Annotated in this window: 104 protein-coding genes, 3 pseudogenes and 2 riboswitches (2 of these 109 running past the window's edge); of the genes and pseudogenes, 52 read left to right on the forward strand and 55 right to left on the reverse strand. The window is 70.5% G+C overall.

Translation table 11 applies throughout. The features are described from left to right. A protein-coding gene (locus KCH48_RS20715; RefSeq protein ID WP_210576144.1) for an NAD(P)/FAD-dependent oxidoreductase crosses the window boundary here: on the forward strand, positions 1–337 show its end. Its footprint begins 1,175 nt before the window's first position; the window shows 337 of its 1,512 coding nt (coding positions 1,176–1,512); the start codon falls outside the window, past its left edge; its stop codon occupies positions 335–337. A gap of 41 nt (positions 338–378) precedes the next feature. Here the strand turns inward: KCH48_RS20715 and KCH48_RS20720 are convergent, their stop codons facing one another. From KCH48_RS20720 to KCH48_RS20745, 6 genes are all read right to left on the reverse strand, one after another. Further along, the gene (locus KCH48_RS20720) at positions 379–1,362 is read right to left on the reverse strand and encodes a hypothetical protein (protein WP_210576145.1); all 984 of its coding nucleotides are present in this window, start codon (positions 1,360–1,362) and stop codon (positions 379–381) included. Between the two features lie 56 nt (positions 1,363–1,418). Next, positions 1,419–2,342: a methylenetetrahydrofolate reductase [NAD(P)H] gene (gene metF / locus KCH48_RS20725; RefSeq protein ID WP_210576146.1), complete on the reverse strand. Its 924-nt coding sequence runs from the start codon at positions 2,340–2,342 to the stop codon at positions 1,419–1,421. Positions 2,343–2,446: 104 nt separating this feature from the next. Further along, positions 2,447–3,103 carry a thiamine phosphate synthase gene (gene thiE / locus KCH48_RS20730; RefSeq protein WP_210576147.1) on the reverse strand — a complete coding sequence of 219 codons (657 nt, stop codon included), beginning with the start codon at positions 3,101–3,103 and terminating at the stop codon, positions 2,447–2,449. 181 nt (positions 3,104–3,284) lie between these two features. Continuing rightward, positions 3,285–3,656: an Rv2175c family DNA-binding protein gene (locus tag KCH48_RS20735; protein WP_058925820.1), complete on the reverse strand. Its 372-nt coding sequence runs from the start codon at positions 3,654–3,656 to the stop codon at positions 3,285–3,287. A gap of 102 nt (positions 3,657–3,758) precedes the next feature. Beyond that, a complete protein-coding gene (locus tag KCH48_RS20740; RefSeq protein ID WP_210576148.1) occupies positions 3,759–4,988 on the reverse strand; it encodes an NAD(P)/FAD-dependent oxidoreductase in 1,230 nt (409 codons plus the stop codon). A gap of 32 nt (positions 4,989–5,020) precedes the next feature. Further along, entirely contained in the window at positions 5,021–5,371 is a 351-nt protein-coding gene (locus KCH48_RS20745; RefSeq protein ID WP_210576149.1) for a hypothetical protein, read from the reverse strand. 52 nt (positions 5,372–5,423) lie between these two features. Continuing rightward, positions 5,424–5,535, forward strand: a riboswitch (TPP riboswitch). On the opposite strand from KCH48_RS20745, the gene thiO reads away from it, so the two are divergent. From thiO to KCH48_RS20770, 5 genes are all read left to right on the forward strand, one after another. Continuing rightward, a complete protein-coding gene (thiO, locus tag KCH48_RS20750; RefSeq protein ID WP_210576150.1) occupies positions 5,533–6,726 on the forward strand; it encodes a glycine oxidase ThiO in 1,194 nt (397 codons plus the stop codon). It overlaps the preceding riboswitch by 3 nt. Beyond that, complete coding sequence (thiS, locus tag KCH48_RS20755; RefSeq protein ID WP_210576151.1) at positions 6,723–6,923, forward strand: sulfur carrier protein ThiS; 201 nt, start codon at positions 6,723–6,725, stop codon at positions 6,921–6,923. Before thiO ends, thiS begins: the two co-directional genes overlap by 4 nt. A gap of 2 nt (positions 6,924–6,925) precedes the next feature. Continuing rightward, positions 6,926–7,720 carry a thiazole synthase gene (locus KCH48_RS20760; protein WP_210576152.1) on the forward strand — a complete coding sequence of 265 codons (795 nt, stop codon included), beginning with the start codon at positions 6,926–6,928 and terminating at the stop codon, positions 7,718–7,720. 98 nt (positions 7,721–7,818) lie between these two features. After that, complete coding sequence (pknB, locus tag KCH48_RS20765) at positions 7,819–9,726, forward strand: Stk1 family PASTA domain-containing Ser/Thr kinase (RefSeq protein WP_210576153.1); 1,908 nt, start codon at positions 7,819–7,821, stop codon at positions 9,724–9,726. 17 nt (positions 9,727–9,743) lie between these two features. After that, positions 9,744–10,613 (forward strand): deoxyribonuclease IV, encoded by an 870-nt coding sequence (locus tag KCH48_RS20770; protein WP_210576154.1) that lies wholly within the window; start codon positions 9,744–9,746, stop codon positions 10,611–10,613. Positions 10,614–10,626: 13 nt separating this feature from the next. Here the strand turns inward: KCH48_RS20770 and KCH48_RS20775 are convergent, their stop codons facing one another. Continuing rightward, positions 10,627–10,902 carry a hypothetical protein gene (locus KCH48_RS20775; RefSeq protein WP_210576155.1) on the reverse strand — a complete coding sequence of 92 codons (276 nt, stop codon included), beginning with the start codon at positions 10,900–10,902 and terminating at the stop codon, positions 10,627–10,629. A 162-nt stretch (positions 10,903–11,064) separates the two neighbouring features. After that, complete coding sequence (locus tag KCH48_RS20780) at positions 11,065–11,697, reverse strand: sulfite oxidase-like oxidoreductase (protein ID WP_210576156.1); 633 nt, start codon at positions 11,695–11,697, stop codon at positions 11,065–11,067. Positions 11,698–11,865: 168 nt separating this feature from the next. On the opposite strand from KCH48_RS20780, the gene bfr reads away from it, so the two are divergent. Next, positions 11,866–12,342, forward strand: a complete 477-nt coding sequence (bfr, locus tag KCH48_RS20785; RefSeq protein WP_210576157.1) for a bacterioferritin — start codon at positions 11,866–11,868, stop codon at positions 12,340–12,342. 20 nt (positions 12,343–12,362) lie between these two features. Here bfr and KCH48_RS20790 read toward each other — a convergent pair whose 3' ends face one another. Together KCH48_RS20790 and KCH48_RS20795 are read right to left on the reverse strand one after the other, a co-directional pair. After that, positions 12,363–12,605 carry a bacterioferritin-associated ferredoxin gene (locus KCH48_RS20790; RefSeq protein WP_210576158.1) on the reverse strand — a complete coding sequence of 81 codons (243 nt, stop codon included), beginning with the start codon at positions 12,603–12,605 and terminating at the stop codon, positions 12,363–12,365. A 151-nt stretch (positions 12,606–12,756) separates the two neighbouring features. Further along, positions 12,757–14,109 (reverse strand): class II 3-deoxy-7-phosphoheptulonate synthase, encoded by a 1,353-nt coding sequence (locus KCH48_RS20795; protein WP_210576159.1) that lies wholly within the window; start codon positions 14,107–14,109, stop codon positions 12,757–12,759. A gap of 95 nt (positions 14,110–14,204) precedes the next feature. On the opposite strand from KCH48_RS20795, the gene KCH48_RS43425 reads away from it, so the two are divergent. Both KCH48_RS43425 and KCH48_RS20805 read left to right on the forward strand, forming a co-directional pair. Continuing rightward, positions 14,205–14,261: a trp operon leader peptide gene (locus KCH48_RS43425; protein WP_073723848.1), complete on the forward strand. Its 57-nt coding sequence runs from the start codon at positions 14,205–14,207 to the stop codon at positions 14,259–14,261. Positions 14,262–14,360: 99 nt separating this feature from the next. Then, positions 14,361–16,226, forward strand: a complete 1,866-nt coding sequence (locus KCH48_RS20805; protein ID WP_210576161.1) for an anthranilate synthase family protein — start codon at positions 14,361–14,363, stop codon at positions 16,224–16,226. Between the two features lie 50 nt (positions 16,227–16,276). Here KCH48_RS20805 and KCH48_RS20810 read toward each other — a convergent pair whose 3' ends face one another. The 4 genes from KCH48_RS20810 to KCH48_RS20825 all read right to left on the reverse strand — a co-directional run bounded on the left by KCH48_RS20810 (position 16,277) and on the right by KCH48_RS20825 (position 20,098). Then, positions 16,277–17,305, reverse strand: a complete 1,029-nt coding sequence (locus tag KCH48_RS20810; RefSeq protein WP_210576162.1) for a 6-phosphofructokinase — start codon at positions 17,303–17,305, stop codon at positions 16,277–16,279. Positions 17,306–17,413: 108 nt separating this feature from the next. After that, positions 17,414–18,094, reverse strand: coding sequence for a response regulator transcription factor (locus KCH48_RS20815; RefSeq protein ID WP_210576163.1), 681 nt, complete (start codon positions 18,092–18,094; stop codon positions 17,414–17,416). Then, on the reverse strand, positions 18,091–19,302 hold the full coding sequence (gene macS, locus KCH48_RS20820) for a MacS family sensor histidine kinase (RefSeq protein ID WP_210576164.1): 1,212 nt from the start codon (positions 19,300–19,302) through the stop codon (positions 18,091–18,093). The genes KCH48_RS20815 and macS overlap by 4 nt, the downstream gene beginning before the upstream one ends. A 34-nt stretch (positions 19,303–19,336) precedes the next feature. After that, entirely contained in the window at positions 19,337–20,098 is a 762-nt protein-coding gene (locus KCH48_RS20825; protein ID WP_210576309.1) for a 1-acyl-sn-glycerol-3-phosphate acyltransferase, read from the reverse strand. A gap of 157 nt (positions 20,099–20,255) precedes the next feature. Here KCH48_RS20825 and KCH48_RS20830 point away from each other — a divergent pair, with 157 nt between their 5' ends. Beyond that, entirely contained in the window at positions 20,256–21,035 is a 780-nt protein-coding gene (locus KCH48_RS20830; protein WP_210576165.1) for a carboxylesterase, read from the forward strand. Then, on the forward strand, positions 21,028–21,645 hold the full coding sequence (locus KCH48_RS20835) for a hypothetical protein (protein ID WP_210576166.1): 618 nt from the start codon (positions 21,028–21,030) through the stop codon (positions 21,643–21,645). Before KCH48_RS20830 ends, KCH48_RS20835 begins: the two co-directional genes overlap by 8 nt. Here the strand turns inward: KCH48_RS20835 and KCH48_RS20840 are convergent. The 6 genes from KCH48_RS20840 to KCH48_RS20865 all read right to left on the reverse strand — a co-directional run bounded on the left by KCH48_RS20840 (position 21,642) and on the right by KCH48_RS20865 (position 26,986). Next, entirely contained in the window at positions 21,642–22,388 is a 747-nt protein-coding gene (locus KCH48_RS20840; RefSeq protein ID WP_210576167.1) for an endonuclease/exonuclease/phosphatase family protein, read from the reverse strand. The two genes, KCH48_RS20835 and KCH48_RS20840, sit on opposite strands and share 4 nt — an antisense overlap. A 114-nt stretch (positions 22,389–22,502) precedes the next feature. Then, positions 22,503–23,456 carry an ROK family glucokinase gene (locus tag KCH48_RS20845; RefSeq protein WP_210576168.1) on the reverse strand — a complete coding sequence of 318 codons (954 nt, stop codon included), beginning with the start codon at positions 23,454–23,456 and terminating at the stop codon, positions 22,503–22,505. Between the two features lie 231 nt (positions 23,457–23,687). Continuing rightward, complete coding sequence (locus KCH48_RS20850) at positions 23,688–24,221, reverse strand: DUF5304 domain-containing protein (RefSeq protein WP_210576169.1); 534 nt, start codon at positions 24,219–24,221, stop codon at positions 23,688–23,690. Between the two features lie 59 nt (positions 24,222–24,280). Continuing rightward, positions 24,281–25,459, reverse strand: coding sequence for an ArsA family ATPase (locus KCH48_RS20855; RefSeq protein ID WP_210576170.1), 1,179 nt, complete (start codon positions 25,457–25,459; stop codon positions 24,281–24,283). A 159-nt stretch (positions 25,460–25,618) separates the two neighbouring features. Beyond that, positions 25,619–26,059, reverse strand: coding sequence for an SRPBCC family protein (locus tag KCH48_RS20860; protein ID WP_210576171.1), 441 nt, complete (start codon positions 26,057–26,059; stop codon positions 25,619–25,621). 129 nt (positions 26,060–26,188) lie between these two features. Continuing rightward, positions 26,189–26,986: a metallophosphoesterase gene (locus KCH48_RS20865; protein ID WP_210576172.1), complete on the reverse strand. Its 798-nt coding sequence runs from the start codon at positions 26,984–26,986 to the stop codon at positions 26,189–26,191. A 253-nt stretch (positions 26,987–27,239) separates the two neighbouring features. Between KCH48_RS20865 and KCH48_RS20870 the strand changes: the two genes are divergently transcribed. Next, positions 27,240–29,036 (forward strand): long-chain fatty acid--CoA ligase, encoded by a 1,797-nt coding sequence (locus tag KCH48_RS20870; RefSeq protein ID WP_210576173.1) that lies wholly within the window; start codon positions 27,240–27,242, stop codon positions 29,034–29,036. A 16-nt stretch (positions 29,037–29,052) separates the two neighbouring features. Here KCH48_RS20870 and KCH48_RS20875 read toward each other — a convergent pair whose 3' ends face one another. Then, the gene (locus KCH48_RS20875; RefSeq protein ID WP_210576174.1) at positions 29,053–30,633 is read right to left on the reverse strand and encodes a GMC oxidoreductase; all 1,581 of its coding nucleotides are present in this window, start codon (positions 30,631–30,633) and stop codon (positions 29,053–29,055) included. Positions 30,634–30,833: 200 nt separating this feature from the next. Then, positions 30,834–31,976 (reverse strand): glycosyltransferase family 4 protein, encoded by a 1,143-nt coding sequence (locus KCH48_RS20880; protein ID WP_210576175.1) that lies wholly within the window; start codon positions 31,974–31,976, stop codon positions 30,834–30,836. A 110-nt stretch (positions 31,977–32,086) separates the two neighbouring features. On the opposite strand from KCH48_RS20880, the gene KCH48_RS20885 reads away from it, so the two are divergent. From KCH48_RS20885 to KCH48_RS20895, 3 genes and pseudogenes are all read left to right on the forward strand, one after another. Then, on the forward strand, positions 32,087–33,322 hold the full coding sequence (locus KCH48_RS20885; protein WP_210576176.1) for a glycosyltransferase family 87 protein: 1,236 nt from the start codon (positions 32,087–32,089) through the stop codon (positions 33,320–33,322). After that, positions 33,319–33,423: pseudogene (locus KCH48_RS20890) on the forward strand (carboxymuconolactone decarboxylase family protein); the annotation flags it as partial. The gene KCH48_RS20885 and the pseudogene KCH48_RS20890, both read left to right, overlap by 4 nt. A gap of 54 nt (positions 33,424–33,477) precedes the next feature. Further along, positions 33,478–34,569, forward strand: coding sequence for an ABC transporter substrate-binding protein (locus KCH48_RS20895; RefSeq protein WP_210576177.1), 1,092 nt, complete (start codon positions 33,478–33,480; stop codon positions 34,567–34,569). A 57-nt stretch (positions 34,570–34,626) separates the two neighbouring features. Here KCH48_RS20895 and KCH48_RS20900 read toward each other — a convergent pair whose 3' ends face one another. The 5 genes from KCH48_RS20900 to KCH48_RS20920 all read right to left on the reverse strand — a co-directional run bounded on the left by KCH48_RS20900 (position 34,627) and on the right by KCH48_RS20920 (position 40,003). After that, entirely contained in the window at positions 34,627–35,817 is a 1,191-nt protein-coding gene (locus KCH48_RS20900) for a hypothetical protein (protein ID WP_307840906.1), read from the reverse strand. A gap of 81 nt (positions 35,818–35,898) precedes the next feature. Then, the gene (locus tag KCH48_RS20905; RefSeq protein WP_210576178.1) at positions 35,899–36,909 is read right to left on the reverse strand and encodes an NlpC/P60 family protein; all 1,011 of its coding nucleotides are present in this window, start codon (positions 36,907–36,909) and stop codon (positions 35,899–35,901) included. Between the two features lie 227 nt (positions 36,910–37,136). Beyond that, the gene (locus KCH48_RS20910; RefSeq protein WP_210576311.1) at positions 37,137–38,171 is read right to left on the reverse strand and encodes an NlpC/P60 family protein; all 1,035 of its coding nucleotides are present in this window, start codon (positions 38,169–38,171) and stop codon (positions 37,137–37,139) included. Between the two features lie 209 nt (positions 38,172–38,380). After that, positions 38,381–39,724 (reverse strand): NYN domain-containing protein, encoded by a 1,344-nt coding sequence (locus tag KCH48_RS20915; protein ID WP_210576179.1) that lies wholly within the window; start codon positions 39,722–39,724, stop codon positions 38,381–38,383. Between the two features lie 39 nt (positions 39,725–39,763). Continuing rightward, the gene (locus tag KCH48_RS20920; RefSeq protein WP_037719539.1) at positions 39,764–40,003 is read right to left on the reverse strand and encodes a hypothetical protein; all 240 of its coding nucleotides are present in this window, start codon (positions 40,001–40,003) and stop codon (positions 39,764–39,766) included. A gap of 167 nt (positions 40,004–40,170) precedes the next feature. On the opposite strand from KCH48_RS20920, the gene KCH48_RS20925 reads away from it, so the two are divergent. The 7 genes from KCH48_RS20925 (at position 40,171) to KCH48_RS20955 (ending at position 46,448) form a co-directional block, all read left to right on the forward strand. Continuing rightward, positions 40,171–40,908, forward strand: a complete 738-nt coding sequence (locus KCH48_RS20925; protein ID WP_210576180.1) for a rhomboid family intramembrane serine protease — start codon at positions 40,171–40,173, stop codon at positions 40,906–40,908. Beyond that, the gene (locus KCH48_RS20930; RefSeq protein WP_210576181.1) at positions 40,905–41,186 is read left to right on the forward strand and encodes an Lrp/AsnC family transcriptional regulator; all 282 of its coding nucleotides are present in this window, start codon (positions 40,905–40,907) and stop codon (positions 41,184–41,186) included. The genes KCH48_RS20925 and KCH48_RS20930 overlap by 4 nt, the downstream gene beginning before the upstream one ends. 81 nt (positions 41,187–41,267) lie before the next feature. Next, complete coding sequence (locus KCH48_RS20935) at positions 41,268–41,564, forward strand: small secreted hydrophilic protein (protein WP_210576182.1); 297 nt, start codon at positions 41,268–41,270, stop codon at positions 41,562–41,564. Further along, entirely contained in the window at positions 41,497–42,987 is a 1,491-nt protein-coding gene (locus KCH48_RS20940) for a HAMP domain-containing sensor histidine kinase (RefSeq protein ID WP_210576183.1), read from the forward strand. Before KCH48_RS20935 ends, KCH48_RS20940 begins: the two co-directional genes overlap by 68 nt. Further along, positions 42,984–43,646, forward strand: coding sequence for a response regulator transcription factor (locus KCH48_RS20945; RefSeq protein ID WP_210576184.1), 663 nt, complete (start codon positions 42,984–42,986; stop codon positions 43,644–43,646). The genes KCH48_RS20940 and KCH48_RS20945 overlap by 4 nt, the downstream gene beginning before the upstream one ends. Positions 43,647–43,703: 57 nt before the next feature. Further along, positions 43,704–45,119: an SLC13 family permease gene (locus KCH48_RS20950; protein WP_210576185.1), complete on the forward strand. Its 1,416-nt coding sequence runs from the start codon at positions 43,704–43,706 to the stop codon at positions 45,117–45,119. A gap of 135 nt (positions 45,120–45,254) precedes the next feature. Beyond that, entirely contained in the window at positions 45,255–46,448 is a 1,194-nt protein-coding gene (locus KCH48_RS20955; RefSeq protein WP_210576186.1) for a glycerate kinase, read from the forward strand. Here KCH48_RS20955 and KCH48_RS20960 read toward each other — a convergent pair. The 6 genes from KCH48_RS20960 to KCH48_RS20985 form a co-directional block, all read right to left on the reverse strand. Next, positions 46,403–47,770 carry an aminotransferase class V-fold PLP-dependent enzyme gene (locus KCH48_RS20960; RefSeq protein WP_210576187.1) on the reverse strand — a complete coding sequence of 456 codons (1,368 nt, stop codon included), beginning with the start codon at positions 47,768–47,770 and terminating at the stop codon, positions 46,403–46,405. The genes KCH48_RS20955 and KCH48_RS20960 overlap by 46 nt on opposite strands. Before the next feature lie 132 nt (positions 47,771–47,902). Beyond that, positions 47,903–48,019: riboswitch (SAM riboswitch) on the reverse strand. 77 nt (positions 48,020–48,096) lie between these two features. Beyond that, positions 48,097–49,161, reverse strand: a complete 1,065-nt coding sequence (gene trpD / locus KCH48_RS20965) for an anthranilate phosphoribosyltransferase (protein ID WP_210576188.1) — start codon at positions 49,159–49,161, stop codon at positions 48,097–48,099. Positions 49,162–49,351: 190 nt separating this feature from the next. Then, on the reverse strand, positions 49,352–50,989 hold the full coding sequence (locus KCH48_RS20970) for a cytochrome bc complex cytochrome b subunit (RefSeq protein WP_210576189.1): 1,638 nt from the start codon (positions 50,987–50,989) through the stop codon (positions 49,352–49,354). Next, a complete protein-coding gene (locus KCH48_RS20975; protein WP_210576190.1) occupies positions 50,986–52,041 on the reverse strand; it encodes a ubiquinol-cytochrome c reductase iron-sulfur subunit in 1,056 nt (351 codons plus the stop codon). Before KCH48_RS20975 ends, KCH48_RS20970 begins: the two co-directional genes overlap by 4 nt. Then, entirely contained in the window at positions 52,038–52,847 is an 810-nt protein-coding gene (locus KCH48_RS20980; protein WP_210576191.1) for a c-type cytochrome, read from the reverse strand. The genes KCH48_RS20975 and KCH48_RS20980 overlap by 4 nt, the downstream gene beginning before the upstream one ends. A gap of 68 nt (positions 52,848–52,915) precedes the next feature. Then, positions 52,916–53,536, reverse strand: a complete 621-nt coding sequence (locus KCH48_RS20985) for a heme-copper oxidase subunit III (RefSeq protein WP_210576192.1) — start codon at positions 53,534–53,536, stop codon at positions 52,916–52,918. A gap of 145 nt (positions 53,537–53,681) precedes the next feature. On the opposite strand from KCH48_RS20985, the gene KCH48_RS20990 reads away from it, so the two are divergent. Then, positions 53,682–54,083 (forward strand): response regulator transcription factor, encoded by a 402-nt coding sequence (locus KCH48_RS20990; protein ID WP_210576193.1) that lies wholly within the window; start codon positions 53,682–53,684, stop codon positions 54,081–54,083. A gap of 9 nt (positions 54,084–54,092) precedes the next feature. On the opposite strand, the gene KCH48_RS20995 is transcribed toward KCH48_RS20990, so the two are convergent. From KCH48_RS20995 to coxB, 4 genes are all read right to left on the reverse strand, one after another. Next, complete coding sequence (locus KCH48_RS20995) at positions 54,093–55,358, reverse strand: Ig-like domain-containing protein (RefSeq protein WP_210576194.1); 1,266 nt, start codon at positions 55,356–55,358, stop codon at positions 54,093–54,095. Between the two features lie 131 nt (positions 55,359–55,489). Beyond that, positions 55,490–55,888 (reverse strand): cytochrome c oxidase subunit 4, encoded by a 399-nt coding sequence (locus tag KCH48_RS21000; RefSeq protein WP_210576195.1) that lies wholly within the window; start codon positions 55,886–55,888, stop codon positions 55,490–55,492. Then, positions 55,885–57,621: a cytochrome c oxidase subunit I gene (gene ctaD, locus KCH48_RS21005; protein WP_210576196.1), complete on the reverse strand. Its 1,737-nt coding sequence runs from the start codon at positions 57,619–57,621 to the stop codon at positions 55,885–55,887. Before ctaD ends, KCH48_RS21000 begins: the two co-directional genes overlap by 4 nt. Next, on the reverse strand, positions 57,618–58,538 hold the full coding sequence (gene coxB / locus KCH48_RS21010) for a cytochrome c oxidase subunit II (protein ID WP_210576312.1): 921 nt from the start codon (positions 58,536–58,538) through the stop codon (positions 57,618–57,620). Before coxB ends, ctaD begins: the two co-directional genes overlap by 4 nt. A gap of 331 nt (positions 58,539–58,869) precedes the next feature. Between coxB and KCH48_RS21015 the strand changes: the two genes are divergently transcribed. After that, complete coding sequence (locus KCH48_RS21015) at positions 58,870–60,249, forward strand: cysteine desulfurase/sulfurtransferase TusA family protein (RefSeq protein WP_210576197.1); 1,380 nt, start codon at positions 58,870–58,872, stop codon at positions 60,247–60,249. Between the two features lie 91 nt (positions 60,250–60,340). On the opposite strand, the gene KCH48_RS21020 is transcribed toward KCH48_RS21015, so the two are convergent. Next, positions 60,341–61,315, reverse strand: coding sequence for a carbohydrate kinase family protein (locus tag KCH48_RS21020; protein WP_210576198.1), 975 nt, complete (start codon positions 61,313–61,315; stop codon positions 60,341–60,343). Positions 61,316–61,449: 134 nt separating this feature from the next. On the opposite strand from KCH48_RS21020, the gene KCH48_RS21025 reads away from it, so the two are divergent. Together KCH48_RS21025 and KCH48_RS21030 are read left to right on the forward strand one after the other, a co-directional pair. Continuing rightward, entirely contained in the window at positions 61,450–61,659 is a 210-nt protein-coding gene (locus tag KCH48_RS21025) for a hypothetical protein (RefSeq protein ID WP_210576199.1), read from the forward strand. 147 nt (positions 61,660–61,806) lie between these two features. Continuing rightward, the gene (locus KCH48_RS21030; RefSeq protein WP_210576200.1) at positions 61,807–63,642 is read left to right on the forward strand and encodes a hypothetical protein; all 1,836 of its coding nucleotides are present in this window, start codon (positions 61,807–61,809) and stop codon (positions 63,640–63,642) included. Between the two features lie 97 nt (positions 63,643–63,739). Here the strand turns inward: KCH48_RS21030 and KCH48_RS21035 are convergent, their stop codons facing one another. Next, positions 63,740–64,096: an iron-sulfur cluster assembly accessory protein gene (locus KCH48_RS21035; protein ID WP_127180523.1), complete on the reverse strand. Its 357-nt coding sequence runs from the start codon at positions 64,094–64,096 to the stop codon at positions 63,740–63,742. Between the two features lie 387 nt (positions 64,097–64,483). On the opposite strand from KCH48_RS21035, the gene nadA reads away from it, so the two are divergent. Further along, positions 64,484–65,668, forward strand: coding sequence for a quinolinate synthase NadA (gene nadA / locus KCH48_RS21040; RefSeq protein WP_210576201.1), 1,185 nt, complete (start codon positions 64,484–64,486; stop codon positions 65,666–65,668). Positions 65,669–65,705: 37 nt separating this feature from the next. Here the strand turns inward: nadA and KCH48_RS21045 are convergent, their stop codons facing one another. The 6 genes from KCH48_RS21045 to KCH48_RS21070 all read right to left on the reverse strand — a co-directional run bounded on the left by KCH48_RS21045 (position 65,706) and on the right by KCH48_RS21070 (position 74,514). Continuing rightward, a complete protein-coding gene (locus KCH48_RS21045) occupies positions 65,706–67,940 on the reverse strand; it encodes a protein kinase (RefSeq protein WP_210576202.1) in 2,235 nt (744 codons plus the stop codon). A gap of 116 nt (positions 67,941–68,056) precedes the next feature. Then, positions 68,057–71,179 carry an efflux RND transporter permease subunit gene (locus KCH48_RS21050; RefSeq protein ID WP_210576203.1) on the reverse strand — a complete coding sequence of 1,041 codons (3,123 nt, stop codon included), beginning with the start codon at positions 71,177–71,179 and terminating at the stop codon, positions 68,057–68,059. A gap of 314 nt (positions 71,180–71,493) precedes the next feature. Next, positions 71,494–72,177, reverse strand: a complete 684-nt coding sequence (locus KCH48_RS21055; protein WP_210576204.1) for a response regulator transcription factor — start codon at positions 72,175–72,177, stop codon at positions 71,494–71,496. Then, positions 72,174–73,394: a sensor histidine kinase gene (locus KCH48_RS21060; protein ID WP_210576205.1), complete on the reverse strand. Its 1,221-nt coding sequence runs from the start codon at positions 73,392–73,394 to the stop codon at positions 72,174–72,176. Before KCH48_RS21060 ends, KCH48_RS21055 begins: the two co-directional genes overlap by 4 nt. A gap of 46 nt (positions 73,395–73,440) precedes the next feature. Then, entirely contained in the window at positions 73,441–73,719 is a 279-nt protein-coding gene (locus KCH48_RS21065; RefSeq protein WP_210576206.1) for a hypothetical protein, read from the reverse strand. A 21-nt stretch (positions 73,720–73,740) separates the two neighbouring features. Further along, positions 73,741–74,514, reverse strand: coding sequence for a PspA/IM30 family protein (locus tag KCH48_RS21070; protein ID WP_246885656.1), 774 nt, complete (start codon positions 74,512–74,514; stop codon positions 73,741–73,743). A gap of 280 nt (positions 74,515–74,794) precedes the next feature. Here KCH48_RS21070 and KCH48_RS21075 point away from each other — a divergent pair. The 3 genes and pseudogenes from KCH48_RS21075 to KCH48_RS21085 all read left to right on the forward strand — a co-directional run bounded on the left by KCH48_RS21075 (position 74,795) and on the right by KCH48_RS21085 (position 77,408). Beyond that, positions 74,795–75,423, forward strand: a pseudogene (locus KCH48_RS21075) (DUF3043 domain-containing protein). Between the two features lie 86 nt (positions 75,424–75,509). Further along, positions 75,510–76,211, forward strand: a complete 702-nt coding sequence (locus KCH48_RS21080; protein WP_210576208.1) for a methyltransferase domain-containing protein — start codon at positions 75,510–75,512, stop codon at positions 76,209–76,211. Between the two features lie 147 nt (positions 76,212–76,358). Further along, positions 76,359–77,408, forward strand: a complete 1,050-nt coding sequence (locus KCH48_RS21085) for a S1C family serine protease (RefSeq protein WP_210576209.1) — start codon at positions 76,359–76,361, stop codon at positions 77,406–77,408. A 41-nt stretch (positions 77,409–77,449) separates the two neighbouring features. Here KCH48_RS21085 and KCH48_RS21090 read toward each other — a convergent pair whose 3' ends face one another. After that, positions 77,450–77,662, reverse strand: coding sequence for a hypothetical protein (locus KCH48_RS21090; RefSeq protein WP_210576210.1), 213 nt, complete (start codon positions 77,660–77,662; stop codon positions 77,450–77,452). 152 nt (positions 77,663–77,814) lie between these two features. On the opposite strand from KCH48_RS21090, the gene KCH48_RS21095 reads away from it, so the two are divergent. After that, positions 77,815–79,017, forward strand: a complete 1,203-nt coding sequence (locus KCH48_RS21095) for a bifunctional adenosylcobinamide kinase/adenosylcobinamide-phosphate guanylyltransferase (RefSeq protein ID WP_210576211.1) — start codon at positions 77,815–77,817, stop codon at positions 79,015–79,017. Between the two features lie 11 nt (positions 79,018–79,028). Here KCH48_RS21095 and KCH48_RS21100 read toward each other — a convergent pair whose 3' ends face one another. Next, positions 79,029–79,745, reverse strand: coding sequence for a class I SAM-dependent methyltransferase (locus KCH48_RS21100; protein ID WP_210576212.1), 717 nt, complete (start codon positions 79,743–79,745; stop codon positions 79,029–79,031). Positions 79,746–79,885: 140 nt separating this feature from the next. On the opposite strand from KCH48_RS21100, the gene cobT reads away from it, so the two are divergent. From cobT to KCH48_RS21115, 3 genes and pseudogenes are all read left to right on the forward strand, one after another. Further along, complete coding sequence (gene cobT / locus KCH48_RS21105) at positions 79,886–80,986, forward strand: nicotinate-nucleotide--dimethylbenzimidazole phosphoribosyltransferase (RefSeq protein ID WP_210576213.1); 1,101 nt, start codon at positions 79,886–79,888, stop codon at positions 80,984–80,986. A 54-nt stretch (positions 80,987–81,040) separates the two neighbouring features. Continuing rightward, positions 81,041–82,348, forward strand: a pseudogene (locus KCH48_RS21110) (phosphatidylglycerol lysyltransferase domain-containing protein). Between the two features lie 10 nt (positions 82,349–82,358). Next, positions 82,359–83,069, forward strand: coding sequence for a hypothetical protein (locus KCH48_RS21115; RefSeq protein WP_210576214.1), 711 nt, complete (start codon positions 82,359–82,361; stop codon positions 83,067–83,069). On the opposite strand, the gene KCH48_RS21120 is transcribed toward KCH48_RS21115, so the two are convergent. After that, positions 83,006–83,773, reverse strand: a complete 768-nt coding sequence (locus tag KCH48_RS21120) for a hypothetical protein (RefSeq protein WP_210576215.1) — start codon at positions 83,771–83,773, stop codon at positions 83,006–83,008. The two genes, KCH48_RS21115 and KCH48_RS21120, sit on opposite strands and share 64 nt — an antisense overlap. Positions 83,774–84,003: 230 nt before the next feature. On the opposite strand from KCH48_RS21120, the gene KCH48_RS21125 reads away from it, so the two are divergent. The 9 genes from KCH48_RS21125 to KCH48_RS21165 all read left to right on the forward strand — a co-directional run bounded on the left by KCH48_RS21125 (position 84,004) and on the right by KCH48_RS21165 (position 96,334). Then, the gene (locus tag KCH48_RS21125) at positions 84,004–84,786 is read left to right on the forward strand and encodes an adenosylcobinamide-GDP ribazoletransferase (RefSeq protein WP_210576216.1); all 783 of its coding nucleotides are present in this window, start codon (positions 84,004–84,006) and stop codon (positions 84,784–84,786) included. Between the two features lie 114 nt (positions 84,787–84,900). Beyond that, positions 84,901–85,530, forward strand: coding sequence for an RDD family protein (locus tag KCH48_RS21130; protein WP_210576217.1), 630 nt, complete (start codon positions 84,901–84,903; stop codon positions 85,528–85,530). A 215-nt stretch (positions 85,531–85,745) separates the two neighbouring features. Next, the gene (locus KCH48_RS21135; protein WP_210576218.1) at positions 85,746–87,275 is read left to right on the forward strand and encodes a leucyl aminopeptidase; all 1,530 of its coding nucleotides are present in this window, start codon (positions 85,746–85,748) and stop codon (positions 87,273–87,275) included. 283 nt (positions 87,276–87,558) lie between these two features. Then, positions 87,559–88,947 (forward strand): dihydrolipoyl dehydrogenase, encoded by a 1,389-nt coding sequence (lpdA, locus tag KCH48_RS21140; RefSeq protein ID WP_210576219.1) that lies wholly within the window; start codon positions 87,559–87,561, stop codon positions 88,945–88,947. A 59-nt stretch (positions 88,948–89,006) separates the two neighbouring features. Further along, positions 89,007–90,791, forward strand: coding sequence for a 2-oxoglutarate dehydrogenase, E2 component, dihydrolipoamide succinyltransferase (sucB, locus tag KCH48_RS21145; protein WP_210576220.1), 1,785 nt, complete (start codon positions 89,007–89,009; stop codon positions 90,789–90,791). Between the two features lie 241 nt (positions 90,792–91,032). Continuing rightward, complete coding sequence (locus tag KCH48_RS21150; RefSeq protein WP_210576221.1) at positions 91,033–91,656, forward strand: GntR family transcriptional regulator; 624 nt, start codon at positions 91,033–91,035, stop codon at positions 91,654–91,656. A gap of 235 nt (positions 91,657–91,891) precedes the next feature. Further along, entirely contained in the window at positions 91,892–94,594 is a 2,703-nt protein-coding gene (aceE, locus tag KCH48_RS21155) for a pyruvate dehydrogenase (acetyl-transferring), homodimeric type (protein ID WP_210576222.1), read from the forward strand. Positions 94,595–94,749: 155 nt separating this feature from the next. Next, positions 94,750–95,724, forward strand: a complete 975-nt coding sequence (locus KCH48_RS21160) for a YafY family protein (RefSeq protein ID WP_210576223.1) — start codon at positions 94,750–94,752, stop codon at positions 95,722–95,724. 91 nt (positions 95,725–95,815) lie between these two features. Further along, the gene (locus KCH48_RS21165; RefSeq protein ID WP_210576314.1) at positions 95,816–96,334 is read left to right on the forward strand and encodes a DUF4240 domain-containing protein; all 519 of its coding nucleotides are present in this window, start codon (positions 95,816–95,818) and stop codon (positions 96,332–96,334) included. Positions 96,335–96,337: 3 nt separating this feature from the next. Here the strand turns inward: KCH48_RS21165 and KCH48_RS21170 are convergent, their stop codons facing one another. Then, on the reverse strand, positions 96,338–96,505 hold the full coding sequence (locus KCH48_RS21170; RefSeq protein WP_210576224.1) for a hypothetical protein: 168 nt from the start codon (positions 96,503–96,505) through the stop codon (positions 96,338–96,340). Positions 96,506–96,663: 158 nt separating this feature from the next. Here KCH48_RS21170 and KCH48_RS21175 point away from each other — a divergent pair, with 158 nt between their 5' ends. Then, entirely contained in the window at positions 96,664–97,791 is a 1,128-nt protein-coding gene (locus KCH48_RS21175; RefSeq protein WP_210576225.1) for a peptidoglycan bridge formation glycyltransferase FemA/FemB family protein, read from the forward strand. A 23-nt stretch (positions 97,792–97,814) separates the two neighbouring features. On the opposite strand, the gene KCH48_RS21180 is transcribed toward KCH48_RS21175, so the two are convergent. Continuing rightward, the gene (locus KCH48_RS21180) at positions 97,815–98,642 is read right to left on the reverse strand and encodes a peptidoglycan recognition protein (RefSeq protein ID WP_210576226.1); all 828 of its coding nucleotides are present in this window, start codon (positions 98,640–98,642) and stop codon (positions 97,815–97,817) included. A 301-nt stretch (positions 98,643–98,943) separates the two neighbouring features. Between KCH48_RS21180 and KCH48_RS21185 the strand changes: the two genes are divergently transcribed. Next, a complete protein-coding gene (locus KCH48_RS21185) occupies positions 98,944–100,128 on the forward strand; it encodes a MarP family serine protease (RefSeq protein WP_210576227.1) in 1,185 nt (394 codons plus the stop codon). A 16-nt stretch (positions 100,129–100,144) separates the two neighbouring features. Here KCH48_RS21185 and KCH48_RS21190 read toward each other — a convergent pair whose 3' ends face one another. Beyond that, the gene (locus KCH48_RS21190) at positions 100,145–100,636 is read right to left on the reverse strand and encodes a GNAT family N-acetyltransferase (protein WP_210576228.1); all 492 of its coding nucleotides are present in this window, start codon (positions 100,634–100,636) and stop codon (positions 100,145–100,147) included. Positions 100,637–100,724: 88 nt separating this feature from the next. Between KCH48_RS21190 and KCH48_RS21195 the strand changes: the two genes are divergently transcribed. Together KCH48_RS21195 and KCH48_RS21200 are read left to right on the forward strand one after the other, a co-directional pair. Beyond that, positions 100,725–101,621: a TIGR01777 family oxidoreductase gene (locus KCH48_RS21195; protein WP_210576229.1), complete on the forward strand. Its 897-nt coding sequence runs from the start codon at positions 100,725–100,727 to the stop codon at positions 101,619–101,621. A 169-nt stretch (positions 101,622–101,790) separates the two neighbouring features. Further along, entirely contained in the window at positions 101,791–103,224 is a 1,434-nt protein-coding gene (locus KCH48_RS21200; RefSeq protein WP_210576230.1) for an NAD(P)/FAD-dependent oxidoreductase, read from the forward strand. Between the two features lie 85 nt (positions 103,225–103,309). Here KCH48_RS21200 and KCH48_RS21205 read toward each other — a convergent pair whose 3' ends face one another. After that, positions 103,310–104,746, reverse strand: a complete 1,437-nt coding sequence (locus KCH48_RS21205; RefSeq protein WP_210576231.1) for a regulator — start codon at positions 104,744–104,746, stop codon at positions 103,310–103,312. A 205-nt stretch (positions 104,747–104,951) separates the two neighbouring features. Here KCH48_RS21205 and lipB point away from each other — a divergent pair, with 205 nt between their 5' ends. The 4 genes from lipB (at position 104,952) to KCH48_RS21225 (ending at position 108,110) form a co-directional block, all read left to right on the forward strand. Next, positions 104,952–105,749, forward strand: a complete 798-nt coding sequence (gene lipB, locus KCH48_RS21210; protein ID WP_210576232.1) for a lipoyl(octanoyl) transferase LipB — start codon at positions 104,952–104,954, stop codon at positions 105,747–105,749. A gap of 137 nt (positions 105,750–105,886) precedes the next feature. Continuing rightward, positions 105,887–106,852, forward strand: a complete 966-nt coding sequence (gene lipA, locus KCH48_RS21215; RefSeq protein ID WP_210576233.1) for a lipoyl synthase — start codon at positions 105,887–105,889, stop codon at positions 106,850–106,852. Between the two features lie 272 nt (positions 106,853–107,124). Then, complete coding sequence (locus KCH48_RS21220; RefSeq protein WP_210576234.1) at positions 107,125–107,325, forward strand: hypothetical protein; 201 nt, start codon at positions 107,125–107,127, stop codon at positions 107,323–107,325. Between the two features lie 83 nt (positions 107,326–107,408). Continuing rightward, entirely contained in the window at positions 107,409–108,110 is a 702-nt protein-coding gene (locus KCH48_RS21225; protein WP_210576235.1) for a DUF4191 domain-containing protein, read from the forward strand. Positions 108,111–108,123: 13 nt separating this feature from the next. Here the strand turns inward: KCH48_RS21225 and KCH48_RS21230 are convergent, their stop codons facing one another. The 3 genes from KCH48_RS21230 to KCH48_RS21240 all read right to left on the reverse strand — a co-directional run bounded on the left by KCH48_RS21230 (position 108,124) and on the right by KCH48_RS21240 (position 110,477). After that, positions 108,124–108,666 (reverse strand): flavin reductase family protein, encoded by a 543-nt coding sequence (locus KCH48_RS21230; protein WP_210576236.1) that lies wholly within the window; start codon positions 108,664–108,666, stop codon positions 108,124–108,126. Between the two features lie 75 nt (positions 108,667–108,741). Beyond that, entirely contained in the window at positions 108,742–109,884 is a 1,143-nt protein-coding gene (locus KCH48_RS21235) for an acyl-CoA dehydrogenase family protein (protein ID WP_210576237.1), read from the reverse strand. 125 nt (positions 109,885–110,009) lie between these two features. Then, positions 110,010–110,477 (reverse strand): RDD family protein, encoded by a 468-nt coding sequence (locus KCH48_RS21240; protein ID WP_210576238.1) that lies wholly within the window; start codon positions 110,475–110,477, stop codon positions 110,010–110,012. 208 nt (positions 110,478–110,685) lie between these two features. Between KCH48_RS21240 and glnA the strand changes: the two genes are divergently transcribed. Next, positions 110,686–112,012 carry the 5' portion of a type I glutamate--ammonia ligase gene (gene glnA, locus KCH48_RS21245; protein WP_210576239.1) on the forward strand. The gene runs 83 nt beyond the window's last position, so the window shows 1,327 of its 1,410 coding nt (coding positions 1–1,327); the start codon lies at positions 110,686–110,688; its stop codon lies off the right edge, out of view.

Consider the following 112,012-nt stretch of genomic DNA (forward strand, 5'->3'; position numbering starts at 1 on the left):
GACCGCGCCCGGCGCCGCCGACGCCTTCGCGGACCGGATGGTCACCGAGGCCGAGCGCGCGATACCGGGCCTGCGCGAGCGGACACTGTGGCGCGAGGTCCGTACGCCGGAGCACACCCGCCAGGAGACCGGCGCCGAGGGCGGTGGCGTCCCCGCACCCGCGCTGGCCGCAGCGGAGGGGACCATGCTGCACCCGGCCAACAGCACAGCGATACCCGGGCTGTTCACGGTCGGTGGTTGGTCACACCCCGGCGGGGGTCTCCCCCACGCGGGCATGTCGGGCGCACTGGTCGCCGGACTGATCGTCGAGGGACCGGACTTCCGGGGCTCTCAGTGAGCCGGCGGTGAGCTGGAACTGCGGGACCGGCTGAGGGCGGCTCAGAACCGGTACTGCTGCTCGTCGTATCCGTTCCCCTGCGGCTGCCCGTCGCCCTGGTACGGATACGGCTGTTCCTGCGGCAGTTCGCCGCCGTAGGCCTCGTCGGTGCGCTGCTGCGGGACCCAGACACCGCCGGGCGGGGTCTGCGAGCCGTACTCGCCGCCGGCGTACTGGTCCTGGCCGTAGCCCTGCTGGCTGTACTGCTGCTGGCCGCCGTAGGTGGCGTTGGCGTCGTACCCGGAGCCGTCGTAGGTCTGGGTGCCGATGTACGGGTCGGAGTAGGCGGCGTACTGCTGCTGGCCGCCTGCGTCGTAGCCGTACTGCTGCTGGTCGTAGCCCGAGTAGTCGTACGCGTAGGCCTGGTCGGCGCCCTGGGCCGCCGCCGCGTACTGGTCCTGGGTCTGGCCGGCGGCCGCGTACGACGGGTCCGCGCCGGCCGGGTAGGAGGAGGTGTCGGCGTATATGCCGTAGGAACCGGTGTCGTCCGGCAGGGGCTGGGGCTCGTAGACCGAGGTCGTCTCGGCGGCCGTGGGATCGGCGGCGCGAGCCGGGGTGAAGACGTCGTCGCGGTCGTAGTCGTCGTCCTGGCCGTAACCGGCGTTGCCCTGGCCGTACTTGACGCTGTCGGGGCCGTAACCGCCGTCGGCGGCTTGGAGGTCGGTGACCTCCAGCGTCGGCTCCTGGCGGTCCGGTTCACCGCGGCGGCGCTTGCTCGCGCCGAACGACGGGCGGCCGGCCACCGCCCAGCCGGCTGCGAAGCCGCTGCGGAAGGACAGCGTCACGTAGGTCTGGCCGACCGCGAAGGCAGCCGCGCCCAGACCGATGACGATGACGTTGGCGAGCAGCACGCCGAGGACGACGCCGAGGAAGCCGACGAAGGCGAGCACCCGCCAGCGCAGCCGTGCCTTGTACTGCAGCAGCACCTCGCCGAGCAGCCACAGCGCGACGATGCCGAACGCGATGTAGAGGACCGTCCAGCCCATGTACGCCCCTCTCCCAGTGGCCGCTACGCAGTGTGTCGTATACCGGTGTGGCCGGTCTAGGCCTGCGGTGGGTGGTGCAGGCCCAGGTTCTCGTAGATTTCCAGTGTCGCCGTGGAGTTGTTGAGTGTGATGAAGTGCAACCCGGGCACTCCCTCGGCCAGCAGCCGCGCACAGAACTCGGTGGCGAACTCGATCCCGATCGAGCGTACAGCGGCCGGATCGTCTTTTGCTGTGAGGATTCGCTCTTTCAGAACGGCCGGGATGGCGGCGTTGCTGAGCTGCGGCAACCGCTCCAGCATCTTGACGCTGGTGACCGGCATCACCTCGGGAATGACCGGAGTCGAGCAGCCGGCGGCCTCGACACGGTCGCGCAGACGCAGATACGACTCCGGCTGGAAGAACATCTGCGTGATCGCGTAGTCGGCGCCGGCCCGGCACTTGTCGACGAAGTGTGTGACGTCCGTGTCCCAGTCGGCGGAGCGCGGGTGCATCTCCGGGAAGGCGGCGACGCCGACGCAGAAGTCGCCCGACTCCTTGATGAGCTGGACGAGTTCGGCGGCGTAGGTGACGCCCTTCGGGTGCGGTACCCAGTCGCCCATGGGATCGCCGGGCGGGTCGCCGCGCAGGGCCAGCATGTTGCGGATGCCGGCGGCGGCGAACTGGCCGATGACATTGCGCAGCTCGGTGACGGAGTGGTCGACCGCGGTGAGGTGGGCGACCGGCGTGAGGGTGGTGTCGGCGACGATCTGCTCCGTCTCCTTGACCGTGCTCGCGCGCGTGGAGCCGCCGGCGCCGTAGGTCACCGACACGAAGTCGGGGGCGACCGCCTCGACCCTGCGCAGCGCGTTCCACAGGCTCCGCTCGCCCTTGGGGGTCTTCGGCGCGTAGAACTCGAACGAGTACGTCGTCTTGCCTGCTGCGAGCATGTCACGCACGGTGCGTGCGCGGTCAGTCCTGGTGGATGCGGTTCCGAGGGCCATACGGGCAGGTTAGTGGGGGCTGGTCGGTCCCCCAACCGGGCCCCGGAAGTTTGCCCGATTTGTCGTCTTACTGTCCACCCATCGGACAAACATTGCGTTACGCGCTACGCCGCCCTCAGCCGCTTCGCGAACTCCGCCGCCGCGGCCCCCGGATCCGCCGCCTCCGTGATGGCCCGTACGACGACGACCCGGCGGGCACCCGCTTCCAGCACCTCGTCGAGGTTGGCCAGGTCGATGCCGCCGATGGCGAACCAGGGGCGGTCGTTTCCGAGGGCGGCGGTGTGGCGGACCAGGTCGAGGCCGGGGGCGTGGCGGCCGGGCTTGGTGGGGGTGGGCCAGCACGGGCCGGTGCAGAAGTAGTCCACGCCGTCCTGGGCCGCGGCCGCGGTCGCCTCGGACGCGGCGTGTGTCGAGCGTCCGATGAGGATGTCGTCGCCGAGGATCGCCCGGGCCGCCGGGACGGGCAGATCGCCCTGCCCGAGATGGAGTACGTCGGCGCGGACGGCGTGGGCGACGTCCGCCCGGTCGTTGACCGCGAGCAGCTTGCCGTACCGGGCACAGGCGTCGGCGAAGACCTGAAGGTGCTCCAGTTCCTCCGCCGCCTCCATGCCCTTGTCCCGCAACTGCACGATGTCGACGCCGCCCGCCAGAACCGCGTCGAGGAACTCGGGCAGGTCGCCCTGACTCTTGCGGGCGTCCGTGCACAGGTAGACGCGGGCGTCGGCGAGCCGGTCACGCAGCGTGGCGGCGGTGTCGGGCATGGGTGTCCCCTGTTTGTCGGTGATGGTCGATGGCGCACGGGCCGCGGCGCGCGTGCCGTCGCGGGTGGCCGTCGGCTGCCCAGGACCGCTCGCCGGCCGCTGTGGGCCGCACTCGACCGTGGCCGTGGCCCTCGCGGGCCGCGGCCCGTACGCCGGACGTGTTCAGGTCAGTGTGCGGTGATCAGACGGCGAGCGCCTGGGCGCGGCGCTTCACCTCCGTGCCGCGGTTCTCACTCAGGGCCTGCGCGGGGGTGCCGGGCAGGCTCTCGTCGGGGGTGAAGAGCCACTCGAGCATCTCTTCGTCGGTGAAGCCGTCGTCCCGCAGGAGCGTCAGGGTCCCGGACAGGCCCTTGACCACCTTCTGCTCGGCCCCGTCGATGAAGGCGGCGGGGACGTGCAGCGCGCGGTTCTCCCCACGGCGTACGGCGATGAGCTGGCCGTCCTTGACCAGCTGCCGGACGCGGGTCACCTCGACATCGAGCATTTCCGCGATGTCGGGCAGGGTGAGCCAGGCGGGGACGAGAGCATCGATCTTTGCGTCAATCTCGGTCACGGGACAAGCGTGCCATCCCGGACTGACAGTCGGAAGCCAGACCCGTCCGACCTGCGCCGACGCGTTACGCCATGACGGTCGTCGCGCCCACCACGAACCCCCTTACGCCGTCGCCGTCTTCAGCGGCCGCGCCGGATCCGAGATCAGTACCGGGTTCATCTCCGCACCCGCCTCGATCAGCCGCCGCCCCTGGGCCAGGTCCCTGGGGCGGCCCACCGCCAGCAGGGCGATCAGGCGGTTCTCGCGGAGCCAGCACACCGTCCAGGACGGGCCGGAGGGGTCGCCGCGCCACAGGGTCGTGTCGGCGGACGCGTGGTGACCGGCGTACTGGACGAAGCGGCCGAACTGCTCCGACCAGAAGTACGGGACCGGGTCGTACACCGCGGGAGCCTCGCCGATGATGTTCGCCGCGACCGTGCGCGGCCCCTGGAGGGCGTTGTCCCAGTGGTGGACCAGCAGGCGCTCGCCATACCTTCCCGAAGGGAAGGAGGCGCAGTCGCCGACCGCGTAGACGTCCGGCACGGAGGTCTGCAGCCGGTCGTCGGCCACGACCTCGCCGTGCTTGCCCAGCTTGATGCCCGAACCGGCGAGCCAGGCGGTGGCGGGCCGGGCGCCGATGCCGACCACGACGGCGTCCGCGGGCAGCCGTGAGCCGTCGTCGAGGACGACCGTGCCGGGCTCGACGCGCTCCACGCGCGCGTGCGTCCGCAGCACCGCGCCGGTGTCGGCGTACCAGGCGGCCATCGGCGCGGCCACCTCGGCGGGCAGCGCTCCCGCGAGCGGCCGGTCGGCGGCCTCCACGACGGTCACCGCGCAGCCCGCCTCGCGCGCCGCCGTGGCGAACTCCGCGCCGATCCAGCCCGCACCGACGACCACGATGTCGTGCTGCCGGGCGAGCACCGGCCGCAGCCGCTCGGCGTCGTCCAGGGTGCGCAGCAGATGGACGCCGGGAACGCCCTCGGCGCCCGGCAGCGGGATCGGTTCCGCACCGGTGGCGAGGACCAGGACGTCGTACGGGACAGGCCCGGCCTCGGTGTCCAGCTCGTGTTCGGCGGGGCGCACACCCAGTACCTCGCGCCCCAGCTCCAGTTCGATGCCGAGCGCCTCGAAGTCCACGTCGAAGGCGGAGCCCTCGGCCTTGCCGAGCAGTACGGCCTTGGACAGCGGCGGCCGGTCGTACGGCTGGTGCGGCTCGGCGCCGATCAGCGTCACGGTGCCGGTGAAGCCCTGTTCGCGCAGGGCGACGGCCGTCTGCACCCCGGCCATGCCCGCACCGGCCACGACCACGCGCCGCGGCTGTGACGTGCCTCGTTGCTGCGTCTGCTCGCTCACCTGATCACCATAGACAACTGACGATCCGTCAGTCAGGGGGCGTGCTCCGTGACCTGCTCCACAACGCTGGTTCCGCTGCCCGCCTGCGACTCCCACTCCCAGGTCTCCGCCAGGCGCACCCGCCCGTCGGGAAGCTCGGTCACCGTCGACACGCAGTGTCCCGACGACGTCGTCCCGTCCCGCTTGAGCTGCACGTACCGGAAGTCCAACCGGTCACCTTCCCTGGTACCCACCAGATGCCCGCGTACGACGTCCCCGCCCGCGTACTCGGCCCAGATCTCGCCGGCCTTCTCGTGGTACGTGAACCGGGTGCGAGTACCCACCTGACCTGGGGCTTGATCGGCAACCGGGGCGAGGACGAGACCGTCGAGCGAGCGGGCCACAGGCGAAGGCTCCCTTACTGAGACATACGGCAGAGGGCTAGGGTGGCCAACGTAGAGCACTCGCGGGAGCCCGGACGCACCGGGCTGAGAGGGAGGCTGGCGGCCTCCGACCGTACGAACCTGATCCGGGTCATGCCGGCGAAGGGAGGGGCTGGACGCCCATGTCGCATACGTCCGACACAGCTACGTCCGACAACGCCACGTCCGACACCGCAGACGTCCTTGTCATCGGGGGCGGAATCATCGGACTCGTGACGGCATGGCGGGCCGCGCAGCGCGGGTTCGTCACGGCCGTCGTGGATCCCGAACCGGGCGGCGGAGCAGCGCAGGTGGCGGCCGGGATGCTGGCCGCCGTCACGGAACTGCACTACGGCGAGCAGACCCTGCTCGGTCTGAACCTCGCCTCGGCCCGCCGCTACCCGGACTTCGCGGCCGAACTCACCGAGCTGACCGGCCACGACCTCGGCTACCGCCAGTGCGGCACGCTCGCCGTCGCCCTGGACGCCGACGACCGCGCCCATCTGCGCGAACTGCACGCGCTGCAACGGGCGTCGGGGCTGGACTCCGAGTGGCTGTCCGGGCGGGAGTGCCGGCGTCTGGAGCCGATGCTCGCGCCGGGTGTGCGCGGCGGGCTGCGCGTCGACGGCGACCACCAGATCGACCCGCGGCGCCTCGCCGGTGCGCTGGTGGCCGCGTGCGAGCGGGCCGGAGTGGTCTTCCACCGGACCTGGGCCGAGCGGCTGTCGGTCGTACGGGAGCGGGCCGCCGGTGTCGTCACGCGCGACGGCGAGGCCGTGGGCGCGGGGCAGGTCGTCCTCGCCGCGGGCAGCCTGAGCGGGCGGCTCGCGGGCGTTCCGGAGGACGTACTGCCGCCCGTCCGGCCCGTGAAGGGGCAGGTGGTGCGGCTGACCGTGCCGGAGCGGTTCGCGCCGTTCCTGAGCCGGACCGTGCGCGCCATGGTCCGCGGCAGCCATGTCTACCTGGTGCCCCGCGCGAACGGCGAGCTGGTCATCGGCGCGACCAGCGAGGAGCTGGGCTGGGACACGACGGTGACGGCGGGCGGCGTCTACGAGCTGCTGCGCGACGCGCACGAGCTGGTCCCCGGTCTCACCGAGCTGCCGCTGACGGAGACCCGGGCCGGACTGCGCCCCGGCTCCCCCGACAACGCGCCGCTGCTCGGTCCGACGGACCTCCCCGGCCTCCTGCTGGCCACCGGCCACTACCGCAACGGCGTGCTGCTCACGCCGGTCACCGGCGACGCCATGGCCCACGCGCTGGCCACCGGTGAACTCCCGGACGAGGCCCGCCCCTTCACCCCGAAGCGCTTCGGCGCACTCACGGAGCTGCCCGCATGATCGTCTGGATCAACGGTGAGCGTCGGGAGGTCACCGACGGCACCGCCCTCGACACCCTCGTGAAGTCCCTCACCGCGGCGCCCTCCGGAGTGGCCGCCGCCCTGAACGAAACCGTCGTCCCGCGCGCGCAGTGGTCCGCCACGTCCCTCTCCGAGGGAGACCGCGTCGAAGTCCTCACGGCCGTCCAAGGAGGCTGACCATGGCTGACGATCCCTTTGTCATCGGCGGTACGGCCTTCTCGTCCCGTCTCATCATGGGTACGGGCGGTGCGCCCAGCCTGGAGGTCCTTGAGCGGGCGCTCGTCGCCTCCGGCACGGAGCTGACGACGGTCGCGATGCGGCGGGTGAACCCCGATGTGCACGGCTCGGTGCTGTCGGTGCTGGAGCGGCTCGGCATCCGGGTGCTGCCCAACACGGCGGGCTGTTTCACCGCCGGGGAAGCCGTCCTCACCGCCCGGCTGGCCCGGGAGGCCCTCGGCACCGACCTGGTGAAGCTGGAGGTCATCGCCGACGAGCGCACCCTGCTGCCCGACCCGATCGAGCTGCTTGAGGCTGCCGAGACGCTGGTGGACGACGGGTTCACGGTGCTGCCGTACACGAACGACGACCCGGTGCTGGCACGCAAGCTGGAGGACGCCGGCTGCGCCGCGATCATGCCGCTCGGCTCGCCCATCGGCTCCGGACTCGGTATCCGCAACCCGCACAACTTCCAGCTGATCGTGGAGCACGCGCGCGTGCCGGTGATTCTGGACGCGGGAGCCGGTACGGCGTCGGACGCGGCGCTGGCGATGGAGCTGGGGTGCGCCGGTGTGATGCTCGCCTCGGCGGTGACGCGGGCGCAGGAGCCGGCGCTGATGGCTGCCGCCATGAGGAGCGGGGTGGAGGCGGGGCGGCTGGCCTACCGGGCCGGGCGGATTCCGCGACGCCACTTCGCTCAGGCGTCCTCTCCGGCTCAGGGCATGGCACGGCTGGACCCCGAGCGCCCCGCCTTCTGATCCCGGACGTGCGACGTGCGTCACAGCTCGGCTGCAGTAGAGCCCCTATCACGACCGAAACGGCGGTTGTGTCAGCGGTGGATCGTAGACTCACCTGCGTGGATACGACCCTTCAGGACCCGTTGGTCGGGCAGGTGCTCGACGGCCGCTATCGCGTGGACGCGCGGATCGCCGTCGGCGGGATGGCCACGGTCTACCGGGCCGTGGACACCCGGCTCGACCGTGTCCTCGCCCTCAAGGTGATGCACCCCACACTCGCGGCCGACGGCTCCTTCGTGGAGCGGTTCATCCGCGAGGCGAAGTCCGTGGCGCGACTGGCTCATCCGAACGTGGTGCAGGTCTTCGACCAGGGGACCGACGGGTCGTACGTCTATCTGGCCATGGAGTACGTCGCGGGCTGCACGCTCCGTGACGTGCTGCGCGAGCGCGGGGCGCTCCAGCCGCGCGCCGCGTTCGACATCCTGGAGCCGGTGCTCGCCGCGCTGGGTGCCGCGCACCGCGCCGGGTTCGTGCACCGCGACATGAAGCCGGAGAACGTGCTGATAGGAGACGACGGCCGGGTCAAGGTCGCCGACTTCGGGCTGGTGCGGGCCGTGGACACGGTCACCAACACCACCGGCGCGGTCCTCGGCACGGTTTCCTATCTCGCCCCCGAGCAGATCGAGCACGGCACCACCGACCCGCGCGTCGACGTGTACGCGTGCGGCGTGATGCTCTACGAGATGCTGACGGGCGACCGGCCGCACCAGGGCGAGAATCCCGCGATCGTGCTCTACAAGCATCTGCACGAGGACGTACCGCCCCCGTCGGCCGCCGTCCCGGGGCTGCCGTACGAGCTGGACGCGCTGATGGCGTCGGCCACCGCCCGCAACCCCGACATCCGGCCGTACGACGCCGTGGCGCTGCTCGCCCACGCGCGCGAGACCCGCGGGGCGCTCAGCGCGGAGCAGCTGGACGCGGTGCCGCCACAGGCGATCGCGGCCGAGCATCTGAACGCGGACGACCGTACGAGCGTGATCCCGCGTGCGCTGACCCTCCCGGTGAACGAGGACGAGCCCGAGGTCCACCGCACGAGCCGCTTCCAGAGCCCGCCGCCCCTGCCGTCGCGCCGCTCCGCCGCGCCCCGGGGACGAATGTTCACGATCGTCGCGGCCGTCCTGCTGGTCTTCGGCGTGGGCGCCGGTATCTGGTACATCAACTCCGGCCAGTTCACCCGGGTCCCGGCGCTGGTGACGAAGACGGAGGCGCAGGCCCGCGACCGGCTGGAGTCGGCCGGTCTCGAGGTCGGCCAGGTCAAGCACGCCTACAGCGACACCGTGAAGCGCGGTTCGGTCATCAGCACCGATCCGGAGGTGGGCGACCGGATACGGCAGAACGACTCCGTGACACTCACCATCTCCGACGGCCCGCAGAACGTGAAGGTGCCCGATGTGGAGGGCTACCGGCTCGACCGGGCGCGGTCCGTGCTGAAGCAGGAAGGGCTGGCACCGGGCATGGTGACCCGGGAGTTCAGCGAGGACGTCGAGGCGGGCTTCGTGATCAGCACCGAGCCGGGCTCGGGCACCACCCGGCGCTCCGGCTCCGCGGTCGCGCTCACCGTCAGCAAGGGCAGCCCGGTGGAGGTCGCCGACGTCGCCGGCGCAAGCCTTCAGGACGCGAGGGCGGAGCTGGAGGAGGCCGGCCTGAAGGTGCGGGTCGCCGCCGAGCAGGTCACCTCGGAGTTCGACAAGGACCAGGTCGCACGCCAGTCCCCGGCCCCCGGCAGCGAGGCCGCCGAGGGCGACACGGTGACGCTGACGCTGTCCAAGGGCCCGGAGATGATCGAGGTCCCGGACGTGGTCGGCGACAGCGTCGACGAAGCCAAGGCCGCGCTGGAGGCCGCTGGCTTCCAAGTCGACGAGGACCGCGGTCTGCTCGGGCTGTTCGGCGACACCGTCAAGAAGCAGTCCGTGAAGGGTGGCAAGACGGCTCCCAAGGGGTCGACGATCACCATCCAGATCCGCTGACGGGACCCGCGAACAGAATGACCGGCAAGCAACCGCGCAACCCCGTCGGCGGGCATGTCCCCGTCGCCGGGGGCCTGAACTCCGTAGGCCTGACATACGCCCGTGACCTCAAGGCGGAGACCGTGCAGGTCTTCGTCGCCAACCCGCGCGGCTGGGCCACGCCCGTCGGAAACCCGCGGCAGGACGAGGAGTTCCGGGCGGCCTGCGCCGCCGAGTCGATCCCGGCGTACGTCCATGCCCCGTATCTGATCAACTTCGGTTCGCACACCGAGGCGACCGCGGAGAAGTCGGTGGAGTCCCTGCGGCACTCGCTGCGGCGCGGGCGGGAGATCGGGGCGCTGGGCGTGGTCGTGCACACGGGCAGCGCGACCGGCGGCCGGGACCGTGCCGTGGCGCTGAAGCAGGTACGCGAGTATCTGCTGCCGCTGCTGGACGAGCTGACCCACGACGACGACCCGTATCTGCTGCTGGAGTCGACGGCGGGCCAGGGTTCCTCGCTCTGCTCCCGCACCTGGGACTTCGGGCCGTACTTCGAGGCGCTGGACGCCCATCCGAAGCTGGGCGTCTGCCTGGACACCTGCCACATCTTCGCCGCCGGACACGACCTCACCGGCCCGAGCGGTATGCACCAGACGCTCGATCTGCTGGTGGACACGGTCGGCGAGGGCCGGCTGAAGCTGATCCACGCCAATGACTCCAAGGACGTGGTCGGCGCCCACAAGGACCGTCACGAGAACATCGGCGCCGGTCACATCGGCGAGGACCCGTTCCGCGCACTGATGACCCACCCCGCCACCGAGGGCGTCCCGCTGATCATCGAGACACCCGGCGGCAAGCAGGGGCACGCGGCGGACGTGGAGCGGCTGAAGAAACTCCGCGACGGTTAAGGCGCGCGCCGGATCAGTCCTCGGTCTCGAACAGGACGTGCGACGTGTCGACGAGGTGGACCACGAGCACGATCAGGAGACCGTCACTGATGACGTACTCGACTGCCATGGTGTGGGTCAGCGCGAGCGAGCGTGTGTTCTCGTCGCCGGAAATCGCCGCGGAAATCTTGGTGCGGGGGTCCTTGGCCAGTATGGCGAGCCCGCGCTGAAGCACCTCAAGGCGGTCGTCCGGAAGACTGTCGCGCACGCGCGCCGCAGCCTCCGAGAAGATCACGTTGAAGATGGCCATCCGGGGCTCCCTGCATGGTTGTCGTAGTAACCGGCAACGAGCTTACCGGCGCGGACGGCACCCCGGCGCCAGTCATGGTCATCGTGGATGCCGGGCTCGACGACGCGCTGTTCTGGTGGGTAGGTGCACCAGTACCACCACTGACCGGTACACCGGGAGAGCTCAGAGCTCGGGACCGTCCCCGGGCTCCTCCTGGTAGGAGTACCGCTGTTCCTTCCACGGATCGCCGAGGTTGTGATAGCCGCGCTCCTCCCAGAAGCCACGGCGGTCGGCTGTCATGTACTCCACCCCGCGCACCCATTTGGGGCCCTTCCAGGCGTAGAGGTGGGGGACGACGAGACGGAGCGGGAAGCCGTGCTCGGCGGTGAGGAGTTCGCCGTCCTTGTGGGTGGCGAAGATCGTGCGCTCGGCTGCGAAGTCCTCGAGGCGCAGGTTGGAGCTGAATCCGTACTCCGCCCACACCATCACATGCGTGACCTCGGGGGCGGGCGGGGCGATCTCGAGGATCGTACGGGCCGGAATCCCGCCCCATTCCGCGCCGAGCATGCTGAATTTCGTCACGCAGTGCAGATCGGCCAGGACGGTGGTGTACGGCAGGGCCGTGAACTCCTCATGGGTCCAGGAGTCCTTCTCGCCGTCCGCGGTCGCGCCGAAGACCCTGAACTCCCAGCGCTCGGGCCGGAACTTGGGGACGGGACCGTAGTGCGTGACCGGCCAGCCGCGCTGCACTCGCTGCCCCGGCGGAAGCTCCGGCTGTGCCGTTCCTCCAGATTCGCGCTCCACCGGCTGACCCATGTCTCCATCCTGACAGACCCGAGGCAGTGCACCTGACCGCCCTGGACCGTACATATCGGACTAAGCATGCCCTTACTTACTAAGTGAAGACTTACTGGACGATCTTCGTCGCCGGTGCAAGGATGCGGCGCAACCTGCCAGTTCCCCCGCTTGGAAGGAGCCTCTGCGATGCAGGGCGACCCCGAGGTTCTCGAGTTTCTGAACGAACAGCTCACCGGTGAGCTGACGGCGATCAACCAGTACTGGCTGCACTACCGGATCCAGGACAACAACGGCTGGACGAAGCTCGCCAAGTACACGCGTGAAGAGTCCATCGACGAGATGAAGCACGCGGACAAGATCACCGAGCGCATCCTCATGCTGGACGGCCTGCCCAACTACCAGCGGCTGTTCCATGTGCGGGTCGGCCAGAGCGTCACCGAGATGTTCCAGGCCGACCGGCAGGTGGAGGTCGAGGCGATCGACCGCCTCAAGCGGGGTATCGAGGTGATGCGCACCAAGGGCGACATCACGTCCGCGAACATCTTCGAGTCGATCCTCGAGGACGAGGAGCACCACATCGACTATCTGGACACGCAGCTGGCCCTCATCGACAAGCTCGGCGAGGCGCTGTACATCGCGCAGCAGATCGAGCAGCCCAGCTAGCAGCAGACCGAGCGGCCCGGCTACGCGGCTTCTTCCAGCTCTTCCAGCTCGGCGACGACCGGCTCACGTCGGTCGACCAGCTCACCGCGCGGGCAGGCACCCCTGCCCAGCAGTGCCTGGATCCGGCGGACGCACGACCCGCAGTCCGTGCCGGCCTTGCAGGCCGAGGCTATCTGGCGGGGGGTGCAGGCGCCGCCCTCCGCGTGCTTCTTCACCTGCGCCTCGGTCACGCCGAAGCAGTTGCAGACGTACACGCGGTTCACCTCCCGACGGGAATTCGTAAGGTCGTGCCGTCCCGATGATCGGTGAGGCTAACCTAACCTTACCCGTCGCACAGGCAGCCCAAAAGTGCTGTAGGGCGTGGATCGTATGTGATCCACGCCCTACTTCATGCCCCTGTAACAGGCGCTACCGTCACTGGTCCCTGTACATCTCGGCGACCAGGAAGGCCAGGTCGAGAGACTGGCTGCGGTTGAGGCGCGGGTCGCACGCCGTCTCGTAGCGCTGGTGCAGATCGTCGACGAAGATCTCGTCGCCGCCGCCCACGCACTCGGTGACGTCGTCGCCGGTGAGCTCGACGTGGATGCCGCCCGGGTGGGTGCCCAGGCCCTTGTGGACCTCGAAGAAGCCCTTGACCTCGTCGAGCACGTCGTCGAAGCGGCGGGTCTTGTGGCCGGAGGCGGCCTCGAAGGTGTTGCCGTGCATCGGGTCGGTCACCCAGGCCACCGTCGCACCCGACGCCGTGACCTTCTCCACCAGCTCCGGCAGCCGGTCGCGGATCTTGTCCGCGCCCATCCGCACGATGAAGGTCAGCCGGCCCGGCTCACGGTCGGGGTCCAAGCGCTCGATGTACTGCAGCGCCTCCTCGGCCGTCGTGGTCGGGCCGAGCTTGATGCCGATCGGGTTGCGGATCCTCGACGCGAACTCGATGTGCGCGCCGTCGAGCTGCCGGGTGCGCTCACCGACCCACACCATGTGCGCGGAGACGTCGTACAGCTGCCCGGTGCGCGAGTCCACGCGGGTCAGCGCCGACTCGTAGTCGAGCAGCAGTGCCTCGTGCGACGAGTAGAACTCGACCGTCTTGAACTCCTCCGGGTCCGCCCCGCAGGCGTGCATGAAGTTCAGCGCCTGGTCGATCTCGCGCGCCAGCTGCTCGTAGCGCTGGCCGGAGGGGGACGACTTCACGAAGTCCTGGTTCCAGGCGTGCACCTGGCGCAGATCCGCGTAGCCGCCGGTGGTGAAGGCGCGGACCAGGTTGAGCGTGGAGGCGGAGGCGTTGTACATCCGCTTCAGGCGCTCGGGGTCCGGGACGCGGGCGGCCTCGTTGAAGTCGAAGCCGTTGACCGAGTCGCCGCGGTACGTCGGCAGGGTCACGCCGTCACGGGTCTCGGTGTTCTTGGAGCGCGGCTTGGAGTACTGGCCGGCGATGCGGCCGACCTTCACCACGGGCACGGACGCGGCGTACGTCAGCACGGCGCCCATCTGGAGCAGGGTCTTGAGCTTGTTGCGGATCTGGTCCGCGGACACGCCGTCGAAGGCCTCGGCGCAGTCGCCGCCCTGGAGAAGGAACGCCTCTCCCTTGGCGACGGCCGCCATCCGGGCGCGCAGCTGGTCGCACTCGCCCGCGAAGACGAGCGGCGGATACGACTCGAGGTCCGCAACGACTGCGCGCAGAGCCTCAAGGTCGGGGTACTCGGGCTGCTGCGCCGCGGGCAGGTCTCGCCAGGTGTTGCCAGCGCTGGCGCTGGTCTTAGCGTTCACGGTCACGTCCTCAACATTACGGGGTCGTGTCGAGTGATTTTCGTGCGGCCCGACAGGTGAGACACCCGCACGCCAGGCGCACGTGGGGTACTCTGCGTCGCATGTTCGCGCATTCGACCCAGACCTGGTGGTGGACCGCTCATCCGGCGGCCCACTGACTGCGCGTACGCAACACTTCGCGAAGGCCGCCCGAGGGGCGGCCTTCGGTGTTTTCCGGCGCTGATGGTCGTCTCTCCTTCCGAGAGGGAACACGACCGATGAACCTGCTCGACCTGCTGGACGAACCCCGTCCCTTCGCCCTGCTGCGCCGCCGCACCCCGGGCCACGACCACGACACGGTCGAGGTCCTGCTCGGCCCGGTCGGCACGCACGACCGCCTCACCGACCTCCCCGAGCACGGCCTGGCGCTCGTCCCCTTCCGGCAGATCCGCGAGCGCGGCTTCGAGGTCCGCGACGACGGGACGCCCCTGTCGGTGCTGGTGCCGGAGGAGACGTACGAGATCCCGCTCGCCGAAGCTCTCGCCCAGCTCCCGGCGCACGAGGTACGGGTCGAGGACGGCGGCTTCGACGTGGCCGACGAGGAGTACGCGCGGATCGTGGGGCGGGTGCTGCACGAGGAGATCGGCGCGGGCGAGGGCGCCAACTTCGTCATCCGGCGGACGTACGAAGGTGAGATCCCGGGGTTCGGACGGGCCGACGCGCTGGCGCTGTTCCGGCGGCTCCTGGAGGGCGAGCGGGGCGCGTACTGGACGTTCGTCGTCGACACCGGGGACCGCACCCTGGTCGGCGCGAGCCCGGAGGTGCACGTCCGTATGTCCGGCGGCACGGTCGTCATGAACCCGATCAGTGGGACGTACCGCTACCCGGCCGAAGGCCCCACCCCCGAGCACCTGCTGGACTTCCTCGCCGACGGCAAGGAGATCGAGGAGCTGTCGATGGTCGTCGACGAGGAGCTCAAGATGATGTGCACGGTGGGCGACATGGGCGGGGTCGTCGTGGGGCCGCGGCTGAAGGAGATGGCCCATCTCGCCCACACCGAGTACGAGTTGCGCGGCCGTTCCTCGCTGGATGTGCGGGAGGTCCTGAAGGAGACCATGTTCGCGGCGACGGTGACGGGCTCGCCGGTGCAGAACGCCTGCCGGGTCATCGAGCGGCACGAGGTCGGCGGGCGGGGCTACTACGCGGGCGCGCTGGCCCTCCTCGGCAAGGACTCCGGCGGCGCCCAGACCCTCGACTCCCCCATCCTCATCCGCACCGCCGACATCGACGCCGACGGCCGGCTGCGGGTGCCGGTCGGCGCCACGCTCGTACGCGGTTCGGATCCGGCGAGCGAGGTCGCGGAGACCCACGCGAAGGCCGCGGGTGTGCTGACGGCTTTGGGCGTACGTCCATCCCGGCCGCGTGAGCGGCACGCGCGCGTGCGTCTCGCCGACGACCCACGCGTGCGTGCCGCGCTCGACGGGCGCCGGGCCTCGCTGGCGCCGTTCTGGCTGCGGATGCAGGAGCGCTCCGACGAACTCACCGGGCACGCCCTGGTCGTCGACGGGGAGGACACCTTCACGGCGATGCTCGCGCACGTGCTGCGGTCGTCGGGCCTCACCGTCACCGTCCGGCGTTACGACGAGCCGGGGCTGCGGGAAGCGGTGCTCGCGCACGAGGGACCGGTCGTGCTCGGCCCCGGCCCCGGTGACCCGTCCGACCTCACCGACCCCAAGATGAGCTTCCTGCGCTCCCTCACCGCCGAGGTGCTCCGCACCACCGCGAACGGCCACGGCGTGCTCGGCGTCTGCCTCGGGCACGAGCTGATCGCGGCCGAGTCGGGGCTGGAGATCGTACGGAAGGAAGTGCCGTACCAGGGGGCGCAGACGACGATCGACCTGTTCGGGCGGCCCGAGACGGTCGGCTTCTACAACAGCTTCGTGGCGCGCTGCGACGACGAGGCGCACGCGGAGCTGACCGAGCACGGCATCGAGGTCAGCCGGGCCGCGAACGGCGAGGTGCACGCGTTGCGCGGGCCCGGGTTCGCCTCCACCCAGTTCCATCCCGAGTCGGTGCTCACACTCGACGGCACGGGGGTCGTGGCGGAACTGCTCACTTCCGTGGTCGCGCTCGATCAGGCGTGACCGACGGCTCGGTGCCGGGGCCCGTACGCCCCGGCACCGAGCCGTCACTGTCAGCCGAAGAAGACCCCGACCTCCTCGTACAGCTTCGGGTCGACCGTCTTCAGCTTGGCCGTGGCCTCGGCGATCGGGACGCGGACGATGTCCGTGCCCCGCAGGGCGACCATCTTGCCGAAGTCGCCGTCGCGGACGGCCTCGATGGCGTGCAGGCCGAAGCGGGTGGCGAGCCAGCGGTCGAAGGCGCTGGGCGTGCCGCCGCGCTGGATATGGCCGAGGACGGTGGTGCGGGCCTCCTTGCCGGTGCGCTTCTCGATCTCCTTGGCCAGCCACTCGCCGACGCCGGACAGCCGCACATGGCCGAAGGAGTCGAGGGACTGGTCCTTGAGCACCATGTCGCCGTCCTTGGGCATGGCGCCCTCGGCGACGACCACGATCGGGGCGTACGACGCCTTGAAGCGGGACGTCACCCAGGCGCAGACCTGGTCGACGTCGAAGCGCTGCTCGGGGATGAGGATGACGTTGGCGCCGCCCGCGAGGCCTGAGTGGATGGCGATCCAGCCCGCGTGCCGGCCCATGACCTCGCAGACCAGGACGCGCATGTGGGACTCGGCGGTGGTGTGCAGGCGGTCGATGGCCTCCGTGGCGATGCTGACCGCGGTGTCGAAGCCGAAGGTGTAGTCGGTGGCGGACAGGTCGTTGTCGATGGTCTTCGGGACGCCGACGCACGGCATGCCGTACTCGTCGGACAGGCGCCCGGCGACGCCGAGGGTGTCCTCGCCGCCGATCACGATGAGCGCCTCGACGTCCTGCTTGGCGAGGTTCTCCTTGACGCGGCGGATGCCGTCTTCCTGCTTGAGCGGATTGGTCCGCGAGGAGCCGAGGATGGTGCCGCCGCGGGGCAGGATGCCGCGTACGGCGGGGATGTCCAGTCGTACGGTGTCGTTCTCGAGGGGACCGCGCCAGCCGTCCCGGAAGCCGACGAAGTCGTAGTGGTACTCCTGCACGCCCTTGCGGACGATCGCCCGGATGACGGCGTTGAGCCCGGGGCAGTCGCCGCCTCCGGTCAGTACTCCGACCCGCATGGAAATGTCCCTTCGCCGCGGTTGCCTGGTGAGGCAACGCTAATAGTGATCCAGGTCACCAAGGGATGGGTCGGAAGGGCAATTCCGGTGAATCAACGGGCGGTTGGTTTACTCGTCGTCAAGTCCGCGCTCTATGGCGTACCGCACGAGTTCCACGCGATTGTGCAGCTGGAGCTTGCCGAGGGTGTTCTGCACGTGGTTCTGCACCGTGCGGTGGGAGATGACGAGGCGCTCGGCGATCTGCTTGTAGCTCAGGCCCTTGGCGACCAGCCGCAGCACCTCGGTCTCCCGCTCGGTGAGCTGCGGGGCCTTGGGGTGCTCGGTGTCCGCGGCGGCGGGAACGGGCTCGGAGGCCAGCCGCCGGTACTCGCCGAGGACGAGTCCGGCGAGGCCCGGCGTGAACACCGGGTCGCCGACGGCCGTACGGCGCACCGCGTCGAGCAGTTCCTCGGTCGAGGCCGACTTCAGCAGATAGCCGGTCGCGCCCGACTTCACCGCCTCCAGCACGTCGGCGTGCTCACCGCTCGCGGACAGCACCAGGACGCGCAACGCCGGGTTGTGGCCGACGAGTTCCTTGCAGACCTGGACGCCCGGCTTGGCGGGGAGGTTGAGGTCGAGCACCAGGACGTCCGGCCCGGCGGCCTTAGCCCGTCGTACGGCCTGGTCGCCGTCGCCCGCGGTGGCCACCACGTCGAAGCCGGACTCGCCGAGGTCGCGGGCGACGGCGTCGCGCCACATCGGGTGGTCGTCGACCACCATCACCTTGATCGGGCCCTGCCGCTCGCTCATCGCGTCCCCCCTGGGATCTTCTTCTTCGGCATCTTCAGTTCGACTTCCGTGCCCTGCCCCGGCACCGAGATCAGCTCGGCGCTGCCACCGAGGTCCCGCAGCCGCCCTCGGATCGACAGGGCGACCCCGAGCCGCCCCTCCCCCTCTGCCTGCGCGAGCCGCCCCTCGGGGATGCCGGGCCCGTCGTCCCGTACGGTCACCACGACCTCGTCGGGCTCGTCCTCCACCAGGATCCAGGCCCGGGCGTCCTCCCCGGCATGCTTGCGTACGTTGTCCAGGGCGGCCCCCACGGCGGCGGCCAGCTCCTTCGCGGCGGGCGGCGGCAACGGCACGGGGGCGCCGGGCTCGGCGAGGCTGACGCGGGCGGCCGCGTAGGGGGCGAGCAGTGAACGCAGGTCCGCCGGCCCGTCCTCGTCCGGCTCTTCGACTGTTCGTACGACCGCCCCCTCGGCGGCGTCCTCCGACACCCGGGAGACGGGCACCATGCCGCCGGAGACCAGCGTGCGCAGCGCCACCTCCTGCTCGCCCGCCATCCGGCCCAGCTCGGCCGCCTCGCCGCCGAGCACCGAGCCGCGCCGCTGCACCATCGCCAGGACCTGGAGGACGCTGTCGTGGATGTCCCGGGCGAGCCGCTCCCGTTCGCGGGTGGCGGCCTCGATCTCCAGGGCGCGGGCGAGGGTGCGCTCGGAGGCGCGGGCGACCTCGACGACGTAGCCGATGGCGATGGAGGCGACCCAGACGAGGATCACGTTGTGGACGGTGTCGCGCGCGGGGGCGCCACGGTAGATCAGGTTGGCGACGGCGACCGGCGTGGAGGCGAAGACGGCCCAGCGCCAGCCGCCCTTGATGGCGAATGCGAGCACCGACCCGGCGGTCCATATCGACGGCAGCGTGGAGCCGCCGGCTTCGATCCGCTCGGTGCTGACGGCGACCCCGGTGAGCAGGATGCCGGTGAGCGCGATGGTGAGGTCGACGGCGAGGAACCGCTTGGTGCAGCTCGCCGCGTTCGCCACCCGGGGCAGGGTCGCAAACGTCCAGACGGAGAGCACGGCGTAGTACGCGATGGCCACCCAGGGGCGGGTGAACTCGTGGTAGGACGTGGCGAAAAGGCCGATCGCGTACAGGAGCGTCATGATCCGGTAGCCGGTGAGGGCACGCCACAGCGGCTGCTCGACCGACATCCGCATGACGCGCTCGCGCTTGGTCATATCCCCCACCCCCCTGAGTCCCGGACTGCCCTGCCTAGGACCCGGACTTCTCCTTCTCGGCCCGTTCCTTCTCTGCCTGCGCGAGTGCGGCCTTGGCCGCCTTCTCCGCTTCCTTCTCGGCCTTGACCGCCTCGGCGATCTGGCGCTTGGCGGCGGTCGCGTAGATGTCGACGTACTCCTGGCCGGAGAGCTTCATGATCTCGTACATGACCTCATCGGTCACCGCGCGTAGTACGAAGCGGTCGTGCTCCATGCCGCTGTAGCGGCTGAAGTCCAGCGGCTTGCCGATGCGGATGCCGGGGCGCATCAGCTTCGGCATCACCTTCCCCGGCGGCTGGATCTTCTCCGTGTCGATCATGGCGACCGGGATGACGGGTGCGCCGGACGCGAGCGCCACGCGCGCGAGGCCGCCGGGCTTGCCCCGGTAGAGGCGGCCGTCGGGCGAGCGCGTGCCCTCCGGGTAGATGCCGAACAGCTCACCGCGCTCCAGCACGTCGATGCCGCTCTTGATGGCGGCCTCGCCGGCGCCGCGCGCACCGGAGCGGTCCACCGGGAGCTGGCCGACGCCCTTGAAGAAGGCCGCGGTCATCCTGCCCTTGAGTCCGGGGGTGGTGAAGTACTCGGCCTTCGCGATGAAGGTGACCTTGCGGTCGAGGACCGCGGGCAGGAAGAACGAGTCCGAGAACGACAGGTGGTTGCTCGCCAGGATCGCGGGGCCCTCGGCGGGGATGTTCTCCAGGCCTTCCACCCACGGCCTGAAGGCGACCTTGAGCGGTCCCCCAACAGCGACCTTCATCGTGCCGTACAACAACCGAGTGCCTCCCGTGTCCGTCGATCAGACCTTAACCCGGCGCACTGTCAATGGACCCGACGGCCCTGGTCGGTGTCAGTGCGGTCGCGTACGGTGAAGCACACCGCCTTTCTCAGACACGCTCATCGACAGGAGACCCAAGGTGCCGCTCCTCCCTGGAGCCGAGCCGTTCCGCCACGAGGGCGGGGAGGTCGGCGTCCTCCTCTGCCACGGCTTCACCGGCTCGCCGCAGTCGCTGCGTCCCTGGGCGGGGTATCTCGCCGAGCGCGGCCTGACCGTCTCGCTGCCGCTGCTGCCCGGGCACGGCACTCGCTGGGAGGACATGCAGCTCACCGGCTGGCAGGACTGGTACGCGGAGGTGGACCGCGAGCTGCGCGCCCTGCGTGAGCGCTGCACGCAGGTGTTCGTCGCGGGCCTGTCCATGGGCGGCGCGCTGGCGCTGCGGCTGGCTGCCAAGCACGGGGACGCGATCAGCGGCGTCGTGGTCGTCAACCCGGCCAACAAGGTGCACGGCCTCACGGCGTACGCCCTTCCGGTGGCCCGCCATCTCGTCCGTACGACGAAGGGGATCGCCAGCGACATCGCCCTGCCCGGCAGCGCGGAGGTCGGGTACGACAAGGTGCCGCTGCATGCCGCGCACTCCCTGCGCCGGTTCTTCCAACTGGTCGACGGCGAACTTCCGCAGGTCACCCAGCCGATGCTGCTCCTGCGCAGCCCTCAGGACCATGTCGTGCCGCCCGCCGACTCCGCGCGGATCCTCAGCCGGGTCTCGTCGACGGACGTCCGGGAGATCCTGCTGGAACAGAGCTACCACGTGGCGACGTTGGACCACGATGCGGACCGGATCTTCGCGGAGAGCTTCGCGTTCATCGGCCGGCTCGCACCCAGTCTCGGCAAGGAAGGGACGGCCGCAGGTGGCTGAGCACGACTCCGACCGTGAGGACCGCGAGCCGGACGAGCAGGGCGTGCCCTTCGACGAGACCGCCGCCTGGGAGGCGATCGTCGCGGGGTACGGCGAGGAGCCGAAGGACCCGCCGGGTGCCAAGCCGTTCAAGTCCGTCGAGGACCTGGCGCTGCTGGAGCCGGAGACCAACGACGAGAGCGCCGAGGAGACCAAGGAATCCACGAAGGGCGCCACGAAAGGCTCCAAGGACAAGGACGGTGAGGACGAGGCGGCGAAGCCGTCCGAGCCGCTCGGCAGCTCCGTCTCCTTCGCGCCCGGCGTCGGCCCCCGGGACTACACCACGCCCGAGCCCTCCGAGGACGACTTCGAGGAGGACGACGAGGGCCACTTCGTACCGCCCGAGCCGCCGCCGCTCCCTGCCGCCGACGCCACCGCCAAGTTCGCCTGGCTCGGCGTCATCGGCGGTCCGCTCCTGCTGCTGCTCGCGGTCCTCCTCGGCTGGGAGATGACCTGGTGGCTGACCACGCTCGGCATCGGCGGCTTCGTCGGCGGCTTCGCCACGTTGGTGATGCGGATGCGGACGGACGACGAGGACGACGACGATCCCGGGCGGGGAGCGGTCGTTTAGCTTGCGGCGATTCTGAGGGCGGCCAGCACCGGCAGGTGATCTGTGGCCGCCCTCAGGTCTTCGTCGGTCACTCCGGGGTGGCCCACGGGTACACCGCAGCCCAGTACCTCGATGCCCTTCGTGGCGAAGATCGCGTCGATACGGCGGTGGGGTGCGTCGCGGGTCCAGGTGTGCTCGGCGCCCCAGGGGGCGGTGGACCGGCAGTCCTGGAGGGTGTCGGTGAGGCGGGTGAAGGCACGGCCTTCTGGACGTTCGTTGAGGTCACCGCCCGCGATCGCGTGGTCCACGTCCATGCCGGCGAGGCGGTCGAGGAGCATGCCGCTCTGGTCGTACCGCTCGTCCTTCTGGAGGCTGAGGTGGCAGCTGAGGACGCCGACGCGGGCGCCGCCGAAGCGGACGACGGCGGTGGCGAAGCCGCGGCGGTGCTGGCCGGGGATGAGCGGGAGGAGAACGTCCTCGGTCCGCTCGACGGTGGCTCGGAGGTCGCAGAGAATCGCGGGTCCGGCGGCGGTGGCTCCGCCGGTGAGGACGACGAGGTTCGCCGCGCGGGCCAGGCGGGCGAGTTTCTTGCGCCAGCGAAAAAAGCGGGGGGCTTCTTGGATCAGGACCAAGTCGGGGGCGCAGGCGGTGATGACGCGGGCGAGGGCGTCGGTGTCGTCGCGCATCGAGCGGATGTTGTAGCTCAGGACGCGGATGAGGGCGGAACCGTCCGGCTCGGTGCGGGAGTTGGGTAGCAGCGCCATGTGGATCAATTTACGCCCAATGGGTCGGGGCGCGGGGTTCGTGGGCGACTGCCGGTTCGTGGTGGCTGGTCGCGCAGTTCCCCGCGCCCCTTGGGGGCGTCACCAACCGCCCTCTTACATGATCGGGTCCGGCTCCCGCGCCAGGTCCGCCGCGCCCACCAGCCCCGCCTTGTTGCCCAGCTGTGCCGCGATCACGTCCGCCACCGGGCGCCAGTTGCCGCCTACCAGCCAGCGCTTGTAGGACTTGCGGATGGGGTCGAGGACGAGTTCGCCCTCGTCGGAGAGGCCGCCGCCGACGATGAAGGCGGAGGGGTCGAAGAGGGAGGCGAGGTCGGCGAGGCCGGCGCCGGCCCAGCGGGCGAGTTCGCGGTAGGAGTCGACGGCGACGGGGTCGCCCTGGCGGGCGGCCATGGAGATGTGCTTGCCCTCGATGCCGTCGGGGGTGCCGTCGCCCATGCCCAGCAGGAGCTCGGCGTTCTCAGGGGTGGCGTTGGCGCGCTGCTTGGCGTACCTCACCAGGGCGCGGCCGGAGGCGTACTGCTCCCAGCAGCCCTGTGAGCCGCAGCCGCAGAGCAGGCCGTCCGGGACCATGCGGATGTGGCCGAACTCGGCGGCGACGCCGAAGTGGCCGCGGCGCAGCTTGTTGCCGATGATGATGCCGCCGCCGAGGCCGGTGCCGAGGGTGATGCAGATGACGTTGCGGTGGCCCTTGCCCGCGCCGAACTTGTACTCGCCCCAGGCGGCCGCGTTGGCGTCGTTCTCGACTACGACCGGGAGACCCACGCGGGCCTCGACCTTCTCCTTCAGCGGCTCGTTGCGCCAGTGGATGTTGGGGGCGAAGTAGACCTCGGAGCGCTGACGGTTGACGTATCCGGCGGCACCGATGCCCACGCCGACGATGTCGTGCCCGGCGCGCGCACCCTCCACGGCAGCGGCGATGGCGTCCACGATGCCTTCGGGCGTGCCCGGGGTCGGCACCTTGTGGGTCGAGAGGATGTTGCCTTCCTCGTCGACCACACCGGCCGCGATCTTCGTGCCGCCGATATCGACGCCGATGGTGAGTCCCATGAATCCCTCAGTTTCGGTCGAGCCCCGCTACGGCCAACCGTACCCGAGGGCCTGCCGCCAGGTTCCCGTCGTCCGCCCGTAGGGCGGGCCTGGAGGGGCCTGGTGCGTGCAGCTGCAAGGCGGAGGAGGGAGTCATGGCGGAGCCATGGCGAGTGACGACAACGCAGCAGATGTGCGTGCCAGGCCCCTCCAGGCAGGCGGGAACCTGGCGGCAGGCCCTCAAGGGGGGCGTCAGTCCAAGTCGATCCGCTGGCCGGGGCCGGTGCCCTCGTCGGGGTCGTCGGGGTCGTCCCGGTCGGGGGACTCGTTCAGTTCGTCCATGCGGCCGGTCCAGCGTTGTTCCTGGGCCTGGACGGCGGAGCGGTAGGCGGCGAGGAGTTCGTTGCCGGCTGCCGCGAGGTGGTCGAAGACGTCCGGGTTGCGCTCGATCACGGGCTCCACCGCGGCCTTGGCCTGCTGGACGACCTGGCGCACCACCTGCTCGGCGGCGGGTCCTGCGACCGCGCCGAACAGTGGTGACTGCAGACCGGACAGCTTGTCCGCGACGGTGTCGACGAGCTTGCGCAGTTCCTCGGCGGCCGAACCCGGAGGCGGGCCGTAGGCGGTGCGGCGGCGGGCCTTCTCCGCCGCGAGATCCTCGGCACACGCTGTCGCCCAGGCGTCGGCGTCGGTCGCGCGTACCTCGTCGACAGCTTCCCGCTCGGCGGTCTCGTACTTCTCGAGCTTCTCCTGAGCGGGGTCGGACGCGGGGCGCTCTTCGCTCATGGCGGACTCTCCTGACTACGGTTCGTCTCTACGACGTTACCCGAACGGGCGTACCGGTTTCACCGGGTCCGGGGCCATAGATCGGGGTCCGGCACGCATCGGATGCGCAGCTCGCCGTCGCGCAGGGCGGCGCCGTCGACGGTGCAGCGGCGCAGGGCGGACGGCAGCGGGAGGATACGCCGGAACTGCCCTGCGGTGACGACGAGTTCGTCGCCGCGCCGGACGAGGTCCAGGTCGTCCCGCTGGGCGCCGGGCAGCGGGATGTGCCAGACGAGGACCCGGCTGCCGCCGTCGTCGGCGAGCCGGTCGGTGACCGGCCACTCGACGGTGGAGGGGCGTGTGTTGACACCGGGGACGGTGAGGGCGGTGAGGTCGTCGCTGCCGCGCGGGTCCCGTCCCAGATGGGCGACGTTATGGATCTCGTACGACCCCTCCCACTCCTCCAGCGCCTTGCGCTGCTGGGCGACGGGGCCGGCGAGCCAGTCGTCGGCGGCGGTGTCGGGCAGGACGCGGTTGGCGACGAGGACGTCGGGGCGCAGGCCGCGCAGGGCGAGGGCGAGGGCGGCGGTGCGTACGGCGTCGGCGCCGCTCGGACCGGGCTCGGCGACCAGTCGTACGACGGTGTTCCGGTCGGCGACGACGGCCTCGACGGCGGCCAGCTCGGTGTCCCAGCGGGCGGCGGTCTCGTACAGCCACTCCGCGGGCAGCGGGACCCCGGCGAGCCGCCCCAGCACGGGGCGCAGGGCGCGGGCCGCCTGCCGTTCGGGCGGGAGGAGGCGGCGCAGGTAGCGGCGGAGTTCCTCGGGCAGCGAGAGGAGGGCCAGGGCGTCGGGGACGGCCGGGAGGTCTACGACGAGCAGTTCGTGCGCCTCCGCGAGCGCGGCGTCCCGCAGGGCACGCAGCAGCGTGAGCTCTTCGGCGCCGGGGAGGGGGGTGACTTCCTCCGGGTCCAGCCGTGAGGCGCCGAGCAGGTCGATGGCCGCGGTCGCGCGTTCCTGGAAGGCGGCGAGGTCGTCCCGGAACGCGCCGGCGGCGTCCGGTCGCCAGGCGGTCAGGTGCGGGGCGACGCGGTTCGGGGCCGGACCGACGCTCGCTCCCAGGGCAGCCCCGAGCGTGTCCGTCCGATCGCCGCTCAGCACCAGCGTCTCGATGCCGTCGCGGGCGGCGGCGAGTGCGGTGGCGGCGGCGACGGTCGTACGGCCGCTGCCGCCCGGGCCGGTGATCAGGATGGTGCGCATGGGTTCGAACCGTAACGGACGTGACGCCCAGCCCTCGTATCAAGGTGCCCGGCGCTGGTGCGGGCCGGGGGTGGGTCGCGCAGCCCGGCGCTGACGGGGTGCCGCCTGCGCCCACCCGTGCCGCCCCAGGCGGCACGCATGCCCGCAGCTTGGCTTGGCCTATTGCCCCGACTCCACCCGCTTCTTCAGTCCCGCCAGTGCGCGGTCCGTGATGACCTTCTCGGCCTTGCGCTTGATCATGCCGAGCATGGGGATCTTGACGTCGACGGTCAGCTGGTAGGTGACCTGGGTCGAACCCGCGCCGGCCGGCTTGAGGATGTAGGAGCCGTCGAGGGAGCGCAGCATCTGGGACTTGACCAGCGTCCACGACACCTCGTGCTCGCCGGTCCAGGTGTACGCCAGCGTCTGGTCGTCCTTGATCGCCCCGGCGTCCATGACCAGGCGGACCTCCTCGGCACGCCCTTGCCCGTCTGTCCGGAGGACTTCCGCCTCCTTCACCTCGCCGGTCCAGTCCGGGTAGCGGGCGAAGTCGGCGATCACCCCCATGACGTCGGCCGGTGCCGCCTCGATCGTGATGCTCGAGCTGGTGTGTTCCGCCATCGCCGTGGCTCCTCCAGATGCGGGCCGGTAGATCGTCCAGATCTCATAGGCACTGTGTGTGCAGCGTGAAGGCTACCGCGCACCCGATCTGCCGACTTCACCCCCATGGCCCGCCTTGCCGGAAACCGCTCACCACTCCAGCGCCCACGGCTTCCCCGTCCCCGCGAAGTGCCCCACGTTCACGCACTCCGTCGCCCCGAGCCGCATCCGGCGGACGAGGGGTTGGTGGACGTGGCCGAAGAGGGCGTAGCGCGGCCTGGTCCGGCGGATCGCCGCCAGCAGCGCCCGGCTGCCGCGCTCGAAACGTCGCGCCACGGTGTCGTAGACCAGCTCGGGGACCTCCGGGGGGATGTGCGTGCAGAGCACGTCCACCTCCCCCACCGCCTCGATCTTCGCCGCGTATTCCTCGTCGCTGATCTCGTACGGCGTGCGCATGGGCGTGCGGAGTCCGCCGCCGACGAAGCCGAAGACCCGGCCGCCGATCTCCACCCGCTCCCCGTCGAGGACGGTCGTGCCCGGCCCGGCGTACTCGGCCCACAAGGTGGGCATGTCGACATTGCCGTAGGTCGCGTACGTCGGCGTCGGGAACACCGCGAACATCTCGGCGTACTGCTTGCGCACCGCCTTCTCGATCGCGGCGGCGCGGTCCCCGCCGATGTCCGCCCACAGGCTCGCCCCGAACTCCCGTGCCTCCTCGAAGCGCCGGGCGGTGCGCAGCTCGACGATGCGGTCGGCGTTCTCCACGCCGAACAGGTCGGGGAAGATGCCGCGCGAGTGGTCGGCGTAGTCGAGGAACAGCACCAGGTCGCCGAGGCAGATCAGGGCGTCCGCACCGTCACCGGCTCTGGCCAGGTCGCGGACGTTGCCGTGCACGTCACTGACCACATGAATGCGTGCCCTGCGGTTACCGGGTCGTGAGGGTGCCATGGCGATCAAGGGTAGGCCTGTGCGATGTACGTGAACAGTGCAGGCTGGACCTGCGGTTACTGGCACGGCATCAGAACCGTGAACTACTGTGCAAGAAAGAACACCAATCTGTGTGACGCAGCGAACATCTCGCCGGGACCCCCTGTCGAAGAAGCCATACCGGCGGGTAACGTCCGGGCAGTCCACTGGTACTCAGGGTTTCAATCATCGAGTACAACGTCGTGGCGCCGGCGCCCTAAGAGGAGCAGCAGTCTTGCGCGAGTTCAGCCTTCCGGCTCTGTACGAAGTCCCTGCGGACGGCAATCTCACCGACATCGTCCGTAGAAACGCCGCGCAGCATCCTGACGTCGCCGTGATCGCCCGCAAGGTGGGCGGTGCGTGGCAGGACGTGACGGCCACCGCCTTCCTGGCGGAGGTGCACGCGGCCGCCAAGGGCCTGATCGCGTCCGGTGTGCTGCCGGGTGACCGGGTCGGCCTGATGTCCCGTACCCGCTACGAATGGACGCTGCTCGACTTCGCGATCTGGTGCGCGGGCGCGGTCACCGTGCCGGTGTACGAGACCAGTTCGCCGGAGCAGACGCAGTGGATCCTCGGTGACTCGGGCGCCACGGCCTGCGTCGTGGAGACGGACGGCCACGCGGCCGCCGTCGAGTCGGTGCGCGACCGGCTGCCCGCTCTGAAGCACGTCTGGCAGATCGAGGCCGGCGGGGTCGAGGAGCTGGGCCGGCTCGGGCAGGACGTGTCCGACGAGACGGTCGAGGAGCGCGGTTCGCTGGCGAAGGCCGACGACCCGGCGTCCATCGTGTACACGAGCGGCACCACCGGGCGGCCCAAGGGCTGCGTGCTCACCCACCGCAACTTCTTCGCCGAGTGCGGGAACATCGTGGAGCGGATGCGACCCCTCTTCCGCACCGGCGAGTGCTCCGTCCTGCTCTTCCTCCCGCTGGCGCACGTCTTCGGCCGGCTCGTGCAGGTCGCGCCCATGATGGCGCCGATCAAGCTGGGCAACGTCCCCGACATCAAGAACCTCACCGACGAGCTGGCCTCGTTCCGGCCGACGCTGATCCTGGGCGTGCCGCGCGTCTTCGAGAAGGTCTACAACAGCGCACGCGCCAAGGCGCAGGCGGACGGCAAGGGCAAGATCTTCGACAAGGCCACGGACACCGCGATCGCGTACAGCAAGGCGCTGGACACCCCGTCGGGCCCGTCACTCGGCCTGAAGATCAAGCACAAGACCTTCGACAAGCTCGTCTACAGCAAGCTGCGCGCGGTGCTCGGCGGCAAGGGTGAGTACGCCATCTCCGGCGGCGCCCCGCTGGGCGAGCGCCTGGGCCACTTCTTCCGCGGCATCGGCTTCCCGGTCGTGGAGGGCTACGGCCTGACCGAGTCCTGTGCCGCGACCACCTTCAACCCCTGGGACCGGCAGAAGATCGGCACGGTCGGCCAGCCGCTGCCGGGCTCCGTGGTGCGGATCGCGGACGACGGTGAGGTGCTGCTGCACGGCGAGCACATCTTCACGGAGTACTGGAACAACCCGGGCGCGACCGAGGAGGCGCTGGCCGACGGCTGGTTCCACACCGGGGACATCGGCACCCTCGACGAGGACGGCTACCTCCGGATCACCGGCCGCAAGAAGGAGATCATCGTCACCGCGGGCGGCAAGAACGTCGCCCCGGCCGTGATCGAGGACCGGATCCGCGCGCATGCGCTGGTCGCGGAGTGCATGGTGGTCGGTGACGCGCGGCCGTTCGTCGGCGCGCTGATCACCATCGACGAGGAGTTCCTGGGCCGCTGGGCGGCCGAGCACGGCAAGCCGGAGGGCTCCACCGCGGCGTCGCTGCGTCAGGACCAGGATCTGCTCGCGGAGATCCAGAGCGCTGTCGACGACGGCAACGCCGCGGTGTCGAAGGCGGAATCGGTGCGGAAGTTCCGCATTCTGTCCTCCCAGTTCACCGAGGATTCGGGCCACCTGACGCCGTCGCTGAAGCTCAAGCGCAATGTGGTGGCGAAGGACTTCGCGGACGAGATCGAGGCCATCTACCAGAAGTAGACCGGCACTTGGGATCTCATGGCGCGGCGTCCTCGGCGAGGACCCGCGCCATCGTCCGTTCGGCGAGCGCGGTGATCGTCACGAACGGGTTCACCCCGATCGACCCGGGCACGAGCGAGCCGTCGGTGACGTACAGCTTCGAATACCCCTTCACCCGGCCGTAGTTGTCGGTCGCCTTCCCCAGCACGCAGCCGCCCAGCGGGTGGTAGGTGAAGTCGTCGGCGAAGACCTTGTTGCCGGAGCCGAAGAGGTCGTAGCGGTAGATCGTCGCGTTCGCCGCGTTGATCCGGTCGAAGAGCTTCTTCGCCATGCCGACCGAGACCGCGCTCTGTCCCGCGGTCCAGCCGAGCCTCACCGCGCCATTCCTGTACGAGAACGACGCGCGCTCGGGGTTCTTGGTGATCGCCAGATAGAGGCTGACCCAGTGCTCCAGTCCCGTCGGCAGCGGGGCGATCTCGGCGAAGACGGGGTTGGCGGCGTTGGCCCAGTCGTCGATGCCCATGACGGGCATAGTGGACTGGTTGGCGCCGACGGTGTCCCACAGGTGGTTGGCGCGGCCCAGCATCACATTGCCGTTGGTGCCCCAGCCGGTGCCGACGGTCGCGTTCAGCGCGGGGAGGGTGCCCGATTCCCGGGCGCGGACGAGGAGTTCGGTGGTGCCGAGGCTGCCGCCGCCGAGGAAGAGGTACGTGCAGCCGTACTCCTTGGTCCCGACGACCGTGCCGGTGTCGTCGATCCGGTCGGCGGTGAGCAGGTACGAGCCGTCGGTGTCCCGCCGTATCCCGGTCACTTTCTCCAGCGTGTGGATGGTGACGTTGCCGGTGCCGAGGGCCGAGGCGAGGTACGTCTTGTCGAGGCTGCGCTTGCCGTGGTTGTTGCCGTAGATGACCTCGCCCGCGAGCGCGGACCTGGTCGCCGTGCCGGCCGCCTCGCGCCGCATGTGGCCGAAGTCGTAGACGTTCGGCACGAAGGTGGTCTTCAGGCCGGTGTTCTGGGCGTGCTTGCGGGAGATCCGGGTGAACCGGTACCACTCGGTCGACTCGAACCAGGCCGGGTCGACGGTGTTGACGCCGAGCATGGAACGGGCGCGCGGGAAGTACGTGCCGTACATCTCGGCGGTGTCGACGGTCGGGAACTGCTCGGCGAAGTACGACTGTAGCGGGGTGACCGCCATACCGCCGTTGACCAGGGAGCCGCCGCCGACGCCGCGGCCGACGTACACGGACATGGCGTCGTAGCGGACGCGGTCCAGGACGCCCGGGTAGGGGTTGATGTCCTTGTTGACGACGTCCAGCCAGAGGAACGTCGACAGTGGGGCCTCGGTGCGGGTGCGGAACCACATGGAGCGCTGGTCGGGGGCGCTGGTGGAGCAGAAGACCTTGCCGTCGGCGCCGGGGGTGTTCCACAGCCTGCCCATCTCCAGGACGAGGGTGCGGATGCCGGCCTGGCCGAGGCGGAGGGCGGCGACGGCGCCGCCGTAGCCCGAGCCGATGACGATCGCCGGGGCGGAATCGACTGCGTCGGGCTCGGCGGATTGGGCGGATTGGAGGGTGATGCGGGTGAAGCCGAGGGTGGCGGCGGTCTGTAGGGCCGCCATGCCTAGGATTTGACGTCTTGTCAGCTGACGTTGCATCAGGTTTGCTGTCATGTTTGGCAGCATGTGCGGATTTTTGGGTTCCGCCTAGTGGCTCCGCCGGTTTGGCCGGGTGCCATCTGGGGTGCCAGGTGCTCATCGCTGGCGGGTGCGGGTTCGTTGTGGCTTGTCGCGCAGTTCCCCGCGCCCCTTAGGGCGTTGTACTACAGCAGCGTTTTGAGCTTCTCCGCCAGTAGGTCCCAGCGCCACTTCTCCTCCACCCATTCCCTGCCCCGTTCGCCCATCCTTTGGCGCAGCTCGGCGTCTCCCAGGAGCGTGGTGATCCGGTCCGCGGACTCCTCGACGGAGCCGCCTCGGACTATCCAGCCTGTTTCGCCGTTCAGTACCGCGTCCGGTGCGCCGCCCGAGTCGCCGGCGACTACTGGGAGGCCGGTTGCGGAGGCTTCCAGGTAGACGATGCCGAGGCCCTCTACGTCGAGGCCGCGGCGGCGGGTTCGGCAGGGCATGGCGAAGATGTCGCCGGCGCCGTAGTGGGCGGGTAGTTCGGACCAGGGGACGGGGCCGGTGAAGCGTACGGAGGCGGTCACGCGGGTTTCGGCGGCCAGCTTGCGCAGTGCGTTCTCGTACGGGCCGCCGCCGACGATGAGCAGGACGGCTTCCGGCTCCTTGGCCAGGATTCTGGGCATGGCGAGGATCAGCGTGTCCTGGCCCTTGCGCGGGACCAGGCGGGAGACGCAGACGATCACCGGGCGGTCGGTCAGGCCGAGGCGGGCGCGGATCGCGTCGCCTCCCGACTCGGGGTGGAAGGTCTTCTCGTCGACGCCGGGCGGCAGCTGCACCATCCGGGCGGCGGCGGCCGGTGTCAGTGCGGAGGCGATCCTGGAGCGCGTGTACTCGCCCAGGTAGGTGATCGTGTCGGTGGACTCGCCGATCCGGCGAAGGAGCTGGCGCGCGGCGGGGAGCTGGGCCCACCCGGCCTCGTGGCCGTGCGTGGTCGCCACGAGGCGTTCGGCGCCGGCCGCCCGCAGCGCCGGGGCCATCAGTCCGAGCGGTGCCGCCGCCCCGAACCACACCGACGTGCACCCGTGCCCCCGCAGCAGCCCGGCCGCACGCCGGGTGACCTGCGGCGTCGGCAGCAGCATCGTCGTACGGTCGCGTACGACGGTGAAGGGCTGCTCGGCGTCGAAGGCGGCGGTGGCCTCGATGCCCTCGCGGGTGCGCTTCCAGGTGGACGCGTAGACGACGAGCCGTTCCGGGTCGAGCCGTAGCGCCATGTTGTGCAGGAACGCCTGGATGCCGCCGGGCCGGGGCGGGAAGTCGTTCGTGACGATCAGGGTCTTGTCCATCGCGGCCGACCCTACCCGGCGCCTCCGAGTGGCGGCGCTTCATGGCCCGCGCACAGCCGGGTGGGGGATCATGGCCCTGCCAGGACGGACGTGGACGAACAGGGGCTCAGGTGGACAGTGCGGGCGCAAGGCGGTCGCTGGGGTGGCTGCTCGGTACCTGGGGTCTGACCCGGCTGGTGCTGCTGCTGTACGTGTTCAAGGTGTTCGTCTTCCCGGGGCCGGACGTCACCAGCGATGTGTCGGTCATCTACCAGGGCTGGTTCGACGTGCTGCGCACCGGCACCTTCCCGCTCGGCGACGTCACCTGGCAGTACCCGCCCGCCGCGGCCCTCGCGATCCTCTCCCCCGCGCTGCTGTTCTTCCTGGACTACGCGAGCGCCTTCTTCGTCCTCGCCTTCCTCGCCGACCTGGCCGTACTCGGCCTGCTGCTGTACGCGGGACTGCGCCCCGGCCGCTCCCTGCGGGGCGCCTGGGTGTGGGTGGCGGGCGTCCCGCTGCTCGGACCGACCGTGTACGCGCGGTACGACGTGATGGTCACGGCCGTGGCGGTGGCCGCGCTGCTCGCCGGGGCCCGGCGTCCGCGGGTGATGGGCGCGCTGGTGGGGTTCGGCGCGATGCTCAAGGTGTGGCCGGTGCTGCTGCTGGTCGGCGCGGTGAAGCGGCGGGCCTGGGCGGCGGCCGGGGTGACGGTCGTGGCGCTGGCCGCGCTCTTCGCCGCCGCGATGCCCGGCGCCTTCGCGTTCCTGACCTTCCAGCGGGACCGTGGCACCGAGGTCGAGTCGCTCGGCGCCCTGGTGTTCCATGTGGCCCGCCACTTCGGCTGGAGCGGGGAGGTGCTGCTCAACTACGGCTCGGTCGAATTCCTCGGCCCGTACGTGAGCCTCGTGAGCACCGGCTCCCTGGCCCTGACCGGGCTCGCTTTCGGCTGGCTGCTGCTGTGGCGGCTGCTGGGCGGGCGGTTCGTGACACACACGCTCGCCGACGCCGCGTTCGTGGCGGTGCTGATGTTCACGACGACGAGCCGGGTGATCAGCCCCCAGTACATGGTGTGGCTGGTCGGCCTGGCAGCCGTCTGTCTCTGCTTCCGCGCCAGTCCGATGCGGGTGCCCGCGGGGCTGGTCCTGGCGGCGTCCTTCGTGACGGTGCTGGAGTTCCCGGTCTTCTTCGCGCATGTCGTCGCGAGCGACTCCCTCGGCGTCACCCTGCTGTTCGTCCGCAACGGCCTGCTGGTGCTCGCCACCGTGATGGCGGCCCGGGAGCTGTGGCGATCGTCCGTCTCGGGCACCGACGCGCTGCCCCTACCCGCACAGGCCACCCGCACGAAGGAGACCTCGGTCCCGTCGTGACCCTGGTCTCCTTGATCAATGCGGCCACCCGGATGAACGTGATCGTGCACAATCCGGGAGGCTCGTACGAGCCCGGCATGTTCGCCGGCACGTCGAGCTGACCGGCGGACGGCAACCGCACCAGCACCAGCACCAGCACAGGGAGACGCCCACGCATGAATACGCCACGGACCGACAGGGCATCCGTCCGGATCGGCGCGCTCGTTCCGCTGACCCGGCCCGGCTGGGCCGAGGCGGGCCGGCATCTGCTCGCCGGGCTCGAGCTGGCCGTGTCCGACGTCAATGAGGCCGGCGGGATCGACGGAAGTCCAGTCGAGCTGGTGGTCCGGGACACCGCGGCCGATCCGCAGCGGGCCGCGGCGGCCGTGGATGAGCTGGCCGGCCTGGGCGTGGCCGCGGTGGCGGGTGAGTATCACAGCGTCGTCGCCCGTGCCGCTGCCGCCCGGGCCGACGCGCTCGGGCTGCCGTTCCTCTGTTCGTCGGCGGTGCTCGACGCGCTCACCGAGCAGCCGACGCAATGGGTCGCGCGTCTCCCCCCGCCGCAGTCCCGCGGCTGGCAGCTGTACGCGGACTTCCTCCTCGGCGCGGGCCACAGCCGGATCGCCGTAGCAGCCCAGCCGAGTGTGTACTGGGCTGCCGGGACCCGCATTCTGCGGGACCACCTCGCTGCACGCGGCGGCACCCTCGTCGAACTCGACATGAGCGCGCTCACCCCCGCGGCCGTGTGCGACGAACTCGTCGGTCACCGCGCGACCGCCCTCCTTCTTCTGGCCGGCCACCCGGAACCGTCCGTGTCGATCGTCCGGTCCGTCCGCCGCGACCAGCGCCTCGCCGAGGTCCTGATCGGTGCTCCGGCCGGGCAGCCGGAGTCCGCCGAGTGGGCGGCGCTGCTGGGTGACGACGGCGTCGCGGTGCCGTTCCTGCGCTACCTGCCCGAGCGCCTCACCCCACTCGGCACACGGGTCGAGACGGCCCTGCGCGAGCGGCTGGCCGAAGCGCCCTCGTTCGTCGCCTTCGAGGGCTACGACACGATCGCCGTCCTCGCCGATGTGCTGCGTTCTCACGGCACGGACCGGGCACGCATAGCCGCATCGTGGCCGCGCGTCGCGGTCGACGGCACTCGCGGGAAGATCCAGTTCTCCCGCACGCCGGGCGTCAGCGTCTGGCAGTGGGCTTCGGCGCCGATCCAGGTCGTCGACCGGGATCCGGCGGAACCCGGTCGCTTCCGGATCCTTCACACCGGCTGAACCCGTGCGGGACGAACTTGCCGACGGCGACCCGGTCGAGCCCGGCGGAGCCCGCCGTCAGCCGAACTGGGCCCGCACATAGTCCCGCCACTGCTCGGTGAACTCCCCCGGCGTCGTCCCGAGCACCTTCTTCATCGCGTCCTCGACGGCGCCCGCCCGCTCCGGGTGGGCGCCGACGGCGCGGTAGAACTCGCCGAGCCGCACCTCGCCCCAGCGGTCCGCGATCAGCCGGCAGGCGGTCCAGCCGCTCTCGTAGGCGCGCGCGAGCCGGGACGCGTCGCCGGAGAAGCCGAAGTCCGCGTCCTCGGGCAGTGCGTCCGGCACCTCCCCCGAGGTCACCGCACGCTCCAGCTCGGGCGCGGCCTCGGCCGGTGTGCGTCCGGAGCCCCGGTATCCGACCCAGTCGGCGTACCCCTCGGACAGCCACAGCGGCGTCGCGGGGCTGGTGTGGGTGCGGGTGGCGACATGGGTGGTCTCGTGGGTGAGCACGACCTGCTTGCCGGTGTCGCCGAGGACGCCGTACGCGTCGGGGTTGACGATCACCCGGTCCGCGGGCGCCGTCGCCGGGGCGCCGGTCTCGCCGGTGGTGACCGCGGCGATCCCCCGGTACGAGGAGGCGGGCGAGCCCAGCAGCCGCGCCATGCCCTCCAGGGACTTCGGTACGAGCACGATGACGTGCCGGGACCAGTCCGTGCCCCACGCCTCCGACACCGCGGGCACCGCCCGGTCCGCGAGCCCGGCGAAATCGCTGAGCCGCTCCCGCGACTGCCCGACCCCCATCACCAGGCTCCGCTCCCCCTGGACGACGCTCACCGCGCCCTGGTCCCACAGCTGCTCGGCGGACTTCTTCTCCGGCCGCTCCTCGTCGACGTACCACTCCCCCTCGTCGTCCAGGCTGAGGGCGAGCGTGCGGCCGACGGTGATGGGCGCCTTGTCGTACCCCTCGACGCGGTAGCGCAGCTCGGCCTCGGCGGTCGCCGTGCCGCCCGAGTCCCGCACCTTCGTGACCCGGTACGACCAGTCGGTGAGAGGCACCTCCCGCAGATTCCCGAACCACCCCGGCGCCCCCGTACGCAGGAAGGCCACCTGGTCCCGGCCGAGTATCGCCGTGGCCCGGATGTCGAGGACCCGCTGCACCTCGTCCTCGGTCCTGTCGGCCGCCGGTCCGCCCCCGCACGACACCAGAGCGACGAGCAGCAGACACAGCGCCACCACTGCGCGTCCCGACGCCCACCCTCGACCAGCCACGGATCCGATCGTACGGGGGCTGTCGAGTACGGGTCAGGCCCCGGTGAGCGGCCAGGTGAACGGCCCGGTGAACGACTCCCGTCAGATCCTCGTGACCGAGTTGACGGGCATCATCCCGACCGGGTCGTAGCGCACGGGTGCGCCGGGGTACGGGGCGTGGATCACCTGGCCGTTGCCCATGTACATCCCGATGTGGGAGGCGTCGTGGTAGGTGACGAGGTCTCCGGGTTGCGCCTCGGACAGCGGGACCCGCGTGCCCGATCCGGCCTGGGCCTGCGAGGTGCGCGGCAGGGCGACTCCGGCCTGCGCGTACGACCACTGCATCAGGCCCGAGCAGTCGAAACCGGAGGGGCCGTTGGCGCCCCAGACGTACGGCCTGCCCACCGCGGACATGGCGGCGGCGACGGCGGCTGCCGCGCGGCCCGAGGGCGGGACGGCGCCGCCGAGGTCCGGCAGGTCGGAGCGGCCGGAGCGGGAGGCACGGTCGTACGCGGCGCGCTCGGCGTCCGGCAGCGAGTTGAGCAGCTGCCGCGCCTTGGCGAGCTTGCGCTCGACGGTCTTCTTGTGCGCGGCGACGGCCTTGCGGCTCTTCTCCAGCTCGGCGAGTTTCCGGGTCGCCTCGGCGCGCTCCCGGCCGAGGACGCGCATCGCGTCCTGGAGGTCCTTCAGCTCGCCCGCCTGGTGTGCGGTGATCCGGTCGAGGACGGACGCCTTGTCGAGGTAGTCCTCCGGGTCGTCGGAGAACAGCAGGGCGAGGGAGGGATCGATGCCGCCGGAGCGGTACTGGGCGCCGGCGAGCGAACCGAGCGCCTCCCGCATGGTGTTGATGCTCTCCTGCTGCCGGGCGATCCGGTCCTGGGCGCCGGTGACCTGCCTGCGCAGCTTGTCGGCGCGCTCGTCGGCCTTGTTGTAGGCCTCGGTGGCCTTCTCGGCCTCCCCGTAGAGGCGGTCCACCTCGGCACGGGTGTCGTCGTACGGCGTGGCTTCCGCCGGAATCACGCCCAGGGCCGCGGCGGCGGCGGACAGCACACAGACCGCGGCACTGGCGCCACGGTCGAACCCGGTCGGTGCAAGGCGACGATGAGACCCCACAGGAAGCCGCATTCCTTCCGCTGGCGGACAAGGACCTTCCCCGGCAGGGGGAAGCGCGGCAGACAGTAGCCCCGTGGTGGGGTGACGGCCAAAGACCTTCGCGGACACGCAAAGTGACGCCCCGCCTCAGACGCAGGTCATGGGCGGGGCGCGGGGTCAGGCGCGGTGGTGGTGATTCGCCCGAACGGGCGGCACGGTGTCCTGATCTTGTTGGGCCGGAAGAGGTCTCAGATCCGGACGCCGAACTGGAAGGGCATGTTGTTGATCGACTCGTAGCGCACGACCGTGCCGGTGCGGGGCGCGTGGAGTATCTGGCCGTTGCCCGCGTAGAAGCCGACGTGGTGCAGGTCGCCGTAGAAGATGACCAGGTCGCCGACCTTGAGGTCGCTCTGCGAGTAGATGCGCGTGCCGGCGTTGGCCTGGTCCTGCGAGATGCGCGGTATGCCGACGCCGGCCTGGGCGAAGGCCCAGGAGGTCAGGCCCGAGCAGTCGAAGGAGGACGGGCCGGAGGCGCCGTAGACGTAGGGCGAGCCGATCTTGGACTGGGCGGCCTGGAAGGCGGCCATGGCCCGGCCGGAGGCGGGCGCGGTGTTGCCGAGGTCCACGCGCTCGGAGGCGGAGCGGCTGGCGCGGTCGTCCGCGGCGGCGAGGGCGGCCTTCTCGGCGGCGGTCAGGGAGTTGAGCAGCTTCTGCGCCTCGGCGAGCTTGCCCTGGACTTCCTTCTTCTTGCTGCCCAGTTCGGTGCGGGTGGAGGCGAGGTCCTTGAGCTTGTCGGACGCCTCGGCGCGGTCCTGGGCGAGTTCGCGCTGCTTCTCCTGGATCTTCTTCAGCTGCTCGACCTGCTGGGAGCTGAGCTGGTCGGCGGTGGACGCCTTGTCCAGGTAGTCGTCCGGGTTCGACGACAGGAAGAGCTGGAGGGAGGAGTCGATGGAGCCGGTGCGGTACTGGGCGGCGGCAGCGAGACCCATGGAGTCACGCAGCTCGTTGAGGTCTGCCTGACCGCGGGCCACGTTGTCCTGGATGGTGGAGATCTCCTTCTGGAGCTTCTCCTGCTTCTCCTTGGCCCCGTTGTACTTCTCGGTGGCCTGCTCGGCCTCCTCGTAGAGCTTGTCGACCTTGGCCTTGACCTCGTCCTTGCTCGGCTTGTCGCTCGGCGCGGCGTTGGCGGCCTGCGAGCTGAGGGCTACGGCGGCAGCGGCCGCGGTGGTCAGCACGGTCACGCGCGTGCGACTTGGCTGCTTGGGTCGACGATGGGACGCCACGGAGGCGAACTCCTTCTTGAGAGTGATCACCCGCTCGGAGGTTCGAGCCAGACCCTAGTGACACAGTTGTGATCAGATCAAATCCCTGGGCGAAAAATCCCGGTTACGGACCGCATTCTTTACCCGCAACTCACATGCGGTGATGCGCGATTGACACTACGTTGCGTGACAGATCAGCCAATTCGGGCATTGAGTCTGTACGTTGACCTTCAGGACAGTCGCTTGAGAAGCACCGCAGACGCCACGGGTCGGGCGCCCGCCTTCGCGATCCCGTCGGCCACCTCGCGGTCGGTCGAGGCGACGATGACCGGACGCCCCGGCGGCTCCGCGCGCACCAGCTGGCGGATCAACTCGTCGGCGGTGACGCCCGGTTTGGAGAACAGCACCCGCACCCCGCGCGGCGGCGCGAGCAACACCGGCGCCGCCAGCTCGGCCCCGTCGAAGACGCAGGTCACCTCGGCGCCGGTCTGCGCGGCGAGTTGCGAGAGCTGCCCGAGCAGCCTCAACCGCTGCTTCTCCAGGGGCATTTGGGGATAGCCGGTCTTGGTGACGTTGTAGCCGTCGACGACCAGATGCGCCTGCGGCAGCGCCAGCAACTGGTCGAGGATCGCGGGGTCGTTTTCGGACAACGCCCGTGCCGCGATGTCTTTCGGCGTCATTCGTCCCGGTTCGACAGCGTCCACGGTCTCGGCCGGACGTACCGACACCGGCGGCAACGCCAGCTCCCGCCGCAGCCCTTGGGCCGCGTCGAGCACGGTGTCCAGCAGCAGCCGCACCCGCATGTCCTCGACGCTGCGGCCCTCCCTGGCCGCCCGGCGCGTGGCCTCCAGGGTGGCCTCCGCCTCCCCGAGCCGCGCCTTGAGCCGCCGGCTCTCGCTCTCCGCGGCGGACACCTGCGCCTGCGTCTCCGCGCGTACGGCCTCCATCTCGCCGTGCACCTTGCGCAGCGCCGCCTCGCCCCGCTTCACGTCACTGAGGGCGGCGCGCAGCTTGCGGTGCAGCGAGTCGGCTTCCTTCTTCGCCGAGTCCAGCTCGGTGCGCAGCCGCTCGGTCTCGGCCCGGGTGTGCTCACGGGCCCGGTCGAGTTCGGTGCGCAGCCGCTCCAGTTCGGCGCGGTTCTCCTCGTCGGCCCGCTCGGCGTCGGCGCGCTGGGCCTCCTCGCCGGCCGCGGTCACCAGCTTCACCCAGCCGGTGGGACGCAGTACATAGGCCGCGGCCGCCACGTCGAGCGGGTCCGCGGCCGGGGGCGGCGAGCCTGAGTCGAGGGCGCCGGACAGCTCCGGCTGCGTCTCTCTGAACTTCTCGCCGATGCGCTGCCGGAACAGCGGATCGGTCTCCAGGGCGGCCGCCATCGCGTTGCCGGCGAACTTGGCCCGGCGATTGGGGGCGAACCGGGCGTACTGTCGCAGCTGTGCGGGCAGTTCGGCGACGGTCAGCCCGCCGAAGCCGTCCGAGACGATCTGCACGACCCGGCGGCGCACTCCGTCGGGCAGCGGACGGTCGAGCACCTCAGCGGCGCCGTCGCCCGGCCCCCCGCTTTCGCTCTCCACCATCCGTCACACCCCATCAGCTGTGCGGGGGCCGCTCTCCCGTCAGGAGCCGGCGCCCGGCCTGTCCACGAGTTCCACCTGGTCCACCGCGTTGCACCAGCGACAGCGCACCGATTCGATCGTCTCACTGACCACTTCGCGCTCCTCCACCTTCGGCTCCCCGGCAAGATCGAGGTGGACGTACTCGACGACCTTCGACGAGCGGGTCACGTCGAAGCGCGTGAGATTGCCGCAGAGGGTGCAGCGCCACCGCGTGGAGGCGGTCGGCAGGGGAACCGTCATCGTGACTGTTCGCTTTCCTTCTAGTGTCCGTGTCACGCCAGCTTCCCTGATGCGTGTGGCTCGTAACCCTACGGCCTGGCGCGTACTCGACGCCCGTCCGTCCACCGGCCGGTCCGGCGGCGAGGCGGTCTGTGCTGCTGAGTCCCGTTACGTCATGCTCTGGGGTCATGATCGGCAACTGGAGCGCATCGGCGGTCAAGGCCATCCGGATCCCGTCGGCCCCGATGACGTACACCCTGATCGCCGCCTGCTGTCTGCTCTTCCTGGCCGGCCCGGCGGCAGGGCTCAATCCTGGGTACGGCTCCGGCGACACGCTGCTCGCCGCCCAGCGGGACTACTTCCAGCGCTGGGGGGTGGTCCCCGCAGAACTGTTCGAGGGCTCCCCGCGGGCCGCCCTCACTCCGGCCACGGCCCTGTTCGTCCACGGCAGCTGGGTGCATCTGCTGGGCAACATGCTCTTCCTCTACGTCTTCGGAGCGATGACCGAGGAACGGATGGGCCGCATGCAGTTCACCCTCTTCTACGTCGGCTGCGGCTATCTGGCCCTGCTGGCCTATGCGGCTGCCAACGCCGACTCCGAGCAGTCCCTGGTCGGTGCGTCCGGGGCGATCTCGGCGGTCCTCGGTGCGTTCCTGTACCTGTTCCCCGGAGCCCGGGTGACCAGTCTCCTGCCGTTTCTCTTCTTCCTCCCGCTGCGCTTCCCGGCCTGGGTCGTCCTGCCCTTCTGGGCGGCACTGCAGTGGCTGGCGGCGGCCCGCGCCTCCCACGGCCCGAGCGTGGCGTACCTGGCCCATCTGACCGGCTTCGGCCTGGGTCTCTGTTACGCGTGGGCCCGTTTCGGCCGTACGACTAGAGTGAGGCGCACCGCAGCGACGCCCGCCCCCGAGGGAGAGAAACAGCCGTGATCACCGCGATCGTGCTCATCAAGACCAGCGTGGACCGGATCCCCGAGATCGCGGAGTCGATCGCTGCCCTGGACTCCGTCAGCGAGGTCTTCTCCGTCACCGGCACCTACGACCTGATCGCCATGGTCCGGGTGAAGGAGCACGAGGACCTGGCCGACGTCATCCCGGGCCGCATCAGCAAGATCCCCGGCGTGGAGGGCACCGACACGCACGTGGCGTTCCGGACGTACTCCCAGCACGACCTGGAGGCGGCGTTCGCGATCGGGCTCGACAACTGAGGGTCCCGCGCCTTCCAGGATGAAGAGTTCTTCATCCTGGACTCATCCGGGCCGCCGGGAGAAACACTCAGGATCGGGCCCATGGTCTTCTCCCGCCGGTTGGCGGCCCTCGCCGCCGTCGTGGTGATCCCCCTCGGTATCGCCGCGACCAGTTTCGCTCTCGCCGACAGCCCGCAGCCCCCGAAGGTCCCCTCCAAGGTGGAGCTGGACAGTGGCTCGCCCTCGGCCCCGCCCACCCGCCCCGAGCCGACCCCGAGCGACGCGGTGGTCTCGCGGCCCGAGGTGACCGACAGCCCCTCGGGGGACGACGATGACGACGACCGAGGCCAGGACGGATCGGACGGCGGACCCGGCGACGACGGGCCCGGCGACGGCTGACGGCCCGCCCCGCCGGGTCACCGCCCGAGTCCGCATCCTGCTGTGGCTGCTGTTCGTGATGGCGGTCGCGCTCGCCTCGGTGGCCACCACGACCCGCTCGATCCTGCTGCGTGACACCGACCACCGGATCAGCGGCCTGCTCACCCAGGAGGCGGGCGAGTTCACCAACTTCGAGGAACGCGGCGTCGCCCCGGAGACGGGCCGCCCCTTCACCGACCCCGCCCGGCTGCTCACGGTCTTCCTGGAGCGGCAGTACGTCGACCTGGACGAGGAGCTGATCGGCCTGGTCGGCCGGGCGGAGGGCGATCCGGCGCAGATCCGCCAGCCACGCGACATCCCGGTCGCCGTTCCCCTGCACAAGGACGCCGACGCCCGGCGCCGGATCTTCGACTCCCCCGACTCCAGCGGCACCCTGGACCGGCCCTCCGGCGCGATCCGCTGGGCCAAGGTCGCCGTCGCGCGGCACGGCAGCGCACCCGACGCGGCGTTCGTCGTCGCCTTCCACCCGGAGCGTGAACAGGCGCGCGCGGACGAGGTGTTCCGCATCCTGCTCGCCATCTCCGGGGTGGCGCTGCTGCTGACGACCGGCATCGGCTGGGTGGTCGCCGGACGGATCCTGAAGCCGGTACGGCTGGTGCGGACCGCCGCCGCACAGCTCACCGAACAGGACCTCACCCGCCGTATCCCGGTGCACGGCCACGACGACATCGCGGCCCTCGCCGAGACGTTCAACGCGATGCTCGACCGGCTGGAGCGCGCCTTCGCCGCCCAGCGCGAGTTCGTCGACGACGCCGGCCACGAGCTGCGCACCCCGATCACCATCGTCCGGGGCCATCTGGAGCTGATGGGCGACGATCCGGCGGAGCGCGAGGAGACCATCCGGCTCGTCACCGACGAACTGGACCGGATGAGCCGGATCGTGGAGGACCTGCTGCTGCTCGCCAAGGCGGAGCGCCCCGACTTCGTCACCCCCGAGCCGGTCCAGCTCGCCGAACTCACCGCCGACGTCTACGTCAAGGCCCGCACCCTCGGCGACCGCGACTGGAAGCTCGCCGAAGTCGCCGACCGGGAGAGCGAGTTGGATGCCCAGCGGATCACCCAGGCCATGGTGCAGCTCGCGCAGAACGCCGTGCAGCACACCACACCCGGCCAGACCGTCCGCATCGGCTCCCGCGCCGAAGGGCAGCGCATCGAGCTGTACGTCGCCGACTCCGGGCCCGGCGTCCAGCCACAGGACGTCGAGGTGATCTTCGATCGCTTCCGGCGGGGCTCGGCCCGGCGCGGCGCCCGGGGTTCGGGCGCGGGGCTCGGCCTGTCGATCGTGCGGGCGATCGCGGAGGCGCACGGCGGCCGGATCCGCCTGCACGACACCGAGGGCGGCGGCGCCACCTTCGTACTCACCCTGGAAGAGGCACGCACGTGAACCGCATTCTCATCGTCGAGGACGAGGAGCGCATCGCCTCCTTCGTGCAGAAGGGCCTGCGCGCCAACGGCTTCACCACCACCGTCGTCGGAGACGGCGACGCGGGCTACGAGTACGCCCTGACCGGCAGCTTCGACCTGGTCGTCCTGGACATCGGCCTGCCCGGCCAGGACGGCTTCACCGTGCTGCGGCACCTGCGCGAGGCCCGGGTGACGGTCCCGGTGATCGTGCTCACCGCACGGGACTCGGTACGGGACACGGTGGCCGGTCTGGAGGGCGGCGCCGACGACTGGATGACCAAGCCGTTCCGCTTCGAGGAACTCCTCGCCCGGGTGCGCCTCAGGCTGCGTACGGCGGCCCGCGCGCCGGAGGTGACGGTGCTCAGGTCCGGCACGCTGAGCCTGGACCTGCGGACCCGCAGGGCACGGGCCGGGGAACGCACGGTCGACCTGACTGCCCGTGAGTTCGTCCTGCTGGAACTCTTCCTGCGCCATCCGGGCCAGGTGCTCTCCCGCGAGCAGATCCTGTCGCACGTGTGGGGCTACGACTTCGACCCGGGCTCCAACATCGTGGACGTGTATGTGCGGACGCTGCGCAGGAAGCTGGGGGCCGAGCGGCTGGAGACGGTCCGTGGCATGGGGTACCGGCTGCCCGCGTGAAGTTCCCTTCATCCACGGCTCATCGCAGACTCACGGCCCGGGTGAACTCTCGATGACGTGACCCTGAACCTCCGCCTCACCACCGCCCTGTGCGTGGCGCTGTCCCTGTGCGCACTGCTCGCGGTCCCGGGCAACTTCCCCGGCCTCGGCGGGGAGGCACGGCTGACCCTCGTCGTGTTCGCGCTGGCGACATGCGCCTGGATCGGTACGCCGATCGACGACACGTACATCGCGCTGGGCGCCGGACTCGCTCTGACGGTCACCGGGGTGATCAGCAGCGACACCCTGTTCGGCACCCTCGGCGACTCCACGGTGTGGCTGCTGATCTGTGCCTTCGTGCTGGCGGCGGCGGTGGCCCGGACCGGGCTCGCCGGGCGGGCGGCGGCGTTCCTGGTGGGCGGGGCCCGCACGGTACGGCAGCTGGTGCATCTGACGACGGCCGCGCTGGTGGTCACGGCGTTCGCGGTACCGGCGACCTCGGGCCGGGCGGCGCTCGCGCTCCCGGTCTTCCTGGCCCTCGCCAAGGCGCTCGCCGACCGGAAACGACTGGTCGTGATGCTGGCGCTGCTGTTCCCGACCGTGATCCTTCTGTCGGCGGTGGCGACACTGATCGGGGCGGGCGCACATCTGATCACCGTGTCGGTGCTGTGGGAGGCGGCCGGCGAGCGGATCGGGTTCACCGAGTGGCTGCTGCTGGGGCTGCCGCTGGCCGTGGCCTCCTCCCACCTGGCCGCGGAGGCCGTCCTGCTGACGACCACCCGCCGCACGGACCGCCGGGGCCCCGTGCACATCACCGCCGAGGAGATCCAGCGGCACACGGACACCCCGGTCACCGGTCCCTGGACACAGGCCGAGACGCGGTGCGCGCTGCTGCTCGGCACAGTCGTGCTGCTGTGGTGCTGTGAGCCGCTGCACCGGGTGCCGCCCGCGGTCGTCGCGCTGATCGGCGCGATCGTGGCGGCCTCGCCCGCGCTGGGCACCGTACGCCTGAAGGACGCCCTGAAGACGGTGCCGTGGTCACTGCTGCTGTTCATGGCGGCGACCATGGCGATGGGCGTCGCGCTCGCCGACTCGGGCGCGGCGAAGTGGCTGGTCTCGGGGCTGCCCGCGGGGGTCACCCCGACCGTCTTCCTGGCGGTCGTGATCGCGGTCAGCACGGCCGCGCACCTGGTACTCCAGTCACGCTCGGCCCGCTCGTCGGTGCTGGTCCCGCTGGTCGTGGCGGCCTCCGTCGGCGCCGGGGTCAACCCGGTCGCCGCCGCGCTGGCGTCCACCGCCGCCGCGGGCTTCTGCCACACGCTCCCGGCCTCGGCCAAGCCGGTCACGCTCTTCGCGGAGATCCCCGGCACCCCCACCTACACACCCCGCGACCTGCTACGTCTGTCCGCCGTCCTGGCACCGCTGACGGCGACGCTCGTCCTGCTCTTCGCCGTCGCGGTATGGCCGCTGCTCGGCGTCCCGCTCACCCGCTAGGCGCTCCGCTGTGGAAGTGCCGCGATGTGCCGTCGGTCCGCTGCAGCGCCGTCGTGGCTGGCCGCGCAGTTCCCCGCGCCCCTTCGGGGCGCTGCCGAACCGAAGCCGACTTCACCCGACCTGCCAGGAGATCCCATGCTGACCCGAGTCGTCGTAGCGCCCAGCGGTTTCAAGGAGTCCCTGTCCGCCCAGGCCGCCGCCGACGCCATCGGGGACGGTGTCCGCCGGGTCCTCCCGGACGCCGACCTCGACCTCATCCCCCTGGTGGACGGCGGCGAGGGCACCGCGGCCGCGTTGGCCGCCGCGACCGGGGGGCGGCTCGTCGCGCTGCCCGCCACGGGGCCGGTGGGCGAAACCCTCGGCACCCACTTCGCGCTGCTCGGCTCCGGGGACACGGCGGTCGTGGAGATGGCCGCGGTGGCCGGCCTCTCCCTCGTCCCCGGCGCCCTGCGCGACCCGGGCGCCACCACGACGTACGGCGTCGGCGAGCTGATCCGCGCCGCGCTCGACACCGGCGTACGGCGGATCCTGGTCGGCTGCGGCGACTCGGGCACGTCGGACGGGGGTGCGGGCGCGCTGCAGGCGCTCGGGGCCCGGCTGCTGGACGCGGACGGGTTCGAACTCCCCCACGGTGGCCGTGAGTTGAGCCACCTGCACCGGATCGACGGAGCCGGCCTCGACCCCCGTCTGCGACAGGCCGAGCTGCTCGTCGCCTGCAACCCGTACAACGTGCTGTGCGGAGAGCGGGGCGTGGCCCGTGTCTTCGGGCCGCAGAAGGGGGCGACGCCCGCGCAGGTGGAGGAGTTGTCGGCCGGCCTGGAGAACTGGGCCGAGGTCCTCACCCGCGACCTGGCCGTCACCGGCACCGACCTGTACGGCGGTCCCGGCACCGGCGCCTCCGGTGGCCTGGGCGCCGGTCTCGCCGCACTCGGCGCCCGTCTGCTGCCCCGCTTCGACGTCCTGCTCGACCACCTCGACCTGGACGCCCGGCTGGCCCGCGCCGACCTGGTGGTCACCGCCGAGGGCGCCCTGGACCACCAGACGCCGCGCGGGAAGGTCCCCGCCGAGGTGGCACGGCGGGCCAAGCTGCACGGACGCCCGGTGCTCGCGCTGGCGGGCACCCTCGGGGAGGGCGCGCACGACGTGCCGGGCGTGGACGCGTGCAGCGGGATCCTGCCGGCGCCGATGGCCCTGGCCGAGGCGCTGTTCCGGGCGAGCGAACTCCTCACGGACGCCACGGAACGCGCGCTGAGGATGATCCTGCTGGGCGCCCGGCTACCCGTTCACGCGGAGGTGTCGGGAACGCAACGCCCGTCCTCCGTACGGTAGTTCCACTGGGCACCGTCCCGAACGAGCTCCTTGACGGCCGTCACGAAACGCTCGACATGCTCGTCCGGCGTGCCCGCGCCGAAGCTCACGCGGATGGCGTTGAGGGACTTCTCGCCGGGCGCGGCCTCGGGGGCGCCGCACTCGCCCTGGGTCTGCGGGTCGCTGCCGAGCAGGGTGCGGACCAGCGGGTGGGCGCAGAACAGGCCGTCGCGGACGCCGATGCCGTACTCGGCGGAGAGGGCGGCGGCGAAGTGCGAGCTGTTCCAGCCGTCGACGACGAAGGAGATGACGCCGACGCGGGGGGCGTCATCGCCGAAGAGGGAGAGGACGCGCACTGCCGGGACCTCGGCGAGGCCTTCCCTGACCCGCGCGATCAGGTGCTGCTCACGGGCCACCAGGGTGTCGAGGCCCGCCTCCGTCAGGGCCTTGCAGGCGGAGGCGATGGAGTAGGCGCCGATGACGTTCGGGGAGCCCGCCTCGTGCCGGGCGGCCGTGTCGTGCCACTCCACGTCCACTCCCCCGTCCGTGCGCCGGGTGACCTTCCGGCTGGCGCCGCCGCCCGCGAGATACGGCTCGGCCGCACGCAGCCAGTCCGCGCGGCCGGCCAGGACGCCGGAGCCGAAGGGGGCGTACAGCTTGTGCCCGGAGAACGCGACCCAGTCGACGTCGAGGTCCTGGACGGAGACCGGGTGGTGCGGGGCCAGCTGGGCGGCGTCCAGGACGATCCGTGCGCCGTGCGCGTGCGCCACCGCGGCCAGCTCTCGTACGGGCCACAGCTCGCCGGTGACGTTCGAGGCGCCGGTGACACAGACCAGGGCCGGGTCGCGCGGGTCCCGGTCGGCGAGGGCGCGCTCCAGGGTCTCGACGGCCTGGCGTGGGGTGCGGGGTGCGTTGAGGTAGCTGACGTGGGCGTCCTGCCAGGGCAGCAGGGAGGCGTGGTGCTCGGTCTCGAAGACGAAGACCTGGCAGCCGGCGGGGAGCGCGGCGGCGAGCAGGTTGAGCGAGTCGGTGGTGGAGCGGGTGAAGACCAGCTGGTCGTCGGCGCGGCAGTCGAGGAACTCGGCCACCGTGGCGCGGGCGTTCTCGAAGAGGTCGGTGGACAGCTGGGAGAGGTAGCCGGCGCCGCGGTGCACGCTGCCGTAGTACGGCGCGTACGCCGCCACGTCGTCCCAGACGCGCTGGAGGGCGGGGGCGCTGGCCGCGTAGTCGAGCGCGGCGTAGGTGACCTCGCCGCCGGTGACGAGCGGGACGGTGACATCCCGGCCGAGAACGGGCAGCGGGGCACAAACGGATCGGTCGAGGGCAGCGGTGGCGACAGACATGACGGAACTCCCGTGAGGGGTGGGCGAGAAGAGAAGAAGGGTGTGCGGAGGCGGGGCTCGGCGGCCCTATCGCATTCGCTTGCTCACGGAAGACTCCCTCGATCGACCCAGGACCCCTGGTGTATCGCGAGGGGTCCGCGCTTGCCGTGAGCCTTGCTGCTCACGGCCTGGTCTTCACCCGGGGCACCCCGCCACGGACGGAGGGTTGCCGGACAGTCGGCCGGGGCCTCATGACTGTCACTCATGACCTGGGCAGGAAAGTACGTCAAATGATCGACGTCCCGCAACCCGTGTCCGGATCGCGGGACGTCTCCTTACGCTGCGCGCTACTTGTTGCTCGCGGCCACCCAGCGCTCCAGCGTCAGCTTCGCCGCCCCGGAGTCGATCGACTCCGCCGCCCTCGCCATCCCGGTGCGGATCTGCTCGGCGAGCGGAGCCCCGGTCGGATCCAGCGCCACCAGCGCCGCCGCCGAGTTCAGCAGTACGGCGTCCCGCACCGGGCCCGTCTCGCCGTCCAGCAGGCGCCGGGCGACCTCGGCGTTGAAGGACGCGTCGGCGCCGCGGAGGGCCTGCACCGGCACCAGTTCGAGGCCGACGTCCCGCGGGTCGAAGGACTCCTCGGTGACCTTGCCGTCGCGGACGATCCAGACCCGGGAGGTGGCCGTGGTGGTCAGTTCGTCCAGGCCGTCGTCGCCGCGGAACACCAGGGACGAGTTGCCGCGCTCGGCGAAGACTCCGGCCACGATCGGCGCCATGCGGAGGTCCGCGACGCCGACGGCCTGCGCCCTCACCTTGGCCGGGTTGGTCAGCGGGCCCAGGAAGTTGAACGTCGTCCGGATCCCCAACTGGCCGCGCGCCGCCGCCACATGACGCAGCGCCGGGTGGAACTTCACCGCGAAGCAGAAGGTGATCCCGGCCTCCTCGGCGACCTCGGCGACCCGCTGCGGCGTCAGCTGCAGATTGACGCCCAGCTTCTCCAGGACGTCCGAGGCCCCGGACGCCGACGACGCGGCCCGGTTGCCGTGCTTGACGACCTTCGCGCCGGTGCCGGCGACGACGATCGAGGACATGGTGGAGATGTTCACCGTCTTGGCGCCGTCACCGCCCGTGCCGACGATGTCGACCGTGTGCCCCGGCACCTCGATCACGTTCGCGTGCTCGTACATCGTCCGGACGAGCCCGGCGATCTCCTCCACGGTCTCGCCCTTGGCCCGCAGCGCCACCGCGAACCCGGCGATCTGCGCGTCGGTCGCCTCCCCGCGCATGATCCGGTCCATCGCCCACGCCGTGTCATCGGCGCTCTGGTCACGCCCCTCCAGCAGCCCGTTCAACACCTCGGGCCAGGAACGGCCCGCCGCGGTGTCGCCTCCAGCGGGGGTCACAGCGCTCATAAGGCCGCTCCTGAGAATCGTAGAAGAGTGTGCACCCACCCTATCCAGCCCAGGGCACGACGAAGGGCCCCCGTCCGAACACCGGACGGGGGCCCTTCAGCGCCCCGAAGGGGCGCGGGGAACTGCGCGACCAGCCCCCACGCCGCCGCGGCCGACAAACCGACCGACACAGCCCGGCACCAGCGGAGCGTCAGTGGTGGCCGTGACCGCTGGTGATCTCCTTGTACTCCTCGACCGACGGCTTGGGAATCTGCGCTTCCTCGCCGTAGTACGCCTTGCTGAGCTTCGCGCGCAGCTTCTCGGAGCCCTTCACCTTGCGCTGGACCCCGTTGTCGTCGACCGTCGGGCCGATCTCGGCCGGCTCGTACTGCTCGTGCGCGGTGAGGGTGTACAGCGCGTCCTGGCTGAGCGGCTCGTGCACCTCGATGAACTCACCGTGCGGCAGGCGCTTGATGATGCCCGACTCGCGGCCGTGCAGCACCTTCTCCCTGTCCCGGCGCTGGAGGCCGAGGCAGATCCGCTTGGTGATCACGAACGCGAGCACCGGGGCGACGAAGAAGCCGATCCGGACGAACCAGGTGATGGCGTTGATCGACAGATGGAAGTGGGTGGCCCAGAGGTCGTTTCCACCACCGATCAGCAGCACCATGTACCAGGTGATCCACGCGACGCCGAAGGCCGTACGGGTCGGCGCGTTGCGCGGGCGGTCCAGGATGTGGTGCTCGCGCTTGTCGCCGGTGACCCAGGACTCGATGAACGGGTAGACCGCGATGGCGACCAGCACCAGCGGGAAGATGATCAGCGGGATGAACACGCCCAGGACGAGCGTGTGCCCCCAGAAGTTGATCTCCCAGCCCGGCATCACACGGATCAGACCCTCGGAGAAGCCCATGTACCAGTCGGGCTGGGCGCCGGTGGAGACCTGATCCGGTCGGTAGGGGCCCAGGGCCCAGATCGGGTTGATCGTGGCGACCGCCGAGACGACCGCGATGACACCGAAGACCAGGAAGAAGAAGCCTCCGGCCTTGGCCATGTAGACCGGCAGCAGCGGCATGCCGACGACGTTCTTGTTGGTGCGGCCGGGGCCCGCGAACTGCGTGTGCTTGTGGTAGAAGACCAGGATCAGATGGCCGACCACCAGGCCGAGCATGATGCCCGGCAGCAGCAGGATGTGGATCGAGTAGAAGCGGGCCACGAAGTCGCCGCCCGGGAACTCCCCGCCGAAGAGGAAGAACGACAGATACGTGCCGACGATCGGCACGGACAGGATCGCGCCCTCCATGAAGCGGACACCGGTGCCGGAGAGCAGGTCGTCCGGGAGCGAGTAGCCGGTGAAGCCGGTGAACATGCCCAGGACGAACAGCAGGAAGCCGAACAGCCAGTTGATCTCACGCGGCTTGCGGAACGCGCCCGTGAAGAACACGCGCATCATGTGCACGAACATGCCGGCCAGGAAGATCAGCGCCGCCCAGTGGTGGATCTGCCGGATGAGCAGACCACCGCGCACATCGAAGGAGATGTGCAGGGTCGAGGCGAACGCCTCACTCATCAGCTGGCCCTGCATCGGGACGTAACTGCCGTGGTACTCCACCTCGTTCATCGACGGGTGGAAGAACAGCGTCAGATACACACCCGTGAGGATGATGATGATGAAGCTGTACAGGCAGATCTCACCCAGCATGAACGACCAGTGGTCGGGAAAGATCTTGCGCATGTTGGTCTTGGCGAGGGAGTAGATCCCCAGCCGGCCGTCGGCCCAGTCGGCTACGCGCTCGCCGCCCGGTGCCTTCCCGCGGTCGCGGGACTCTTTGTTGGCTGCAGTACTCATCCGCGCTCCCAGAATGCCGGACCGACGGGCTCTTCGAAGTCGCCGAGCGCCTCGAGGTAGCCCTCGTCGTTCACGCCGATCTGCAACTGCGGCAGGGCGTGACCGGCGGGACCGAAGATCACTCGGGCACCGTCGGAGAGGTCGAAGGTGGACTGGTGGCAAGGGCAGAGCACGTGGTGCGTCTGCTGCTCGTACAGGGAGATCGGGCAACCGACGTGGGTGCAGATCTTCGAGTACGCCACGATGCCCTCGTGGGACCACTCCAGCTCGCGCTTGTCCTTGATGTCGCCCGGCTGGATCCGGACGATCATCAGGGCGTCCTTGGCGATGTTGACCTGGAAGTCGTGGTCGTGCTCCTCCAGGCCCTCGGGCTTGGCGAAGGTGAGCGAGCCGACCGCGACGTCGGAGGGACGCAGCGGCTCATTGGTGTTCATGTTGACGAGCAGCTTGCCCCGGCGCCAGCTGGTGTGGCGGAGCTTGGTCTCGGGCAGCGGGCCGAGGTCGCGCAGCAGGACGATGCCGGAGAGCGGGACGAGGGCCAGCGCGCCGAACATCGTGTTGCGGATCAGCTTGCGGCGGCCCAGCGCGGACTCCTTGGCGCCCTGCTTGAAGTCGGCCATGACCTTGGCCTTGAGCTCGGGCTCCGCCTCGATCGGGTGGCGCTCGTCGACCATCTCCTCGTCCGACATCAGCGTGCGGGCCCAGTGGACCGCGCCGGCGCCGATGGCGAACAGGGCGATGCCGAGCGTCATGCCCAGCGCGAAGTTCAGCCCGCTGATGTGGCCCAGCGGGAAGATGTAGACCGACTTGTCGACGGGGATCGCCACATACGCGGCGATGAATCCGACGGTCGCCAGCATCGACACCGTGAACAGCATGGCCACCGTGCGCTCGGACCGCTTGGCGGCCCGCTCGTCGATGTCCTGCACCCGGTGCTCGTGGGGCGGTAGGCCCGGATCCGCGAAGGGGTCCTTGTCGTCCGCGACGCCTACGGCGCCGTGCGTGTCCTGCTCAGCGGGCAGGTTCTCTTCTGGAATGTCTTGGCTACTCATGACTTCTTGGCCTTTGCGGTCCGAGCGGCGACCCAGACGGCGACCGCGATCAGTGCGCCGAGTCCGAAGACCCACGAGAACAGACCCTCGCTGACCGGACCCAGTCCGCCCAGCTCGAGGCCGCCGGGGCTCTCGGTGTCGTCGCTGTTGACCGCGTCGAGGTACGCGATGATGTCCTTCTTGTTCTGCTCCGACAGGATGGTGTCGGGGAACGAAGGCATGTTCTGCGGGCCGGTCTGCATGGCCTCGTAGATGTGCTTCGGGGAGACGCCCTCGAGGTCGGGTGCGAATTTGCCGTGCGTGAGCGCGCCGCCCTTGCCGGTGAAGTTGTGGCACTGCGCGCAGTTGGTGCGGAACAGCTCACCGCCCTTGGCGATGTCGGCGTCCTCGGGGTTGTACTGCCGCTCGGTGGGGACGGACGGGCCGGCACCCAGCGAGGAGATGTACGCCGCGAGCTGGTCGATCTCGGCCTGCGAGTAGATGTTCTTCTTCTCGGGGACCTGCGCGCCCGGCTGCTGGGCCGGCATACGGCCGGTGCCCACCTGGAAGTCGACGGCCGCGGCGCCCACGCCCACCAGGCTCGGACCGTCGGTGGTGCCCTGACCGCCGGTGCCGTGGCAGCTGGCGCAGCCGACGGCGTAGAGCTTCTTGCCCTCGTCGATGGCGAGGGACTGGGCTGTTTCATCGGCCTGTGCCTTGTCCGCGGGTGCGAACACGGCGTACAGCCCCCCGGTGCATGCCAGCGCGAGGAGTAGAACGACGACCGCGGCCAGCGGATGGCGTCGTCGTGCGGAGAGCTTTTTCACGGATTACCCCGGTGTCAGGATCTTCTGCGTCGATGCTTCTGGAAAACGGTGCGGGACCGCGGCCCCGGCTACTTGATCATGTAGATCGTGGCGAAGAGGCCGATCCAGACGACATCGACGAAGTGCCAGTAGTAGGACACGACGATGGCGGCGGTCGCCTGCTCGTGAGTGAACCGTCTGGCCGCGTAGGTGCGGCCGAGGACGAACAGGAAGGCGATGAGGCCACCCGTCACGTGCAGGCCGTGGAAGCCGGTGGTCAGGTAGAACACCGAGCCGTACGGGTCGGACGAGAGCGAGAGGCCCTCGTGCTTGACCAGCTCCGTGTACTCGAAGACCTGACCGCCGATGAACACCGCGCCCATGACGAAGGTGACGATGAACCACATCCGGAGCTTCTTCACATCACCGCGCTCGGCGGCGAACACGCCGAGCTGACAGGTGAGGGAGGAGAGCACCAGGATCGTGGTGTTGGCCGCCGAGAACGGGAAGTTCAGGCTGGACGCCATCTCCTTCCAGTGAGTCGGCCCGGTCACCGATCGCAGGGTGAAGTACATCGCGAAGAGGGCCGCGAAGAACATCAGCTCGGAACTCAGCCAGATGATGGTTCCGACGCTGGTGAGGTTCGGTCGATTGACCGACGGGTGCGCGTGACCCTTGTCTACTGTCGTTGCTGTCGCCACGACCGACATTATGTCGGTCGCTTATCCCGCCCTCACTCCGGGGGTGCCGTTCGGAGTGTCTCTCCCGCCCGTACCGGTGTTGACGTGGTGTTGAAGGGAGTAGCATCCGGCCCAACGGGCCTGATCCTTACGACGCTGATGTCACGGAGGAACCATGCAGCCGACCGCCACGGTGCTGGTCTACAGCGACGACTCCAACACCCGCGAGCAGGTGCGGTTGGCCTCCGGCCGGCGGCCGGCTCCCGATGTGCCCCTGGTCGAGTTCCTGGAGTGCGCCACGCCTGCGGCGGTGATCGCCGAGTTGGACAAGGGGGGCATCGACGTCTGTGTGCTGGACGGTGAGGCCGTGCCGATGGGGGGCATGGGGCTCTGCCGTCAGATCAAGGACGAGGTGTTCAACTGCCCGCCCGTGCTGGTGCTGATGGGGCGGCCGCAGGATGCGTGGCTGGCTACGTGGAGCCGGGCGGAGGCGGCGGTGACGTTGCCGGTGGACCCGGTGGAGTTCGCCGCGGCGCTGGCTTCTCTGCTGCGGGACAACAAGGCGCTGAGCGCATGACAGGGCGCCTCACACCGCCGTCGGCCTGAGCCTTGCCGCGTCTTCCGGGGTCGGGCCCTCCGGGTTGCCCTTGATGAGGGCGCTGCCCTTGCGCCAGTGCTTCCACTGGAGGTTCCAGTCGCCGAAGCCGTTGCCGAAGGGTTCCATGGTGTGGCCGTAGGAGTTGACGACCTCGACGAGGTCGCCCTCGCGGACGTTCTCGTAGAACCAGGCGGCGTTGCCGGTGCTCATGCCGGTGCAGCCGTGGCTGACGTTGGCATAGCCCTGGGAGCCGACGGACCAGGGGGCGGCGTGCACGTACTCGCCGCTCCAGGTGACGCGGGTGGCCCAGTAGACGGGCAGGTCGTACGACTCCGAGGAGCCCTCGGCGATACCGATGCTGGTGCCGCGCATGCGTACGAAGTACTCCTTGCCGATTACGACCTTGACGCCGTTGCGGGTCTCGAAGCCGGGCTTGCCGGTGGTGACGGGGATCTGGTTGATCGCCTCGCCGTTCTTGTAGACCGTCATGGAGTGGGCCGAGGCGTCCGTGACGGCGACGACCTTGTCGCCGGTGGTGAGTTTCAGCGGCTTCGTCGCGCCGCCCCAGAGCCGGTCGCTGATCTTTATGCCCTCCAGGGTGCTGCGGACCCGGATGGTGGCGTGGGTGGGCCAGTACTCCTTGGGCCGGTAGTGGAGTTTCTGGTCGTCCACCCAGTGCCAAGCGCCCTCCGCAGCGGGCCTGGACTCGACCTTGAGCGCCCGTTCGATGATGGCGCGCTGGGCCTTGAGCTTGATGGGCTGGTCGAGTTCGGCCGTGATGGGCTGGCCGACGCCGTACGTGCCCGCCCGCGGCCCGAACTCCACCTTCAGGCGCTTCTTGGTGAGTGGCTTGCCGGTGTCGAAGCTGAGGACCTTGCGGCCGGGCGCCCCGTCCTCGTCCTCCGTGCTCACGCGGACGGTGTAGTGGGCGTTGGCGGCCAGCGGTGAGGTGCTGTGCCAGCGGGAGCCGTCGGCGGAGAGCTCGCCGGCCACGAACCTGCCTCTGCCGTCCCGGGCCGTGACATCCGTGATACGCCCTTCGGAGCCCTCGGCGACGACCTCCAGGGGCTTGTCCGGGTCGGCCTTCTTCCCGCCCTCGGAGGAGCCGTTGAAGGCGATCTGGTCCGCCGCGTCGTACGGTGCGGCGGACAGTGGGTTGCCGTCGCTGCCGCAGCCGGTGACGCCCGCGCCGAGGGCCATCACCAGCAGCGTGCAGCCGACCGCGGTGCGGGTGGTGCGGGGTGAGTCGTTCATGGCTTCACGCTAGGAAGCCTCGTCAACGGTGGCGCGCTGGGTGACCCGTACGGGGGAACGCGATTGCGGCAAACGGAGGAGCCCGGACCCTCCTTGACGGAGTGTCCGGGCCCCGGAGCGCTCGGTGTGTGTTACTGGGTGCGGTTCTCACCGCGGTAGTACTCGAAGACCCAGCCCCACAGGCCCACCAGGATCAGCGGCGCCGAGAAGTACATCAGCCACCAGCCGATCGCGATCGACAGGAAGGCGAGCGCGCCGCCGACCGCGAGGGAGAGCGGCTGCCAGCTGTGCGGGCTGAAGAACCCGACCTCGCCGGCGTCGTCCGCGACGTCCGCCTCCTTGTTGTCCTGGGCGCCCACGTCGACCCGCTTGGCGGTGAAGCCCAGGTAGAAGCCGATCATGATGCTCAGGCCGAAGGCCAGGAAGAGGGCCGTGGTACCGGCCGGCTCCTTCGACCACACGCCATAGACGATCGCCATGGCGAGCATGAAGACGCTCAGCCACATGAACATCTTGCCCTGGATCTTCACTTGCCGGCCTCCTTGCCGCCCGCGAGAGCCTTCTCACCGTGAGGCGCGTTCTCGAGCTGGTCGAGAGCGGCGATCTCGGGGTGATGCAGGTCGAAGGCCGGGGATTCGCTGCGGATCCGCGGCAGGGTGAGGAAGTTGTGCCGCGGCGGCGGGCAGGATGTCGCCCACTCCAGCGAACGGCCGTAGCCCCACGGGTCGTCGACCTCGACGGGCTTGCCGTACTTGGCGGTCTTCCACACGTTGTAGAAGAACGGCAGGATCGACAGGCCGAGCACGAACGAGCTGATCGTCGAGATCGTGTTCAGGGCCGTGAAGCCGTCGGCCGCGAGATAGTCCGCGTACCGACGCGGCATGCCCTCCGCGCCCAGCCAGTGCTGGACCAGGAAGGTGCCGTGGAAGCCGACGAACAGCGTCCAGAAGGTGATCTTGCCGAGGCGCTCGTCGAGCATCTTGCCGGTGAACTTCGGCCACCAGAAGTGGAAGCCGGCGAACATCGCGAAGACGACGGTGCCGAAGACGACGTAGTGGAAGTGCGCCACCACGAAGTACGAGTCCGAGACGTGGAAGTCCATCGGCGGCGAGGCCAGGATGACACCGGTCAGACCACCGAAGGTGAAGGTGATCAGGAACCCGACCGCCCAGAGCATCGGTGTCTCGAAGGACAAGGAGCCCTTCCACATCGTTCCGATCCAGTTGAAGAACTTCACGCCTGTCGGTACGGCGATGAGGAACGTCATGAAGGAGAAGAACGGAAGCAGTACACCGCCTGTGACATACATGTGGTGGGCCCACACCGTCACGGACAGACCCGCGATCGCGATGGTCGCGCCGATCAGACCCATGTAGCCGAACATCGGCTTGCGGGAGAAGACCGGGATGACTTCGGAAATGATTCCGAAGAAGGGCAACGCGATGATGTACACCTCTGGATGGCCGAAGAACCAGAAGAGGTGTTGCCATAGCAAGGCCCCGCCATTGGCGGAGTCGAAGATATGTGCCCCGAATTTCCGATCCGCCTCCAGCGCGAACAGCGCGGCGGCGAGAACGGGGAAGGCGAGCAGGACCAGCACCGCGGTCAGCAGCACGTTCCACACGAAGATCGGCATGCGGAACATGGTCATGCCCGGGGCGCGCATGCAGATGATGGTGGTGATGAAGTTGACCGCACCGAGGATGGTGCCGAAGCCGGAGAAGGCCAGGCCCATGATCCACAGGTCGGCACCGATGCCCGGCGAGCGGACCGCGTCCGACAGCGGGGAGTAGGCGAACCAGCCGAAGTCGGCCGCGCCCTGCGGGGTGAGGAAACCGCCCACCGCGATCAGCGAGCCGAACAGGTACAGCCAGTAGGCGAACATGTTCAGCCGCGGGAACGCCACGTCGGGCGCGCCGATCTGCAGCGGCATGATCCAGTTCGTGAAGCCGGCGAACAGCGGCGTCGCGAACATCAGCAGCATGATCGTGCCGTGCATCGTGAACGCCTGGTTGAACTGCTCGTTCGACATGATCTGCAGGCCCGGACGGGCCAGCTCGGCGCGCATGAAGAGCGCCATCACGCCACCGATGCAGAAGAACGCGAACGACGTGACGAGGTAGAGCGTTCCGATCGTCTTATGGTCAGTGGTGGTGAGCCACTTGATCACGACGTTGCCGGGCTGCTTGCGCCTGACCGGCAGCTCGTCCGTGTAGTGGGACTCCGCTGCGGCGGCACCCTGGGGTTCGTTGAGGATGCTCACAGGTTGTTCGTCTCCCGGTTCTTCTCGTGGCTCGTCTGCGCGATGCCGGCGGGAACGTAACCGGTCTGCCCCTTCTTCGCGAGGTCCTTGAGGTGCTGCTCGTAGCGCTCCGGGGAGACGACCTTCACGTTGAACAGCATCCGGGAGTGGTCGACGCCGCACAGCTCGGCGCACTTGCCCAGGAAGGTGCCCTCCCTGTTGGGGGTCACCTGGAAGGAGTTGGTGTGGCCCGGGATGACGTCCTGCTTCATCAGGAACGGCACCACCCAGAAGGAGTGGATGACGTCACGCGAGGTGAGGACGAAGCGGACCGTCTTGCCCTTGGGCAGCCACAGGGTGGGGCCCGGGTTGCCGGTCTGCGGGTTCCGCGTGCCGGGCGTGCCGACGTCGTAGACACCGCCGGCGTTCGCCGGGAAGTCCTCCTTGAACCGGTCCGGGATCGCGGCCAGGTTCTTGTCGGTCTTCGCGTCTCCGGTGGAACCGTCGACGTTCTCGACGTAGTTGAACCCCCAGCTCCACTGGAAGCCGACGACGTTGACGGTGACGTCCGGCTTCTTCTTGAGGCTGAGGAGCTCGGACTCGTCGCGGGCCGTGAAGTAGAAGAGGACCGAGACGATGATGAGCGGGACCACCGTGTACAGCGCCTCGATCGGCATGTTGTACCGAGTCTGCGGAGGAACCTCGACCTTGGTGCGGCTGCGCCGGTGGAAGATGGTGCTCCACAGGATCAGGCCCCAGACCAGCACGCCGGTGGCGAGCGCGGCGGCCCACGATCCCTGCCACAGGGAGAGGATCCGCGGAGCCTCTTCGGTGGTGGGGGTGGGCATACCAAGGCGGGGGAAGTCCTCGTATGTGCAACCGGTTGCAGTCGCCAGGACCAAGCCCGCGGTCAGTGCCTGCAGCAGCTTCCGCCGCATCGGGCGCCGCGGCGTGGGGGTACCGCCCGCGCCCCCCAGGGCGTGGGGGAGGTCGGAGCCGTAGGGACTCACGTAGCGCCTTCCCGAGAGTCTCGCCCGCGCGTATTGGCTGCGGCCTTCTCGCTGGTCGGTCGCCGCCCTGCGTCGGGCAGGGGTTTGGATGTTTATGCGGACCAAACCCTAGCCGACTGTCTCCGACGGTTCGCGGGGAGGGGGGCCTACTTACTCGGGCGGTTCGCTGGTTTGGCGGGTGCGGGTCTGTTGTGGCTGGTCGCGCAGTTCCCCGCGCCCCTTTACGGCGTTGTGGTGACTGGGCGTTTAGCGTTGCTGTGTGTCCTACTTTGATGCCGCTTCGGCCGCTCCGCTTCATCCTGTTGCTCGGCAGGCCTTGCAGGCCTCTCTTGATGAGGGGTGGGCCGATCCGTCGCGGCTCTACCGCGAGGGGCGGCGGGCTCGGTTGTTGTTGGATGCTGCTCGGGAGGCTGCTGCTGAGGCTGTGGGGTGTCGGGCCGATGAGCTGGTGTTCACGTCGTCGGGTACGCGGGCTGTGCACTCGGGAATCTCGGGGGCGTTGGCGGGGCGGCGGCGGGTGGGGCGTCACCTGATCGTGTCAGCGGTCGAACATTCCTCGGTGCTGCATTCGGCCGACGCGCATGAGGCGGACGGCGGGACGGTGACGCAGGTTGCCGTGGACCGGACGGGGGCGGTGGCGCCTCAGGTGTACGGCGCCGCTCTTCGGCCCGATACCGCGCTGGCCTGTCTGCAGTCGGCCAACCATGAGGTGGGTACGGAGCAGCCGGTTGCCGCTGTGGCGGAGTTGTGCCGGGAGGCGGGGGTGCCGTTGCTGGTGGATGCGGCGCAGTCGCTGGGGTGGGGGCCCGTCGAGGGTGAGTGGTCGTTGTTGGCAGCCAGTGCGCACAAGTGGGGTGGGCCTTCGGGGGTCGGGCTGCTCGTCGTGCGCAAGGGGGTGCGGTTCGCCGTTCAAGGGCCCGTGGACGAGCGGGAGTCGGGGCGGGCGGCCGGGTTCGAGAATCTGCCGGCGATCGTGGCGGCGGCGGCCTCGTTGCGGGCGGTGCGGGCGGAGGCGGCGCAAGAGGCGGTACGGCTGCGGGAGTTGACGGAGCGGATCCGGGCTCGGGTGGCGGAGTCGGTGCCCGATGTGGAGGTGGTGGGGGATCCAGTGCGGCGGCTGCCCGGGATCGTCACCTTCTCCTGTCTCTATGTCGACGGGGAGACATTGCTGCACGAGCTGGATCGTGCCGGTTTCTCCGTGTCGTCCGGGTCGTCCTGCACGAGCAGCACGCTGACGCCCAGCCATGTGCTGAGGGCGATGGGGGTGCTGAGTGAGGGAAACGTGCGGGTTTCGCTGCCGTCCGGGACCGCGGCGGAGGACGTCGACCGGTTCCTGGAGGTGCTGCCCGGGGCCGTGGCGGGGGTGCGGGAGAAGCTGGGGGCACCGGCACCCACGACGACGACCGTGCGGGAGAACGTCCTGGTCGTGAACGCCCTCGGCAAGCGGTGCCCGATCCCCGTGATCGAACTGGCGAAGGTCATCGGCGACGTACCCGTCGGCGGCACTGTCCGAGTGCTGTCCGACGACGAGGCAGCACGGCTGGACATTCCGGCGTGGTGCGAGATGCGGGAGCAGGAGTACGTAGGAGAAGAACCGGCGGAGCAAGGAACGGCGTACTTGATCCGCCGGGTGAGCTGAACGCCCTCAAGGGGCGCGGGGAACTGCGCGACCAGCCCCGACGGATCCGCAGTCGACAACGGACCCGCCGAGGCAGACGCGTAGTCGAACGTCAGCCCAGGTGAGCCCTGACTTCCTCGGCCGCGTCATGCCCGTACGCCTTCGTGAACCGATCCATGAAGTGCGCCCGGCGCAACTGGTACTCCTGGGTACCCACCGTCTCGATGACCAGCGTCGCGAGCATGCAGCCAACCTGCGCCGCACGCTCCGGCGAGACACCCCAGGCAAGACCGGAGAGGAACCCGGCACGGAACGCGTCGCCGACACCCGTGGGGTCGGCCTTGCGCTCCTCCTCCGGGCAGCCGACCTCGATCGGGTCCTCGCCGACGCGCTCGATGCGGACGCCGCGCGAGCCGAGCGTGGTGACGCGGGTGCCGACCTTGGCGAGGATCTCGGCGTCGGTCCAGCCGGTCTTGGACTCGATGAGGCCCTTCTCGTACTCGTTCGAGAAGAGGTACGTCGCCCCGTCCAGCAGGATCCGGATCTCGTCGCCGCTCATGCGGGCGATCTGCTGGGAGAAGTCGGCGGCGAACGGAATGGACCGGGAGCGGCACTCCTCGGTGTGGCGGAGCATCGCCTCCGGGTCGTCGGCGCCGATCAGGACCAGGTCGAGGCCGCCGACGCGGTCCGCGACGGTCTTGAGCTCGATGAGGCGGGCCTCGCTCATCGCGCCGGTGTAGAAGGAGCCGATCTGGTTGTGGTCGGCGTCGGTGGTGCACACGAAGCGGGCGGTGTGCAGCGTCTCGGAGATTCGGACCGAGTCGGTGTCGACGCCGTGCCGGCCGAGCCAGGCGCGGTAGTCGTCGAAGTCGAAGCCGGCGGCCCCGACCAGGATCGGCTTGGTGCCGAGCTGGCCCATGCCGAAGGCGATGTTCGCGCCGACCCCGCCCCGGCGTACGTCGAGGTTGTCGACCAGGAAGGAGAGCGAGACCGTGTGCAGTTGGTCCGCGACGAGCTGGTCGGCGAAGCGGCCGGGGAAGGTCATGAGGTGGTCGGTGGCGATGGAGCCGGTGACTGCGATGCGCACGGCTAGGTATCTCCAACGGATGCGGAGGCGGATTGACAGTTAACGCTACCGGGTCGGCGTGGTGACGTTGAAGCGACCAAAACTACCCGATAGTAGATCTTTCTTGCCGACTCGGACGTGCATACGGTGCCGTTATGACGAAACTCGACGTCCATGCTCCGGTCCCGGTCGATCTGGAAGGCGATCTGGCGTCGCTGCGCGGCGACTGTGCCCGGATGGCTCCCCACTGGACGGTTCCGGACCGGAGCGCCGCCCTTCCCGTCTCCCCCTCCCTCATTCACGGGGTGAGCGTGCCGAAGAAGTCCGCGCGGCTCCTGGACGCCATGTCGGACTACGGAGACTGATTCAGCGCCGTCAGGGGAACCGCGCGCTCCCCCGCTGCGTCCCATCGCTGTCCCCCGTAGAGGGGATGCGGAATACGACCCCTCGCCCGCGCCGAATTGGCAGGGCCGGGTCAACAGGGACAGCTGTGCAGGCGAAGGAGCGATGCAGTGAACACCGAGCGACCCGACAACGACGACGCGGGCGCCTCCGGCAAGGACGCCGAGGAGGCACGGGCGGAGAAGGGCCCCGTCGGTGCCGCCGAAGACGCGGGGCCGACTCGGGACGCCACTGACACCGCCGGGAAGGATGCCTCGGAGGAGCAGGGCGCCCGGGAGGCGGACGAAGGCACTTCGGCGGAGAGCGACAGCTCCGGGGGCGAGGCACCTGACGCGGCAGCGCCCGGCGCAGAAGCGCCCGACGCCACAGCCGAGGCCGAGGAAGCACCCGACCCCGCCCTCGACACCGACGCCCCCGCCCCCGCCCCCAGTGCCGAAGCACCCCCCGCCGACACCTCCGACCTCCACGTGGTCGCCCCTGAAGAAGGCTCCGCGCCACGGCCCCCTCGGCGTCGTTCTCCCGTCGCCATCGCCTCCGTCGCCGCGGCCGTGCTGCTCGTCGGTGGTGGTGGGGCGTACTTCGCCGCCACCGCGTCCGGTGGCTCGGAAGGGCGTACGTCGTCCGGGGCGCCCGGCGGCGACGGTACTCCCCCGCCGCTCGCGCTCGACGGGTACTCCGAGGGCAGCGCGGGGATCGCGCCGGGCGAGCCCGACCCGAACGGGGTGACGTACAAGGCCGAGGGCGAGATGCCGGACGGCCCTGAATCCGCACCGGTGTACCGGGTGAGCGGTGAGGTCACCGAGGGTCAGGTGGCCGAGCTGGCTGCCGCACTGGGCGTGGACGGGACGCCGGTCGCCCAGGGGCAGGCCTGGACGGTGGGCGCGCAGGACGCGGCGGGGCCGAGTCTGCAGGTGAACAAGGCGGCGCCGGGTACGTGGACGTTCCACCGGTACGCGCCCGGGACGGACGCCTGCGAGAGCACCACCGTCTGTTCCAAGGACCCCGCCAATCCGGCGGACGATCCGGTGAGCCCCGAGGCCGCCGAGCAGGCGGCCGCGCCGATCCTCAAGGCCGTCGGACAGGACGACGCCAAGATCGACACCAGCCAGGTCATCGGCGCCCAGCGCGTGGTGAACGCGAATCCGGTGGTCGACGGCATGCCGACGTACGGCTGGACGACCGGACTGACGATCGGCGCCGAGGGCGAAGTCGTGGGCGGCAGCGGTCAGTTGAAGGCGCCGGCGAAGGGGGACACGTATCCCGTGCTGAGCGCCGAGAAGACGCTGGGGCTGATGAACAAGGCGCCGGCGGCCGACCACCGGATGGGCATCGGCGGGTGCGCCAGTCCCGTACCGCTGAAGGACCGGATGGAGGCGCCGTGCGGTTCGGAGAGCGGCGCGCCGCAGCAGACGATCACTGTTGAGAAGGCGGTGTTCGGGCTGGCCTCGCACACCGTGGGCGGGCAGCCGGCGCTGGTGCCGTCCTGGCTGTACGAGGTGCGGGCGCCGGGCGCCGAGGACGCCTTCACGGTGACGCATCCGGCGGTCGACCCGAAGTACCTGGCCTCGCCGGCGACCTCCGCGCCGAGCGGGCAGCCCAGCACGCTGCCGACCTCGCCCGGCGACGAGCCGACCGCCGCGCCGGCCCCTCGCAAGGTGACGGTGCAGGGCTACACCGCCGAGGGCAGCGAGCTGACCGTGGCCTTCACCGGCGGGGTCTGCGCCGACTACGAGGCGACGGCGACCGAGGACGGCGACAAGGTGACGGTCACGGTGACCGAGAAGCCCTGGACGGGCAAGGTCTGCATCATGATCGCGAAGGAGTACCACCGGCTCGTCCAGCTGGACGAGCCGCTGGGCGACCGGAAGGTCGTCGGGGTGGACGGCAAGGCGGTCCCGTTGGAGAAGGCGGGGGCGCGGCTGCCGGAGACGTCCGGGGCCCGGTGATCTGCCGCACACCAGCGTGAAAGGCGGCGGCCCCCTCGGAGGGGGCCGCCGCCTTTCACATCACGCTTGAGGCCTGGGCCCCACTGAAGCTCGAGGCTTAGTTGAAGGAGTCACCGCAGGCGCAGGAGCCCGTCGCGTTCGGGTTGTCGATCGTGAAGCCCTGCTTCTCGATGGTGTCCACGAAGTCGATGGAGGCACCGCCCAGGTACGGCGCGCTCATGCGGTCGGTGACGACCTTGACGCCGCCGAAGTCCTTGACCACGTCACCGTCGAGGGAACGCTCGTCGAAGAAGAGCTGGTAGCGCAGGCCGGAGCAGCCGCCGGGCTGAACGGCGACGCGCAGGGCCAGATCCTCACGGCCTTCCTGGTCGAGCAGGGCCTTGACCTTCGCCGCGGCGGCGTCGGACAGGATGATGCCGTCGGTGACGGTGCTGGTCTCGTCCGATACGGACATCTACATCTCTCCCGGGTAGTACGGAGACTGCTTGCCGACGGTTGCAACCGGCGCGGCCGCGGATTCATTCCGGGCACGCCCGAGACTTTCCCTTGGCTTGTCTCTTCATGCTCGCACATGCGCCCGGAAGCGCACAGCGGCCTGTGGACAAGCGCACAGCGGCCCGTGGACAGCGGCACGGACAACGCGACAACGCCATGCGACGACGAGGTGTCGGGATTCACGTCACATCGACACGATGGCCATCGTCAAACTGACGTGAAGCGGTTATGATAGATAGCGTCAAATCGACGAGAAGTCGCTTCTTCTCGCCGGTGAACGGTGTCCCGCATGTCCCGCCGACCCGCCCCCGGGCCGGCGAGCCGCAGAACAGAAAGGGTGCGTGTCGTGACCACCGCCCAGACCCAGGAGCTCGACGTACAGCCGACGCCCCTCGCCCTGCTGCTCCTCGGCCGTGAGGCCGACCCGAGGAGCGAACGCGGCGTCGAGTGTCCCGGTGACCTGCCCTCGCCGTCCGACCCGGACCTGGTCGAGCGTGCCCGCGCGGCCAAGGCCAAGCTCGGCAGCAAGGTCTTCGTGCTCGGCCACCACTACCAGCGCGACGAGGTCATCCAGTTCGCGGATGTGACCGGTGACTCGTTCAAGCTGGCCCGGGACGCGGCAGCGCGCCCCGAGGCCGAGTACATCGTGTTCTGCGGTGTGCACTTCATGGCCGAGTCGGCGGACATCCTGACCTCCGACGACCAGAAGGTCGTCCTGCCCGACCTCGCCGCCGGCTGCTCCATGGCAGACATGGCGACGGCCGAGCAGGTCGCCGAGTGCTGGGACGTGCTGACCGAGGCCGGGATCGCCGAGCAGGTCGTCCCCGTCTCGTACATGAACTCGTCCGCTGACATCAAGGCGTTCACGGGCAAGCACGGCGGCACGATCTGCACGTCCTCCAATGCCCAGCGGGCCCTGGAGTGGGCCTTCGAGCAGGGCGAGAAGGTCCTCTTCCTGCCCGACCAGCACCTCGGCCGCAACACCGCCGTCCGCGACATGGGCATGTCCCTCGACGACTGCGTGCTCTACAACCCGCACAAGCCGAACGGCGGGCTGACGCCGGAGCAGCTGCGCAACGCCAAGATGATCCTCTGGCGGGGTCACTGCTCGGTGCACGGCCGCTTCAGCCTGGACTCGGTGAACGACGTTCGTGAGCGCATCCCCGGCGTCAACGTCCTGGTCCACCCCGAGTGCAAGAACGAGGTCGTCGCCGCGGCGGACTACGTCGGTTCGACCGAGTACATCATCAAGGCGCTGGAGGCGGCGCCGGCCGGCTCCAAGTGGGCCATCGGGACCGAGCTGAATCTCGTGCGCCGACTGGCGAACCGTTTCGCGCCCGAGGGCAAGGAGATCGTCTTCCTCGACAAGACGGTCTGCTTCTGCTCGACCATGAACCGCATCGACCTGCCCCACCTGGTCTGGGCCCTGGAGTCGCTGGCCGAGGGCAACCTGGTCAACCGGATCGAGGTCGACAAGGAGACCGAGGCGTTCGCGAAGCTGGCGCTGGAGCGGATGCTGGCGCTGCCTTAGGACCGCCGTGCTGCCGTAGGACCGTTGCGAGGAGTGCTCACCCCGAGTTCCGCTCGGGGTGAGCCGGGTCGAGCGTGAAGACGGTGCCGTCCGGGGTGTTCACGATCAGCGCGCCGCCGTACGACCGCACCTCGGACTTGGTCGTTTCGCCGCTCGCGAGCTGCTCGGCACGCGCGCCCGTCTCCCACAGCAGCGTGCCCCTGCGTCCGTCGAGGGCCGCGACCCGGCCGCTGAGGCTGGCCACATACAGGGTGCGGGTGCGGGCGTCGTACGTGGGTCTGCCCGAGCCCTCGGCGTCGGTCCGGTTCTGCCACAGCTGTTTGCCGGTCAGCGGGGACACGGCGGTCACCTGGCCGTTGGCCGCGGTGATCCACAGGGTGTCGGCGGCCAGGGTCACCGCGCCCTCGTAGGTCTTCGGCAGTTTCGTGGTGGCGAGGGCGCCGGTGTCCGGGTCGATCAGCAGGACCGTGCTGAACGTCAGCTCCTCGGGGCGCGTCGGTCCTGTGGGGCCTACCGCGAAGGCCAGCCTGCCGTCGACCGTGCCGAGCAGGCCGGTCGTGTACGGGATCTTGAGGCGCCGGACCACCGATCCGTCGGCCGGCTTCAGCTCCAGGAACTCGGCGGCCTGGGTCTCGTCGTCCGGGAAGCAGTGCCTGTACAGGCCGGAACCGACGGTCAGGAACTGGCAGTAGTTGTCGGCGGGCACCTGTGTGGTCCACCGATCGGTGCCGGTGCGCGGTGAGCGGGCGGTCACCAGACGGCCGCTGCTGTCGACGGTCAGGACGAGGTCGCCGGAGAGCATCTGGTCGATGCCCGCATCGTTCACGTCGCGGGACCACAGCTGCTTGCCGCTCTCCGTATCGAGGGCGACGACGCTGGTCCTGTCCACGGAGGCGCCCTCGTAGACGGCCTGCCGCAGGAGCACCGCGCCGTCCCGCACGCCGAGGAGCGTGAAGTTGTTCAGCGCCGTGTCGCCGGAGTCGGCGGACGCGAGGGAGGAGCGCCAGACGGTGGTGCCGGTACGGCCGTCCAGACGTACCGGAAGGATGTTGTTGCCCGCGCAGTAAACCGCGTCCTCGTACCTCCGGCAGGTGACGTCGGTCGGGGAGCCGCTCTCCTTCCCCAGCGGCTTGGCCTCGCCCCGCTGTGCCGTCTCGTACGCCGTCGTCTGCCAGGACTGCCAGCCGGTGGGCGGCGCCGCCCACCGGGAGGCCGCGATCGGTGCGCTCGCCGCCTCCTCAGGCTCCGCGAATCCCGGCCCGTAGGTTGCGTAGCCGAGCAGCCCCAGGGCCAGCACACCCACCGTGCCGGCCGCCGCCAGCAGCGGGCGGGCCCGGCGGCCCCGGCGGAGGACCCGCGGGAGCTTCGTCGACGCCGCCGGGTCCGCCCCGGAGGCGGTCTCCTCGCTGGTCTCCAGCGCATCCCGGCGGAGTGTGACGGTGGCCGGGTCGGCGGGGTTCGCTTCGGGCAGAGCGTCCGCGAACTCCTGGGCCAGCTCGTCCAGTTCGGGACGGTCCGCGGCCTCCTTCGCCAGGCAGCGCTCCAGGACCGCGCGCAGAGGCTGTGCCACGCCATCCAGCTTGGGCGCCTCGTGGACGACCCGGAAGGCGGTCAGATAGGGGCTGTCGGCGTCGAAGGGCCCCCGCCCGGTGACCGAGAACACCAGCAGCGCCCCGAGCGAGAAGACGTCCGAGGCGGGGCCGACCGTGCGGGCGTCGGTGAACTGTTCCGGGGACATGAAGGGCGGGGTGCCGATCATCTGGCCGGTCTCGGTCAGGGTGTTGTGGTTCTCGGCCGCGCGGGATATCCCGAAGTCGATGACGCGCGGGCCGTCGTCGGCGATCAGGACGTTGGCCGGCTTGAGGTCGCGGTGCACGACCCCCGCCCGGTGGATGTCCCGCAGCGCCTCCACCAGCCCGAGGGCGAGCCGCCGCAGTTCGGTGCCGCGGAGGCCCCCTTGGTCACGGATCCGCTGGGCGAGCGAACTGCCGGGCACATACTGGGTCGCCATCCAGGGCCGTACGGCCTCCGGGTCGGCGTCCACGACCGGTGCGGTGAAGGCTCCGCTCACCTTGCGGACGGCCTCGATCTCCTGCCGGAACCGGGCGCGGAAGACGGTGTCCTCGGCGTACTGGGCGTGCACCACCTTCACCGCGACGTCACGGCCCGAGCGCGATCTGCCCCAGTAGACGATCCCCATGCCGCCGGTCCCGAGCCGGTCCACGAGCTTGTAGCCGCCGACCGATTTCGGGTCGTCCTTGTGCAGTGGCACGCCCGGATCCCCTTCGCCGCAAAGCAGTTCGGGCACAGGATACGTAACGGCGAAACGGCGGCGGCCGGGGACCGATCCGTGGGTGGATCGGTCCCCGGCCGCCGGTGATCAGGCCGTCACACGCCCGCGGGCTCCGGCTCCTCGGAAGCCGGCGTCGGCTGTGAGGGCAGCTTCGCCTGCCGCTTCGCCTCGCGCTTCTTCGCCCGGCGCTCCTTGCGCAGTTCGAGCATCGCGTAGAGCGTCGGGACCAGGAGCAGGGTCAGCAGGGTCGACGTGATCAGACCGCCGATCACGACCACCGCCAGCGGCTGGGCTATGAAGCCGCCCTCGCCGGTGACGCCCAACGCCATCGGGAGCAGGGCGAAGATGGTCGCCAGGGCCGTCATGAGGATGGGGCGCAGCCGGTGGCGGCCACCCTCGACGACCGCCTCGACGACGCCGTAACCCTGCCTGCGGTACTGGTTGATGAGGTCGATCAGCACGATCGCGTTCGTCACCACGATGCCGATCAGCATCAGCATGCCGATCATCGCGGGGACGCCCATCGGGGTGCCCGTCGCGACCAGGAGGCCGATGGCGCCCGTGGCCGCGAAGGGGATGGAGACCAGCAGGATCAGCGGCTGGACCAGCGAGCGGAACGTCGCGACCAGCAGCATGAAGACGATCGCGATGGCCGCCAGCATCGCCAGGCCCAGGTTGGCGAACGCCTCGTCCTGGTCCTCGGAGACACCGCCGATCGCGGCCGTGGCACCCTCCGGGAGGTCCAGCGAGTTGATCTTCGACTGGAGGTCCGTGCTCACCGCGCCGGTGTTGTCGCCGGTCGGCCGGGCCGTGATGGTGGCCGCGCGCTGACCGTCGATGCGGGTCATCGACACCGGCCCGTCGACCATCTGGACCGTGGCGATGTCGGACAGCTTCACCGGACCGAGGCGCAGCGCCTTCAGCTCGGCCAGCGTCTCGGCGGGCTTCGCCGACCTGATGACGACGTCGCGCTCGGTGTCGTCCAGGGTCGCCTTGGCGGCGGTGGTGCCCTTGACCGCCTGGGCGACGGCCGCGCCGAGCGTGGTGTCGTCGAAGCCGGCCGCGGCGGCCTTGTCGTTGGCCCTGACCGAGATCCGCGGCACGCTCTGCGCCAGGTCGCTGCTGACGTCGGTGACGTCGTCGAGGCCGGCGACCGTCTTGCGGACCTCCTCGGCGGCCTCGCGCAGCACGCCCGCGTCGGCGGCCTTCACGACCACGCTGAGGTCCTGGCTGCCGAAGCCGTCACCGGCCGCGATGGTCGTCGTACCGATGCCGGACAGCTTCTTCAGGCCGTCCTCGATACGGCTCTGCACCTCGTCGTACGACGCCGAGTCCTCCAGCATCACCTGGTACGACGCCTGGTTGGTGTCCGTGCCGCCGCCGAAGGCCGCCAGGAAGCCGGACGAGCCGACGGTGACCTGGTAGTCCTTCACGCCCTCGACGGAGCCGAGCAGCTTCTCGACCTTCTTCGCCTGCTCGTCGGTCGCCGCCAGGCTGGTGCCGGGCTTCAACTCCTGCTTGACGGTGAGGACTTCCTGCTCGCCCTGGTCGAAGAAGTTGGTCTTCAGCAGCGGCGCCATGCCGAACGTGCCGATGAGGACCACGATCGCGAGCGCCACACTGGTGAGACGGCGGCGGGTCGCGAAGCGCAGGACGGGGACGTAGAGGCGCTGGAGACGGCTCTTGGCCTCCTTCTCCTCCGCCAGGCTGCGGGCTTCTTCGGCGTCCTCGGGCGTGCCCTTGGGGGCGCGCAGGAACCAGTACGACAGAACGGGTACGACCGTCAGCGAGACCAGCAGCGACGCGAGCAGCGCCGCCGTCACGGTCAGGCTGAACGAGCCGAACAGCTCGCCCACCATGCCGCCGGTCAGGCCGATCGGGAGGAAGACGGCGACGGTGGTGAGGGTCGAGGAGGTGACCGCGCCGGCGACCTCGCGGACCGCCTTGAGGATGGCCTCCTGGCGCTCCTCGCCGTAGCCGAGGTGCCGCTTGATGTTCTCCAGGACCACGATCGAGTCGTCGACGACCCGGCCGATGGCGATGGTGAGCGCGCCGAGCGTCAGCATGTTGAGCGAGAGGTCGCGCGTCCACAGGACGATCAGGGCCAGCACCACCGACAGCGGAATGGAGACCGCGGTCACCAGCGTCGAGCGGATCGACGCCAGGAACACCAGGATGACGAGAACCGCGAAGAGCAGACCGAGCCCGCCCTCGGTGGTCAGACCGGAGATGGACTTGGAGACCGCCGGGCCTTGGTCGCTGACGACCGTGATGGTGGCGCCGGCGCCCAAGTCCTTGCGCATGTCGGCGAGTTTGTCCTCGACCGCGTTCGAGATGGCGACCGCGCTGCCGTCCTGGTCCATGGTGACGCTCACGGCGAGGCTGGGCTTGCCGTCGGTGCGGGTGAGGGAGTCGGCCGTGGCCTGCTCCTGCTCGACACTCGCCACGTCGGCCAGACGCACCGGGTCGCCGCCGCCCTCACCGGTGACCATCAGGTCCTGGATCTGCTTCAGGGAGGTGAAGCCGCCGCCGACCTGGACGGTGCGGTTGTTGCCGGCCTCGTCGAAGGAGCCGGCCGGGACGGTTGCGCCGCCCGCCTGGAGCGCCTGGGCCAGGGCCTGCGAACTCAGGCCCGCCTTGGCGAGCTTCGCCTCGTCGGGGGTGACGGTGACCTGGAGGTCGCGTACGCCGTCGACGGTGACCTGTCCGACGCCGTCGATGTCCTTCAGGTCCGGTACGACGGTCCGGTCGAGCCGGTCGGCGAGGGCCTGCTGGTCCTGGTCGGAGGTGACGGCGAGGACGACGGTCGGGATGTCGTCCGTGGAACCGGCGACGACCTGCGGGTCCACGTCGTCCGGGAGCTGGACGCGGGCGCGGTTGACGGCCTGCTGGACGTCGGCGACGAGCTGCTCGGTGTCGTTGCCGTAGTCGAAGGAGGCCATGATCAGGGCGTTGCCCTCGCTGGCCGTGGAGGTGACACCGGTGATGGCGTCGACGCCTTCGAGCGCGTCCTCGATGGGTTCGACGACCTGCTTCTCGACCACGTCCGGGGACGCGCCCTGGTACGGGGCGAGCACGGACACCATGGGAAGTTCGATGGAGGGCAGCAACTGCTGCTTGAGCTGCGGGATCGCGATCGCTCCGAACGCGAGCGCGACGATCGACATCAGCCCTATGAGGGCCCGTTGCGCGAGGCTGAATCTTGACAGCCAGGACATGGGTCAGCGTCTCTCTTCTGTGGCCTGAGCGGAGGAAGGGGCGCATGTGAGCGCCCGCGGGGGTGTCTTGTGGGCCTCCGTGGAAGAAGGAGCGGCGTCTGGTGCGTGCGATCGCAAGGCGCCGGGAGGTCCTCGTAGCGGAGCTACTAGGGCCTTCCGGCAACGCGGCGAGCGTGCGTGCCAGACGCCGCGACGCCGCGGAGGCCCACAAGACACCCCCTACACCCTGAGCCATCACCGGACGGTGATCCGTAGCCCCTGGGTCCCGTTCCTTATCTCTCGCCTACTCCGGTCGCAGTACGACCGGGCGGCACTCACTCCACCCTTGGACGTACCAGCCCCGACTCGTACGCGATCACCACGAGCTGGGCCCGGTCCCGGGCGCCGAGCTTGGCCATGGCCCGGTTGACGTGCGTCTTCACGGTCAGCGGGCTGACTTCGAGGCGTTCGGCGATCTCGTCGTTGGAGTGGCCGCCGGCGACCTGGACCAGCACCTCGCGCTCCCGCCCGGTGAGCGCCGCGAGGCGTTCGGCACGGGCGGGGTCGCGCTCGTCGTCCGCCGCGTCGCCCTGGGCGAGGAAGCGGGCGATCAGGCCCTTGGTGGCGGCCGGGGACAGCAGCGCCTCCCCGCCGGCCGCGACCCGGATCGCGCTGAGGAGTTCCTCCGGCTCTGAGCCCTTGCCGAGGAAGCCGGAGGCGCCCGCGCGCAGCGACTGCACCACGTAGTCGTCGACCTCGAACGTCGTCAGGATCACCACCCGGACCTGCGCGAGGCTCGGGTCGGCGCCGATCATGCGGGTGGCCGCGAGTCCGTCCGTCCCGGGCATGCGGATGTCCATCAGGACGACGTCGGCCCGCTGCTCCTTGGCCAGCCGGACCGCCTCCGCACCGTCGGACGCCTCGCCCACCACCTCCATGTCGGGCTCGGAGTCGACGAGCACCCGAAAGGCGCTGCGCAGCAGCGCCTGGTCGTCGGCGAGCAGGACACGGATGGTCATACGGAGTCCTTCGCTGGGCTGGTGCGGGTCTTGACCGGCAGGATCGCATGCACACGGAAACCGCCGCCGTACCGGGGACCGGTGGTGAGAGTGCCGCTCAGGGCGCTGACCCGCTCCCGCATCCCGATCAGCCCGTGCCCGCCGCCGGCCTCGGGGGCGTCGTCCTCCCCGGCGCCGTTGTCGAGCACCGTGATCTCGATGTTCTCCCCCACGCGTACGACGCTGACCTCGGCCTTGGCCTCGGTGCCGGCGTGCTTCTGCACATTGGTGAGGGCCTCCTGGATGACGCGGTAGGCGGCCAGGTCGACGGCGGCGGGCAGCACGGTGCCGTGGTCGGCGCGGGCGACCTCGACATGCAGTCCGGCGCTGCGGAAGGTGCCGACGAGCTCGTCCAGGCGGACCAGGCCGGGCGCGGGCTCGGTCGGCGCCTCGGGGTCGTCGGACTGCCGCAACAGGCCGACGGTGGCGCGCAGTTCGTTGAGCGCGGAGCGGCTGGCCTCCCGTACGTGGGCCAGGGCCTCCTTGGCCTGGTCGGGCCGCTTGTCCATGACATGGGCGGCGACTCCGGCCTGCACATTGACGAGCGCGATGTGGTGCGCGACCACGTCATGCAGGTCCCGGGCGATCCGCAGCCGCTCCTCGGCGACCCGGCGGCGGGCCTCCTCCTCACGGGTGCGCTCGGCCCGCTCGGCGCGCTCCCGTATGGCGTGCACGACCGCGCGCCGGCTGCGGACCGCGTCGCCCGCGGTGGCGCCGATACCGGTCCAGGCGAGGACGCCGAGGTTTTCCTGCGCGTACCAGGGAAGCGGGCCGGCGAGCATCGCGGAGGCCGTCAGCACGGTCATGGTGAGCAGGCCGACGCGCCAGGTGGTGTGCCGGTCGGTGCTGGCGGCGACGGTGTAGAGCGCGATGACCGCGGACATGGCGACGGGGGCGCGCGGGTCGCCGGTGACGGACTCGATGAGCGCGAAGGTGCCGGTGACGGCGAGGACCGTCTTGGGGGCGCGGCGCCGGAAGACCAGGGCGGCGGCGCCGAGCGTGATGAGGACCAGGCTGAGGGTGTCGGGGGTGCGCAGGCTCCAGGTGACGCTGTCCTTGCCACGCGGGTCCACGAAGGAGCCGGCCACCATGCAGGCGAGCACGGCTGCCGCGAGCGCCGCGTCGAGCGCCAGCGGGTGCGTGGTCAGCCACTGCCGGGCGCGGTCGATGCTGCTCACGGTCGCAACAGTACGTCCTGGGGGCTGCCGCCCCCAGACCCCCGCGTCAGCCCGGGATCAAACCGTCGTCGCTCAGCATCTCCCGGACCTCCTCCAGTGTCGCGTCCGGGGACGGGAGGATCAGTTCCGAGGGTTCCAGGGAGTCGTCCGGCAGGGGTTCACCCAGTTCGCGGACCTTCTGGAGGAGGGCGTGGAGAGTGGCGCGGAAGCCCGGTCCGTCGCCGCTCTCCATCTCCCGAAGAAGTTCGTCGTCCAGCTTGTTCAGCTCGGTGAAGTGGCTGTCGGCCAGCCTCACCTGCCCCTCCCCCATGATCCGTACGATCATGTCGCCCTCCGTATGTGGCGATTACTGCTTGTCGAAGCGCGGGGTGTCCTGCGGCTGCTGCTGGGACTGCGACTGCTCCTTGCCGCCCTCGATGGCCTGCTGCGACGAGGGACCGCCGGCCAGCTCGGCCTTCATGCGCTGCAGTTCCAGCTCTACATCCGTACCACCGGAGAGGCGGTCCAGCTCGGCCTGGATGTCGTCCTTGTGCATACCGGACTGGTCGTCGAGGGCGCCGGAGGCCAGAAGTTCGTCGATCGCGCCGGCGCGGGCCTGGAGCTGCGCGGTCTTGTCCTCGGCACGCTGGATGGCCATGCCGACGTCGCCCATCTCCTCGGAGATGCCGGAGAAGGCCTCGCCGATCCGGGTCTGGGCCTGGGCCGCGGTGTAGGTGGCCTTGATGGTCTCCTTCTTCGTACGGAAGGCGTCGACCTTGGCCTGGAGGCGCTGGGCTGCCAGGGTGAGCTTCTCCTCCTCGCCCTGGAGAGTCGCGTGCTGCGTCTCGAGGTCCGTCACCTGCTGCTGGAGGGCGGCACGGCGGGACAGCGCCTCACGCGCCAGGTCCTCGCGGCCGAGGGCGAGCGCCTTGCGGCCCTGGTCCTCCAGCTTGGAGGACTGCGACTGGAGCTGGTTGAGCTGCAACTCCAGGCGCTTGCGCGAGGTCGCCACGTCGGCGACGCCGCGGCGGACCTTCTGGAGCAGCTCCAGCTGCTTCTGGTACGAGTAATCGAGGGTTTCGCGCGGGTCCTCGGCCCGGTCAAGGGCCTTGTTCGCCTTCGCGCGGAAGATCATCCCCATACGCTTCATGACACCGCTCATGGGCTTCGCGCGCCCCCTTCTGACGGACTACATCCAGCTCCTGCGACAGAACCCACAGTACGGGCCCTGCATCCATTACCGCACTGTTCGGGGACGGATGCGCTCATCCCCAAGGACGACTGCGTTCGGCCCTGCTCCGGCGTAGGGAGTAGGTGACCCCTGAGAGTCACCCCTGAGATCGAACCCCGGGAGCAGCGCCCCTTCTGTCCCCACTAATACGACTGGTGTTGCCGGATCGTTCCCCGTGGGGCTGGGGTCCATGCCCAAGACCCCGTACCCTTGGGTTTTGTGTTCCGTAGCCGTGCCAAGGATGAGAAGGCCGCGAACGCCGACCAGGCGTCGCTGACCGACTCCACTCAGACCCGTGACCCGCAGGCCCCGAAGGGCAGGCCCACTCCCAAGCGGAGTGAGGCCCAGTCCCAGCGCCGCAGCGTCGCCAATACGTCGATGACCCGCAAGGACGCCGCCAAGCGTCAGCGCGAGGAGCGCCGTGCCGCCCTGGACAAGCAGCGCCAGGCGCTGGCCGGCGGCGACGAGCGCTATCTGCCCGCGCGTGACAAGGGGCCGGTGCGCAGGTTCGCCCGGGACTTCATCGACTCGCGGTTCAACGTCGCCGAGTTCTTCCTGCCGATGGCTGTGGTCATCCTCGTGCTGAGCATGGTGCGGGTGGCCTCGTTGCAGAACATCGCGCTGCTGCTGTGGCTGGTCGTGATCGTGCTGATCGTGCTCGACTCGTTCGCCACCGGTTACCGCCTGAAGAAGGGTCTCGCCGAGCGCTTCCCGGACGAGAACAAGCGCGGCGCCGTCGCCTACGCGCTGATGCGCTCTCTCCAGATGCGCCGGCTCCGGCTGCCGAAGCCGCAGGTCAAGCGCGGGGAGCGGCCCTGACCGGCACGGCTTCGTTCTCGGGGGGCGCGGCGGATGCCTGGCTGAGCAAGCTGGGCGGCCTGCGTGACGTCGTACGCCAGGAGCTGGTGGCCCGCCAGCTCGACGAGCAGATAGCCGGCCGGTTCCCGGTCGGGCGGCGGCTCCGGGTACTCGATGTGGGGATGGGCCAGGGCACGCAGGCGCTGCGGCTGGCCCGGGCCGGACATCAGGTGACCGGGGTCGAACAGGATCCGAAGATGATCTCCGTGGCGCGGGAGGCCCTGTCCGCCGAGCCGGAGGGGATCCGGGAGCGGATGCGGATCGTCGAGGGCGACGGCCGTGACACCGGCGTGCACTTCCTGCCGGGCAGCTTCGACGTGGTGTTGTGTCATGGCGTGCTCATGTACGTCGACGATCCCGACCCGCTGCTGGCGGGGCTGGCCCGGATGCTCGCCCAGGGCGGTCTGCTGTCGCTGCTGGTGCGCAACGCGGACGCGCTGGCGATGCGGGCCGGCCTGTCCGGCGACTGGGCGGGCGCACTGGCCGCCTTCGACACGGTCTCCTACCGGAACCGGCTCGGGCTCAACGTCCGTGCGGACCGGCTGGACGCGCTGACCGGGACGCTGGCCGGGATCGGGGCACCGCTGCACGCCTGGTACGGCGTGCGGGTCTTCACGGACACGGCTGCCGACGGGGCGGAGGCGCCGGGCGACGTTGACGCGCTGCTGGCTGCGGAGGAGCGGGCCGGGCGGACGGATCCGTATCGGCGGGTGGGGGCGTTGCTGCATTTGTGTGGGGTGCGGGGGTAAGCGCGCCGGTCGAGGTGCCGCGATGGGTCGATTGGCGTCTGCGGGTCCGTTGTGGCTGGTCGCGCAGTTCCCCGCGCCCCTTTGGGGCGCTGCCCGTTCGGGTCAATAGCAGGGGACGGGCTTTCACCCCGACGTGAGACTCGGGGCATGGACGCTTTCCGTATTCGTGGCCTGGCGCTCGTGTGCTCCCTGGTCATCATCACCGGCTGTTCCGGGTCCGCTGAGTCCTCGGGGTCCAGGAAGACCACCACGCAGGCCGCCATGCCGGCCGTGGACAGTGAGTTGCAGGACGCCTACACGAAGGTGATCAAGGACGTGCTGCCGTCGGTCGTGCAGATCCAGGCCCGGAACGATCTGGGCTCCGGCGTGGTGTACGACGACCAGGGCCACATCGTCACCAACGCGCATGTCGTCGGGGACGAGAAGACGTTCCAGGTGACGACCGCCAACAGCGAGGACGTGCTGACCGCGAGGCTCGTCTACGCGTACCCGGACCAGGATCTCGCCGTCATCAAGCTGAACGACGTACCGGACGGGCTCAAGGCCGCAAAGTTCGGGGACTCCGCGAAGGTCGAGGTCGGGCAGATCGTCCTCGCGATGGGCTCGCCGCTCGGGCTGTCGTCGAGCGTGACGCAGGGGATCGTGTCGGCGACCGGACGGACCGTCAGCGAGGGGCGGACCGGCGGCGGTACGGGTGCGACCATCGCGAACATGGTGCAGACGTCGGCCGCCATCAACCCCGGCAACAGCGGCGGCGCCCTGGTGAACCTCGACGGCGAGGTCATCGGCATCCCGACGCTCGCCGCCACCGACCCCAACGTCGGGGACGCCGCGGCGCCCGGCATCGGGTTCGCGATTCCCGCGTCGATGGTGAAGACGGTCGCCGACCAGATCATCAAAGACGGCAAGGTGACGGACTCGGGCCGGGCCGCGCTCGGCATCACCGGCCGTACGGTCGTCGACGCCGACTACCAGGTCGCCGGGGTCGCGGTCGTCGCGGTGACGAGCGGCGGGGCGGCCGATCAGGCGGGCCTGGAGGCCGGGGACATCATCACCCAGCTCGGCGACACCGACATCACGACCATCACCTCGTTGTCGGAGGCGCTGGCCAGGCAGAAGCCGGGTGACAAGACGACGGTGACGTTCACGCGCAACGACGCCGAGAAGACGGTGGATGTGACGCTGGGTGAGCAGTGAGGAGGGGCGGCCGGTTCACGGTCGCCCCTCCCCCGTCCGTCTTACGCGTCCGTGGCGTGCAGGCTCATCGGGCCGTAGATCTCCGTGGCGTCCTCGAACAGGCGTACCTGGTCCGCACCGCCGGCGAGCAGGTCTTTCCAGTACTCGCCTAGCCAGGACTCGGCGTCGCCCTGTGTGGTGAACTCCTCGGGCTGCACTGCGGGCTGGACCTCCGCGCCGTCGGACTTCTCGAATCGCCACGTCCATAGGGCCATGTGCGCCTCCCGTGTTTGAGCGGTTACGGAGCAGAAGCGTATGCGGTTGTTCGTTGTGTGCGGCTCGGTGGGGGCTGGTCGCGCAGTTCCCCGCGCCCCTTAACGGCGTCTCCGTCACGCAAGATCAGCAGAGACCGGCGAAAATCAACTTCGTGGACGTGACTCTGCTCGGTACCGGTGCCCCCGCGGGGCTGCCCCGCCCCGAATGCCCCTGTGCGGTGTGTGCTGCCGCGCTCGGGCACGATGCGCGGGCGGCTACCGCGTTGCTCGTGGACGGGGTGCTGTTGATGGATCTGACGCCCGGTGCCGGCTTTGCCGCCGCTCGGGCCGGGCGGTCGCTCGGGGGGGTGCGGCAGGTGTTGTTGTCGCATCCGCATGATGGGCCGGCCGTGGATGTGCCGGCGGGGGTGCCGGGGCCGGGGCGGGTGCCGGACGGGCGGGAGTTGGCGTTGTTGACGGGGCATCGGGTGCGGGCCGTGGCGATGGACGCGGGCGGTACGGGGTATGCGGTGACCGCGCCGGACGGGCACCGGCTGCTGTATGTGCCGCCGGGCAGTGCGCCGGCCGGGCTGGAGGAGGGGAACGGCGAGGCGTACGACATGGTCGTGGCCGATGTCGTGGGGCGGCCGGACGCGTTGGCACGGTTGCGGGCGGTGGGGGCGGTCGGGCCGACGACGGATGTCATCGCCGTACATCTAGATCATGACGTTCCGCCGGGGAGAGAGCTGCGGCGACGGCTCGCGGCGGCCGGGGCGCGGGCCGTGCCGGACGGGACGACGCTGGTCGTGGGGGTGTATGAGGACGTACCGGATGTGCCGCGGCGGACGCTGGTGCTGGGCGGGGCGCGGTCGGGGAAGTCCGTGGAGGCCGAGCGGCGGCTGGAGGCGTTTCCCGATGTGCTGTATGTCGCCACCGGCGGGACGCGGGACGAGGACAGCGAGTGGGCCGCGCGGGTGGCCGCGCATCGGGAGCGGCGGCCGGGGTCCTGGCGTACGGCGGAGACGTGTGACCTGGTGCCGTTGCTGGCGGCCGACGGGGCGCCGTTGCTGATCGACTGTCTGTCGCTGTGGCTGACGGATGCGATGGACTCCGTCGGGGCGTGGGACGACGCGGTGTGGGCCGACGGGGGTGAGCGGGCCTTGCGGGAGCGGGTGCGGGAGTTGACCGGGGCGGTGCGGGCGTCGCGGAGGACCGTTGTCGCCGTGTCGAACGAGGTGGGGTCGGGGATCGTGCCGGCCACCGCATCCGGGCGGCGGTACCGGGACGAGTTGGGGCGGTTGAACGCGGCATTCGCGGGCGAGTGCGAGCAGGTGCTGCTTGTGGTGGCGGGGCAGGCGGTGGTGTTGCGGGGGTGAGCCGGGGTGGCTCAGGACTTGCGGGCGATGAGTCTGTAGGTGGTGGAGAAGCGGGTGCGGCTCAGGGGTGGGGAGAGGGTGCAGCCGCGGGATTCCAGTTCCGTGCGGAGGTTGTCCTGGGGGATCAGATGGGTGTGGCCCGGGTGGGTCTGGGGGCGCCATCGCCTGCCCAGGAGGGTGGCGAGCGCGGACCGCGGGTCGGGGGCCTCGATCACCAGGTGGCCCCCGCTGCGGAGAAGCGTGAGCGCGGCCTGGAGTTCCGCACGGGGGTCGGACGTGTGGTGCAGATGGTTGAGGAGGCTGACCACGTCGTAGCGCCCGCGGAGGATGGTCGTGATGTGCGGGTCCGGCAGGTTGCCCACGTAGGCCTCTTCGACGCGGTCCGCCGTGCGTGCCCGCACCACCAGCGGGCTGGGGTCCAGTCCGTCGAAGGACGTGTACGGGAAGACCTCCCGCGCCGTTTCCGGGAAGCCGGCGTCGCGTGTGCCCACGTCCAGCCAGCTCTCCGGCTCGGGCCTCAGGCGCAGCATCGCGCGGGCGGTGAGGCGGTGTTGGCGGCGGGTCGCGGAACAGGGCTTGACGTGTTCTTCCAACAGCCTGTCCTCGACCGGGCGTTGGGGGTTCTGGAACACGTGCGCGCAGTCCTGGCACTCGTCCACGGTTCTCGTACGGGCGCGGAGCTGTTTCGAACCGCACCACGGGCAGTCGTCGCGGCGTGCGGGTGGCATGGGCGGCTCCCCTGAGGACGTACGACATTCCACTGCAAAACGGAACGTATGGGATCGCGATCTTGGGCGCAATGACGTCATGTGCGCGTGGTGGCGATGTGGCGCCGGTCCGTTCGATCGGGGCCGGTACTGTTCGGCGAATGAGCTCGCTTAATCTCGACGACTTCACCGATCTGATCGAGCGCCCCGACGGCGGGGTGCGCCGCGATGCGGAGGCGCGCAGGGAGCGTCAGATCGTGCCGCCCGGAGCGCTGGGGCGCCTCGACGACCTGGGTGAGTGGCTGGCGGCGGCGCAGAGCGCCGTGCCGGTGCGGCCGATCGAACAACCGCGGGTGGTGCTGTTCGCCGGCGACCACGGCGTCGCCGAGCTGGGTGTCTCCGCGCGGCCCGCGGGCAGCGCGGGAGCGTTGGTGCGGGAGGTCCTGGAGGGCGGCCGGCCCGTTTCCGTCCTGGCCCGGCGCCTTGCCGTGCCCGTGCGGGTCGTGGACATGGCGCTGGACTGCGATCCGGAGACGCTGCCCGACGAGGTCGTACGGCATCGGGTACGGCGGGGCAGTGGACGGATCGACGTCGAGGACGCGCTGACCGCGGAGGAGGCCGAGGCCGCGTTCCTGGCCGGGGTCGCGGTGGCCGACGAAGAGGCCGACTCCGGTACGGACCTGGTGGTGCTCGGCGATGTGAGCGTGGGCGGGACCACGGTGGCGGGCGTGCTGGTCGCCGCGCTGTGCGGGACCGACGCGTCGGTCGTGACCGGGCGCGGGGGGCTCGCCATCGACGACCTCGCGTGGATGCGGAAGTGCGCGGCGATTCGCGATGCGCTGCGCCGGGCCCGGCCCGTCCTCGGGGATCAGCTGCAGCTGCTGGCGACGGTGGGCGGTGCCGACCTGGCCGCGATGACCGGCTTTCTGCTGCAGAGCGCGGTGCGGAAGACGCCGGTGATCCTGGACGGGGTCGTGGCCGCCGCCTGTGCGCTGGTGGGGCAGCGGGTTGCTTTCCGGGCGCCGGACTGGTGGCTGGCCGCGCACAGCAGCGGTGAGCCGGGCCAGGCGAAGGCCCTCGACCGCATGGCCCTCGAGCCGCTCCTCGACCAGGGCGTGACGGTGGGGGAAGGGGCGGGGGCACTGCTGGCGCTGCCTCTGGTTCAGGCCGCGGCGGCTTTGGCGGCGGAACTGCCGGAGAAGGCGGAGGAGGCCGAGGAGCCGGAAGCGGCCCCGGAGGCTGAGAAGGCGGCGGACGAGTAGGGAAAGACGGGGGCAAGCACCTCGCGGCGGGCCGTTGCCTTTGCCGTCTGGTATTTGCGGGTCGTCGCGTTCGTCAACTTCCTCAGCGCGGTGTGGGTGTCCCTGGGGCAGGACCTGCGGCGGCACAACCAGGAGAACTACTTCACGCCATATCTGCTGACCGCCGACTTCGCGTCCGGTGTGTTCACGGGGTGTCGCTCGTCCTGACCGCCGCCTTCGTGGCGTCGCTGCTCGTCGGGCGGCGGGAGTTCTACGCCAAGGGCGACCGGTCCAACCCGAAGCTCGCCGCAGCCGTCGCGCTGGGCGGGCTGCTGGTCTGTTCGCTGCTGGCGGCGCTTCTGGTGACGGTCGTCGCCGACGACTCCCGCATCCCCGGCATCTCCAGCCCCACGTGGGTCGACGTCACCATCAACGTGCTCAGCACGCTGCTCGTCCTCGCCGTCCTCTACGCCGCCTTCCGCTCCCGGCGTGCCGTCGACCCGCTCACCGAGGACGACGAGGCACGGCTGCGGGCGCTGCTGGAGCGGCACGGCGAGCGTGACTCGCTCGGGTACTTCGCGCTGCGCCGGGAGAAGAGTGTCGTCTGGTCGCCGACCGGCAAGGCGGGTGTGGTGTACCGGGTCGTGGGCGGGGTGGCGCTGGCCTCCGGGGATCCGGTGGGCGACCCGGAGGCGTGGCCGGGCGCCATCGAGCCGTGGCTGGCCCAGGCGCGTGAGCACGGGTGGATCCCGGCCGTGATGGGGGCGAGCGAGGAGGCGGGGACCGTGTACGCGCGGCACGGGATGGACGCGCTGGAGCTCGGTGACGAGGCCGTGGTGGAGGTCGCCGAGTTCACGCTGGAGGGGCGGGCCATGCGGACGGTACGGCAGGCGTACAACCGGGTGAAGCGCGCGGGGTACGTCGTCCGCATCCTGCGCCACGAGGACATTCCGGCCGACGAGATGACGTACCTGCTGGAGCGCGCGGACGACTGGCGCGACGGGGCGACCGAGCGCGGGTTCAGCATGGCGCTCGGGCGGCTCGGGCATCCGGACGACGGGCGGTGCGTGATGCTCGAATGCGCCGATGGCGAGGGCGAGTTGAAGGCGCTGCTCTCCTTCGTGCCCTGGGGGCCGCGCGGGCTCGTGATCGAGCTGCTGAATCGTGCCCAGGAGATCCAGGTCACGCAGGTTTCGCTCAACTTCGCGATGTTCCGCTCGGTCTTCGAACGTGGTGCGCGCATCGGCGCCGGACCGGTGCTGAGGCTGTGGCAGCGCGGACCTGCCCCGCATCGGCATCGCCGCGGCGCGGGCGGAGGGGTTCCTGGAGGCGCCGGGACTGCCGAAGTGGATGCACCGCAAGCATCTTCAGACGCGTAGATGAGGTCGTGTACATGAGTACGCTCGCCCGCTGGGCCCGCGCCGAATGGGGACTGCTGTACGTCGCCGTGCGCGGAGCGATCGCCGAGCGGCGGTGGCGGGCGATTCCGATGACGGTCGGCGCCGTGTGCCTGACGGCTCTGCTGCATTTCGTCCACAACCAGTCCTGGGGCTACGGGTTCGTCCAGGACGTGGGCGCCGTACGGGCCGAGGATCCCTTGTGGCTGGCGCTGCTGCGGACTCCGCTGTCGCTGTTCGTGCCCGCGCTGGATCTGCCGGTGTGGGGAGGCCTCGTGCAGATCCTGCTGGTGTTCGGGATCGCCGAGATCTGTCTGGGGTGGTGGCGCACGCTCGCCGTCGCGTACGCCGCCACGCTCGCCGGGACGCTGTACGCGCGCGTGGGCATCGCGCTCGGTCCGGACGGGCTGCTGGGGCTGCCCGCGTCGGACGCGCATGTCGTGGACACGGGGCCGTCGGCGGCCGTGGTGGGGCTCGCCGTGTTCCTCGGCTGGCGTTACCGGGCGTATGTCACCGTGGGGGCGGTGATCGTGGCGATGGTGGTCGAGGTGCTGGTGAAGCAGAACCTGGCCGGCAAGGAGCATCTGGCGGCGATCGCCGGGGTGCTGGCGCTGTGTGCCGTGTGCGCGGTGCGGGCGGCGCGTCAGCGGCGGTCGGCGGAGCGGGCCGATTCCACCGGATCGGGTTTGCCGCCGATCAGGTCCTGAAGCCGGCGACTGGGGCCGGCCCAGCGGCGGTCGTGACGGTAGGCGCGGCGGAGGGACTTGGCGCGGGCGCGGGGGCGGCGGCGGTAGAAGCGCTTGGCCCAGGGGGAGCCGGGGCGGGCCAGGCGGATCGTGCCGACCAGAGCGATGACCGGGACGATGGCGCCGAAGATCGCGGTGCGGACCTTGCCCTTGCTCAGGGCGAGCAGCGAGAAGGCGAAGTTCGTGAGGACGGTGCCGATGACGGTGGAGCGGTTCTGCAGTTCGTCGTCGTCGAGGTCGTTGACGCCGAAGGGGGTGTAGCCAACCAGGACCAGGCCGACGAGGGCGGCGGTCAGCACCACGACCTCCACGCTCTTGCGGCCCGCTTCCGTCCAGTAGACGTCGTCGAGGTGGAGGATCAGGGCGAACTCGTCGAGGAGGAGGCCCGCGCCCATGCCGAAGATCACGGCGGCGAGGGCCGAGCCGAAGCCGCGGGTGCCGCCGGATACCGCGCCGAAGCCGCCGATGACGGTGAGGACGACTCCGGGGACGACGTGATGGATGTGCACGCCGCCGGCCTCGACGTTGCCGAAGGGGCCCTTGCCGGCGCGGATGAGGCGGGTGACGAGGCGGGTGACGAGGAAGGTGACGACGAAGGCGGTCAGGGCGAGGAGCAGGGGGAGTTTGCCCGGTTCGATGATGTTGTGCTCCAGCCAGTGCCCCATGTATGACAGTTTGCCCGGTGTGGGGTGGGGTGTCTTGCGGGTGCGGCGGGTGGGTGGCTGGGGTGAGGTGGGTCGCGCAGCCCGGCGCTGACGGGGTGCCGCCTGCGCCCACCCGTCCGCCCCAGGCGGCACGCATGCCCGCAGCTTGGCGGAACGGGCTGCCGCCTGCTGGGTGGGCGCCGCGCCAGCGGCACGCATGCCCGCAGGCTGCGCGGCTGTAGCCTTCGCGGATGTTCAGGACCCCTCCCCTTCATGGCCTTCGTTTTGCCTTTGGGACGCTCACCGTGCTGCCTGTGGAGGTGGCGCGGTGGGACCGGGAGGCTGCGCGGGGTGGGATGGTGTGTGCTCCGTTGGCCGGGGTCGTCGTGGGGGGTGCTGCGGCCGGGGTCGGGTTGCTGTTGGTGTTTCTTGGTGCCGCGCCCCTGCTCGCCGCCGTCGCCACCGTCGCCGTGCCCGCCGTGCTCACTCGGGGGCTGCATCTCGACGGGCTGGCCGACACCGCTGACGGGCTCGGCAGCGGGAAGCCCGCTCAGGACGCGCTGCGGATCATGAAGCAGTCGGACATCGGGCCGTTCGGTGTGATCACGCTCGTGTTCGTGCTCCTCGCCCAGGTGGCCGCCCTGACGGAGGCTTACGACGGCTCCTGGGCCCGGGGTGCCTTCGCCGCCGTCGTCTCCGCGACCGTCGGCCGGCTGGCGCTCACGACCGCCGCGCGGGCCGGGGTGCCCGCCGCGCGGCCGGAGGGGCTGGGGGCCGCGGTCGCCGGCGTCGTACCGGTGCGCGGGGCGGTGCTGCTCGCCCTCGCGGTGACCGCGTCGGCGGCCTGCGCGGGCGCGGCTTTCGGGGCGTACGGGATCGTCCAGGCGGGTGCCGCCGTCGTCCTCGCCCTCTGTGTCGCCGAGCTTCTGCTGCGGCACTGCGTCCGCCGCTTCGGCGGGGTCACCGGCGATGTCTTCGGCGGGCTCGAGGAGACGGCGGCGACGGCGGCGCTCGTCGTTCTGTCACTGGGGTGACTCGATTTCTGTCACGGGATGGTTCGAAATCCCGCTCGGCCCTTCGCTCTCACCGCGCCCGTCACTAGTCTCGTCCGCCGAAACCGACAAGTGACCGTCTTCGGGGGGACGTCCATGCCGAAGCTTCGCCGTACCGCGGCCTGGCTCATCGACTTCGCTCTGGTGGTCGCGCTGGCCACCGGGCTCGCCGTGCTCACCTTCAACCGGATATCCGCGCTCGTCACCGACGTACCGGAACTCGCCGCGCACAGCGGCTTCGACCTGCTGACCTCACGCGGCGACGTCATCGACGCCTCGGAGAACCTGGGGCTCTCCGTGTGGAACAAGTCGGTGCTCTACGTCGAGCAGGCCTTCGCGCTGCTGATCGTGGTCACCTTCCTGTACCAGTGGGCCACGTTGACCTTCCTCGGCCGCACCCTCGGCAAGGCCCTGACGGGGCTGAAGGTCACCCCGCGCGCGGGACGCCGGGCCGCGCTGCGGGCCGCGGTCACCACCACGGCGGACGTCGTCGTGTACGCGCTCGCCTGCGTCCTGCTGATCGAGGGCCAGTTCGTGCTCTCCATGCTGGTGTGGGCCCTCGCCGTCGCCGTCTTCTTCTGCAACGCCCTGCCGGTCCTCGGCCCCAACTGCCGCTCCCTCGCCGACCGGCTGGCCGGCACGGAGGTCACGGGTCTCGGGCTGGGCACGTCCGGGACGCACCGGCCGGCCGTCGGCACGTACGGCGACGCACCCCACGGGTGGTGAGCATCCGGAAGTTGCCATGACGCCACCGCCGGGTGAACGCCCGCGGCAGAGCGAACGCTCATACGCGCGTAGGCTCGGTCCCGGGTGTTCGCCGACAGGGGGAAGGCCCCGGACGAGTCCAACCCTCAGGCCAGGTCTAGGGTCGGCCGACGGGCCCGGTCGACCCACTCCCATCGGCCACAGCAACTTCACATCGGAAGCGAGATATCACCACCGTGACTGCTCTCACTCTCAGCACCGCCGCGGCGCCCGGCCTGCGGGCCGACGCGATCGTGATCGGTGTCGCCAAGGGCGCCAAGGGACCCGTCGTCGCACCGGGCGCCGAGGCCGTGGACAAGGCTTACGACGGCAGGCTCGCCGGCGTCCTGGAGACCCTCGGTGCCTCCGGTGCCGAGGGCGAGGTGACGAAGCTCCCCGCGCCCTCGGGCTTCAAGGCCCCGCTCGTGGTGGCGGTCGGCCTGGGCGCCGAGCCGGAGAAGGACGCCCAGTTCGACGGCGAGACCCTGCGCAAGGCCGCCGGTACGGCCGCCCGCGCCCTGGCCGGCTCCAAGAAGGCCGCCTTCGCCCTGCCGCTCACCGACGCCGCCGACGCCGGTGCCGTCGCGGAGGGCGCGCTCCTTGGCGCGTACTCCTTCGACACGTACAAGGAGAACGGCAAGGGCGGCAAGGACGCGAAGAACGGCAAGGCGCCGCTCGCGGAGGTCGCCCTGCTCGGCGGCAAGCCCCGCGACAAGGCGTACAAGGCGGCCGTCGAGCGCGCCACCGCCGTCTCCGAGGAGCTGAACCGCGCCCGCGACCTGATCAACACCCCGCCGAACGACCTCAACCCGGAGTCCTTCGCCGCCGTCGCCCAGACCGCGGCCAAGGAGCACGGCATCAAGGCGCAGGTGCTCGACGTGAAGGCCCTGGAGAAGGGTGGCTACGGCGGCATCCTGGGCGTCGGCGTGGGGTCGGCCGCCGGTCCCCGGCTGGTCAAGCTGTCGTACACGCACGCCAAGGCGAAGAAGCACCTCGCGTTCGTCGGCAAGGGCATCACGTACGACTCGGGCGGCATCTCGCTGAAGCCCGCCGGGCACAACGAGACGATGAAGTGCGACATGAGCGGTGCGGCGGCCGTCTTCGGCGCCGTCGTCGCCGCCGCGCGCCTCGGGCTCGAGGTCAATGTCACCGGCTGGCTGGCGCTGGCGGAGAACATGCCGTCGGGCACGGCGACGCGGCCGGGTGACGTGCTGCGGATGTACAGCGGCAAGACCGTGGAGGTGCTCAACACCGACGCGGAGGGGCGGTTGGTGCTCGCGGACGCGCTGTGGGCCGCGTCCGAGGAGAAGCCGGACGCGATTGTCGACGTGGCGACGCTGACCGGGGCGATGGTGCTGGCGCTGGGGAACCGGACGTTCGGGGTCATGGCCAACGACGAGGCGTTTCGCTCCGCGGTGCACGAGGCTGCGGAGGAGGTCGGTGAGGCTGCGTGGCCGATGCCGTTGCCCGAGCACCTGCGTAAGGGGATGGACTCTCCCACCGCTGACATCGCGAACATGGGTGAGCGGATGGGGGGTGGGCTCGTCGCCGGGCTCTTCCTGCGGGAGTTCGTGGGTGAGGGGATCACCTGGGCGCACATCGACATCGCTGGGCCGGCCTTCAATGAGGGCGGGCCGTTCGGGTACACGCCGAAGGGTGGGACGGGGTCGGCTGTGCGGACGTTGGTGCGGCTTGCCGAGCTGACGGCTGCGGGGGATCTCGGGTGACGGTCGCCTAGCAGCTCGGTTCTGTCCGTCGTATCGCGGCTGCGGGGGTGTGGGGGCTGGTCGCGCAGTTCCCCGCGCCCCTGAAGGGGCGTTTCCCTCGGCGCTCCTTCAAAGGTGCTGCGTCTCACACCCCGGCCCCGCGTCTCGTCCTGTGCTGACAAGTGCGAAGATGGGGCACGGCAGGACAGGGCCCCACCGAAGGGCCGAAGAGTAGCGGCCGGACACCAGCCGCCTGCCGGTCACCGCAGACCGGCGTACGGCGCACATGCATGGAGGACGTGACGTGGCGAACGACGCCAGCACCGTTTTCGACCTAGTGATCCTCGGCGGTGGTAGCGGTGGTTACGCCGCGGCGCTGCGCGGGGCGCAGCTGGGCCTGGACGTCGCCCTGATCGAGAAGGACAAGGTCGGCGGTACCTGCCTGCACCGGGGTTGCATTCCCACCAAGGCCCTGCTGCACGCGGGCGAGATCGCCGACCAGGCCCGCGAGAGCGAGCAGTTCGGTGTGAAGGCCACGTTCGAGGGCATCGACATCGCCGGGGTCCACAAGTACAAGGACGGCGTGATCGCCGGTCTGTACAAGGGGCTCCAGGGGCTCGTCGCCTCGCGCAAGGTCACCTACATCGAGGGTGAGGGGCGGCTCTCCTCCCCCACCTCCGTCGACGTCAACGGCCGCCGCGTCCAGGGCCGCCACGTGCTCCTCGCGACCGGCTCCGTGCCGAAGTCGCTGCCGGGCCTGGAGATCGACGGCAACCGCATCATCTCCTCCGACCACGCCCTCGTCCTGGACCGCGTGCCGCAGTCCGCGATCATCCTGGGCGGCGGTGTCATCGGCGTCGAGTTCGCCTCCGCCTGGAAGTCCTTCGGCTCCGACGTCACCGTCATCGAGGGCCTGAAGCACCTCGTCCCGGTCGAGGACGAGAACTCCTCCAAGCTTCTTGAGCGCGCGTTCCGCAAGCGCGGCATCAAGTTCAACCTGGGCACCTTCTTCTCGAAGGCCGAGTACACCGCGAACGGTGTCAAGGTCACCCTCGCCGACGGCAAGGAGTTCGAGGCCGAGGTCCTGCTCGTCGCCGTCGGCCGCGGCCCGGTCTCCGCCGGTCTCGGCTATGAGGAGCAGGGCGTCGCCATGGACCGCGGCTACGTCCTCGTCGACGAGTACATGCGCACCAACGTCCCGACCATCTCCGCTGTCGGCGACCTGGTCCCGACGCTCCAGCTCGCGCACGTCGGCTTCGCCGAGGGCATCCTGGTGGCGGAGCGTCTGGCCGGTCTGAAGACCGTTCCGATCGACTACGACGGTGTCCCGCGGGTGACCTACTGCCACCCCGAGGTCGCCTCCGTCGGCATCACCGAGGCCAAGGCCAAGGAGATCTACGGCGCGGACAAGGTCGTCGCTCTGAAGTACAACCTCGCGGGCAACGGCAAGAGCAAGATCCTGAACACCGCGGGCGAGATCAAGCTCGTCCAGGTCAAGGACGGTGCGGTGGTCGGCGTCCACATGGTCGGCGACCGCATGGGCGAGCAGGTCGGCGAAGCCCAGCTGATCTACAACTGGGAGGCGCTGCCTGCCGAGGTCGCCCAGCTCATCCACGCCCACCCGACGCAGAACGAGGCGCTCGGCGAGGCCCACCTGGCCCTGGCCGGCAAGCCGCTCCACTCGCACGACTGACCCTCGGTCGACGAAGCGACGACTCAGACTTCCGCAATTCGTAAGGAGCAACCGAAACCATGGCGGTTTCCGTAACCCTTCCGGCGCTCGGCGAGAGCGTCACCGAGGGCACTGTCACTCGCTGGCTGAAGGCCGAGGGTGAGCGCGTCGAGGCCGACGAGCCGCTGCTCGAGGTCTCCACCGACAAGGTCGACACCGAGATCCCCTCCCCCGCCGCCGGCGTCCTGGCCTCCATCAAGGTCGCCGAGGACGAGACGGTCGAGGTCGGCGCCGAGCTGGCTGTCATCGACGACGGCACGGGCGCCCCCGCTGCCGCCCCGGCCCCGGCCGCTGAGCCCGAGCCCGCCGCGGCTCCCGAGCCCGCCCCGGCCGCCGCTGCCCCGTCCACCGAGCAGGCGGCTCCGGCCCCCGCTCCCACCGCCGAGGCCGCCGCCGGCGCCGGCTCCGCCGAGGGCACGGACGTCGTCCTGCCCGCGCTCGGCGAGTCCGTCACCGAGGGCACCGTCACCCGCTGGCTGAAGTCGGTCGGTGACAGCGTCGAGGCCGACGAGCCGCTGCTCGAGGTGTCGACGGACAAGGTCGACACCGAGATCCCGGCGCCCACCTCGGGCACGCTGCTGGAGATCGTGGTCGGCGAGGACGAGACGGCCGAGGTCGGCGCCAAGCTGGCCGTCATCGGCGTCGCGGGTGCCGCTCCGGCGGCAGCCCCGGCCCCGGCGGCACCGGCTCCCGCCGCCGCTCCGGCTCCGGCCGCGCCGGCAGCTCCGGCTGCCCCCGCCGCTCCGGCCGCGCCCGCCGCTGCCGCACCGGCTCCGGTCCAGCCCGCCGCTCCGGCTCCCGCGCCGACGCCCGCCCCCGCCCCGGTCACCCCGGCCCCGGCCGCCCCGGCTCCCGCCGCACAGGCCACCGACGAGGGCGCCTACGTCACCCCGCTGGTGCGCAAGCTCGCCGCCGAGAACGGCGTCGACCTGGCCACCGTCAAGGGCACCGGCGTCGGCGGCCGTATCCGCAAGCAGGACGTCATCGCCGCCGCCGAGGCCGCGAAGGCCGCCGCCGCTGCCCCGGCCCCCGCCGCGGCTGCTCCGGCCGCCGCGAAGAAGGCCCCGGTGCTGGAGGTCTCCCCCCTGCGTGGCCAGACCGTCAAGATGCCGCGCATCCGCAAGGTCATCGGCGACAACATGGTCAAGGCGCTGCACGAGCAGGCGCAGCTGTCCTCGGTCGTCGAGGTCGACGTCACGCGGCTGATGAAGCTGCGCGGCCGGGCCAAGGACGCGTTCGCGGCCCGTGAGGGCGTCAAGCTCTCCCCGATGCCGTTCTTCGTCAAGGCCGCGGCCCAGGCGCTGAAGGCGCACGCGCCGATCAACGCCAAGATCAACGAGGCCGAGGGGACCATCACCTACTTCGACACCGAGAACATCGGTATCGCGGTGGACTCCGAGAAGGGCCTGATGACCCCGGTCATCAAGAACGCCGGTGACCTCAACCTCGCCGGTATCGCCAAGGCCACGGCCGACCTGGCGGGCAAGGTCCGGGCCAGCAAGATCACGCCGGACGAGCTGTCGGGCGCGACCTTCACCATCTCCAACACCGGTTCGCGCGGCGCGCTCTTCGACACGATCATCGTGCCGCCGGGCCAGGTCGCGATCCTCGGCATCGGCGCCACGGTCAAGCGCCCGGCCGTCCTCGAGACGGAGGAGGGCACGGTCATCGCCGTCCGCGACATGACCTACCTGACCCTCTCCTACGACCACCGCCTGGTCGACGGCGCCGACGCGGCCCGTTACCTGACGGCAGTCAAGGCGATCCTGGAGGCAGGCGAGTTCGAGGTCGAGCTCGGCCTGTAATCGCCACTCCGCTGCAACACATCGATGCCCTTGCCCGGGAATCCCGGGCAAGGGCATCGCCCTTAAGGGGCGCGGGGAACTGCGCGACAAGCCACGAACCACCCGCACCCGCCAGACGACAGAACCTCCGAGCTACTAGGCGTGTAACTCTCCTCTCACCTGCATGGAAGCGCCCCCGTGCGCCCTTCCCGAACCGGCTGGTGGCCTTATTGTCTAAACGTCAAAGCCCTAAGGAGCCCTCATGACAGCCCCCGTCATCCACTCGCTGCGCGAACAGATCCGCGAGCACATCGTGGAAGGGATCGTCAGCGGGCGCTGGAAGCCGGGCGAGCGGATCGTGGAGCGGCGGATCGCGACCGAGCTGGAGGTCAGCCAGACCCCCGTACGCGAGGCGCTGCGCGAGCTGGAGTCGCTGCGGCTGATCGAGTCGGCGCCCAACAAGGGCGTACGGGTGCGGAATCTGACCGCCGCCGACCTGGAGGAGAGCTATCCCGTGCGGGCCGGCCTGGAGGCGATCGCGGCCGAGCTGGCGGCGGAGCGGCTGGCGCGGGACTGCTCGGCCCTGGAGCCGCACGTAGCCGCCCTGTACGACGCCGACGCCGCGTCGGACGGCACGGCGCAGGTACGGCACACGGTCGGCTTCCATCGCGAGCTGGTGCGGGCGGCCGGGAACTCGGTGCTGCTGCACACCTGGGAAGGGCTCGGCATCGAGGTGTTCACGGCGCTGTCGATCCGGTGGCTGGGGACGGTGCAGCAGTCGTACGCGGAGGAGCACGAGGAACTGGTGCAGGCGTTCCGGCGCCGGGACCCGAGGATCGCCGAGATCGTGAAGGCGCATGTGCTGGGATGCGCGCCGCGAGCCTGAGTCCACCGGCGCTCAAGTGCGGCCCGACCTGCGAAAACTCAACTAGAACTCGGCACTCCGTGCCTTCGTCGAAGACACCCCGTGCCGACTTTCTCGTGATCAAGATGTTTTGCCTCTCAACCCTTTGATCGATCATCGATCAGGGAGTTAGAGTCACGACGGGCTTCTACAGAGGCCCCACGCCCTGTCCTGCCAAAGACAAGGGCACCCCCCTTCGACTGAGGAAGGCGGCGACATGACCGACCCCAACGCCATCCAGCCGAGCGAGCTCGACCAGCTCCCCGACCGCGACCCGGAGGAGACCGCCGAATGGCAGGCCTCCCTGGACGCCGTCACCAAGGCTGCCGGGCCGCACCGTGCCGCGTATCTGATGCGCCGCACCCTGGAGCGGGCGGAGGGCAACGGCATCGCGCTGCCGAAGCTCCTCGAGACCGACTACGTCAACACCATCCCCACCGCCGCCGAGCCCGCCGTACCGGGTGACGAGGCGATGGAGACCCGGATCACCGCCTGGAACCGCTGGAACGCGGCCGCGATGGTCACCCGGGGCAGCAAATACGGCGTCGGCGGCCACATCGCCACCTTCGCCTCGGCCGCCTGGCTGTACGAGACCGGCTTCAACCACTTCTTCAAGGGCAAGGAGGCCGACGGCTCGGGCGACCAGCTCTACATCCAGGGCCACGCCTCCCCCGGCATCTACGCCCGCGCCTTCCTCGACGGCAGGCTGACCGAGCACCACCTCGACAACTTCCGCCGCGAGTCGGGCGGCAGCGGCCTCCCGTCGTACCCGCACCCGCGCCGACTGCCCTGGCTGTGGGAGTTCCCGACGGTGTCGATGGGCCTTGGCCCGCTCTCCGCCATCTACCAGGCGCGCTTCAACCGCTACCTCACCAACCGCTCCATCAAGGACGTCTCCGCGTCCCACGTCTGGGCGTTCCTCGGCGACGGCGAGATGGACGAGCCCGAGTCGACGGCGGCCCTCGCGCTCGCCGCGCGTGAGGAGCTGGACAACCTCACCTTCGTCATCAACTGCAACCTGCAGCGCCTCGACGGCCCGGTCCGCGCCAACTTCAAGATCGTGCAGGAGCTGGAGGCCCAGTTCCGCGGCGCCGGCTGGAACGTCATCAAGACGCTGTGGGGTTCGGCCTGGGACGAGCTGTTCCAGCTCGACACCACCGGCGCGCTCGTACGACGGCTGCGCGAGGTACCGGACGCGCAGGTGCAGACGTACCAGACCCGTGACGCCGCCTACATCCGCCAGGACTTCTTCGGCGCCGACCCGGCGCTCGCCGAGCTGGCGAAGCTGCTGAGCGACGACAAGATCCTTGAGCTCTTCCACCTCTCCCGCGGTGGTCACGAGGCGCGCAAGGTGTACGCCGCGTACAAGGCCGCCGTCGAGCACAAGGGCGCGCCGACGGTGATCCTGGCCCAGACGGTCAAGGGCCACACCCTCGGTGCGGGCTTCGCGTCGAAGAACGCCAACCACCAGATGAAGAAGCTGACGGTGGACGAGTTCAAGCAGATGCGTGACCTGCTTGAACTCCCCATCAAGGACAGTGACTTCGTCGACGGTGTGGTGCCTTACGGCCACCCGGGCGCCGGCTCCCCCGAGGTCCGCTACCTCCAGGAGCGCCGCGCCGCCCTCGGCGGTCCGGCCCCGGCCCGCCGTACGCATGCCGTCGCCCCGCTGCCCGCGCCCGCCGAGAAGGCCTTCACCTCCTTCGACAAGGGATCGGGCAGCCAGAACGTGGCCACCACCATGGCCTTCGTCCGGCTCGTCAAGGACCTGGTCCGCGACAAGGAGACGGGCAAGCGCTGGGTGCCGATCGTCCCGGACGAGGCGCGTACCTTCGGCATGGAGTCGCTGTTCCCGTCGCTCGGGATCTACTCCCCCAAGGGCCAGACGTACGAGCCGGTCGACCGTGACCAGCTGATGTACTACAAGGAGGCCAAGAACGGCCAGATCCTCAACGAGGGGATCACCGAGGCCGGTTCGATGGCCGACTTCATCGCCGCGTCGACGTCGTACTCCACGCACGGCGAGACGATGATCCCGTTCTACATCTTCTACTCGATGTTCGGCTGGCAGCGCACGGCCGACCAGATGTGGCAGCTCGGCGACCAGCTGGGCCGCGGCTTCCTGATCGGCGCGACGGCCGGTCGTACGACGCTGACGGGTGAGGGTCTGCAGCACGCGGACGGTCACTCGCCGGTGATCGCGGCGACCAACCCGGCGGCGCTGACGTACGACCCGGCGTTCGCGTACGAAGTCGCGGCGATCGTCAAGGACGGTCTGCGCCGGATGTACGGCGAGGCGGCGCCGGGCGAGGACCAGAACGTCTTCTACTACCTCACCGTCTACAACGAGCCGCTTCCGCAGCCCGCGAAGCCCTCCGGGCTCGGGATCGACGAGGGCATCGTCAAGGGCCTGTACCGCTTCAACACGGCCGAGTCGGCGGGCCTGTCGCCGGTCGCCAACGCCCCGCGCATCCAGCTGCTGGGTTCCGGTACGGCCATCCACTGGGCGCTGAAGGCGCAGAAGCTGCTCGCCGAGGAGTGGGGTGTCGCCGCGGACGTGTGGTCGGCGACGTCGTGGGGCGAGCTGCGGCGGGACGCGCTGGAGGCCGACGCGGCGCTGCTGCGGGGCGAGGAGCGGGTGCCGTACGTCCGTCAGGCGCTGCACGGCGCCGACGGGCCGGTGCTGGCCGTCTCCGACTACATGCGCCAGGTGCCCGACCAGATCGCGCAGTGGGTCGAGCAGGACTACTCCTCGCTCGGCGCCGACGGCTTCGGCCTCTCCGACACCCGCGACGCCGCCCGCCGCCACTTCGGCGTCGACGCCGAGTCCGTCGTCGTGGCCGCGCTGGCCCAGCTGGCGCGTCGCGGCGAGGTGAAGGCGACGGCGGTGAAGGAAGCGCGGGAGCGGTACGGGTTGTAATTCGGCCGCGGGTGAGTGGGGGCTGGTCGCGCAGTTCCCCGCGCCCCTTAAAGACAAAAGCCAGGGGCGCAGCCCCTGCTTTTAGGGGCGCGGGGAACTGCGCGACCAGCCACATCGGACCCGCACCCGCCCACGGCGCCCGGCATCATGGACCCATGCGCGCTGCCCGCCTCATCAAAATGGTGCTGCTCCTCCAGTCCCGGCCCTCCATGACCGCCGCCGAGCTGGCAACGGAGTTGGAGGTGTCCGAGCGGACCGTCACGCGGGACGCGCAGGCGCTGTCCGAGGCGGGAGTACCGGTGTACGCCGACCGGGGGCGGGCCGGCGGATACCGGCTGATCGGCGGGTACCGGACGCGGCTGACGGGGCTGCACCGCGGTGAGGCGGAGGCGCTGTTCCTGTCCGGCGTGCCGGGTGCGCTCAGGGAGATGGGGCTGGAGGACGCGGCCTCGGCGGCCCGGCTGAAGGTGTCGGCGGCGTTGCTGCCCTCCCTGCGCGACGCCTCCCGCACGGCGGCGCAGCGGTTCCATCTGGACGCGCCGAACTGGTTCAAGGAGTCCGAGACACCCGAACTGCTGCCGGTCGTCGCGGACGCGGTGTGGGACGACCGGCGGGTCACCGCCCGCTACCGCAGGGACGCGGTCGTGGTCGAGCGGGAGCTGGAGCCGTACGGGCTCGTACTGAAGGCCGGCGTCTGGTACCTGTGCGCGCGAGCCGCCCCGCACGGCTCTCCCCGGGTCTACCGGATCGACCGGTTCCAGTCCGTCGCGGCCGGTGCCGAGCGGTTCGTCCGCGACGAGGACTTCGATCTGCCCCGCTTCTGGGAGGAGCGTGCCGAGCAGTTCGCACGGTCCATCCTGCGCGCCGAGGTCGTCGTACGGCTCTCCCCGGACGGCGTGCGCAGGCTGCCGCACGCCGTCGATCCGCTCGCCGCGCGGGAGGCGCTGGCGAAGGCGGACGCACCGGACTCCGGCGGACGGGTGACGGTGACGCTCCCCGTGGAGTCCGAGGACGTCGCTCACACGCAGCTGACGGCGCTCGGTCCGGAGGCCGAGGTGCTGGCTCCCGAGAGCCTGCGCGCACGGTTCGCGGCGGACGCGGCGCGGTTGACGGCGCTGTACGAGCGATGACGCCGTACCACTCCTCACTCACTCCCGCCCCATAACAATCCGCCTCACTCCACGTGCGCCCCACCCCTCCAGGCACGATGCTGGACCCGTGATGGACGAGACGGAGTTCTGGGAGCTGGTCGACGCCAGCCGTGAGGCGGCCGAGGGCGACCCCGAGGAGCAGGCCGACGTGCTTGTGGAGCGGCTCCTCCAGCTCGACCCGGAGTCGGTCGTGGACTTCGCCCGTCACTTCGAGGCGCGCTACAACCGCGCGTACACCTGGGACCTGTGGGGCGCCGCCTGGGTGCTGCTCGACGGGGCGAGCGACGACGCGTTCGACTTCTTCCGGTGCTGGCTGATCGGCCAGGGCCGGGAGCTGTACGAGGGTGCCGTGCACGATCCCGACTCGCTCGCCGATCTGCTGGACGACTTCGACGAGGAGCTCGACGGCGACGGCGAGGAGCTGGGCTACGCGGCGGACGAGGCCTACGAGCAGCTCACCGGGTCCGTCGCCCCCGACCTCGGCATCCCGCCCGCGCCCTCGGAGCCCGAGGGCAGGCCGATCGACTTCGAGAACGAGCGGGCGCTGGCCGAGCGGTATCCCAAGCTGTGGGACCGGTTCAGGAGCTGACCCTCACCCGGCGGTGCGCCGGCGTCCCGCGTCCGACGGGATGTACGCCTGCGTCTGCTGGTCCACCCTCACCGCGTGGTGCATCGGGGCGGCGGCACGGCCCAGGGTCCACGGGCGGTCCTGGACCGGCTGCCGGTGTTCTCCCCCGGCTTCGGTGTGACTGCTGTTCATTTCTTCCCCACCTCCAGTCAGTGCGTGTGCATGACGATAGGAAGGCCGCTTCGGGAAGACCCTTGAGCCGGCTACGAGAAGCCTGTGAGAGTCAGGCCTTGACCCGGCCCGTGATCGCCTGCCTAGGGTGGCCCGTCCCGAAGAGGAGCACCCTGCCCATGACCAGCCCCTATGTGCGCGAGATCACGCGCGAGGACCATCTCGCCCACCTTCGGCTGCACCCCGACGCGAGCCATCTCCAGATCCCCGAGTGGGCCGATGTGAAGCCCGGCTGGCTCGGGCAGAGCGTCGGCTGGTTCGAGGGCGAGTCGCTGGTCGCCACCGCGCTCGTGCTGTACCGCCCGCTGCCCGGCACCCGGCGCTTTCTCGCCTACCTCCCCGACGGCCCCGGCATCGACTGGCGCACCCCGCGGCTGGAGCTCTGGCTGGACCCGCTCGTCGCCCACCTGGAGCGGGAGGGCGCGTTCGCGGTCCGGATCGGGCCGCCCGTCGTCGTACGGTGCTGGGATCCCTCCGTCGTCGCAGCGGGCGTCGCCGATCCCGCCGTACGGCATCTGCGGGAGCTGCCCGCGGCCGACATAGACGGGTTCGCGCTGGACGCCGGGGAGCGGCTGCGGCAGCTCGGGTGGCGGCGCTGCGAGGAGGACGAGGGCAGTGGTTTCGGCCTGGGGCAGCCGCGGTTCGGCTGTCTGATACCGCTGCAGGAGCGCTCGGTGGACGATCTGCGCGCCGCCCTCGCCCCGCACTGGGAGCAGGCCCTGAGCACCGCCGAGTCGGCGGGCGTCCGGGTCGTCACGGGCACCGGCGGCGACCTGCCCGAGTTCCACCGCCTGTACACCGCGACCGCCGCCCACGACGGCTTCAAGGCCCGCCCGCTGGACTACTTCCAGCGCATGTGGAAGGCCCTGAACGCGGAGGACGGCGACCGGGTGCGCCTCTACCTCGCCGAGTACGACGGGGAGGTCCTCTCCGCCGCGTTCATGATCAACGTCGGCTCCCGGTCCTGGCACTCGTACGCCGCCTCCGGCCGCCGGGGCCGTCAACTGCGGCCCAGCAGCGCGCTGTTGTGGCGGATGCTGTACGACGCGTGGGCGGCCAACGCCGAGACGTACGACCTGCGCGCGATCACGCCCACCCTCACCGAGAGCCGGCTGCTCGGCCGGCTGCTGTTCAAGACGGGGGTGGGTGGCATGGCCGTGGAGTACCTCGGGGAGTGGGAGAAGCCGGTGGGCACCCAGGGCAAGGTGCTGCAGCGGGCGGTGAAGGCCTACCTGGGACGCAGGTGAATCAAGCCATTCATCTGCCCTGCTCATCTGCCCTGGAAGGAGGCCGCCGTCTGCCTGATCTGCGGGAGCAGGGCGCTGAGGGCGGCGCCGGGGCAGTTCGTCATGAAGCCGTCCTTGTGGCCCGCGAGGGCGGGGAGCTTGGCGGTCGTTCCGGCCGCGTACCGGCTGAGGCCGTTGCTGGAGACCAGGGGCACGTTCGCGCGCGGGTCGATTCCGGACAGGCCCAGCTTCCAGGCGGCGAGACGGGCGATCGCGTCGGTCATGGCCTGCGGCACGGGCACGCCCGCCGTGAAGGTGCCGAGGGCGGCGATGCCGGTGGTGCCGTGGTTGAAGCCCTGGGTGTGGGCCCCGGTGACCGGGCGGTCGACGCCGCCCGCGCGGCCCTCGTAGATCGTGCCGCAGCGGTCGACGAGGAAGTTGTAGCCGATGTCGTCCCATCGACGGGAGCCGGTCTGCCCCGCGTACAGGTGGCGGATGATGCGGGGCGCGTCGGCGCAGGCGTAGCCGTTGGGCGAGTCGGTGTGGTGGACGAAGACGGCAACGACCTCGGGGTCGTAGCGCGGCGGCGGCTGGGTACGCCGCGCGCTGCCGTCCAGCCAGGCCGACCTCGGCACGATGTGCGGCTTCGCCGCGGAGTACGGCGTGGTGGCGGACCGGGCCGCGACCGGCCGTGCGGACGCGCCGCCGGTCCGCTCCACACCGCTCGCACACAGCGCCAGCGCGGCGACCGCGGCCAGCCCGGGCAGAGCGCCGAGCAGCACCCGGACGGCAGCCGGTATGGGGACGGCGATGTGCGGTGTGCGTACGGCACGGCGTCTTCGTGACCCTCGTGCCCTTCGGAAGACACGCATGACCTCACTGTCGGCCGGATCCGTTCCGCCCGCGATGTGTGCTGTGCCACCTGGTGGAACCAACGTCCGGGTCCGGGACGTTTTTGCGGGTACACGCACGCGTGGCTGGGGACCAAGGAGCCCTGGAGCGCCCCGAAGGGGCGCGGGGCTGTATCGATGTGCGGCTCCGCCGCGTGGGCGCGACAAGCCACGACGAACCCGCAGACGACCGACGGCCAAACGCGGCCCAACCCGCGGAGCGCATGGCTGATCACTGGGCCTCTTCCTCGCGTATTAAGGGGTCCGAGAGAAAGGCGGCCTGGTGGACCTGCTCGACATCCTGCTGTTGCTGCTGATCCTGGCCTACGCGGCGTCCGGCTACCGGCGCGGACTGGTGGCCGGCTGTGTCTCACTGGCCGGCTTCGTCGGCGGTGCGGTGATCGGCGTGTGGATCCTGCCGTGGATGGTGGACCTGGCGGAGCCGGGTACGACGACGGCGACGGTGACCGCCGTGCTCACGGTGCTGGTCCCCGCGGTGGTCGGCCATGAACTGGCGGGCCGACTCGCCCTGCGGCTGCGGCGGGAGCTGGACCAGGGGCCGCTGCGGGTGGCCGACGGAGTGGGCGGCGCCGTGGCGAACTCGGTGGCCGTGCTGATCGTGGCATGGGTGGCCGCGAGCGTCCTGGGCGCGTCCTCGTCCTCGCTGGTCACCACCGCGATCCGGGACTCGCGGCTGCTCGGGGCGGTGCAGGACACCATGCCCGAGGCGACGCCCGGCTGGTTCTCCCGGGCCACGTCCGCGCTGACCGAGGCGGGCTTCCCGCAGGTCTTCAACCCGTTCGAGAGCGAGTCGACGGCCCAGGTCGCCGAGCCCTCCGGCGACAGCGTCACCGCCCGCGCCACCAACGCCGCCAAGCTCAGCACCGTGAAGGTCGAGGGCGTCGCCGGCACCCAGGGCCGCGAGGGCAGCGGCTTCGTCTACGCGGACGAGCATGTGATGACCAACGCGCACGTGGTGGCCGGCATCGACGACCCGAGCGTCCGGGTCGGCGGGGTCGGGCGGTCGTACGAGTCACGCGTCGTGCTCTTCGATCCGGAGAAGGACGTGGCCGTGCTGTACGTGCCCGATCTGCGCGCCCCCGTCCTGCGGTTCGACGACGAGGCCGCGCGCGGCGACGCGGCGGTGGTCGCGGGCTACCCGGAGGGCGGCGACCTCAACCTCCAGGCGGCGACCGTCGCCAACCGGGTGCGGGCGACCGGCCAGAACATCTACAACAACGACACGGTCACCCGTGAGATCTACTCGGTCCGCTCGACGGTCCGCCCCGGCAACTCCGGCGGCCCGCTGCTGACCACCGACGGCCGGGTGTACGGCGTCGTCTTCGCCCGCTCCACCTCCGACGCGCAGACGGGCTACGTCCTCACCGCCGACGAGGTCGCGGAGGACGCCCGCCGCGCGGCGGACGCGACGGCAGCGGTGGACACGGGCGAGCTGGTCACGACGTAGGGAACCGAGGCAGCGGCTATACGAGGCTGCGCCCCATGCACACATCGTCCACGTACTCGCCGGCCAGGAAGAACTCCTCCGGCAGTACGCCCTCCACCGCGAAGCCCTCCGACTCGTAGAGCTTGCGGGCCGCGGTGTTGTGGCCCAGGACGCGCAGGGTGATGCGGCGGGCCCCCTGCCGCCGTGCCTCGTCCTGCGCGGCCCGCAGCAGTGCCCGCGCGACTCCGGCGCCGCGCGCCTCCTCGGCGACCGCGAGACCCTGGATCTGGCGGACGTGGGAGTTGCACGCGAGCGGCGTCGGGAACCCCAGCCGGATGTAGCCGACGACAGCCCCGTCGAGCTCGGCGACGAGATGGTCGCGCGGCCCGAACCGGTCGTTGTAGAAGGGCTCGTACGGCGGCTGGGGGCGCGGCTGGACGGCGTGCAGCGTCGACCAGGTAACCCGGTCGAGGCGGCCGAGCGTCTCTTCGTCGTCGAGGGTCGCGTGGCGTATGTACGGGACAGGCATGGCGGCCACCCTATGACGGCGCCCCGGTCCGGCTCCGCCCATGCCCCCGTCCGCGCTTTGTCGCATCCCTGCGGTCATGCTGGTCCCCATGGAGCGTTCGCGAATCGCGGTGGCCGGTGCGTCCGGTCTGATCGGCAGTGCCCTGGTGCGGTCCCTGACCGCGGACGGACACGAGGTGGTACGCCTGGTGCGCCGCGCGCCCCGGGCGCGGGACGAGGTCTACTGGGACCCCGAGGCACGGCGGGTGGACGCGGCCGGGCTCGCCGGATGCGACGCCGTGGTCAACCTCGCGGGCGCCGGGGTCGGCAGCCGGCGCTGGACGGACGCGTACAAGACGAAGATCCGCCGCAGCCGCGTCCTGGGCACCTCGGCGCTGGCGGAGGCCATCGCCTCCTTGGACACCCCGCCGCGGGTCTTCGTCAACGGCAGCGCGCTCGGCTTCTACGGCGAGACGGGCGACCGCCCGGTCGACGAGAGCGCCCCGCACGGGGAGGGTTTCCTGCCCGAGCTGTGCGTGGAGTGGGAGGGCGCGACGGCCCCCGCGCAGCAGGCGGGCGTACGAACGGTGTTCCCGCGCACGGGACTTGTGGTGGCCCGCGAGGGCGGCGCCTGGGCCAGGCTGTTCCCGCTCTTCAAGGCCGGGCTCGGCGGGCGGATGGGCGACGGACGGCAGTACTGGTCGTTCGTCTCGCTGCACGACGAGGTGGCCGCGATCCGCCATCTCATCGACACCGACGGGCTGTCCGGGCCGTTCAACGTGACCGCCCCGGAGCCGCTGACGAACCGTGAGATCACCGCGGCGATGGGACGCGTGCTGCACCGGCCGACGCTGTTCACGGTGCCCGCGCCCGTGCTGCGGACCGTGCTCGGCGAGATGGCCGGGGATGTGCTGGGCAGCGCCCGGGTGCGGCCGACCCGGCTGCTGGAGTCGGGCTTCACCTTCGCCTTCCCGGACATCGAGGGAGCGATCCGGGCCGCACTGTGAGGCGTACGGCCCCTCGCTGCTCGTATGCGACCGTCGTGCGACCGTGCCCGGTCGATGCGCGACTTCATTTGGCCGATCAGCGCCCTAACCTCGAGCCGAACTCGGGTATCCCCGGAGTCTGTTGGGGGCATGACGTCTCCACCGGCCGCGCAACCTCGAGGAGGGGCACGTGCTTGAGCCCACGTACCAGGCGGACGTCGTCATCGTGGGGGCCGGGGTCGCCGGCCTCTCGGCGGCTCATCGGCTGACCAGCGCAGGAGTAACGACCGCGGTCCTGGAGGCCGCCCCTTACGTGGGCGGCCGGATGTCGACCGAGAAGGTCGACGGATTCCGGCTCGACCGCATCGGACAGCTGCTGACGATGCCCTCGATGGCATATCCGGAACTCGGCCTCACTCCAGGGCTCGACGCACTGGTCCTGCGCCCGTTCGCGCCGGGTGTCCTGGTGCACAGCGGCGGAGTGCGCCACCGCGCGGGCGCCCCGGCGAACGGAGGGGGCGCAAGGGGCGCACTCCACGCCGTGCGCGCCCTGGCGAGCGCCCCCCTGCCGAACTCCATGCGCACCTTGCCGACGTCCGCGCCCCTGGGCCGCGGCACACCGCCGGGCACCCCCCGGAACCGGCCGGCCACCCCGCGCCCCCGGACCGGCGCCCCCCTCGGCACCGCCGTCGACCAGGCCCGTCTCGCCGCCTCGCTCGCCCGGCTCGCGGGCACGCCCGTCGAACGCCTGCTGTCCCGCCCCGAGTTGCCGGCCGGTGAGGCCCTCGCCGCCCGCGGCCTCCCCGCGCGCACGATCGACGGCTTCCTGCGCCCGCTGCTCGCCGCCCTGCTGTGCGACCCGGAGCTGACCACGTCCAGCCGCTGCGCTGACCTCGCTCTGCGCGCCTTCGCCGGCGGACGGCTGTGCGTGCCGGAGGGCGGCGCCGAGATGCTGCCGGAGCTGCTGGCCCGGACGCTGCCGCCGGGCACCGTGCACACCGGCGTACGCGTCACTTCGGTCGCCACCACCTCGGTGACCACAGCCGAGCACGGCGAGTTCCCCTGCCGGGCCGTCCTGGTGGCCACCGACGCCCGCACCGCCGCCGACCTCCTGCCCGGCCTGCGCGTCCCCGGCTTCCACCCCGTCACGGTCGTCCACCACACCACGGACGACCCACCGCAGACCGGCCCCGCCCTCCTCCTCGACGCCGACCGAGGCGGCCCGGTGGCTCACACTGCGGTAGTCAGCGAGATCGACCCCACCCGGGCCCCCGCAGACCGCGCCCTGATCTCCTCGACACTCCTCGGCACACCCCCACCGGACGCCGACACGGCCGTACGCACGCACCTCTCCCGCCTCTACGGCACCCCCACCACCCGCTGGGAAACCCTCGCCGTCCACCACACAGCCGAGGCCGTCCCCACCATGACCCCACCCCACGACCTACGCCGCCCCGTACGCCTCCTCGCAGGCCTCTACGTCTGCGGCGACCACCGAGACACCAGCACGGTCCAAGGCGCCCTGCACTCAGCCCACAGAGCATCAAAGGCAATCCTGACGGACTTGGGAGCAACGGGTTCATTGCACAGGGCGGACCCACACCCAACAACACAGGCCGCTTAAGACGCCGTAAGGGGCGCGGGGAACTGCGCGATCAACCACAACGAACCCGCACCAGGCACACAACAGCCGGAGCTACGGCGAATAGCTACCCGAACGCCGCGACCTTGTCGCGATACCCCCGCACAGGCGCCGCATCCTTATACGGCTCCAACCGCCGCTCAAAGTCCCGCACATACTCCACCGCCCGCACCGACCGCATCTCCGCCGCCGCCCCCGCCGCCTCCGCCCCCAACGCGCACGCCTGATCAAGCTCCCCCAGCCCGAGCCGCGCAGACGCAAGCACCACCCGGCAGAACAACCGACTGCGCGCATACGACGGCGCCCGCAACTGCAACGACCGCTCCGCATGCTGAGCCGCCGCACGAAACTGCTGCAGATCCCGATGACAGTGCCCGAACTCATCCGCGAGCTGCGCCTCGTCGAAGAACCGCGCCCAGTGCGGCACTTCATCGCCGGGCCGAGCCGCCTCCAGCGCCCGCTCGGCCCGCACCAGCGAGGCCGTGCACGCCCGCACCTCGCCCAACACCCCATGCCCACGCGCCTCGACCGCGTGCAGCAGCGCCTGCACGACGGGCGGCGCGGTCGTCCCGACCCCCTGCTGGGCCACCCGCGCCAGCTGTACGGCCTCCCGTCCGTGCCCGAGATACACGGCCTGCCGGCTCATGGTGATCAGCACGAACGAGCCGTACGCCCGGTCCGCCGCCGCCTGCGCCAGTCGCAGCGCCTGCACGAAGTACCGCTGGGCGAGCCCGTGCGCGGCGATGTCGTACGACGTCCAGCCCGCGAGCCGGGTCAGATCGGCGGCGGCCGCGAACAGGCGGCGGCCGGTCTGCTCGCCGTACGTGCCGCGCAGCATCGGCTCGCACTCGTGTTCCAGATAGCGCACGAGGGCCTGCCGGGCGTGGCCGCCGCCGTACATGTCGTCCAGGGTGCGGAACAGCTCGCCGACCGAGCGGAGGGCGGCGATGTCTCCGCCGGTGACCCGCTGGCCGGGGCCGCGGTCGGCCTGGCCGCGCTGGCGGGGCAGGACCGGGCGGCCCTGTGCGGGGACGCGGGCGGGTTGCTCGCCGCGGGCCACCTTGTCGTCGGCGCGGCCGATCAGCCAGTCCCGGCTGGGCACGACGAGCCCGGCCGCGGTGAACGCGATCTTGCGCAGCTCGGCGTGGCTGCCGGAGTCCTTGCGCCACAGCCCGCTGACGATGTCGACGGCCTCCTCGGGGGTGCCGGCGAATTCCAGCCCGGCGTACACCGGCGCACAGGCGTCGAGGCCGAGATCCTGGGCGGTGAGCCGCCGCCCGAGCCGCCGGGTGAACACCTCGGCGATGAGTGCGGGCGTCGTCCCCCGGGGCTGCTGGCCGCGCAGCCACCGGGTCACGGATGTCTTGTCGTATCTGAGGTCCAGCCCGTGTTCGAGTCCGAGCTGGTCCACTCGACGGGCGAGACCCGCGTTGGAGAACCCCGCTTCTGCGATGAGCGCGGCGAGCTGTCGGTTGGGAGTGCGCTGCGCGGGTCGTTCCGTCATCTGCGGTACGGTCTCCTGCCTTTCGGGCCTGGCCTCTGTGAACGGCGCGAATGTAGCGGAGAGTAAGCAAGCAATCACATCCTTCTCCGGCTATTCATCCGATCGTGTGAGGATTGCCCCCAGGACTGACGGGCATCGAGCGGACGTACAGTGGCGTGGGCGCGTTACGTGCCTGACACAGCCATCTTTGAGGGAGGCGCTTGCCGTGAGTGGGTTGCGGTTCGTCCGGATGGGATTCGGAGCGGAGGCCGTCGAGTACCAGGAGGCGTGGGACGAGCAGCGCCGGGTGCACGCCGCGCGCTTCGCGGACGAGGTCCCCGACACCGTGCTGCTCCTGGAGCACCCCGCGGTGTATACGGCGGGCCGCCGCACGGCCGACGACGAGCGCCCCCTCGACGGCACCCCCGTCATCGACGTGGACCGCGGCGGCAAGATCACCTGGCACGGACCGGGCCAGCTGGTGGGCTACCCCATCCAGAAGCTCCCGCGTCCGGTGGACGTCGTGGCGCATGTACGACGCCTGGAAGAGGCCCTGATCCGCACCTGCGCGGAGTTCGGCCTGGAGACCAGCCGGGTCGAGGGCCGCAGCGGAGTGTGGGTCCTCGGCGACCCGGTCGAGCAGCGCCCCGCCCTCGGCGGACTGTCCCTGGACTTCGACCCCCGGCTGCACGACGAGGAGTTCGACCCTCGCCTCAACGGCCCCGAGTACGCCCCCTCCAACGCCGGCCAGCGCCGCGAGGACCGCAAGATCGCCGCGATCGGCATCCGTGTCGCCAAGGGCGTGACGATGCATGGCTTCGCCCTGAACGTGAACCCGGACAACAAGTGGTTCGACCGCATCATCCCGTGCGGCATCCGCGACGCGGGCGTGGCCTCGCTGGCGAGCGAACTCGGCCGGGACGTGACGATCGACGAGGTGCTGCCGGTCGTAGAGCGGCACCTGCGGGATGTGCTGGAGAACGCGGAGTTGCGGCCGCGGCTGATCGAGCGGGCGTCCGCGTAGCACCGTTCGGCCTACGCAGCCGGGCGGTGGGCGGCAGGAATGCACCAACGTTCCGCAAGGTTGGCCACTCCGGGGACCGAAAACGCACGGGCGTACGCTGGTGTACGCCGAAGAATCGAAGCTACAGGGAGCCAGTCGTGTCCGCAGTCGCACCCGACGGACGCAAGATGCTGCGCCTGGAGGTCCGGAACGCCCAGACCCCCATCGAGCGCAAGCCCGAGTGGATCAAGACCCGGGCGAAAATGGGTCCCGAGTACACGAAGATGCAGAGCCTCGTGAAGAGCGAGGGCCTGCACACGGTCTGCCAGGAAGCCGGCTGCCCCAACATCTACGAGTGCTGGGAGGACCGCGAGGCCACCTTCCTCATAGGCGGCGACCAGTGCACCCGGCGCTGCGACTTCTGCCAGATCGACACCGGCAAGCCCGAGGCCCTCGACCGCGACGAGCCCCGCCGGGTCGGCGAGTCCGTGGTCACCATGGACCTCAACTACGCCACCATCACCGGCGTCGCCCGCGACGACCTGGAGGACGGCGGCGCCTGGCTGTACGCCGAGACGGTCCGCCAGATCCACGAGCAGACGGCTTCCCGCGAGGACGGCCGCACCAAGGTCGAGCTGCTCGCCCCGGACTTCAACGCCGTACCGGAGCTGCTGGAGCAGGTCTTCGCCTCCCGCCCCGAGGTCTTCGCGCACAACGTCGAGACGGTCCCCCGGATCTTCAAGCGCATCCGCCCCGGCTTCCGCTACGAACGCTCGCTCGCGGTCATCACCGCCGCCCGCGACTACGGCCTGGTCACCAAGTCGAACCTCATCCTCGGCATGGGCGAGACCCGCGAGGAGGTCAGCGAGGCGCTGCGGCAGCTGCACGACGCCGGCTGCGAGCTGGTCACCATCACGCAGTACCTGCGGCCGAGCGTCCGGCACCACCCGGTGGAGCGCTGGGTCAAGCCGATGGAGTTCGTGGAGCTGAAGGACGAGGCCGAGCAGATCGGCTTCTCGGGCGTCATGTCCGGCCCGCTGGTCCGCTCTTCGTACCGCGCCGGGCGGCTGTACCAGATGGCCGTGGAGAAGCGTGGCGCGTACGTCGCGTCGCAGGCTGTCTGACATCTCGTCACCTGCCTTGCCCCGCACGGCGTGGGCAAGCGTGTGAATTCGCGCACAAGACACTACCCGCCGGTAATGCCGGAATCGACGCGGCTCTGAACGTCCTCGCAGATGGAGGCGTGCCTCAGGGCCGCGTCAGGGTTTTCGGCCCTCGCATCAAGGTTTCATTGGCGTTTGACCGGTCGGTCACGCCCTGGTAACACCATTCAGTGACGCTCGACTCACGCCACGTACACCCGCATCCGCTGCCATTCCGAGGGGGGACCTCCAAGATGCAGGCCGCGCCCGTTCGCGCCACCGCCATCCCGTCCGTCACCGACGCACTCCGCGCCGTCGAGTCACTGCTGATGAGCAGCGGCCAGCGCACCGCCCGTCGTAACGCCTGGACCTCCGTCCTGGAGGACCGCCGCCGCGCCAAGGACCGGGTCGAGGCACAGCGCGTCCTGGAGCAGGCCCTCGCCGGACGCTCCTGACCCGGCACCCCTGAAGCTCCCCCTCCCCTTCGTTCCGGGCACTGCCGTCGTCCGCGCTCCCGGGGCCACGTAGACTTCGTGGCATGGCGAGGAAGGACACGGCAGCGGATGCTGCGAACCCCGGGCGACTGAAGCAGATCGCTCTGACCTACAAGATGACCCGCAGGGCCGACAAGAAGATCGGTCTTGTACTCGCGGCAGTCGGAATCGTCACCCTCGGTGTCTTCCTCGCGATCGGTTTCTTGATCGGTCACCCCATTTACCTCGGCATCCTGGGCTTCCTGCTCGCCTTCCTCGCGATGGCGATCGTGTTCGGGCGCCGGGCCGAGCGGGCCGCCTTCGGGCAGATGGAGGGACAACCGGGCGCTGCCGCGGCGGTACTGGACAACGTCGGCCGGGGGTGGACGACGACCCCCGCGGTGGCGATGAACCGCAGCCAGGACGTGGTGCACCGGGCCGTCGGCAAGGCCGGCATCGTGCTGGTCGCCGAGGGCAACCCGAACCGGGTGAAGAGCCTGCTGGCCGCCGAGAAGAAGAAGATGAACCGCATCGTCGCGGACGTGCCGGTGCACGACATCATCGTCGGCACGGGCGAGGGCCAGGTCGAGCTGAAGAAGGTGCGGACCACCATGCTGAAGCTGCCGCGCGTGCTGACCGGCCCCCAGGTGACGGCCACCAACGACCGGCTGCGCGCCATGGGCGACCTGATGAGCAACATGCCGATGCCGAAGGGCCCGATGCCGAAGGGCATGAAGCTGCCGAAGGGCGGCCCGAAGGCCCGCTGACACCAGAGGGAGCTCAGGCCAGCGTCCTGAAGTCCCGGTCGTAGTAGACCATCGGGGATCCCTCACCCAGCCGTACACCCGTCACCCGGCCGATCAGGACCGTATGGTCCCCGGCCGGGTGACGTGCGTATGCCTCGCAGTCCAGCTCGGACAGGGCCCGCTCGACCGTCGGCAGTCCGCCGGGGCCGAGCCGCATCCCGCCCGCCGCGAACTTGTCGGTGCCCTTCGTGGCGAAACGCAGGGCGAGCGGCTGGTGGACGGGGGTCAGCACACTCACCGCGAAACGGTCGCAGCGCGCGAACGACCACGCCGAGTCGGCCGAGTTCGCCAGGCACACCAGGACCATCGGCGGCTCCAGCGACACCGAGCAGAACGAACTGGCGGTGAATCCGCGCGGGATGCCGTCCTGGCACCGGGTGGTCACCACCACGACGCCGGAGGGAAAGCGGGCCATCGCGGCCCGGAACTCCCCGGGCGCCACCACCGCTTCCGCCAGGGCGACGTCATCCGGTACGGCTATGTCATCCGGTATGTCTGTGTCCTGCTGCTCCGTCATGCGGCCGCACCACCTGTTGGCCTCGGCGTGTTCAAGGTCGACTATGAGGCCGCCGCCCCTGCCCAGCAACCGGAGTCAGACGGACCTGAGCGCCCAGGCGCCGTAGGCCGCACCGGTGGACTCGAAGGAGAGTGCCACATGGGAGGCGGCGCTGTTCACGTCCCGCCAGAAGCGCTGCACGGGGTCGGTGGCGGACTGTCCGGACGTCCCGCTGGTGCGGAAGACCCGGCCGACCGCCGAGACCAGCAGCTCCACCGCCAGCGCGAGATCCCGGGCCCCGCGGACCGCCGCCTCGCCCTCCGGCGGGGTCTCGATGCCGTCGGCCACCGCCGCGGTACGCCGGACGAGGAGTTCCGCGGCGTCCACCTCGGCGGCCGAGCGGGCCAGGGAGACCTGCGTCGAGGGCATCTCGCGGACGGCCCGGCCCCGCCGGTCGACCCGGGAGGCGGTCCGCTCGACCCAGGCACGCATCGCGCCCCGCACGGCGCCGACCAGCGGGGCGGCGAACGGCAGTGAGTTCACGGCGTACATCGGCACGATGTGGCAGCGCGCGTCCGACGCGGGGGCCCGCCCGGCATGGACGGCGGAGCGGGCCAGGGTGCGGTGCTCGGGCACGTGGACGTCGGTCAGGACCAGGGTGTCGCTGCCGGTCCCGCGCATGCCCACGGAGAACCAGCTCTCGGTGATGGTGAAGTCGGCCTTCGGCACCGCGAAGTACCGCACTTCGGGCCGTCCGTCGGCGGGCTGCTCATCCGGTACGGCCGCGCAGGCGAGCGCCCAGTCGGCGAAGTGCACCCCGCTGATGTACTTCCACTCGCCGCTCAGCCGCCAGCCGCCGGCCACGCGCTCCGCCGTGCCGGACGGCATGAGCGCGGCGGCCACCAGGGCGTCCGGGCCGTCCGCCCAGATCTCCGCCTGGCCCTCGGCGGGCAGGAACGCCGCGTACCGTCCCGCGTAGGCGGCCAGCGACGCCGCCCAGGCCGCCGACGTACACCCCTGTCCGACCACGAAGACCGCCGAGGTCAGCTCGGTGAAACCGCCCGCCGTGCCGCCGTGCGCCACCGGCACGAAGTGCCGCGCGAAACCGGCGTCCCGCACCGCGTGGACCACCTGCGGCGAGAGGCGCCGGGCGGCCTCCGCCTCCTCCGTGTGCCGGGCCGCGATGTCGGCGACCTGCGACGCCCGGGCCACGATCGTCGACATGTTGTCGTACGACATATTGTCCAACCACCTCCGCCGATATGGCGGCAGTGTTCCGAACGCGGTTCGACGGGGACAGGACCCCGGGCCGTGGCCGGTCCGGCCGTCACCCGACCGGCGTCATATGTGAAGACAGTCGCGGCTCAGATCCGTACCTCGACCGTGCGCGCCAGCCGGTCGTGCAGCCCCCGGCCGTCGCGGTCCCAGATCAGAGCGGGAATAGCGACGCACAGCAGGGCCGAGCGCAGCAGGGCGCGCACCGGGTTGACCGTGCCGGTGTCCAGGTGGACGACGCGCAGGCCGAAGAGGCGCTTGCCGGGGGTGAAGCCGATCGTGCCGACGGTCAGGACGCTCATGGCGAAGAAGACGAGCAGGGCCCAGTTCCCGGTCGCCTGCCCGTAGCCGTCCGTGATGAGGCCGTATGCGATCAAGACGCACAGCGCCCAGTCCACGGCGAGGGCGCTGAGGCGGCGGCCGGGGCGGGCGATCGAGCCGGGCCCCTCCTCCGGGAGACCGAGCTGCTCCCCCCGGTATCCGAAGTCGGCACCGGCGTCCTCCATGGCCGCGCGGGGGCCGGACAGCCACGATCCGATTGCTTGCCTCTTGTCCACGCGTACACGGTACTGCGGCCATGCCCGGCCAGGGCACGGCGGGGTGATTCCGGGCTACGGTGGAACCGGGCCGGTTAACTTGTGCGAAACAAATGGGTCACGCCCGAGAAATCACGCGTCCCTAGGGTCGAGGTCAGCGTGTGCCACCGCACTGGCCGCACGAACGAACTACCACCCCGGCGGGACGGTCGGGAGTAGGAGGAGCTGGATGTTCCAGAACGCCGACGAGGCCAAGAAGTTCATCGCGGACGAGGACGTCAAGTTCATCGACGTCCGCTTCTGCGACCTCCCGGGCGTCATGCAGCACTTCACGGTGCCTGTCGATGCGTTCGACCCGGATGACGAGCTGGCGTTCGACGGCTCCTCGATCCGTGGCTTCCAGGCCATCCACGAGTCCGACATGGCGCTGCGCGCGGACCTGTCGACCGCCCGGGTCGACGCCTTCCGCCGTGACAAGACGCTGAACATCAACTTCTTCATCCACGACCCGATCACCGGCGAGCAGTACAGCCGTGACCCGCGCAACGTGGCGAAGAAGGCCGAGGCGTACCTCGCGTCCACGGGGATCGCCGACACCGCGTACTTCGGTCCCGAGGCCGAGTTCTACGTCTTCGACAGCGTCCGCTTCGCGACCCGCGAGAACGAGTCCTTCTACCACATCGACTCCGAGGCCGGCGCCTGGAACACCGGTGCCCTCGAGGACAACCGCGGCTACAAGGTCCGCTACAAGGGCGGCTACTTCCCGGTCCCGCCGGTCGACCACTTCGCCGACCTGCGCGCCGAGATCTCCCTGGAACTGGGCAAGGCCGGCCTCCAGGTCGAGCGCCAGCACCACGAGGTGGGCACCGCCGGCCAGGCCGAGATCAACTACAAGTTCAACACGCTGCTCGCCGCCGCCGACGACCTCCAGCTCTTCAAGTACATCGTGAAGAACGTCGCCTGGCGCAACGGCAAGACCGCGACCTTCATGCCGAAGCCGATCTTCGGTGACAACGGCTCGGGCATGCACATCCACTCGTCGCTGTGGACGGGCGGCTCGCCGCTCTTCTACGACGAGTCCGGCTACGCGGGCCTGTCGGACACCGCCCGCTACTACATCGGCGGCATCCTCAAGCACGCCCCGTCGCTGCTGGCCTTCACCAACCCGACGGTGAACTCGTACCACCGTCTGGTCCCGGGCTTCGAGGCGCCGGTCAACCTGGTGTACTCGCAGCGCAACCGCTCCGCCGCGATGCGTATCCCGATCACGGGCTCCAACCCGAAGGCCAAGCGCGTCGAGTTCCGCGCGCCCGACTCCTCCGGCAACCCGTACCTCGCCTTCTCGGCCCTGCTCCTCGCGGGCCTCGACGGCATCAAGAACAAGATCGAGCCGGCCGAGCCGATCGACAAGGACCTGTACGAGCTGGCTCCCGAGGAGCACGCGGGCGTCCCGCAGGTCCCGACCTCCCTCCCGGCCGTCCTCGACTCCCTCGAGCGCGACCACGAGTTCCTCCTCCAGGGCGACGTGTTCACCGCCGACCTGATCGAGACGTGGA

The organism is Streptomyces sp. GESEQ-4, from assembly GCF_017948455.1.
Lineage (GTDB): Bacteria > Actinomycetota > Actinomycetes > Streptomycetales > Streptomycetaceae > Streptomyces.

What these genes read in the sequence shown, in the direction of transcription:
- KCH48_RS21190 (WP_210576228.1), bottom strand. Translation starts at nt 100,636, where the DNA reads ATGCCTGTCCCGTACATACGCCACGCGACCCTCGACGACGAAGAGACG.
- KCH48_RS20780 (WP_210576156.1), bottom strand. Translation starts at nt 11,697, where the DNA reads ATGGGTCAGCCGGTGGAGCGCGAATCTGGAGGAACGGCACAGCCGGAG.
- KCH48_RS21115 (WP_210576214.1), top strand. Translation starts at nt 82,359, where the DNA reads ATGAGTACGCTCGCCCGCTGGGCCCGCGCCGAATGGGGACTGCTGTAC.
- KCH48_RS21125 (WP_210576216.1), top strand. Translation starts at nt 84,004, where the DNA reads ATGTTCAGGACCCCTCCCCTTCATGGCCTTCGTTTTGCCTTTGGGACG.
- KCH48_RS21150 (WP_210576221.1), top strand. Translation starts at nt 91,033, where the DNA reads ATGACAGCCCCCGTCATCCACTCGCTGCGCGAACAGATCCGCGAGCAC.
- KCH48_RS20760 (WP_210576152.1), top strand. Translation starts at nt 6,926, where the DNA reads ATGGCTGACGATCCCTTTGTCATCGGCGGTACGGCCTTCTCGTCCCGT.
- bfr (WP_210576157.1), top strand. Translation starts at nt 11,866, where the DNA reads ATGCAGGGCGACCCCGAGGTTCTCGAGTTTCTGAACGAACAGCTCACC.
- KCH48_RS20850 (WP_210576169.1), bottom strand. Translation starts at nt 24,221, where the DNA reads ATGAGCGAAGAGCGCCCCGCGTCCGACCCCGCTCAGGAGAAGCTCGAG.
- coxB (WP_210576312.1), bottom strand. Translation starts at nt 58,538, where the DNA reads ATGCGGCGGAAGCTGCTGCAGGCACTGACCGCGGGCTTGGTCCTGGCG.
- KCH48_RS20825 (WP_210576309.1), bottom strand. Translation starts at nt 20,098, where the DNA reads ATGAAGGTCGCTGTTGGGGGACCGCTCAAGGTCGCCTTCAGGCCGTGG.
- thiE (WP_210576147.1), bottom strand. Translation starts at nt 3,103, where the DNA reads ATGCCCGACACCGCCGCCACGCTGCGTGACCGGCTCGCCGACGCCCGC.
- KCH48_RS20975 (WP_210576190.1), bottom strand. Translation starts at nt 52,041, where the DNA reads ATGAGTAGCCAAGACATTCCAGAAGAGAACCTGCCCGCTGAGCAGGAC.
- KCH48_RS20990 (WP_210576193.1), top strand. Translation starts at nt 53,682, where the DNA reads ATGCAGCCGACCGCCACGGTGCTGGTCTACAGCGACGACTCCAACACC.
- KCH48_RS20970 (WP_210576189.1), bottom strand. Translation starts at nt 50,989, where the DNA reads ATGAGTACTGCAGCCAACAAAGAGTCCCGCGACCGCGGGAAGGCACCG.
- cobT (WP_210576213.1), top strand. Translation starts at nt 79,886, where the DNA reads ATGAGCTCGCTTAATCTCGACGACTTCACCGATCTGATCGAGCGCCCC.
- macS (WP_210576164.1), bottom strand. Translation starts at nt 19,302, where the DNA reads ATGACCAAGCGCGAGCGCGTCATGCGGATGTCGGTCGAGCAGCCGCTG.
- KCH48_RS20935 (WP_210576182.1), top strand. Translation starts at nt 41,268, where the DNA reads ATGGTCTTCTCCCGCCGGTTGGCGGCCCTCGCCGCCGTCGTGGTGATC.
- KCH48_RS20840 (WP_210576167.1), bottom strand. Translation starts at nt 22,388, where the DNA reads ATGGCGCTGCTACCCAACTCCCGCACCGAGCCGGACGGTTCCGCCCTC.
- KCH48_RS20770 (WP_210576154.1), top strand. Translation starts at nt 9,744, where the DNA reads ATGACCGGCAAGCAACCGCGCAACCCCGTCGGCGGGCATGTCCCCGTC.
- trpD (WP_210576188.1), bottom strand. Translation starts at nt 49,161, where the DNA reads ATGAGCGCTGTGACCCCCGCTGGAGGCGACACCGCGGCGGGCCGTTCC.
- KCH48_RS20775 (WP_210576155.1), bottom strand. Translation starts at nt 10,902, where the DNA reads ATGGCCATCTTCAACGTGATCTTCTCGGAGGCTGCGGCGCGCGTGCGC.
- KCH48_RS21170 (WP_210576224.1), bottom strand. Translation starts at nt 96,505, where the DNA reads ATGAACAGCAGTCACACCGAAGCCGGGGGAGAACACCGGCAGCCGGTC.
- KCH48_RS21035 (WP_127180523.1), bottom strand. Translation starts at nt 64,096, where the DNA reads ATGTCCGTATCGGACGAGACCAGCACCGTCACCGACGGCATCATCCTG.
- KCH48_RS21195 (WP_210576229.1), top strand. Translation starts at nt 100,725, where the DNA reads ATGGAGCGTTCGCGAATCGCGGTGGCCGGTGCGTCCGGTCTGATCGGC.
- KCH48_RS21120 (WP_210576215.1), bottom strand. Translation starts at nt 83,773, where the DNA reads ATGGGGCACTGGCTGGAGCACAACATCATCGAACCGGGCAAACTCCCC.
- KCH48_RS20915 (WP_210576179.1), bottom strand. Translation starts at nt 39,724, where the DNA reads ATGGTGGAGAGCGAAAGCGGGGGGCCGGGCGACGGCGCCGCTGAGGTG.
- KCH48_RS21090 (WP_210576210.1), bottom strand. Translation starts at nt 77,662, where the DNA reads ATGGCCCTATGGACGTGGCGATTCGAGAAGTCCGACGGCGCGGAGGTC.
- KCH48_RS20720 (WP_210576145.1), bottom strand. Translation starts at nt 1,362, where the DNA reads ATGGGCTGGACGGTCCTCTACATCGCGTTCGGCATCGTCGCGCTGTGG.
- KCH48_RS21065 (WP_210576206.1), bottom strand. Translation starts at nt 73,719, where the DNA reads ATGATCGTACGGATCATGGGGGAGGGGCAGGTGAGGCTGGCCGACAGC.
- KCH48_RS21050 (WP_210576203.1), bottom strand. Translation starts at nt 71,179, where the DNA reads ATGTCCTGGCTGTCAAGATTCAGCCTCGCGCAACGGGCCCTCATAGGG.
- KCH48_RS21220 (WP_210576234.1), top strand. Translation starts at nt 107,125, where the DNA reads ATGCAGGCCGCGCCCGTTCGCGCCACCGCCATCCCGTCCGTCACCGAC.
- KCH48_RS21130 (WP_210576217.1), top strand. Translation starts at nt 84,901, where the DNA reads ATGCCGAAGCTTCGCCGTACCGCGGCCTGGCTCATCGACTTCGCTCTG.
- KCH48_RS21025 (WP_210576199.1), top strand. Translation starts at nt 61,450, where the DNA reads ATGACGAAACTCGACGTCCATGCTCCGGTCCCGGTCGATCTGGAAGGC.
- KCH48_RS21100 (WP_210576212.1), bottom strand. Translation starts at nt 79,745, where the DNA reads ATGCCACCCGCACGCCGCGACGACTGCCCGTGGTGCGGTTCGAAACAG.
- KCH48_RS21055 (WP_210576204.1), bottom strand. Translation starts at nt 72,177, where the DNA reads ATGACCATCCGTGTCCTGCTCGCCGACGACCAGGCGCTGCTGCGCAGC.
- KCH48_RS21160 (WP_210576223.1), top strand. Translation starts at nt 94,750, where the DNA reads ATGCGCGCTGCCCGCCTCATCAAAATGGTGCTGCTCCTCCAGTCCCGG.
- KCH48_RS20805 (WP_210576161.1), top strand. Translation starts at nt 14,361, where the DNA reads ATGAACCTGCTCGACCTGCTGGACGAACCCCGTCCCTTCGCCCTGCTG.
- KCH48_RS20810 (WP_210576162.1), bottom strand. Translation starts at nt 17,305, where the DNA reads ATGCGGGTCGGAGTACTGACCGGAGGCGGCGACTGCCCCGGGCTCAAC.
- KCH48_RS20875 (WP_210576174.1), bottom strand. Translation starts at nt 30,633, where the DNA reads ATGGCGGCCCTACAGACCGCCGCCACCCTCGGCTTCACCCGCATCACC.
- KCH48_RS20895 (WP_210576177.1), top strand. Translation starts at nt 33,478, where the DNA reads ATGAATACGCCACGGACCGACAGGGCATCCGTCCGGATCGGCGCGCTC.
- KCH48_RS21230 (WP_210576236.1), bottom strand. Translation starts at nt 108,666, where the DNA reads ATGACGGAGCAGCAGGACACAGACATACCGGATGACATAGCCGTACCG.
- KCH48_RS21085 (WP_210576209.1), top strand. Translation starts at nt 76,359, where the DNA reads ATGGACGCTTTCCGTATTCGTGGCCTGGCGCTCGTGTGCTCCCTGGTC.
- KCH48_RS21175 (WP_210576225.1), top strand. Translation starts at nt 96,664, where the DNA reads ATGACCAGCCCCTATGTGCGCGAGATCACGCGCGAGGACCATCTCGCC.
- KCH48_RS20920 (WP_037719539.1), bottom strand. Translation starts at nt 40,003, where the DNA reads ATGACGGTTCCCCTGCCGACCGCCTCCACGCGGTGGCGCTGCACCCTC.
- thiS (WP_210576151.1), top strand. Translation starts at nt 6,723, where the DNA reads ATGATCGTCTGGATCAACGGTGAGCGTCGGGAGGTCACCGACGGCACC.
- KCH48_RS21235 (WP_210576237.1), bottom strand. Translation starts at nt 109,884, where the DNA reads ATGTCGTACGACAACATGTCGACGATCGTGGCCCGGGCGTCGCAGGTC.
- KCH48_RS20985 (WP_210576192.1), bottom strand. Translation starts at nt 53,536, where the DNA reads ATGTCGGTCGTGGCGACAGCAACGACAGTAGACAAGGGTCACGCGCAC.
- thiO (WP_210576150.1), top strand. Translation starts at nt 5,533, where the DNA reads ATGTCGCATACGTCCGACACAGCTACGTCCGACAACGCCACGTCCGAC.
- metF (WP_210576146.1), bottom strand. Translation starts at nt 2,342, where the DNA reads ATGGCCCTCGGAACCGCATCCACCAGGACTGACCGCGCACGCACCGTG.
- KCH48_RS20880 (WP_210576175.1), bottom strand. Translation starts at nt 31,976, where the DNA reads ATGGACAAGACCCTGATCGTCACGAACGACTTCCCGCCCCGGCCCGGC.
- sucB (WP_210576220.1), top strand. Translation starts at nt 89,007, where the DNA reads ATGGCGGTTTCCGTAACCCTTCCGGCGCTCGGCGAGAGCGTCACCGAG.
- KCH48_RS20865 (WP_210576172.1), bottom strand. Translation starts at nt 26,986, where the DNA reads ATGGCACCCTCACGACCCGGTAACCGCAGGGCACGCATTCATGTGGTC.
- KCH48_RS21180 (WP_210576226.1), bottom strand. Translation starts at nt 98,642, where the DNA reads ATGCGTGTCTTCCGAAGGGCACGAGGGTCACGAAGACGCCGTGCCGTA.
- KCH48_RS20855 (WP_210576170.1), bottom strand. Translation starts at nt 25,459, where the DNA reads ATGCGCACCATCCTGATCACCGGCCCGGGCGGCAGCGGCCGTACGACC.
- KCH48_RS20860 (WP_210576171.1), bottom strand. Translation starts at nt 26,059, where the DNA reads ATGGCGGAACACACCAGCTCGAGCATCACGATCGAGGCGGCACCGGCC.
- KCH48_RS20940 (WP_210576183.1), top strand. Translation starts at nt 41,497, where the DNA reads ATGACGACGACCGAGGCCAGGACGGATCGGACGGCGGACCCGGCGACG.
- KCH48_RS20925 (WP_210576180.1), top strand. Translation starts at nt 40,171, where the DNA reads ATGATCGGCAACTGGAGCGCATCGGCGGTCAAGGCCATCCGGATCCCG.
- KCH48_RS21165 (WP_210576314.1), top strand. Translation starts at nt 95,816, where the DNA reads ATGGACGAGACGGAGTTCTGGGAGCTGGTCGACGCCAGCCGTGAGGCG.
- KCH48_RS20995 (WP_210576194.1), bottom strand. Translation starts at nt 55,358, where the DNA reads ATGAACGACTCACCCCGCACCACCCGCACCGCGGTCGGCTGCACGCTG.
- KCH48_RS20845 (WP_210576168.1), bottom strand. Translation starts at nt 23,456, where the DNA reads ATGGGACTCACCATCGGCGTCGATATCGGCGGCACGAAGATCGCGGCC.
- KCH48_RS21070 (WP_246885656.1), bottom strand. Translation starts at nt 74,514, where the DNA reads ATGGGGATGATCTTCCGCGCGAAGGCGAACAAGGCCCTTGACCGGGCC.
- KCH48_RS20960 (WP_210576187.1), bottom strand. Translation starts at nt 47,770, where the DNA reads ATGTCTGTCGCCACCGCTGCCCTCGACCGATCCGTTTGTGCCCCGCTG.
- KCH48_RS21225 (WP_210576235.1), top strand. Translation starts at nt 107,409, where the DNA reads ATGGCGAGGAAGGACACGGCAGCGGATGCTGCGAACCCCGGGCGACTG.
- KCH48_RS21205 (WP_210576231.1), bottom strand. Translation starts at nt 104,746, where the DNA reads ATGACGGAACGACCCGCGCAGCGCACTCCCAACCGACAGCTCGCCGCG.
- KCH48_RS20815 (WP_210576163.1), bottom strand. Translation starts at nt 18,094, where the DNA reads ATGAGCGAGCGGCAGGGCCCGATCAAGGTGATGGTGGTCGACGACCAC.
- KCH48_RS20955 (WP_210576186.1), top strand. Translation starts at nt 45,255, where the DNA reads ATGCTGACCCGAGTCGTCGTAGCGCCCAGCGGTTTCAAGGAGTCCCTG.
- aceE (WP_210576222.1), top strand. Translation starts at nt 91,892, where the DNA reads ATGACCGACCCCAACGCCATCCAGCCGAGCGAGCTCGACCAGCTCCCC.